At 29.6% G+C, this 115,343-nt stretch carries 100 protein-coding genes, 4 tRNA genes and 1 pseudogene; 39 read left to right on the top strand and 66 right to left on the bottom strand.

Annotated elements, in window-relative coordinates; translation table 11 throughout:
• Positions 1–585 precede the first annotated feature (585 nt).
• Together ON24_RS06760 and pgsA are read right to left on the bottom strand one after the other, a co-directional pair.
• A complete protein-coding gene (locus ON24_RS06760) occupies positions 586–828 on the bottom strand; it encodes a DUF357 domain-containing protein (RefSeq protein WP_016357888.1) in 243 nt (80 codons plus the stop codon).
• Positions 829–1,376: 548 nt separating this feature from the next.
• A pseudogene (gene pgsA, locus ON24_RS09565) lies at positions 1,377–1,931 on the bottom strand (archaetidylinositol phosphate synthase); the annotation flags it as partial.
• A 65-nt stretch (positions 1,932–1,996) separates the two neighbouring features.
• Between pgsA and ON24_RS06750 the strand changes: the two are divergent.
• Complete coding sequence (locus tag ON24_RS06750; RefSeq protein ID WP_016357886.1) at positions 1,997–2,587, top strand: L-threonylcarbamoyladenylate synthase; 591 nt, start codon at positions 1,997–1,999, stop codon at positions 2,585–2,587.
• A gap of 143 nt (positions 2,588–2,730) precedes the next feature.
• Here ON24_RS06750 and ON24_RS06745 read toward each other — a convergent pair whose 3' ends face one another.
• The 7 genes from ON24_RS06745 to thiI all read right to left on the bottom strand — a co-directional run bounded on the left by ON24_RS06745 (position 2,731) and on the right by thiI (position 13,101).
• Positions 2,731–3,483 carry a flavodoxin family protein gene (locus tag ON24_RS06745; protein WP_076621408.1) on the bottom strand — a complete coding sequence of 251 codons (753 nt, stop codon included), beginning with the start codon at positions 3,481–3,483 and terminating at the stop codon, positions 2,731–2,733.
• 292 nt (positions 3,484–3,775) lie between these two features.
• On the bottom strand, positions 3,776–4,873 hold the full coding sequence (gene fbp / locus ON24_RS06740; protein WP_016357884.1) for a fructose-1,6-bisphosphate aldolase/phosphatase: 1,098 nt from the start codon (positions 4,871–4,873) through the stop codon (positions 3,776–3,778).
• Between the two features lie 647 nt (positions 4,874–5,520).
• The gene (locus tag ON24_RS06735; protein WP_040682383.1) at positions 5,521–6,360 is read right to left on the bottom strand and encodes an ATP-binding cassette domain-containing protein; all 840 of its coding nucleotides are present in this window, start codon (positions 6,358–6,360) and stop codon (positions 5,521–5,523) included.
• An 8-nt stretch (positions 6,361–6,368) separates the two neighbouring features.
• Positions 6,369–7,913 carry an ABC transporter permease/substrate-binding protein gene (locus tag ON24_RS06730; protein WP_040682382.1) on the bottom strand — a complete coding sequence of 515 codons (1,545 nt, stop codon included), beginning with the start codon at positions 7,911–7,913 and terminating at the stop codon, positions 6,369–6,371.
• Between the two features lie 1,101 nt (positions 7,914–9,014).
• On the bottom strand, positions 9,015–9,872 hold the full coding sequence (locus ON24_RS06725) for an ATP-binding cassette domain-containing protein (protein ID WP_040682381.1): 858 nt from the start codon (positions 9,870–9,872) through the stop codon (positions 9,015–9,017).
• A gap of 12 nt (positions 9,873–9,884) precedes the next feature.
• Positions 9,885–11,429: an ABC transporter permease/substrate-binding protein gene (locus tag ON24_RS06720; RefSeq protein WP_081585250.1), complete on the bottom strand. Its 1,545-nt coding sequence runs from the start codon at positions 11,427–11,429 to the stop codon at positions 9,885–9,887.
• A gap of 523 nt (positions 11,430–11,952) precedes the next feature.
• Positions 11,953–13,101 (bottom strand): tRNA uracil 4-sulfurtransferase ThiI, encoded by a 1,149-nt coding sequence (gene thiI / locus ON24_RS06715; RefSeq protein WP_016357879.1) that lies wholly within the window; start codon positions 13,099–13,101, stop codon positions 11,953–11,955.
• A gap of 299 nt (positions 13,102–13,400) precedes the next feature.
• Here thiI and ON24_RS06710 point away from each other — a divergent pair, with 299 nt between their 5' ends.
• Positions 13,401–14,414 (top strand): TMEM175 family protein, encoded by a 1,014-nt coding sequence (locus ON24_RS06710; RefSeq protein WP_040682380.1) that lies wholly within the window; start codon positions 13,401–13,403, stop codon positions 14,412–14,414.
• A 203-nt stretch (positions 14,415–14,617) separates the two neighbouring features.
• Here ON24_RS06710 and alaS read toward each other — a convergent pair whose 3' ends face one another.
• From alaS to ftsZ, 8 genes are all read right to left on the bottom strand, one after another.
• The gene (gene alaS / locus ON24_RS06705) at positions 14,618–17,338 is read right to left on the bottom strand and encodes an alanine--tRNA ligase (protein WP_040682379.1); all 2,721 of its coding nucleotides are present in this window, start codon (positions 17,336–17,338) and stop codon (positions 14,618–14,620) included.
• Between the two features lie 353 nt (positions 17,339–17,691).
• Positions 17,692–17,997 carry a 50S ribosomal protein P1 gene (gene rpl12p, locus ON24_RS06700; RefSeq protein ID WP_040682378.1) on the bottom strand — a complete coding sequence of 102 codons (306 nt, stop codon included), beginning with the start codon at positions 17,995–17,997 and terminating at the stop codon, positions 17,692–17,694.
• Positions 17,998–18,073: 76 nt separating this feature from the next.
• On the bottom strand, positions 18,074–19,081 hold the full coding sequence (locus tag ON24_RS06695) for a 50S ribosomal protein L10 (protein WP_040682377.1): 1,008 nt from the start codon (positions 19,079–19,081) through the stop codon (positions 18,074–18,076).
• The gene (locus ON24_RS06690; protein ID WP_040682376.1) at positions 19,081–19,719 is read right to left on the bottom strand and encodes a 50S ribosomal protein L1; all 639 of its coding nucleotides are present in this window, start codon (positions 19,717–19,719) and stop codon (positions 19,081–19,083) included. The genes ON24_RS06695 and ON24_RS06690 overlap by 1 nt, the downstream gene beginning before the upstream one ends.
• 345 nt (positions 19,720–20,064) lie before the next feature.
• Positions 20,065–20,550: a 50S ribosomal protein L11 gene (locus ON24_RS06685; RefSeq protein WP_016357873.1), complete on the bottom strand. Its 486-nt coding sequence runs from the start codon at positions 20,548–20,550 to the stop codon at positions 20,065–20,067.
• Entirely contained in the window at positions 20,550–21,032 is a 483-nt protein-coding gene (locus tag ON24_RS06680; RefSeq protein ID WP_016357872.1) for a transcription elongation factor Spt5, read from the bottom strand. The genes ON24_RS06685 and ON24_RS06680 overlap by 1 nt, the downstream gene beginning before the upstream one ends.
• A gap of 278 nt (positions 21,033–21,310) precedes the next feature.
• Entirely contained in the window at positions 21,311–21,490 is a 180-nt protein-coding gene (locus ON24_RS06675) for a protein translocase SEC61 complex subunit gamma (protein WP_040682375.1), read from the bottom strand.
• Between the two features lie 207 nt (positions 21,491–21,697).
• A complete protein-coding gene (gene ftsZ, locus ON24_RS06670; RefSeq protein ID WP_050553581.1) occupies positions 21,698–22,840 on the bottom strand; it encodes a cell division protein FtsZ in 1,143 nt (380 codons plus the stop codon).
• Positions 22,841–23,533: 693 nt separating this feature from the next.
• Between ftsZ and ON24_RS06665 the strand changes: the two genes are divergently transcribed.
• The 8 genes from ON24_RS06665 to ON24_RS06630 all read left to right on the top strand — a co-directional run bounded on the left by ON24_RS06665 (position 23,534) and on the right by ON24_RS06630 (position 28,893).
• The gene (locus ON24_RS06665) at positions 23,534–24,451 is read left to right on the top strand and encodes a coenzyme F420-0:L-glutamate ligase (protein ID WP_040682373.1); all 918 of its coding nucleotides are present in this window, start codon (positions 23,534–23,536) and stop codon (positions 24,449–24,451) included.
• A gap of 289 nt (positions 24,452–24,740) precedes the next feature.
• Positions 24,741–25,322 (top strand): transcription factor E, encoded by a 582-nt coding sequence (gene tfe, locus ON24_RS06660; RefSeq protein WP_040682372.1) that lies wholly within the window; start codon positions 24,741–24,743, stop codon positions 25,320–25,322.
• Between the two features lie 454 nt (positions 25,323–25,776).
• Positions 25,777–26,271 carry a TIGR00295 family protein gene (locus ON24_RS06655; RefSeq protein ID WP_040682371.1) on the top strand — a complete coding sequence of 165 codons (495 nt, stop codon included), beginning with the start codon at positions 25,777–25,779 and terminating at the stop codon, positions 26,269–26,271.
• Positions 26,272–26,420: 149 nt separating this feature from the next.
• Complete coding sequence (locus ON24_RS06650) at positions 26,421–27,335, top strand: DUF5591 domain-containing protein (RefSeq protein ID WP_016357866.1); 915 nt, start codon at positions 26,421–26,423, stop codon at positions 27,333–27,335.
• A 227-nt stretch (positions 27,336–27,562) separates the two neighbouring features.
• Positions 27,563–27,850, top strand: a complete 288-nt coding sequence (locus tag ON24_RS06645; RefSeq protein WP_016357865.1) for an iron-sulfur cluster assembly protein — start codon at positions 27,563–27,565, stop codon at positions 27,848–27,850.
• 131 nt (positions 27,851–27,981) lie between these two features.
• Positions 27,982–28,056, top strand: a tRNA-Ile gene (locus tag ON24_RS06640).
• Between the two features lie 34 nt (positions 28,057–28,090).
• Positions 28,091–28,165 (top strand) — tRNA-Ile (locus tag ON24_RS06635).
• 224 nt (positions 28,166–28,389) lie between these two features.
• Positions 28,390–28,893, top strand: coding sequence for a tryptophan-binding regulator TrpY (locus tag ON24_RS06630; RefSeq protein ID WP_016357864.1), 504 nt, complete (start codon positions 28,390–28,392; stop codon positions 28,891–28,893).
• Between the two features lie 436 nt (positions 28,894–29,329).
• Here ON24_RS06630 and ON24_RS06625 read toward each other — a convergent pair whose 3' ends face one another.
• A complete protein-coding gene (locus tag ON24_RS06625) occupies positions 29,330–29,599 on the bottom strand; it encodes a HypC/HybG/HupF family hydrogenase formation chaperone (protein ID WP_040682370.1) in 270 nt (89 codons plus the stop codon).
• 261 nt (positions 29,600–29,860) lie between these two features.
• Here ON24_RS06625 and ON24_RS06620 point away from each other — a divergent pair, with 261 nt between their 5' ends.
• Positions 29,861–31,144 (top strand): FAD-dependent oxidoreductase, encoded by a 1,284-nt coding sequence (locus ON24_RS06620; protein WP_040682369.1) that lies wholly within the window; start codon positions 29,861–29,863, stop codon positions 31,142–31,144.
• Between the two features lie 251 nt (positions 31,145–31,395).
• Complete coding sequence (locus tag ON24_RS06615; protein WP_040682368.1) at positions 31,396–32,418, top strand: SWIM zinc finger family protein; 1,023 nt, start codon at positions 31,396–31,398, stop codon at positions 32,416–32,418.
• 117 nt (positions 32,419–32,535) lie between these two features.
• Here the strand turns inward: ON24_RS06615 and ON24_RS06610 are convergent, their stop codons facing one another.
• The 4 genes from ON24_RS06610 to ON24_RS06595 all read right to left on the bottom strand — a co-directional run bounded on the left by ON24_RS06610 (position 32,536) and on the right by ON24_RS06595 (position 36,704).
• Entirely contained in the window at positions 32,536–32,982 is a 447-nt protein-coding gene (locus ON24_RS06610) for a hypothetical protein (protein ID WP_040682367.1), read from the bottom strand.
• A gap of 33 nt (positions 32,983–33,015) precedes the next feature.
• On the bottom strand, positions 33,016–34,101 hold the full coding sequence (locus tag ON24_RS06605; RefSeq protein WP_040682366.1) for a glycosyltransferase: 1,086 nt from the start codon (positions 34,099–34,101) through the stop codon (positions 33,016–33,018).
• 355 nt (positions 34,102–34,456) lie between these two features.
• Positions 34,457–35,395, bottom strand: coding sequence for a hypothetical protein (locus ON24_RS06600; RefSeq protein WP_040682365.1), 939 nt, complete (start codon positions 35,393–35,395; stop codon positions 34,457–34,459).
• Between the two features lie 247 nt (positions 35,396–35,642).
• Positions 35,643–36,704 (bottom strand): mRNA surveillance protein pelota, encoded by a 1,062-nt coding sequence (locus ON24_RS06595; RefSeq protein WP_040682364.1) that lies wholly within the window; start codon positions 36,702–36,704, stop codon positions 35,643–35,645.
• A 212-nt stretch (positions 36,705–36,916) separates the two neighbouring features.
• On the opposite strand from ON24_RS06595, the gene ON24_RS06590 reads away from it, so the two are divergent.
• The 7 genes from ON24_RS06590 to ON24_RS06560 all read left to right on the top strand — a co-directional run bounded on the left by ON24_RS06590 (position 36,917) and on the right by ON24_RS06560 (position 47,904).
• Positions 36,917–38,224 carry a prephenate dehydrogenase gene (locus ON24_RS06590; protein ID WP_016357856.1) on the top strand — a complete coding sequence of 436 codons (1,308 nt, stop codon included), beginning with the start codon at positions 36,917–36,919 and terminating at the stop codon, positions 38,222–38,224.
• Between the two features lie 698 nt (positions 38,225–38,922).
• Positions 38,923–41,139 (top strand): CDC48 family AAA ATPase, encoded by a 2,217-nt coding sequence (locus ON24_RS06585; protein ID WP_016357855.1) that lies wholly within the window; start codon positions 38,923–38,925, stop codon positions 41,137–41,139.
• A 660-nt stretch (positions 41,140–41,799) separates the two neighbouring features.
• Positions 41,800–43,074, top strand: coding sequence for a phosphomethylpyrimidine synthase (thiC, locus tag ON24_RS06580; protein ID WP_040682363.1), 1,275 nt, complete (start codon positions 41,800–41,802; stop codon positions 43,072–43,074).
• Positions 43,075–43,085: 11 nt separating this feature from the next.
• Positions 43,086–44,738: an ATP-dependent DNA ligase gene (locus ON24_RS06575; RefSeq protein ID WP_040682362.1), complete on the top strand. Its 1,653-nt coding sequence runs from the start codon at positions 43,086–43,088 to the stop codon at positions 44,736–44,738.
• 426 nt (positions 44,739–45,164) lie between these two features.
• On the top strand, positions 45,165–45,560 hold the full coding sequence (locus ON24_RS06570; protein WP_016357852.1) for an exodeoxyribonuclease VII large subunit: 396 nt from the start codon (positions 45,165–45,167) through the stop codon (positions 45,558–45,560).
• A 288-nt stretch (positions 45,561–45,848) separates the two neighbouring features.
• Entirely contained in the window at positions 45,849–47,213 is a 1,365-nt protein-coding gene (gene glmM, locus ON24_RS06565) for a phosphoglucosamine mutase (protein ID WP_016357851.1), read from the top strand.
• 91 nt (positions 47,214–47,304) lie between these two features.
• Positions 47,305–47,904: a zinc ribbon domain-containing protein gene (locus ON24_RS06560; RefSeq protein WP_040682361.1), complete on the top strand. Its 600-nt coding sequence runs from the start codon at positions 47,305–47,307 to the stop codon at positions 47,902–47,904.
• A gap of 507 nt (positions 47,905–48,411) precedes the next feature.
• Here ON24_RS06560 and ON24_RS06555 read toward each other — a convergent pair.
• The 7 genes from ON24_RS06555 to ON24_RS06525 form a co-directional block, all read right to left on the bottom strand.
• Positions 48,412–49,548, bottom strand: coding sequence for a tetratricopeptide repeat protein (locus ON24_RS06555; RefSeq protein ID WP_016357849.1), 1,137 nt, complete (start codon positions 49,546–49,548; stop codon positions 48,412–48,414).
• A gap of 338 nt (positions 49,549–49,886) precedes the next feature.
• The gene (locus ON24_RS06550; RefSeq protein WP_040682360.1) at positions 49,887–50,597 is read right to left on the bottom strand and encodes an anaerobic ribonucleoside-triphosphate reductase activating protein; all 711 of its coding nucleotides are present in this window, start codon (positions 50,595–50,597) and stop codon (positions 49,887–49,889) included.
• Between the two features lie 423 nt (positions 50,598–51,020).
• Positions 51,021–52,118, bottom strand: coding sequence for a histidinol-phosphate transaminase (gene hisC, locus ON24_RS06545; RefSeq protein ID WP_016357847.1), 1,098 nt, complete (start codon positions 52,116–52,118; stop codon positions 51,021–51,023).
• Positions 52,119–52,179: 61 nt separating this feature from the next.
• Positions 52,180–52,665 carry a gamma carbonic anhydrase family protein gene (locus tag ON24_RS06540; RefSeq protein ID WP_016357846.1) on the bottom strand — a complete coding sequence of 162 codons (486 nt, stop codon included), beginning with the start codon at positions 52,663–52,665 and terminating at the stop codon, positions 52,180–52,182.
• Between the two features lie 311 nt (positions 52,666–52,976).
• Positions 52,977–54,257: a bifunctional sugar-1-phosphate nucleotidylyltransferase/acetyltransferase gene (glmU, locus tag ON24_RS06535; protein ID WP_016357845.1), complete on the bottom strand. Its 1,281-nt coding sequence runs from the start codon at positions 54,255–54,257 to the stop codon at positions 52,977–52,979.
• A 226-nt stretch (positions 54,258–54,483) separates the two neighbouring features.
• Positions 54,484–55,836, bottom strand: a complete 1,353-nt coding sequence (gene glmM / locus ON24_RS06530) for a phosphoglucosamine mutase (protein WP_040682359.1) — start codon at positions 55,834–55,836, stop codon at positions 54,484–54,486.
• A gap of 14 nt (positions 55,837–55,850) precedes the next feature.
• A complete protein-coding gene (locus tag ON24_RS06525; RefSeq protein WP_040682358.1) occupies positions 55,851–57,089 on the bottom strand; it encodes a 2,3-bisphosphoglycerate-independent phosphoglycerate mutase in 1,239 nt (412 codons plus the stop codon).
• Between the two features lie 281 nt (positions 57,090–57,370).
• Here ON24_RS06525 and ON24_RS06520 point away from each other — a divergent pair, with 281 nt between their 5' ends.
• On the top strand, positions 57,371–57,538 hold the full coding sequence (locus ON24_RS06520; RefSeq protein ID WP_040682357.1) for a rubredoxin: 168 nt from the start codon (positions 57,371–57,373) through the stop codon (positions 57,536–57,538).
• A gap of 566 nt (positions 57,539–58,104) precedes the next feature.
• Here ON24_RS06520 and ON24_RS06515 read toward each other — a convergent pair.
• The 10 genes from ON24_RS06515 to ON24_RS06470 all read right to left on the bottom strand — a co-directional run bounded on the left by ON24_RS06515 (position 58,105) and on the right by ON24_RS06470 (position 67,325).
• Entirely contained in the window at positions 58,105–58,803 is a 699-nt protein-coding gene (locus ON24_RS06515) for a TIGR00297 family protein (protein ID WP_016357841.1), read from the bottom strand.
• Between the two features lie 148 nt (positions 58,804–58,951).
• Positions 58,952–59,533, bottom strand: coding sequence for a 30S ribosomal protein S3ae (locus ON24_RS06510; RefSeq protein ID WP_198008278.1), 582 nt, complete (start codon positions 59,531–59,533; stop codon positions 58,952–58,954).
• Between the two features lie 682 nt (positions 59,534–60,215).
• Positions 60,216–60,557 (bottom strand): NifB/NifX family molybdenum-iron cluster-binding protein, encoded by a 342-nt coding sequence (locus tag ON24_RS06505; protein ID WP_040682356.1) that lies wholly within the window; start codon positions 60,555–60,557, stop codon positions 60,216–60,218.
• Positions 60,558–60,597: 40 nt separating this feature from the next.
• Complete coding sequence (locus ON24_RS06500; protein WP_040682355.1) at positions 60,598–61,167, bottom strand: flavodoxin family protein; 570 nt, start codon at positions 61,165–61,167, stop codon at positions 60,598–60,600.
• Positions 61,168–61,178: 11 nt separating this feature from the next.
• Positions 61,179–61,373, bottom strand: a complete 195-nt coding sequence (locus tag ON24_RS06495; RefSeq protein WP_016357837.1) for an ATP-binding protein — start codon at positions 61,371–61,373, stop codon at positions 61,179–61,181.
• Positions 61,374–61,550: 177 nt separating this feature from the next.
• Complete coding sequence (locus ON24_RS06490; protein WP_016357836.1) at positions 61,551–62,306, bottom strand: S-methyl-5'-thioinosine phosphorylase; 756 nt, start codon at positions 62,304–62,306, stop codon at positions 61,551–61,553.
• Between the two features lie 39 nt (positions 62,307–62,345).
• The gene (locus tag ON24_RS06485) at positions 62,346–63,794 is read right to left on the bottom strand and encodes an RtcB family protein (RefSeq protein ID WP_040682354.1); all 1,449 of its coding nucleotides are present in this window, start codon (positions 63,792–63,794) and stop codon (positions 62,346–62,348) included.
• 181 nt (positions 63,795–63,975) lie between these two features.
• Entirely contained in the window at positions 63,976–64,440 is a 465-nt protein-coding gene (locus ON24_RS06480; protein WP_016357834.1) for an archease, read from the bottom strand.
• A gap of 709 nt (positions 64,441–65,149) precedes the next feature.
• Positions 65,150–66,268 carry an ORC1-type DNA replication protein gene (locus ON24_RS06475; protein ID WP_016357832.1) on the bottom strand — a complete coding sequence of 373 codons (1,119 nt, stop codon included), beginning with the start codon at positions 66,266–66,268 and terminating at the stop codon, positions 65,150–65,152.
• A gap of 328 nt (positions 66,269–66,596) precedes the next feature.
• A complete protein-coding gene (locus ON24_RS06470) occupies positions 66,597–67,325 on the bottom strand; it encodes a 6-hydroxymethylpterin diphosphokinase MptE-like protein (protein WP_040682353.1) in 729 nt (242 codons plus the stop codon).
• Between the two features lie 298 nt (positions 67,326–67,623).
• Between ON24_RS06470 and ON24_RS06465 the strand changes: the two genes are divergently transcribed.
• From ON24_RS06465 to ON24_RS06450, 4 genes are all read left to right on the top strand, one after another.
• On the top strand, positions 67,624–68,769 hold the full coding sequence (locus ON24_RS06465) for a pyridoxal-phosphate-dependent aminotransferase family protein (protein WP_016357830.1): 1,146 nt from the start codon (positions 67,624–67,626) through the stop codon (positions 68,767–68,769).
• 206 nt (positions 68,770–68,975) lie between these two features.
• Positions 68,976–69,404 carry a GerW family sporulation protein gene (locus ON24_RS06460; protein ID WP_050553580.1) on the top strand — a complete coding sequence of 143 codons (429 nt, stop codon included), beginning with the start codon at positions 68,976–68,978 and terminating at the stop codon, positions 69,402–69,404.
• Between the two features lie 43 nt (positions 69,405–69,447).
• A complete protein-coding gene (locus ON24_RS06455; protein WP_016357828.1) occupies positions 69,448–70,047 on the top strand; it encodes a DUF2953 domain-containing protein in 600 nt (199 codons plus the stop codon).
• Positions 70,037–70,336 (top strand): hypothetical protein, encoded by a 300-nt coding sequence (locus tag ON24_RS06450; RefSeq protein ID WP_016357827.1) that lies wholly within the window; start codon positions 70,037–70,039, stop codon positions 70,334–70,336. Before ON24_RS06455 ends, ON24_RS06450 begins: the two co-directional genes overlap by 11 nt.
• Positions 70,337–70,552: 216 nt before the next feature.
• On the opposite strand, the gene ON24_RS06445 is transcribed toward ON24_RS06450, so the two are convergent.
• Together ON24_RS06445 and ON24_RS06440 are read right to left on the bottom strand one after the other, a co-directional pair.
• The gene (locus ON24_RS06445; protein ID WP_040682352.1) at positions 70,553–72,169 is read right to left on the bottom strand and encodes a thiamine pyrophosphate-binding protein; all 1,617 of its coding nucleotides are present in this window, start codon (positions 72,167–72,169) and stop codon (positions 70,553–70,555) included.
• A 260-nt stretch (positions 72,170–72,429) separates the two neighbouring features.
• Complete coding sequence (locus tag ON24_RS06440; RefSeq protein ID WP_016357825.1) at positions 72,430–72,888, bottom strand: dCTP deaminase; 459 nt, start codon at positions 72,886–72,888, stop codon at positions 72,430–72,432.
• A gap of 219 nt (positions 72,889–73,107) precedes the next feature.
• On the opposite strand from ON24_RS06440, the gene dmpI reads away from it, so the two are divergent.
• Positions 73,108–73,302 (top strand): 4-oxalocrotonate tautomerase DmpI, encoded by a 195-nt coding sequence (dmpI, locus tag ON24_RS06435; RefSeq protein WP_040682351.1) that lies wholly within the window; start codon positions 73,108–73,110, stop codon positions 73,300–73,302.
• Positions 73,303–73,596: 294 nt separating this feature from the next.
• On the opposite strand, the gene ftsY is transcribed toward dmpI, so the two are convergent.
• The 17 genes from ftsY to ON24_RS06350 all read right to left on the bottom strand — a co-directional run bounded on the left by ftsY (position 73,597) and on the right by ON24_RS06350 (position 90,670).
• Complete coding sequence (ftsY, locus tag ON24_RS06430) at positions 73,597–75,117, bottom strand: signal recognition particle-docking protein FtsY (RefSeq protein ID WP_040682350.1); 1,521 nt, start codon at positions 75,115–75,117, stop codon at positions 73,597–73,599.
• Between the two features lie 670 nt (positions 75,118–75,787).
• Positions 75,788–76,225, bottom strand: coding sequence for a prefoldin subunit alpha (pfdA, locus tag ON24_RS06425; RefSeq protein WP_040682349.1), 438 nt, complete (start codon positions 76,223–76,225; stop codon positions 75,788–75,790).
• A gap of 14 nt (positions 76,226–76,239) precedes the next feature.
• Positions 76,240–76,464, bottom strand: a complete 225-nt coding sequence (gene rpl18a, locus ON24_RS06420; protein WP_016357821.1) for a 50S ribosomal protein L18Ae — start codon at positions 76,462–76,464, stop codon at positions 76,240–76,242.
• A 26-nt stretch (positions 76,465–76,490) separates the two neighbouring features.
• Positions 76,491–77,165 (bottom strand): translation initiation factor IF-6, encoded by a 675-nt coding sequence (locus tag ON24_RS06415; protein ID WP_016357820.1) that lies wholly within the window; start codon positions 77,163–77,165, stop codon positions 76,491–76,493.
• Between the two features lie 60 nt (positions 77,166–77,225).
• On the bottom strand, positions 77,226–77,492 hold the full coding sequence (locus tag ON24_RS06410; protein WP_016357819.1) for a 50S ribosomal protein L31e: 267 nt from the start codon (positions 77,490–77,492) through the stop codon (positions 77,226–77,228).
• 11 nt (positions 77,493–77,503) lie between these two features.
• Entirely contained in the window at positions 77,504–77,659 is a 156-nt protein-coding gene (locus ON24_RS06405; protein ID WP_016357818.1) for a 50S ribosomal protein L39e, read from the bottom strand.
• 58 nt (positions 77,660–77,717) lie between these two features.
• On the bottom strand, positions 77,718–78,302 hold the full coding sequence (locus ON24_RS06400; RefSeq protein WP_016357817.1) for a DUF7411 family protein: 585 nt from the start codon (positions 78,300–78,302) through the stop codon (positions 77,718–77,720).
• Between the two features lie 19 nt (positions 78,303–78,321).
• The gene (locus ON24_RS06395) at positions 78,322–78,684 is read right to left on the bottom strand and encodes a DNA-binding protein (protein ID WP_016357816.1); all 363 of its coding nucleotides are present in this window, start codon (positions 78,682–78,684) and stop codon (positions 78,322–78,324) included.
• A gap of 40 nt (positions 78,685–78,724) precedes the next feature.
• Positions 78,725–79,165 carry a 30S ribosomal protein S19e gene (locus ON24_RS06390; protein WP_016357815.1) on the bottom strand — a complete coding sequence of 147 codons (441 nt, stop codon included), beginning with the start codon at positions 79,163–79,165 and terminating at the stop codon, positions 78,725–78,727.
• A gap of 137 nt (positions 79,166–79,302) precedes the next feature.
• Positions 79,303–79,536 carry a YhbY family RNA-binding protein gene (locus ON24_RS06385; protein ID WP_040682412.1) on the bottom strand — a complete coding sequence of 78 codons (234 nt, stop codon included), beginning with the start codon at positions 79,534–79,536 and terminating at the stop codon, positions 79,303–79,305.
• Positions 79,529–79,900 carry a ribonuclease P protein component 4 gene (locus ON24_RS06380; RefSeq protein ID WP_016357813.1) on the bottom strand — a complete coding sequence of 124 codons (372 nt, stop codon included), beginning with the start codon at positions 79,898–79,900 and terminating at the stop codon, positions 79,529–79,531. The genes ON24_RS06385 and ON24_RS06380 overlap by 8 nt, the downstream gene beginning before the upstream one ends.
• A 331-nt stretch (positions 79,901–80,231) precedes the next feature.
• Positions 80,232–80,828, bottom strand: a complete 597-nt coding sequence (locus ON24_RS06375; RefSeq protein ID WP_040682348.1) for an adenylate kinase family protein — start codon at positions 80,826–80,828, stop codon at positions 80,232–80,234.
• A 49-nt stretch (positions 80,829–80,877) separates the two neighbouring features.
• Positions 80,878–81,987, bottom strand: a complete 1,110-nt coding sequence (locus ON24_RS06370; protein WP_016357811.1) for an OBG GTPase family GTP-binding protein — start codon at positions 81,985–81,987, stop codon at positions 80,878–80,880.
• 632 nt (positions 81,988–82,619) lie between these two features.
• A complete protein-coding gene (locus ON24_RS06365) occupies positions 82,620–85,340 on the bottom strand; it encodes an STT3 domain-containing protein (RefSeq protein ID WP_040682347.1) in 2,721 nt (906 codons plus the stop codon).
• Positions 85,341–85,832: 492 nt separating this feature from the next.
• Positions 85,833–88,043 (bottom strand): DNA topoisomerase I, encoded by a 2,211-nt coding sequence (topA, locus tag ON24_RS06360; protein ID WP_016357804.1) that lies wholly within the window; start codon positions 88,041–88,043, stop codon positions 85,833–85,835.
• Positions 88,044–88,623: 580 nt separating this feature from the next.
• Positions 88,624–90,111, bottom strand: a complete 1,488-nt coding sequence (gene serB / locus ON24_RS06355) for a phosphoserine phosphatase SerB (protein ID WP_040682346.1) — start codon at positions 90,109–90,111, stop codon at positions 88,624–88,626.
• A gap of 13 nt (positions 90,112–90,124) precedes the next feature.
• Entirely contained in the window at positions 90,125–90,670 is a 546-nt protein-coding gene (locus tag ON24_RS06350; protein ID WP_016357802.1) for a TATA-box-binding protein, read from the bottom strand.
• A 238-nt stretch (positions 90,671–90,908) separates the two neighbouring features.
• On the opposite strand from ON24_RS06350, the gene cyaB reads away from it, so the two are divergent.
• The 5 genes from cyaB (at position 90,909) to fen (ending at position 96,592) form a co-directional block, all read left to right on the top strand.
• The gene (gene cyaB, locus ON24_RS06345; protein WP_040682345.1) at positions 90,909–91,457 is read left to right on the top strand and encodes a class IV adenylate cyclase; all 549 of its coding nucleotides are present in this window, start codon (positions 90,909–90,911) and stop codon (positions 91,455–91,457) included.
• A gap of 544 nt (positions 91,458–92,001) precedes the next feature.
• Positions 92,002–93,174, top strand: a complete 1,173-nt coding sequence (locus ON24_RS06340; RefSeq protein ID WP_016357800.1) for a homocitrate synthase family protein — start codon at positions 92,002–92,004, stop codon at positions 93,172–93,174.
• A gap of 432 nt (positions 93,175–93,606) precedes the next feature.
• On the top strand, positions 93,607–94,854 hold the full coding sequence (gene hacA, locus ON24_RS06335; RefSeq protein WP_040682344.1) for a homoaconitase large subunit: 1,248 nt from the start codon (positions 93,607–93,609) through the stop codon (positions 94,852–94,854).
• Positions 94,855–94,910: 56 nt separating this feature from the next.
• Positions 94,911–95,480, top strand: a complete 570-nt coding sequence (locus tag ON24_RS06330) for a chorismate--pyruvate lyase family protein (RefSeq protein WP_040682343.1) — start codon at positions 94,911–94,913, stop codon at positions 95,478–95,480.
• 128 nt (positions 95,481–95,608) lie between these two features.
• Positions 95,609–96,592: a flap endonuclease-1 gene (gene fen / locus ON24_RS06325; RefSeq protein WP_040682342.1), complete on the top strand. Its 984-nt coding sequence runs from the start codon at positions 95,609–95,611 to the stop codon at positions 96,590–96,592.
• Between the two features lie 386 nt (positions 96,593–96,978).
• On the opposite strand, the gene ON24_RS06320 is transcribed toward fen, so the two are convergent.
• From ON24_RS06320 to ahcY, 4 genes are all read right to left on the bottom strand, one after another.
• Positions 96,979–97,308: a P-II family nitrogen regulator gene (locus ON24_RS06320; RefSeq protein WP_016357794.1), complete on the bottom strand. Its 330-nt coding sequence runs from the start codon at positions 97,306–97,308 to the stop codon at positions 96,979–96,981.
• A gap of 14 nt (positions 97,309–97,322) precedes the next feature.
• A complete protein-coding gene (locus tag ON24_RS06315; RefSeq protein ID WP_016357793.1) occupies positions 97,323–97,640 on the bottom strand; it encodes a P-II family nitrogen regulator in 318 nt (105 codons plus the stop codon).
• A gap of 334 nt (positions 97,641–97,974) precedes the next feature.
• Positions 97,975–98,631: a DUF2119 domain-containing protein gene (locus tag ON24_RS06310; RefSeq protein ID WP_040682341.1), complete on the bottom strand. Its 657-nt coding sequence runs from the start codon at positions 98,629–98,631 to the stop codon at positions 97,975–97,977.
• Positions 98,632–98,790: 159 nt separating this feature from the next.
• The gene (gene ahcY, locus ON24_RS06305) at positions 98,791–100,047 is read right to left on the bottom strand and encodes an adenosylhomocysteinase (protein WP_016357791.1); all 1,257 of its coding nucleotides are present in this window, start codon (positions 100,045–100,047) and stop codon (positions 98,791–98,793) included.
• A 450-nt stretch (positions 100,048–100,497) separates the two neighbouring features.
• On the opposite strand from ahcY, the gene ON24_RS06300 reads away from it, so the two are divergent.
• The 5 genes from ON24_RS06300 to ON24_RS06280 all read left to right on the top strand — a co-directional run bounded on the left by ON24_RS06300 (position 100,498) and on the right by ON24_RS06280 (position 106,639).
• A tRNA-Met gene (locus tag ON24_RS06300) sits at positions 100,498–100,608 on the top strand.
• A 202-nt stretch (positions 100,609–100,810) separates the two neighbouring features.
• The gene (locus tag ON24_RS06295) at positions 100,811–101,986 is read left to right on the top strand and encodes an aldo/keto reductase (RefSeq protein WP_040682340.1); all 1,176 of its coding nucleotides are present in this window, start codon (positions 100,811–100,813) and stop codon (positions 101,984–101,986) included.
• Positions 101,987–102,160: 174 nt separating this feature from the next.
• Entirely contained in the window at positions 102,161–102,916 is a 756-nt protein-coding gene (locus tag ON24_RS06290) for a HesA/MoeB/ThiF family protein (RefSeq protein ID WP_040682339.1), read from the top strand.
• Positions 102,917–103,455: 539 nt separating this feature from the next.
• Positions 103,456–104,796 (top strand): type I glutamate--ammonia ligase, encoded by a 1,341-nt coding sequence (gene glnA, locus ON24_RS06285; protein WP_040682338.1) that lies wholly within the window; start codon positions 103,456–103,458, stop codon positions 104,794–104,796.
• 148 nt (positions 104,797–104,944) lie between these two features.
• Positions 104,945–106,639 (top strand): DUF128 domain-containing protein, encoded by a 1,695-nt coding sequence (locus ON24_RS06280; RefSeq protein WP_040682337.1) that lies wholly within the window; start codon positions 104,945–104,947, stop codon positions 106,637–106,639.
• Positions 106,640–107,105: 466 nt separating this feature from the next.
• On the opposite strand, the gene ON24_RS06275 is transcribed toward ON24_RS06280, so the two are convergent.
• Both ON24_RS06275 and purB read right to left on the bottom strand, forming a co-directional pair.
• On the bottom strand, positions 107,106–107,954 hold the full coding sequence (locus ON24_RS06275) for a hypothetical protein (protein WP_040682336.1): 849 nt from the start codon (positions 107,952–107,954) through the stop codon (positions 107,106–107,108).
• A gap of 279 nt (positions 107,955–108,233) precedes the next feature.
• Positions 108,234–109,583: an adenylosuccinate lyase gene (gene purB, locus ON24_RS06270; protein WP_040682335.1), complete on the bottom strand. Its 1,350-nt coding sequence runs from the start codon at positions 109,581–109,583 to the stop codon at positions 108,234–108,236.
• Positions 109,584–109,921: 338 nt separating this feature from the next.
• On the opposite strand from purB, the gene ON24_RS06265 reads away from it, so the two are divergent.
• Positions 109,922–110,581: a class II glutamine amidotransferase gene (locus ON24_RS06265; protein WP_040682334.1), complete on the top strand. Its 660-nt coding sequence runs from the start codon at positions 109,922–109,924 to the stop codon at positions 110,579–110,581.
• 373 nt (positions 110,582–110,954) lie between these two features.
• Here the strand turns inward: ON24_RS06265 and ON24_RS06260 are convergent.
• Both ON24_RS06260 and ON24_RS06255 read right to left on the bottom strand, forming a co-directional pair.
• A tRNA-Glu gene (locus ON24_RS06260) sits at positions 110,955–111,029 on the bottom strand.
• Between the two features lie 160 nt (positions 111,030–111,189).
• Positions 111,190–111,351 (bottom strand): preprotein translocase subunit Sec61beta, encoded by a 162-nt coding sequence (locus ON24_RS06255; protein WP_016357783.1) that lies wholly within the window; start codon positions 111,349–111,351, stop codon positions 111,190–111,192.
• A 373-nt stretch (positions 111,352–111,724) separates the two neighbouring features.
• Here ON24_RS06255 and lysS point away from each other — a divergent pair, with 373 nt between their 5' ends.
• The 3 genes from lysS to ON24_RS06240 form a co-directional block, all read left to right on the top strand.
• Complete coding sequence (gene lysS / locus ON24_RS06250; RefSeq protein ID WP_040682333.1) at positions 111,725–113,311, top strand: lysine--tRNA ligase; 1,587 nt, start codon at positions 111,725–111,727, stop codon at positions 113,309–113,311.
• Positions 113,312–113,645: 334 nt separating this feature from the next.
• Complete coding sequence (locus ON24_RS06245) at positions 113,646–114,812, top strand: glycosyltransferase family 4 protein (protein WP_040682332.1); 1,167 nt, start codon at positions 113,646–113,648, stop codon at positions 114,810–114,812.
• 19 nt (positions 114,813–114,831) lie between these two features.
• The coding region (locus tag ON24_RS06240) for a polysaccharide pyruvyl transferase family protein (protein ID WP_201415765.1) at positions 114,832–115,343 on the top strand (512 nt) is incomplete at its 3' end.

Below are 115,343 nucleotides of genomic sequence, written 5' to 3'. Positions count from 1 at the left end.
CCTGAGGTTTATCTAAATCATCATATGATTTTTTATTAAAATCATTGGATGAGCCATCTTTCAGATGATTAAAGTTTTTATAGAAAATTCTCCAAGAGAAATTGGAATTATTATCCTCACTCATAAATAAAAGATTTAATGAAAATAAATATAAGTTTTAATTATTTAATTATAAAAAAAGATATAATATTTAAATTATTCAAGAAATTAAAACCAATACAAGGAATAATAAAATTTAAAACCATTAAAAAAATAGTAGAGATTAATTTAACTTTAAATCTAATTGATATTTTTCACAATTAAAATATGGATTCCTCTTGAATAATTTAATAATTTTAAAACTTTTTAGAATATCTTTATATCCAATAATGATTGCAAAGGGTCATTTAAAGATTTATTAAAAATAATGTTTTTAATTAAATATGATTATTTAACCAATAATAATTAAAAAAAATAGCTAAAAAATCAAAGACAATAAAAATAGAACATGAAAAACATGAAAAAGTAATCCAAGAATAAAAAAAAGTACCCAATAATTTAAAAGATAATAGAATAATAATTTAGAGGAATAAAATTAAGAAAAGTTTATATTATTTCATAAACCATTCTTATAGCATCGAGCAAACCATGAGAATATTCAATACATCCGAATGCGGTTCTGAAATCTTCCTTTTTTAAATAATATTTTGAATCATTCTTATAGTCTACCGCCCTATTGTAAACCTCTTTTTCTAAATCGCTTAACTCAATACCTTCAACCTGTTTTAGATTCCTTTCAAGTTTACAGATATCAGTTTCAATCTTTTCTTTAGTTTCTAAATCATTCATAATTATAACCAACTATAAAAATATTGTTTAATGCCTTTTAACATTCAGTCATGTTTCTTCTTTCTTCTAATGATCTTTCTTTTTTCACTATTCTTAGAGGAAGAATAGTCTTCCTTATTAAATTCCTCAGCAATATCATCAAGATTAAATGACTCGTCAGAAAGTTCCTCATCATTAATGATTACAGGATCATCATCCACACCTTCATAGTCTAGATTCAAACTCTCCTTATTTTTAGATTTAATCTCCTCTTCACTGTATAAAGGTTCGTAATTAACCTTTGATTTGATATCCCTTTCAAGAGGTTCATCATCACTTTCCTTTAAATCGCTTCGAACATCATCTGATTTTGATTTTTCCCTTTTAAACAGTGATTTTATACCCTTGTTTGAACCGTCATTTGATTTAGACTCTTTTTCTTTAGCCATCTTATCCATTTTATCAAGTTTTTCTAAATCAATATCTGAGGAATTCTTAGAGGATTTTTTATCACCTTTTGATAAGGTTACAGGACGTTTACTAAATCTATGTTTCTCTTCCTCAGTAACTTTCCAAACATGATATACCCTTTGTCCAACTGTAATATAGGATAAAACCACAAGTGCAACCAATATATAGAAGAAATATAAACCATTATAATAATAAGCAACAATTCCACCAACCATTATTATAATAAGCCTTACTGCACGTTCTGCAATTCCAACATCACATTGGATTCCTTTTGACTCAGCTCTTGCTTTAACATAACTTACTGTAATAGCTGAATGAACTAATAAAATACCAACCAACCAGCCACAGTATTGTCCTGCAACAATACCTATGACTATAATTCCATCTGAAAATCTATCCATAGTTGAATCTAGAAATGCACCAAAATCTGTAGTTCTGTTATGGTATCTTGCAACAGCCCCATCAAGAACATCGAAAAAACCACTACATAATATAACAACAGCTGCCCATAATGGATAATGTTTATAGAAAAGTATTGCTGCTGCTATAGCGAATAATGGAGAAATAGCTGTTAGAATATTTGGATTAACATCTAGATGTTTCGCTATAGGATTTAATATCTTTGTTAAAAAAGGCCTTAAACTACCAAGCATAGATTTAATTATATATTTTTATAAATATAAAGTTTAGTTCTAATATAAAGGTCACAGGTAATATAATGAAAAAGTTTAAATTAAACCCTCAAAATCCAGATATGAATTTAATATATAAAGCCATAGATATCCTTAAGGATGATGGAGTTGTTTTATATCCAACAGACACCATTTACGGATTAGGTGCAAATATATTCTCAGATGAGGCAGTTAGAAGGATATATGATATTAAAGAAAGACCACATGAAAAGCCTTTATCAGTTTTAGTTCACGATTTTGAGGCAATACCTTTAATTGCAGATGTCTCCAATAAGGAGAAAATATTAAGAAAATATTTACCTGGCCCTTATACATTCATATTATATAAAAGGGACATAATACCTCCAGTTGTAACCTCATATACCAGCAAGGTTGGAGTCCGTATTCCCAATAATAAGATTGCAAGGTTACTTAGTTTAGATTTTCCGATTACCACAACAAGTGCCAACATATCCGATATGGAAGTTCAATCTAATCCAGATGATATTATGAAACAATTAAAAAAGGAAGTTGATTTAATTATTGATGTTGGAGATTTAAAATGTAGCAATCCTTCAACAATTATCGATTTAACTAAGGATAAACCTAAACTTGTAAGGAAGGGAAAAACCAAATAGGATAAAAAAAATATTCATAAGATTTTTCAATAATTAAAACTGGACAAATATAATATATAAAAAAAGGTGAGAATATGTTAAGTACATATATATCTCATAACATATATAATCCGATTTTTTCATGATGTTAATTAAAATAGAAGCTAGCTAAATATAAACTTGTTAAAAAATAAATACACTACTTTTGCAATAATTATATTCAATATATTTAGTTTAACACTAGGATGATAATCATGGTTTAAATAATCATGTTCAATCCAAAAGTTACGGTCGGTTTCTATAGATCCCTTATTTGCCATTGCTCTCCACAATGTATATTGTAGAACTTGACTTCTTTTAGGGTTATGGATTTTACCAGAGGATACATCATTATAGAAATCAATAGCTGTTCTATTAAGGGTTTCAATCATCTTATCATCTAGTTCTTTCCTACCATGAAAGGTAAGTGAAACTTTAAAAACCTTGTTTACACCGAAATTGTCTAATTCCATTTCCAAAAAATTGGCGACATCCTTACTTCCAGAACCTTGAGTTGAAACTAAGACCAATGCTTTCTTATCAAATAGTCTTGGTCTATGATAATAGTATGCGAAATGATCTAGAAAATTTTTAATAAGTCCCGTAGGTCCATTTACATATACTGGAGAGGATAGAATAATACAATCTGCACTTTCCATCTTTTCTGCAATCCCCCGAATAATATCATAATGAGGACACTTATCCTCACCATTTAAAATACAATTAGTACATCCGTTACAAAAAGGAATGTTTAATTTTTTAAGGTGGATTTCATCAAAGTCAACATGACCTAATGATGACATTTGAGATTCAACCTGTTTAACCATTGACCACGTATTCTTCTGCCTGGGACTACCATTTATTACAAGACATTTCATAAAAATCACAATTAAAACTATTTTTAAGGACCTGTATTTAAATATTAATTTTATAGTATAAATATTAAATAAAATAGAAAACAGTCAATTAGACGACTATCCGATGGATTACAATTTAAAAATATAATTATTAAGTTCTTTTTTAAGAAGATGCATTAATTAATAAAAAAACAATGAAAATTGATTGAATAAGGAAATTAGAAAGTTAAAAAATAGCTTAAAAGTCAGCAAATATATTGAAAAAATAGTTGGTTTAAGATATAAAAAATTAAAAATAAAAGGAATAATGGATTTAATCATCCATATCTTCAAATCTAGGTTCTAATTTTTCCATTACACCTGGAAGTGAAGTATATTCCATATCTTCAGATGGTAATCTGTGTGGTTCGAAAGGACCGTGTCTTCTGATGTAACTTGCAGCTCTAGAAGCTAATTGTCTAGTTTCATCATATGCAGGGTCATCAAAGATATCAACTGGTCCAATTAATTTTGCATCAGCAACTTGGAAACCTAAACCGATTACTCTAGGTGGTCCATCAAATCTTACAGGATTTGCATATTCTTCAGAAACAGGCATTAAAGGACCATTGTGGGAACCTCTCATCCATCCACTTACCATGTGTGGGAATGCAAATGCTTCGTTACATTCACCTGCTGCTGGGAATCCGGATTGAGCACGTACAATAGCTGCAGGATCATCTTTACCAACATATTCTCCAGCCATTAAATTTAATCTTTCAGTACTTACAGATGCTGCAATTTCTCCGTTTTTCTTCCATACCCTTTTAATTACATATCTTCCAGTGGAACCAATTAATGCAAGTAAATCATATAATTCCTCTGGACAGTTTAAAATAACCTTTTTGTTATCCATTACATCATAAACTTCAAATTTAAATCCATCATGTAATTTAGGATCAATAACAAGTCCAGCTGTGTTAAATGGATCTGCAAACATTTTATAAAGAGGTAAGTTAAATGCACCAGGTTCGGTTTTATCACAGCAGTAAATTATTACAGGATCACTTGGTCTTTCCTTGAATTCCATTTCAGCAATACCTGGACCCATACCTTTAATATTACCTGAGAAGGTATCACTTAATAAATCTTGACCTGCACCATATAATTTATTCTCACGTGCAATTTTAGTTGCTTCCATAAATGCGTTGTATGCAACCCTGTGGACTTCTTCATTAAGTTCACCATTTCTATGACTCATTATAAGATCAATATCGTCTCCACAACGGGAGATATAATAATCATCTAAAATAGATTCTTCTAAAGCATTATTTAATACTTCATCACATTTTTCCATTAAAGCAGGATGAGAGACACAATGTCCTGAGACACTACCAATATCAGCTTTAATAACACTTATAGTAGTTTTCATTTTTTAAAGCACCTCATTAATAATAATATTAACTTAGATATAAAATTAACAAGAATAATTGTCTCCAAGTCAATAAAAAAGTCAATAGTATAATTAAGATATTCCTTAATTATGTTTTTATTAAACACTATTATTTTTAAATAATATCTTATATATTTATTATGTTTTTTTAAAAAAATTAGGTCGAAATTAAAGAAAAAATAAAAAATGAACATTAAATATAAGATATAATAAAAACAATTGCCAAAATTAAGTAAATCAATTAATTTTCAAAATAAACATAAATGAATTTCAAAAAAACTATAAAAAAATTAAAAATAGAGATTAAGTAGAAAAGAATCTCAATGTCTAAAATTGAATTTTTTATATAAATGCTTATTTTACAGCCAATAAAACCTTACCCTCTTTACTGAAGCTTTTTTAAAGATATTAAACTAAACAGTAAAAGTTTAATCCGTCTTAAAACATCTTTTTAAAGATGATTAAACTAGATGATGAAAATTCCATTTCTTAAACTTTTAAAAATTAAACTTATTAAAAAATAAAAGTTTTAACATCCTTAAACTTTAAGATATAAATTAACAGAAACTTTACTTCTTAAACCTTTAAAGATTAAATTTTATTAACAAATAAAACATTTTATTGAATTAATCTTTATTATTTACAACAAGCTTAGTTCTTTCACAGAGTTTTTCAACGAAAGGTGTAGCAGGATTATTCAGAATATCCTCGGGTTTTCCATATTGATTGATTCTACCTTCATCCATTACAATAACATGGTCACCAAGATATAAAGCCTCACCAATGTCGTGAGTTACAAAAATAATTGTAATACCTGTTTCCCTATGGATTCTTTTAATTTCCTCTTGTAGTTGTCTTCTTGTAATCTCATCAACGGCACCGAAAGGTTCATCCATAAGAAGAATTTTAGGAGAGGCTGCAAGGGCTCTTGCAATTCCCACCCTCTGTTTCTGACCACCAGATAACTCGTGAGGAAAACGGTTAAGAATTGATTCGTCAAGACCTACAATTTTCAACCACTGTGAAATCCTCTTATTTTTTTCAATTTCATTGGCTTCATCTTCCGCCTTCTCATCTTTAGAACGTTTAAACTCCACTTTCTTACCTTTCCTATATTTACGGTCCCTTTTTTTATCCTCTTCAATTAAATCTGGGACATAGGAAATATTTTCACCAACGGTTAAATGGGGAAACAACATAGTTCCTTGAATAGAATATCCGATACTACATCTCAATTTAATTAAATCCATATCCTCAATATTTTTAGAATCGATTAATATTTCACCACTATCTGGAGTTATAAGACGATTAATCATCTTTAACATAGTTGTTTTACCACAGCCGGAACTTCCAATAACAGTTAGAAAATCTCCCCTTTCAACATTAAGATTTAAGTCTGGAATGATTACATTATCCCCATATGATTTTTTAATATGATGAAATTCAATAATATTATCTTCACTCATATTATCACCTATATTAATCCTTTTTTAACTAAGAAGTTATGAGCAACTTCTTTAGGATCTTTCTTCTCAACATCAACCTCATAGTTCATCTCCATCATTTCTTTTGTGGAGATTTTACCCTGAAGCTTATTTAATACAGGAAGTAAATCTGGATGCTCCCTTAGGGTTTCTTCCCTTACAACTGAACAACAATAGTATGATGGGAAGAATCCTTTATCATCCTCAAGTATCGTAAGATTTGAATCATATATCCTACCGTCAGTGGTATACACATCAATACAATCTACTTTTCCCTGTTTAACTGCATCATATTTAAGACTTACATCCAGATCCATAGTATCTTTAAAATTAAGACCATAATCTTTGGTTAAATTATCATAACCGTCTGCCCTACTAAAGAAATCGGATTCCGCACCAAAAGTTAATTGGTTTGATACCCTTGCTAGATCTGAGGTGGTTTTAAGGTTATATTGTTCCGCAATAGATTTAGGCACCGCCAATCTATAGGTATTCTCAAATCCATAGGTTTCCAACCATCGATCATTATAATTTTTCTCATAAGCATCCACTAATTGGGATTTATTCTCCTCACGGTACTTACCTGGCAGATTCAATACTTCCATCCATCCCACACCATCATATTCTGGATGTAAATCAAAGTCCCCCTTGTTCATACCGTCCTGTATCATCGGAGCTCCTCCAGAGATACCGTTTGTTAAATGTACTTTATAATTAGTATCGTGTTCGATTAGCTCCTCCAACATATATCCCATAATATATTGTTCAGTGAATGCTTTTGTAGAAACATTAATAGTTGCATGGGTAGTCTCATCATATACATAATATCCTGCAATTGCAATGATAATAATTAAAATTGCAGCTATAACTTTTTTATTCTTAAAGAATCTGGTAACTTTCTTTCTTGATGGACCTACAGCTGTAAGTCTTTCAACACCTGCAAGAATACCATCAATAGCTAAAGCTACTATGGTAATCAATATACTTCCTGCAAGTACAAGATTAATGTTGTTAGTTGTGATTCCACGATAGATAGCTACTCCAAGACCTCCAGCTCCAACGAATGATGCAATTCCTGCAAGAGCAATAGTCATAACTGTCATATTACGGATTGCTGACATGATATGAGGTAAAGCCAAAGGTAGCTTAATCTTAAATAAAATCTGTCTATCTGTACTACCCATTCCCTCTGCAGCCTCAATGATACCGGGATCAATTGTCTTAATTCCAGTGTAGGTGTTTCTTACCATAGGAAGCAGACCATAGATAGTAAGTGCAATAATAGCATTTGTATCACCTACACCTACAACAGGTATAAGAAAACCGAAGAGTGCAATAGACGGAATGGTATAAATAATATTTACAAGTGTTAAAATCCATTTGTTTCTAGGATATTCACTTACGGTAATTCCAAGCCCAAGTCCAATAATAATTGCTAAAAAAACTGCAATAATTGAAATCTCAAGATGTTCAATAGTTAAGCTTAGAAATAAATCAGACTGAGATATGAAAATATTTATTAATTCACTTATCATTTTTACCCCTCTAATTTCTTTGACAAATTCTTAAAGATATAATTCTCTTTTAAAATTTAATCAAAAGATTATTAAGGCAAATCATATCAATAATGACAATAAAGTTAAATAGATCTAGAATTAACTTTCTTAAAATATACTTTAGATTTCTATAATTAAAAAAATAAAGAAAATCAAAATCAATATGATTAAAAAAAACCTATGTGTACAAAGACAAAATTATGTTTAAACAAAATTTGACAATGAAAATTAAGTTAATGTACACAATAACCTTTTTATGTTTAAACACAAACGAAAAAACTTTCAATTTGAACTTTATTTAACTTATAGTATAAATTTATAATATTTTATTATGATTAACTTATAATAAACCTTTCTATTTAGAAAAATCCATTAAATAAAGCTAAATTGAAATAAAAAATAGATATCCGCTTAAAAAAATTATTAAAAAAATAATAGTTAACAGATTTATCTGATATTAAATCTATTAAAAAATATTAAAAAAATAAAAGAATTTACTAAGTAGAAATAAAAAACAAAAGATAATCTATGTTTTTTATAAGTTAAATTAGATATTTTAAAGTATAAATAAATAAAATAAGATTTTTAAATGTTTAATTAAAAAAACAAGCCATATACTAAGACAATCTAAAAATAAAGAAAAGATAATAAGAATTTTGATAGTTTGTTTATTTTTTTAATTAAATATAGTATTTATTTCTAAAAAATGGAAAAAGTTTGTACAAAATATTAAAAGCATACAAAGAATTCTATTAAAATATTAAACATAATCTTTTTAATAGGAATCAGTGAATATAAACAGATCATGAGAAATTAAAGATAGTTCTTTTAATAAGAAAAATCTTACTAAAATGTTTAAGTTTTTTTAATAAGAACTAATGATTATAAAAAAACCATAGAAAATTAAAAATCCCATTTTAACATGAAGACATTATTAAAACATTAAACATGATTTTTGAAAACCGGTAAAGAATAAGATTTTTCAAACCAGACAATAAATAGCTAGTTTTATATTTAAAACAAGAAAATTGAATTTTGAAAATCCCCTTTTATGAAAAAAATGAAAAATTGAAGAATACACTATTCCTTAGAGATAATCTTTCTTGTTCTTTCACAGAGCCTTTCAACAAATGGGGTAGCAGGATGATAAAATATCTCAGACGGTTTATCATACTGAATAATCTCCCCTCCATCCATTACAAGAACATGGTCACCAAGATATAAAGCCTCACCAATATCATGAGTTACAAAAATAATTGTAATACCTGTTTTTTCATGAATTATTTTAATTTCCTTTTGAAGTTGAGCTCTGGTAATCTCATCTACAGCACCAAAAGGCTCGTCCATTAAAAGAATTCTTGGTGATGCGGCAAGTGCCCTTACAATACCTACCCTCTGTTTTTGACCACCGGACAACTCATTTGGAAAACGTTCCAATAAATCAGAATCCAAACCAACAATATCCAACCATTTATTAATCTTTGAATCTTTATTGTCAGATGTTGCCCTTTCCTCATCCCTCTGTTCTTGGTTCTTTCTAATCTTAATTTTTCTAGAGCTATTTTCCCTATATCTTCTTTTGATTTCCTTTTTTTCATCTTCTGCAATTAAATCAGGGACATAGGAAATATTCTCTTTAACAGTTAAATGTGGAAAAAGCATTGTTCCCTGAATAGAATATCCGATTTTTCTCCTTAAGTTTACAACATCAAAATCAGCAATATTTTTACCATCAATAAATATATCGCCACTATCAGGAGTAATTAAACGATTAATCATCTTTAACATAGTTGTTTTACCACAACCAGAACTTCCAATAACAGTTAGAAAGTCACCTTTTTCAATACTTAAATTAAGATTAGGAATAACCAGATTATCCCCATAGGATTTCTTTATATTCCTAAATTCAATGAAATTATTAGATGTGTTTTCATCCATCCTATCACCTTATTAAATTAATCCTTTTTTAACTAAGAAATCATGAGCAACATCTTTAGGATCTTTTTTCTCAACATCAACCTCATAATTCATTTGTCTCATTTCCTCCGTAGAGATTTTACCATTTAATTTATTTAATACAGGAAGTAAATCCGGATGTTTTTCAATAGTCTCCTCACTTACAAGAGAGCAACAATAGTAAGACGGGAAAAAGTGTTTATCATCCTGAAGGATCGTTAAATTAGAATCATATAATCTTCCATCAGTTGTGTAAACCTCTACCACATCAATTTTTCCTTGTGAAACAGCATCATATTTAAGGCTTACATCCAAATCCATGGTATTCTTAAAGTTAAGACCATATGTTTTAGTTAGATTATCATAACCATCAGCTCTTGAGAAATAATCTGATTCCGCACCAAATGTTAATTGATTAGATACTGCAGACAGATCAGAGATGGTTTTTAGATTATATTTCTTTGCTATTGAATTTGGAACAGCAATTGCATAAGTATTCTGGAATCCATAAGTATCCAACCATCGTTCATTATACTTTTCCTTAAATTCCTTTTTAAGAGTAGGAAACATTGATTCAGAATATATATTATTTTCATGCAAAACGGACATCCAGCCTACACCAGTATACTCGGGATAAATGTCGAATTCACCCTTCTCCATACCTCCCTGAATCGTGGAAGTACCTCCGGAAATACCGTTAGTCAACTGAACCTTATAGTCGGTATCATGTTCAATTAACTCTTCTAACATATATCCTAAAATGTATTGTTCTGTATATGATTTTGATGCAACATGAATGGTTTCATGACCATAATTATCATAAACCTCATATGCGCCTAATGCAACTATAGCGATAATAACCACAGCAATGAATTTCTTGTTTTTAAGGAAACTAAAGAATTTCTTCCTTGATTGACCTACCTTTGTAATTTTTTCAACAAGTAAAAGTATATAATCAAATGCCAAAGCCACTATAGTAATCAATATACTTCCAGCAAGTACAAGATCAATGTTATTAGTTGTGATTCCACGATAGATAGCTACTCCAAGACCTCCAGCTCCAATAAAAGATGCAATACCTGCAAGAGCAATAGTCATAACAGACATATTTCTAATTGCTGACATAATATGAGGTAAAGCCAAAGGTAGCTTAATCTTAAATAAGATCTGCCTATCTGTACTACCCATTCCCTCTGCAGCTTCAATGATACCGGGATCAATCGTCTTAATTCCAGTGTAGGTGTTTCTTACCATAGGAAGCAAACCATAAACTGTTAGCGCAATAATAGCATTCGTATCCCCCACACCTACAACAGGTATAAGAAAACCGAAGAGCGCAATAGAAGGAATGGTATAAATAATATTTACAAGTGTTAAAATCCATTTGTTTCTAGGATATTCACTTACAGTAATTCCAAGCCCAAGTCCAATAATAATTGATAGAATAATAGCAATTAAAGATATCTCCAAATGTTCAATAGTAAGATTTATGAACAAATCACTTTGACTTGTAAATAATGAAATTAATTCACCAATCACCATACCACCGCCATTTTAACAATTAGAGCAATAAAGTAAAATCAATGAATAAGATTGCAATAAATAGGCAATATATAAAAAAGTTCAATTGAAAAAGTATAAAAAACAGTAATTTAATCATTTTAAAAAATTATTAAATTAAAAAGGTTTTATTGCCCCAATATAAACATATAATATATAGTTGTTTAAGTATTATAAATATTATGTTTATACAATTAAAAACACAAGTATAGATTAATTGTAGAAAAAGAGCATAATAAATAATAAAAATAAGAAAAATTAAACCAGATATCTAAAAAAGTAAATAAATCTGAAAATATTTCAAAATTACAAAATAGATTGGATTTTTAAATGATATGATAAAATAAACCATTTGAATAAAAATAAGAAAATAGAAATAATTCCTAAATAAAATAAGAAAATAAACCACCTGAACAAAAATAAGAAAATAAATAGAATTTTTAAAAAAAAAGTAAGAAAATAAATAAGTTAATCAAAAAAATGAAAAAAGGATTATTTAATCCTATTTTTCAATGTTTTTAAAAACTTTCTCCAGTTCCTCTTCCTGGGAAATATCCTCTTGAGCCTTAATTACCCTATTTAAATCTGCTTGTGTTTCAGGATATTTAGGTACAGCTTTACAACCGCCGTCATCTCTTTTGGATATTTCAAAAGTACCGATCTTATCAGCAATACGTGTTGTTTCTAATTTATCCATACCAATCAATGGACTAAGAATAGGCATGTCTACACCATAACGGGAGGATAAAATATTTTGAAGTGTTTGGGAAGCTACCTGACCAACACTACTTCCGTCAACAATAGCCAAAGCACCGATTTCTTTTGCAAGTTTTTCAGCTGTTTTATACATACCAGATTTACATAAAACACAGGTCATCTTCTCAGGACCTTTATTTTTACATGTCTTAAGATATTCCCCATATGGTGCTACTCTTTTTTGAATTGGAACACCAGAGGCATATGTTTGCAATTGATCCACCAAATCATTAAAATTATTTCTTGCATCGGATGTTGTGTATGGACTATTATCAAAATTGAGAGCCGTTACAGCACATCCTCTCTTCATCATCAAATAAGCAGCAACGGGAGAATCGATACCACTGGACATTAAAACTACAACCTTTCCCTGAGTTCCGAGCGGAAGACCTCCAGGTCCGTCAATCTTTTCATGATAGATATAGGTATCATTATCCCTAATTTCAACGAAGATTTCAAAGTCAGGGTCAGATAGGTTTACCTTAAGAGGTATGGTATCAATTACAACGGATCCACAGAATGCCCCGGCTTCCTGAGATGTGAAATCATGATTTCCAACACGCCTACATCTTATTGCAAAGGTCATACCCTCCTTCAATAATCCCTCACTAATCAAGTGCTTGGTATATTCCTTTAATGTTTTAGTTACATCCTCTTTAGTGGTTTTAGTTCTTACTACCGGAGAATAAGACACGATACCAAATATCTTATCTAATTTTTCCAGTGCATCTTCAAAGTTCTCAGGTTCTAGAAATATCCTTCCCTGATCCCTTTTGATATTTCCATCTATTGATGCTGATATATTTTTAACTAATTTTCTCTCAAATCTTAATCTGATTTTAGTACTTTTAAGAGCTAATTCCCCATATCTTATGAGTATTAAATCATAATCCATCTTTTCTCTCCCAATAAATTAACTATAACAATTTTAATTGAATAATACTTCTTATAATAATAAAATAAATATTAATCTTTAAATTAAAAGATAAATCCAAAAACGACTATCACTCTCTTTTTTAAAACAATCATTATTTTATCTTTATAATAATTATAATATTATTTTTAGATATAATATATTTAATATATAAAAATAAACTATTGTTATATATCAATATTATTTATTAGTTCTCTTAATTAATAAGAATATGCTTAATTAATCAAAATTTAAATAATATTAAAAAAATAAGTAAATCTATGAGCGATAAGAATTTACAAGATGAAGATATGGAATATATTTCCAGTGATACATTAGAATCAATTGTAGATGGAATATTTGCTGTAGCAATGACTATTCTAACATTTTCTATTGTTGTACCGGATATGGGACAATTAACTGCTGCAGGACTTCCAATATATCTTGAACAATTAAAATCACAGATATTCTTATTTATTGTATGTTTTATCGTACTTGGAAACAACTGGATTACACAAAGGGAGATTTTATCTTTAATCGAAAAAACCGATAAAACACTAATGATAATTACATTAGCATTATTACTGGGTGTAAGTTTATATCCGATAATTATCACATTAGTTACTAATTTTGGTGAGGAGTTTCCAATATTTGTACAATACTATCATTTAACCAATTTATATATGGGTTTAATACTTGTACTTCAATGGCTTTACATCGTTTCCAAAAGATTACATCTTAAAATAAGCTTAGATTCAAGTTATATAAAAAATGCCAAAAAACTATTTAATAATGATATGAGCATTAGAACCAGTGGATTTGAAACATTTTATTACCCAATCATTATTGTAATTTCACTTGTTGTATCCTTTTGGTATCCTCAACCAAGCCGGTATTTATATATTTTAATTATATTTAAACCTGTGCTAAATAAAATCAATGAGAAATATTACTATAGAAAACTAAGAAAAATAGTTAATGAGAGTCCCTACATTAACAAGATTTCAAGTAAATTCGAAGAATTACCTGAAGATGAGAGAAAATATTTAACGGAATTAGGCAATAACTTAAATAGTTTTGATAGTCTCGAAATTGAAGACAGACATAGAGTCATTGATATTCTAATGGAATTACATCCAAGTCTTAAAGGAAGAATTGAGGAATTTGAAAATATTAAAAAAGAGAATCCCGACTTTGATAGTGATGATACCATAGAGTATTGTGTTAAATTTAAATCTTTGGTTGACTTTTACAAATCATTAGACATAGATATTTCAAAATTAAGAGACAAATAATCATTTAATCTCAAATTAACTTTTTTATAAACTTATTTTAATATTTTTAAAGGATCATAAAATAAAAAAAAGAAATTTAAGTAATCCTGAATTTACCTATTTATAACCCTATCAACATTTCTAAGGAATTATAAAATAGAAAAAGAGAAATAGGCAAGTAAACTTACTTAAAAAAATAAAAAAAAGAAAAAACAGGTTAAAACCTATTGGATTAATGAATATGCCTTATCTAAAGCATCCTCCATTTTATCTGCATTTGGACCTGCACCTTGTGCTAGAGTTGGACGACCTCCACCTCCACCACCAAGTAAACTTGCAGCTTCCTTAATAATGGCATTGATTTTAACACCATCATCAATAGCCTTACCAGATGCAGCACCGACTATTTTTCCGTCATTGTTTCCAATTATTACAACATCTGCCTTATCATTGTCTGTGAAATCTGTTGCAATGTTTTGAAGATCTTTAATATCCCCATCAACAATTTCTTTTAGAACCTTAAGACCATTTACTTCCTCAACATTATTTACTAAAGTACTAATTTTTAAAGAAGCAATTTCTGCTTTAAGTCTTGAGATTTCATTTTTATACTGTTTCCACTCTGTAAAGAATCTTTCACAGGTTTTTGGAAGTTGTTCTGGAGTTACTTTAAATGTGTTTGAGCTTTCCCTTACAATCTCGTTTTCTTCCTGAATAGAATCAACGGCTGCAAGACCTGCGGAGTATTCTAACCTTTCGACTCCATCCTGAACCCTTTCAGTTTTATGGATTTTAATCATACCAACATCACCTGTTTTAGGTACATGAGTACCTGCACAAGCTTGTACATCCACACCAGGAACTTTCACAACACGAATATTGTTACCTGGTACTACACCACCCTGATATAATTTAAGGCCATATTTCTTATCAGCCTCATCCCTTGTAAGCCATTTAATCTCAAGGAGTATATTATCCATAACATAGGAATTTGCAAGTTTCTCAATCTCATCAAGTTCTTCCTGAGATATACGTTTATAATGTGATAAATCTATACGGGATCTTTTAACACCTTTTTGTGCACCTGCCTGCCAAATATGATCGCCCAAAACTTTCCTTGCTGCAGCCACAACAAGGTGGGTTGCTGTATGATGTCTTGCAAGGGAAATTCTTCTATTCCAGTCAATTTCGCCTTTAACGGATTTACCAACTAAAGACTTAAGTTCGCTTTTAAGTGAGTCTAAATCATCATCCCCAGTAGTTTTAATCTGATGGAAAACAACATTATTGATTTTCTGGACATAATCCACTTCATAATCCTTACCGTCACAGGTTAAAATACCAACATCAGCTGGTTGACCTCCACCTTCTGGATAGAAGACAGTTTGATTTAAAACCACATTAAGTTTATCCTTAATTTCCTCAACGCCTAAAACCTCAGCTTCAAACTCCCTTTGAGTAAATTCCTTATAGAACAATAGGTCGGTTTCATGATAATTAAATTCATAATCATCTTTAACTTTTACTTCTTCCTTTTCATGTCTATCTGCTACAATAGTAAAGAAATTATCCGGAATTTCCACTTTAAAATTGTCTCCTGCAAGTTCTTTAACAGTCTCAGGAGGCATACCCTGAGCATCATAAAGACCGATCAAGGTTTCCAAAGGCATTTCAGTTTTTCCCTGTTTTTTAAGGTTTTTAATAGTTCTTTTAACTGTTTTTTTACCTTTTTCAATGGTTACACCATATCTTTCTTCCTCAAGATCTATAATATTCATAATATGTTCCTGGGATTTACTGATTTCAGGATAGAAATCTTTTAGGAAGTCAAGTTGTATTTTCATCACATCGGATAAAGATTCCCTCATGTCCAATTGATTCATATATCTGATTGTTCTTCTTAAGATAAGTCTTGCAAGATAACCTTCCTTAACATTTGAAGGAATGATACCGTCAGCAAGCATAAATGCCAAACAACGTGTATGGTCTGCAATAATATAAATTGCCTCCATAGGCTCTGATGATTTGAGAAGTTCCTCTATACTAATTCCTAATTTATCTGCAACTTTCTGTCTAAGCATTCTTAAATCAGCATAGTCTTCAATATCCATTAAACCTGCTATTCTAGCACTTTCACCTAATATTTCTTCATTAAGTTCAACACCAGTGATCTCTTTAAGTTTTTCAATGACAGGTCCGAAACATGCATCATATGCAGTTGGAGTTCCTTGTGAAATCCAGGCAATACGTTCAAGACCATAACCGGTATCCACTACCTTGATAGGAATCTCTTCTCTTTCACCATTAGCTAAGGTTTTATATTGCATGAAAACAAGTGTAGCAAGTTCTACACCTCTGCACATGACTTCATAACAAGGTCCTTCATTACCTCCACCTTCCCACCATGATGGAATGAAAGTAAGTTCATCTGTATTAATTCCAATACTTGCAAAAAAGTTGTGACATAACTCAATACATCTATCTTCCCAATATATGAAATGATCTGGTTTATTAATTACAGTATGTGAACCCATTGTAAAACAGGTCATATGTCTACCGGTTCTTCCAACATTATCTACATCATTTAATCTAATAGAAGGTTGAGCTATTTCTAAAGGATTAGCAGGAGGTTCTACAATACCTGAGGTAATCCATGGTTGGAAGCAGAAAATAGAAGCTCCAACTAAAAATACATCATCTCTCCATCTTTTAGCTAAGATTGGATAACGAGGTATAGGTGTATGACCTTCCTTTTCTAAAAATTCTTTAAAAGTTTTTTGGATTTCATATAAATCATATGGTTTATCAGTTGCAGGGTTTCCAATAAAATCATATTCATCACATGGAGCATCTCCACATGTATCCCTTTCAACTTTAGAATAGAAATCATGACCACATTTTTTACATGTATATTTTTTATAACCTAATTTGTCAAATATTTCCATTATATCAACTGAAAAAAATCTATTATTAAAAAAAATCTTTTATAAATTAATAATTATAAAAAGTAAAGTTTTATAATATGTGTATATTTCTCTTTTTTAATATTTAATGTTTGATTTTTAAAAATTAATTTTCAAATCAATAGAATAAGAAATATTTAAAATATTACAGGGAAAAAAACAGTATAATTGATAAGTTCTAAAAAAAATCAGTCTAAAATGAACAAATAAGCTTAAAAATCAGAAATTAACAAATAAACAATGAAAAATAGCATTACAATAAAAAGATAAGAAATTAGTTAAAATAAACTAATTTCCCTTTTTTGAAAAAATAAAAGTAAAGTAAGATAACTTACTTAACCGAATAAAGCACCTAAACCAGCAGCTGCTTCTTCTTCAGCTTCTTCTTCACTTTCTTCTTCTTCCTCTTCTTCCTCTTCTTCAGCAGGAGCTGCTGCAGGAGCTGCAGCTACAGGAGCTGCTGCAATAGCGGAAGTTTCAATAGCTTCATCGATATCAACATCTTCTAATGCTGCGATTAAAGCTTTTACTCTAGCTTCGTCGACATCTACGCCAGCTGCTTCGAGTATTTTAGTTACGTTTTCTTCATTAATTTCTTTATCAGTAGTATGCAAAATCATTGCCGCATATATATATTCCATGTTATCACCATTATTCTTTCTTAAATAATCTTTTTTTAGGTTTATTTTAAAACAATAAAAAATTTAAATAATAATATTATCCGAAGAGAGCACCTAAACCTGCTGCTGCTTCTTCTTCAGCTTCTTCCTCAGTTTCTTCTTCTTCCTCTTCTTCCTCTTCTTCAGCAGGAGCTGCAGCTACAGGAGCAGCACTTGCAGCATTAGCTAATTTTTCAGCTAATTCATCATCTAATGCATCATCAGATAATTTACCAGCTAAAGCTAACATTTTACCATTTGCTAATCCTATAATTATATCAGAAGTTTCGGAGTTAAGAATTCCTGCTTCAACAGCAAGGTTAATGGATTTGCTGTGAGCAGATTGAATCATAGTTGCAATAGTTTCTTTAGTAGGTATACCAGCGAAGACAGATAAATTGAATGCTTTCATATATGCATCTTGTACCTTAGCAATGGTTTCTTCTTCGTCAATTGCAAGTACATCTGCAGGATATACAGATCCTTCCTCATAAACTGCGTGTAAATCAATACCAACTTCCATAGGTTTAATACCTAATCTGGTTAAAACACTAGCAACTTGAGGTGAAACAGTATCTCCTTCTTCAACAACAACCGCATCTTTGTCAACTACAATTTTACCTTTATCAATTCTAGCATTTGCTCCAATTTGTTGTAATTCACCTAAAAATGGACCAGGTTCAAAACCAGTATCTCCTTTAGGTACAACAATATCTTTAGCAGCTGTACTACCAGGTTTAGCAGGAGCATCTGTTTTATTATCCTCTAAGATTTTGTATAATCTAAAAGGGTTCATATCGGTAAAAATTAATGCAGGTTGTCCGGTCATATGTTCAGAAAGACCTACAATATTTTCCTTATTTTTATTGCAATCTTCTAAAGCTAAATTAATAAGATTTTTCTTAGATAATCTAATGAGAGCATGATTTGATAAACTTTTTCTCATTTCTTGAAGTTGTTTAGCAGGAATGTTTAATAAATCTACTACTCCAATAACATCATAAGAATCAATTAAATCTTTAATTTCTTTAACTTCATCTTTCTTCCATTCAGCAACGTGAGCCATTAGATCACCCTCACTACTGAACCCATTGTTGTTTTAATAAACATGGATTTAATTTGTTTTCTTCCTTTCTCTAAGTGGCGGTCTAAGATTGCAAGAACAGCTTCCATATTTTCAGCTATTTGCTCGTCAGCCATGTCTTGTGTACCGATTATAATTTGAATAGAAGGATGTTGTTTAACTCCCACTTTAATAGTATTTTGTAATCTTCCTAAAAGTGGAGCTAATTTAGCATTTGCTGGGACAGGTTTTGGCATTTTTTTACGAGGACCAAGAACTGGACCTAAAAATCTACCAACAAGTGGCATCATATCAGCTTGAGCTATGAAAAAGTCAACATTGTCTGCTAACTTTTTAGCTTCTTTCCTGTCTTTTCCAAGTTCTTCTAATCTAGGTTTATCGATAACAAGATCTACACCAGCATCTTTAGCTTGAACAATTAAATCTCCATCAGCAATAACACCGATATTAATGTCTTTTCCACGACCATTAGGGAGAATAAGTTCTTCTTCAAACCTATTTTCTGGCTTTTTGACATCTAAGTCTTTGATATTAATAATCATATCAATAGACTCAGTGAAGTTCCTCGGCTTGGATTGTTCTTTAGCCTTCTTCACCGCATCAATCATTTCTTGTGTCATATAAATCCTCCATGAACATTGTTCATGAGCTTTTTTTGGTTACGAGCAATCGATAATAAAAATAATCATAATAAATAATAATATTAATAATACCGACTACATCTAACTGTATTAACTTAAATTCTAAGTAATACTAGTCGCATATTTCGTATAAAATTAATTATACTAGTACAATTAAGTACTCAAATAATGTATCTTTATTCAATGAACAAAGCTACATAAAATGTTTTTAAACATTTCAAAATAACAGTATATCCACCATAACTTACATTCCATAAATGCTCATTATAATATCATATACACTGATAAATTTTTTCTCAATAAAGATTATAAGTAAACTAAAATCTAGTATCCGTCAAAGACACTATCATACTCTCCAGCATCAAGTGCTTTTTGAGCATCTCTAGGATCTTTACCATCAACGGTAATTCCCATACTTACAGCAGTTCCCATAACCTCTTTAGTTGCAGCTTTATAATCGTTAGCAAGTAATGAATCATATTTCATCCTAGCAATTTTAAAAGCTTGTTCAACAGATAAATCTGCAGCAACTTCAGTACCAGGTTCATGAGATCCTTTCTCAATATTGAGTTCATCCATAATAAGTGCTGTTGTTGGAGGAGTACCAATCTCAATTTCAAATTCTTTAGTATCACTGTCAACAATTACTTTAACAGGAACTTTCATACCTTTGAAATCTGCAGTTTTATTATTGATTTCTTCAACAACTTGCATCATATTAATACCTAAAGGACCAATTGCTGGACCTAAAGGTGGTCCTGGGGTAGCACTTCCACCTTCAACAAGGACCTCTACTGTGTCTGTTGGCATCAGTCAACCTCCTTTTGAATAATTCTAATTTGATCTGCTTCAACAGTAACAGGAATTGGAACTGCAGCTTCGACTAATTCTAAAACTACTTCCTCGCGAGATTTATCAATACGTACTACCTTAGCCCTTTCACCTTTAAATGGACCAGAAATAAGCTCAACAACACTTCCTTCTTTAATAGAGGAAATGATTGGTTCTGGTTTAAGGAATCTTTTTACCTCTTCAAAAGTAATCTGTGAACTACCTTCTACAATACCCCTTAAATGAGGTATTTTCATTGCAGGATTCCTCATATCAATCTTAGTTGAAGCTTCAACCAAAATATAACCTTTTAAAGACTCTGGGACAATAATAGTTTCTATACCAATAAAGGTTTCTGTACCTCGAGTATCTCGAGATCTAGTAGCTAAAATTCTTGCCACATTTCTTTCTTGACCTGCTGATGTTTTAAGAGCATAAATGGAATTTTCATTATCTTCCATGTAATCCACCTATATAATTAAATTTATTATATAATTATAGATTAATTAAGGTTATTATAAAAAATCTAACTTGTATAATTCATAAACATAGTAAATAAGAATACTATCAAAAAAAATTAAAAATCATTATAAAAGTAGATTAATATAATAATATTATATATTTACTAAGTAGTATTTAAATGTTTCAAACACTATATAAATAAGGATTGAAATCTGAAAAAGTTTTTATAAAAAAGAGTTAAGATAAAGTTTTTTATTGAAAAATAAAATTTAGGTATTTAAATACCAATAAGTTGTCCTATTAAAACAATAATAAAACCAATTAAACCGATTAAAATAATACCAATACCAGTTACTTTGGCGAAATTAGTATATTCTTCACCATCCGGTTTTCTAGCTACTCTAAGAACTCTTTTAGCTTCTTTATTAAAATTTTGTAATGAATCTTGAACTGTCATAAATATCCCTACAGAATATTAAAACATTGAAAAATAATTAATCAATAATCAGTATTAAAAATTTTGTAAATATTAACATATAAATATTTGGTTTTTTTTAAAAAATTTAAAATCAGAATAGAAAAATGAACCTAATTAAAATTTATTTATTTTAGAAAATATTAAAAGTTGAATTAATATTTTAAAAAAAAAGATTGAAAATGATGATTAGAATATCTCATCAATGTAGCTACTTAATGGATCATCATCTTCTTCCTCAGAATCATCAGAATGTTCTGGAGTTATTGTTTCATCTTCTTTAGAACCAAATTCATAAGGTTTAATTCCTGAAACAATAATAGTGGTTCTTACCATATTCTGTAGGCTTTCATCGATTTGAGTACCCCAAATAATATTTGCTTCTGGAGCTAACTTATCTGCAACAATTTGTACAATTTTTTCTGCTTCTTGTAATGTTAAATCAGCACTACCAGAAATGTTAATTAAAGCACCTTTAGCATCAGAGATATCAATATCCAATAATGGACTGCTTAAAGCTTCATGTACTGACTCTAAAGCTCTATCTCCAGAATCAGATTCTCCCATACCAATCATAGCCATTCCGGAGCCTTTCATAATACTTCTAATATCTGCAAAGTCAAGACTTACTAAACCTTGTTTAGTAATAAGTTCTGTAATACCCTTTACAGCTCTTCCTAAAATTTCATCAGATACCATGAAAGCTTTGTTTAAAGGAAGGTTTGGAGCAACTTCTAAGAGCTTATCATTAGGAATGACAATAACAGTATCAGATGCTGTTTGAAGTTTTTCTAGTCCTTTTTCAGCATTTTCTCTTCTTTGAACACCTTCAGCTGAAAATGGTAATGTGACAACTGAAACAGTTAAAGCACCTAATTTTTTAGCAATTTTTGCAATAATAGGAGCTGAACCAGTACCGGTTCCTCCACCAAGACCACAGGTTACAAATACCATATCTGCACCATTAAGTCTTTCCCTAATTTCATCTTCACTTTCTTCAGCACATTCTTCTCCAACTTCAGGCATTCCACCTGCACCTAATCCTCCACAGGTTTTTCTACCTAAAAGGATTTTACTATCAGCTTGACTATAGAATAAATCTTGTGCATCAGTATTTACTGTAATTGTTTCTGCACCTTCAATACCTACTTCCTCTAATCTAGAAATGGTATTGTTTCCAGCACCACCAGCACCAACCACAAAGATATTAGCCTTACTGTTGTTAATTATATCGATTAATTCCTCATCTAAATCTGAATTAACATGATTATTAGAAGATTTATTTTCCGTCCTTTGTTCAGATTCTTTAATTGCGTCATCTATAAATTTCACGTATAAACCCCACATTAAATAATTAATATAGTTTTATATTATAATCAAAAAATGAAATAGTAAAATTATCAATCTTTAAAACTGTTAATAAATAAAATTAACTTTCTATCATTTTAAAAAACACCATAATAGAAAAAACCACTTTTTACTATTACAAAATATTAATCTTAAATAATAATTTTAATATCATATATTAAATAATTATTTTTTTTATCTTTTATATGTATAAATATTTTGGTATATTGATAAAAAACGAAATTCGAAAAACAAATAAAAATTTCTAAAAAAATAATAAAAAGAAATAATGTTGATTAGATAGAGTAAAAAAAATTCAAAACAAATGAATTTAAGAAATATTATAAAATAAAAGAGAATAGATAGTATATCTGAATTTAAAGTAATATAGCTTAAAGCTTCAAATATTTTATTCCTAAAATAGAGATTATACAAATAAAATACCAAAATGAATAAATCTATCTAAAATAAATAAACAATTTTAATAAAAAAACATTAATTAGATAAGAAAATTTTACAAATATTCATCAAATAATCTAAAATCCAAATCTAATATAAATATATATTTAATAATATTATAATTATATTATATTTTACAAATAAAATTAATATATTAATTAATTTATAAGTTGATTTTACTATTTTTAGATATTTTATTAAAAAACAAAGGTCCTTTAAATGACAGAAGAAAAACAACCAGATTACAAAAAATCTAAAACAAAAGAAGGCATTCCATATAAATATGTTGAAAATGGGAAATACAATGTAATTCCAATCGAGACAAATTATATAAAACCTAACGAAAACCTTGACAAACTCTTTAATAAAGCCTACCCATTGTTTGAAAATGATGATTATTTGGTAATTGCAGAAACACCAATTTCTGTCTCACAGGGAAGATTAATTGACGAGGCAGAATATACTCCAGGTTTAGGTGCCAAGTTTCTTGCTGGTTTCTGGAGCAAATATCTATGGGGTTATATTTTAGGGTCTCTTCTTAATATTAAACAGAGAACAATCCACAACCTTAGAAGACTTCCTCCAGAAACAGCTAGACATAAACAGGTTATTCTTGATTTATATGGATGGAAACATGCCCTAAAACCAGCTTCAGAAGCAGGTGTTGATTTAAGTAATTCGCCGGGAACTTATGTGTCACTACTTCCAAAAAACCCTCAAAAAGTTGCGGAAGATCTATCTAAAATGGTTCTGGATAAAACTGGAAAAAACGTGAATGTGATGATAATAGACACCGATGCAACCTATATGAAAAATGGTAAATACTTCACAGGACTTCCAACGGCAATTGATGGAATTGAATCCGATAAAGGTGCATGGGGATACACAAAAGGACAATTATCTAAGAATATGGGCTCAACACCACTCGGATCAAGTAAGAAATTATCTGTAGAATATGCCCTTAAAATTGCAAATATTGCAGAGGATTATCAAAAATCACTTTCAACATGTATGGAAACAATTCACAGTGCGAAAAAAGTTCTAAATACAGATAGTGCCGAAGATAGCATAAGTGTTGAAACATTAAACAAGATTACACATACACCTGCAGTAATAATAAGAAAAAGATTAGAATAATATTACACATAGACATAGACCAATAATAAAAAAGATCAAAATAAAAATTTAAAAAATTTTAAAAAACATGATTATACTAAAAATACTTATAAAAACAAAAAATATATTAATAATTAAAACAATATAGATATGTTATAATAATATAATCCAATCTTCTAAAAAAATTAGTGTTTTTTGTTTATATTTTTCTTTTTTTATTTAATAAATCCAAATTATTTCATAAAAATAGCCAATTTCAACAATAAATACTGATTTAAAAAAGAATTAAATAAAGATAGGGAGAAATCAAATGTTAGATGACCCATTAGTACAAGACTTATTAAGAAAGATAATTGACGACCCTGAAGATCATCAGGAAGCTAAAAAGTCTAAAAGTAAAAAAAGTAAAAAAAATGATGATAAAGATTTAGACAACATGCTTATTGTTCAATGCCTTAATAAGGGAGTAAAAACTGACGAAGAGATTGCAGAAAAAACTGGAATCAGATTAAATATTGTTAGAAAAATACTCTACAGACTTTATGATGCTGGACTTGCAAGCTATAAAAGACATAAAGATCCTGAAACACAATGGTATAGCTACGATTGGAAATTTGAACCTGAAGAGGTTAATAAAACCATTAAAAAACAAATCAATGACGAGATTGAATTCCTTAAAAACATTTTAGACAATGAAAAAGACAATATGTTTTTCTCATGCCCTGAAGGACACACCAGATTTGATTTTGAAGACGCAAGTAATGTAGGTTTTACTTGTCCAGAATGTGGTGAAGAAGTCGTATTTGAAGATAATGCTGACATCATTAAAGAACTAGAAAAGGATATTAAAAAATATCAAAAAATCTATGATTCAATAGAAGTCAGTGAATAATATTTTTTTAAATTTTCTTAAATATTATTTTTACAAATAATATTATATTCAAACTACTTTTTTTTAAGTTTTAAACAGATATTTACGTTTTAATACTATTTTTTCAATGATTTACTTAATTATATAAATTATTTAACAATCAATATTATCTTTTTTTAAAGAATAATAATATAATTTAAATCATAAAATCAATAATTTAAGATTTTATTTTTATTCTTAAAAATTATAAATAAGATAAAACTTAAAAAAATAATTAATTATTAAATTAAAATAAAATCTAAGCTAAAAATATATTTATATTTTAGAAATAATTTGAAATCTAATTTTCTTAAATTAGAATAATTAATTATTAAATTAAAATAAAATCTAAGCTAAAAATAGATTTATATTTTAGAAATAATTTGAAATCTAATTTTCCCAAATTAGAAAATATAAAAGACATCCAATGATTAACATGGAAGAGATAGAACTTTTAAGAGAAGAGGGTTGTCCAGAAAATGTAATTGCCCATTGTATTGCTGTCTGTAAAAGGGCACAGGAAATAGCTATGAATTTTCCCAATGCAGATAAGGAGCTTATTAAAACAGGGGCATTATTACATGACATTGGAAGATCCAGAACACATGGCATTAAACATGCAGTAGTTGGTGCAGAACTTGCACGTCAACATGGTTATTCTGATGAAGTTGTAAACATTATTGAAAGACATATTGGTGTAGGCATTACTAAAGAAGAGGCAGAAAAATTGAATCTTCCAATAAAATCCTATGTTCCAGAGACTATTGAGGAAAAGATAGTGGCTCATGCAGATAATCTATTACATGGAACTGAAAGAGTAGATATAGAATATGTTATTAAGAAATGGAAAAAGAGAATGGATAATCCAGATGATTCTATTGAAAGACTGTTAAAATTAGATTATGAGCTTATTGGTCAATTCAATCAATAAGACTTTAATCAGAACAAATTATTATCTTTTAGAGAATTTATTAAAATCAGATAAGAATTTTCTAATAGCCTATTAAAATAAACTATGAGATTTAATTAATAGCACTTATTTAACTAATTATAATTAAAGAAATAAGGATTGTGTAATATATGAAAGTTATATGTTCAAGTGAGGAATCATTATACAGACCTGAGGCAGTAAGATGGAGAGAAAGGATGAGATTAATGAAACCATATGGTAATGTAGTTGCAATTCTTCCTTGTTCTATGAAAAAACCATATTCCAATTCAAAATCCCATCAAAAATTTAAAAGAGCAACTAAAGGTTATCAGGAAGTAATTGTTACTTCCCCTTTTGGAATATGCCCAAGAGAATTAGAAAATACCTTTCCAATACAATCTTATGATGTGAGTGTAACTGGTTCCTGGAGTGAAGATGAAAAGAGGGAAGCTGGAAAACTTTTAAGAGAGTATATTGGAGATACTCCTGCAGTTGCAAATGTTTCAGGTGGTTATGAGGAAACATGTAGGGAATATTTGGATGATCTCGATATAACATATACCTGTGTAGATAATCGTCCAACCAATCCCGATTCCATTTATAATATGAGAATGGAATTAAAAAAATATGAAAAGATGCCACGTCGTGAGAGAACATTACACGAGTTAAGATCTATTGCCAAATATCAATTTGGTGAAGGTGGAGAAAACCTTATACCGGATGATGTGATTATTAAGGGAAGATATCATCATAAACTTTATTATAACAACAGACAGATTGCATTTTTAAATAAGGATGTTGGTTTATACACCTTGAGTTTAGCTGGTGGGGAAATACTTGGAGAATTGAATCTTAAAACTGTGAATATTGATTTCGATTTAAAAACAAACACCGTTTTCTCAGTAGGTGTTGAAAGTGCAGATCATTCCATCATACCTCGGGATGAGGTGGTAGTCATGAGGAATGATGAAGTATTAGGAACCGGAAAGGCCATAGTTAGTGGAGAAGAGATGGAAAAATCTAATTATGGTGTTGCAGTAGACATAAAGCATAGAAAGAAATAAATTTAAAACTTTTCAATTAGAAAAATCAATTATACATTTTTCCAAAAATTGAAAAAGTATTTAAATAGTAAATTTTAATAATAATAACAATTGTTTTATAAAAATATGAAAAGTCAAAAATCATATAAAATTAGTACCTGGAAATAGTATATTTTAAATATGACGATTTGACAATAAACAATTAGTATTAAAAAATTTTAAGAAAAAAGAAAAAACAGGTGATAAATATGTCCGAAGATATTGTAAGTGATATAAGAAATGCAATTTACCCAGTATTAGATCCACATATGGGAATAAGTGTAATCGACATGGGAATTGTACAATCTATTGACGTTAATGACGGAGTAGCAGACATTGTTATTAAACCAACTAATCCTGCATGTATGAGTATTACCCGTGTAGCTGTACAAGTTAAAGAATTAGCAGGAAGAGTAGAGGGCGTAGATAAAGTTCATGTAAAAATCATTGAACATGCAATGGCAGATACTCTTAATGAAATGATTAATAGAGATTAAATTTAAATTTTTAAATTTTTAAATTTTTCTTATTGTAAAGCATAACATTTAAATAATATAAAAATAAAAATTATATTAACTTGTATTTCTTGAAAATAGAAGTGTTATTATTAAAAAATATTTTTTTATATAGGCTAGTGGCACAGCTTGGTTAGCGCGCACGGCTGATAACCGTGAGGTCATGGGTCCGAATCCCATCTAGCCTACTAAAAAACTTTTTATAGATATTTAATTTCATATAGGCTAGTGGCACAGCTTGGTTAGCGCGCACGGCTGATAACCGTGAGGTCATGGGTCCGAATCCCATCTAGCCTACTAAAAAACTTTTTTTATTAGTTGTTACTTTTTTTAAAAGAATTCTATTTTATATATACTTTAAAAATTTTTTAAAAAACAATAATTAAAATAGACAAATAGCCATATTTTTTTAAATATTTTCATGAATCTTATTGGAATTGATAGAGATTTTATATATTATAAAAGTATATATACTTCAAAAACAAATACTTCAATGTACAAAAAATGGGAGTGAAGTTAAAATGTGGGGAAAAATAAATGAAAAATTTCGAAAGTATCCTGCAAGAATCAGAGTAGTACAAAAAATGTTAGAACTAGGTATAAGAATCAGTGATGATGGAAAGATTTACTGTGGTGACTTAAAGATTAACGAAGCAGCCCTTGCAAAAGTATCAAATGTAGACAGAAGGGCAATAAAATCAACCATTGATTTAATTTTAGATGATAAGGAATTAAGTACCATATTCAAGAATATTGTTCCTGCAGGTACATTACTTAAAAACATTGCAAAAAGTTTAGGCCTTGGTGTAATTGAAATAGAATCCGGAGAAAAAAGTAATGGTATCCTTGCATCAACTAGTGCATTAATCGCATCTAAAAATATCAATATAAGACAAGCTTATGCTGAGGACACATATCTTGAAGAGGATCCTGTACTTACAATCATTACAGATGAGCCAGTACCTGGAGACATAATAAATGAATTCTTAAAGCTAGATAATGTTAAAAGGGTTTCAATTTATTAAATAAACCCTTTTCATTATTTTTTTATTCCGATAAAAAAACAATCAACTAATTCTACTCAAATGAGATGTTAAATCTAATTTTTAATTTAATTATAACTACTTTTATTCTAGACGGAATCACCATTAAATAAAGATCCATAAATTATTAATTATTAAATCCATGTTTAATTTATAATGCATTTGTTTAAATAGATAATCTCAAAAGAGCAAATGAACTATTTTTACTTAAATTACTTAACTTTAAATCTAATATTTAAATATAAATATTTTAAAGCCAATTTTAAAGTTAAACATTAATCCATTAACAGTAAATAGTTTATTAGAATTTAGAAATCAAAAAACTAGAAAAAACCAATATAAAAATCAATACAATGTAAATAGAAAAAAATAAGACAAAATCAATAAAAGAGAAAAATTAAATTAGATAAAATTAAATTTAAGCCTCTTGAGAATGAGCTGCTTCCCATTCTTTATCCTCTTCATCAAGAACATCTAAAAGCTCATCCCATGCTTCCAAAGATTCTTTAGCTGCTTGTTCAGTTAATTTTTCAATAGCATAACCTGCATGAATCAAAACATAATCTCCAACTTCCACATCAGGAAGAAGATTTGTTCTAGCGGTTTGCCTTACTCCACCGAAATCAGCTGCAAGTAAATTATTCTCTTTATCTAATTCAACAACCTTAGCAGGTGCTGCAATACACATAGTACACACTCCTATAAATTATTTTTAAAATTATTAAAAATTAAAAAACCTATATATCAATCATTATTAACTTAATAGTTACAAGTATATAAAAATATTTAATTAAATCAAAAAAAGTATTACTTTAATAATTTTTATTAATAAAAAAGTCCAATATTAAAACCTTAAATAAAAATCAAAAAAAATAAAAAGGTTTTTTAAAACATAAACGAAAATAAGAAATGATAAAGAATTTCTAAAATAGAGATATGAGGTATTATCATGGAAAATATTGTTATTGGTGCAGGTCCTGCCGGAAGGGTAGGATCAATAGAACTTGGTAAGTTAGGTGAAGATACCATACTTATCGAGAAGAAACATATTGCAGGGACTTGTTTAAATGAGGGATGTATGGTTATTTGTGCTTTAAACAATGTTGTTCATCATTTAAACAATAATAGAAAATATGCTAATCACGGATTCTTAAAGGGAAATATTGAAGTTGATTATGAAGCGTTATGTGAAAAAATCAGGGAAACACAGAGAAAACTTAGATATATCGAACAAAAAGAGTGCGAAGAGGTAGGAAATAAAGTCATTTTTGGAGAGGCAAAAATCGACGGGGACACTGTTAATGTTAATGGTGAAAGCTTCCAATATAAAAATCTTTTAATCTCAACAGGAGGAAGACCATTCATACCCGATATTAAAGGTAGTGAAAATGGATATGTAAGCAGTAATCTCCTTGATTTAAAAGAGATACCTGAGAATGTAAATATTATTGGAGGAGGAACAATAGCTACAGAAATAGCCAATATATTCTCCGGTTTCAAATCCAATGTCAATGTATTTGCAAGAAGCCAATTTCTAAAAGAAGTTGATGCATCCGCCAAAGATTATATAATGAAAAATCTATTAAACAACATCAATGTTTATGAAAATACAGATGCTGAAGAGATTAAAAAGGATTCCTTAATTACATCAAAAGGAGAATTTGAGGGAATTACCTTTATATGTACAGGAAGAGTTCCAAACTCAGAAATAGCTAAAGACTTTCTTGAATTGAATCCGGATAATTCAATTAAAGTCAACAATATGATGGAAACAAGTAAAGAACATGTTTATGCTGCAGGAGATGTTACTGGAGGATATAAGTTTACACCAGTTGCAAGAATGGAGGGAGTAACAGCTGCAAGAAATATGGCAGGATACTCACAAATAGTTGATTACAAATATATCCCCGAATCAATAACTCTTGATATGCCTGTAAGTTTTGTAAAAAGCAATGATAAGGTTGAAACAGAAAGTATTGAAATACCAGGATTGGCAGGACCTGACTCATTCTGGAATATATTAAATGGAGATACGGGATATACAAAAATAGACATTAACAAAGAAAATAGAAATGTTGAAAATGTTTTCTCAATTTCCCCATCATCAGTAGATGATGTTGCATATATGACTATGCTCATGACCCTTGGTATGGATATGGAAGACTTTGATGAATTCTTAGAGATTCATCCATCCACAGATGCAGTTTCCAAAATAATGAAATACATGTATTAATCATTTAAAATTTATGGCCAATTAAAGAATATGATTTAATGTTCTATTAAATTATATTCATTTTCCATATATTTTAGAAGAAATGAAATTCTTTAGATAATTAAGAGATTTATTTAATAGCTAATTAAAGATATTGAAACTGACTTTAACCACTATTTTTATAATATAATTAGCTAGATTTTATTAAAAATTATAAATATTAAAATCAAAGATTTACCTACTTAGAAGATCAATATAAATGAGGTGTAGATATGGAAGAGGCATGGGAAGGTTTATTTACAAATAAAGTCTTGGAGAGGGGAAGATTATATTATATAGAAGGACGTGTGGAATTACTTTCCTATGAAAACACATATCTTACAGCTGAGGTATATGGAACAGACTATTATAATGTTACAATAGAACTTACTGAGAATTTCATAAAAGGTATGAGCTGTGATTGTCCTTATGCTGCAAATCACAGATATTGTAAACATATGGCTGCGGTCCTATATTCCATAGAAAACAGTAATCTGATTCTTGCAGATGACAATAGTGAAAATGAGACCATAAAATCATTAATCGATTCCGCTGATGAGGATAAGCTAAAAGAGTTTTTAGATGAGATTTTAGAAAATGACATGAGTCTTAGAAGGGAATTCAAATTTAGATTTAAAGGAGAACTTTCTAAAGAAGATCAGGATTTCTATAAAAACAAGATCAATTTAATGTTTAATTTTAATGGAGAATTTCTTGAAACAGACTATATTGAAATTTTAGATAATTTAGAAATTAATCTACTGGAATTTATAGAGGAGGATATTGAAGAACTGTTAAAACATGAAAAATACCCTTTTATTTTCGAACTATTTAAGAACATCTATAGGCAACTTTATTTCTTAGTCGAAAATTACAACAATGAAAATACAGAAGTTTATTTTAAGGAAATAGGACGTCACTCATTTAAAATACTTAATAAATTAGTAAATTCCAATATTGACGAGAAATTAAAGGACAATATATTTAACTGGAGTTTAAAAAAATTAGATTATAATATTTCCAGTCCATTAAACAAATATTTAGAATCCATTATAATATATAAATTCGATAATCCTTTTTATATTCTAGAGAAAAACGATTTTGCAGATAGAAAGATTGAGGAATACAAAGACAATAGGGATAGTGATGATTTTAAGAACATTATTGAGTTTAAATATAAAATTCTAAAATCAGAGGGAGCAGGTAAGAAAAAAATCAATAGATTCCTATCTAAATATAACTATAAAATAAATTAACCATTAAAAAATTAAAAGACAGTTTGAAAAGCTTAAACCAATAAAGAAAATTAAGTGCAAGTAAAAAAAAGGTTAAATGAAAATAATTAGTGAATAAAGAATAAAATAGCTAATTATTTAAATAAATTTAACCGAATTAGCCATTCTATAACAGGCATCCTCATTAACATATTGAACCCTTACACAGGAATTGTTATCATCAGAATATACAAAACAATTGTAATAGCTTATAATTCCCCCGTCTTTATATATTGTAAGGTTACCTCTCTTAATTTTAGAGTTATTAACCAATGATTTAGTATTACTATCACAGTATACCCTTTCTGTTTTATTAGTTAAATCATAATAAGATACAATAACCTTATTAGACTCATAACTTACCAGATTACTGTCATTCACTATTCTTGAAAAATGAAAAGACTCTGGAACATCCATTGTAAAATTATCCTCAAAGTTATGATTTACATAGTTAAAACTCTGATATGAAGATAATACCTCACTAGCAAAAACCAATAATATTATTACAATGAGTATTCCAATTCCAACTTTAATCCTTTTATCCATATTCCACACCCAAATAAATATATAGAGAAAAAACTATTTTCGAGCTTCTTTTATAATAATATCACTTATTCTATCTCTAGAACCGGCAATTTTAGAGCCATATTCATAAGTTTTTGACTTTACATCTTCAAGATTATCCATCACATCCTCAATAGCACTGGCCAGATTATCGTTATCCGCCTCAAAAACAGCTCCCCTAAAGACCTGAGCCATATTATGATAACGACCATATTTAACTCTTAGAAGTGCGATAGTTGGAAGATGACAAGTCATAGCCTCTGAAAGCATCATACCATCATCAGTTAAAACTGCAAGATCTATTAATTCATATAAATCATTTATCCAATTAATATAACCTAAATAAATCATATGTTCCTCATCAAACCAATCATAATATTCATCTTCAAGTGGAAGGCCTACCAAAACAATATTATATTTGTCAGTTAATTTAGAATAATCTGAAACACCACGGGCCATTTTCTCAAAGATTGTTGAACCTGAGGAGAATAAAATTGTTTTTTTGTTTTCATCAAATTCAACGGCATTTGGATTTTTAGATTTTACATCCTTACAATGCCCCTTAATTTTTAAAATAGCCTGATTTTTATCTCCTTTTTGAATAGTAGGTGCTACTGGAAAATAGGATCTGTAAACATTCTCAGGTATTTGACTTTGTCTAAACATATGTGCCTCTGGAAATACAATACAGGTATTAAGTTTAGTACATACTTTAGTATCTAATGGAGTGCTTAATATTCCTACAGCAGGAGTATGAGTAATTTTAGCGCCCAAACAACCGACCACTGCACCTCCACCAATAATTCCAACAACAACATCTGCTTTAGTTTTTTTAATTAAATTTCTACTTTGAAATACGGCTTTAACCGTCTTAAATCCTGCTTTTAATGTTGTAAGTTTGTTTGCAGCATGACCTCCAGCCTGTGGAATTGATATTTTATGCCAGGAATAGCCATTCTTTTCAAATAATATTCCTGGAGCATTTGAATCAAGTACAAGCTCACAATCACATCCCTTTGATTCCAATGCTTTTATAATATTTAAACCAATAACAGCATCTCCACCTAAACCTCTACCAGTAACAAAAACTAATGCTTTCATTTATATCAACCAAAAATATTAATAAGGTATAATCCTAATTTTAAAAGATTCCTAAAATACACTTTAATAATTAGATATGATTTATTAAAAAATATACTTTTACAAAATTTACTTTTAATAGTTATGTATTTTCTAAAAAATAAATTAAATCATTCTATAAAAAATTTTAAAAAATAATCAGATAAAAAGTAAAAAAAACTACAAAAAAATTAATGAATTTAAAAAAGATTAGACTTTAAACCATATAAAAAAGTTTTAAAAATAATCAGATAAAAAGTAAAAAAACTACAAAAAAATTAATGAATTTAAAAAGATTAGACTTTAAATTAAACTAAAAAAAAGAGAAAACAAGTGATTATTCATCATCATAATGAAGATAATCAGATGTGTGGGCTGCAGGATTATAGACTAATCTTCTTCCTCCAAGAGTTATAGCCCAATTACTTTTAACTTCAGGCTGTCTATTTTTCCATATTAACTTTCTAATATAATCCCCAAGTCCTCCACCGGTTAAGACATCCATCACATAATCACCAAAAACAGGATTTGTTAATCCCATTTTCTGAGCAAAGAATACTTTTAAGGTACTTCTTCTTACAAATGCAATCAATAGTGTTGTGACTACAAATAATATAATTGTTGCAGGAAGACCTCCAAGCATATAGAATGAAATACCTAATGCTATTGCAAGAGTATGGTTTCCCACTTCACCTAACATGATTTTGCCTGTAAAATCAAGAGGGCAGTATGCGAATGTTGCAACAATTATTAGAAGTGGAGTATAAAATGCAGGTATCTCGGAAATTGGACCTGTATTTAATATTAACATCAATACTAAAACAACCAAACCCATTATCATTGTTACCATACAACAAGAACCTGGCTGCATATCAGAAATATTGACCGGTTGTATTAGCAATGCAATTAATATTGATGAAACACCAAGACCTAAATAGAAACCAGCAACCATTACCAGAACCATACCAATTCCACGGGATAACTGTCCCCATTCCATATTAGAATGTCCTATTTTACGTCTACCAAGTAAATCATCCACCAATGCAAAAAGACCCATTATTAAAACAAGGTTATTAAATTTTCCTGGAATGTAAAAACTTAAAACTATAAACAATATTATACCAACACCACGAGGCGTACCTCCTCGAACATTAGGATAAAGATTATGAATTAGACCCTTTTCACCTAAACGCCTCATAACAATATCCAATAATCCAGTTACAATAAATGTTATTAAAAAAACCTGAATTAATGCATAATAAATTCCCGTATACATAAAATAACCTATAATAAATTTTTAAAATAATAATTTATTAAAAAACAAACTAAAATAAGTTAACGAATAAATTAATAAATCATAGCACATATAATTTATAAATTTAATATTATATAATTCTTTTTAAATACTTATTTAAAAAAAATAAATTTTTAATTAAAATAATTAAAAAAAACATATAAAAATTAAAAAAAATTAAAACAATAAATTAAAGTCAATTCAACATATAAAAATGGGAAACATAAGGCTATGATATGGGATACCTTAACACGGCAGCGACTCCGCCTAAAGCCTGAAGTTGTTCTCCTCCTTCATGTTCACTACTAATAATAGTAACCTCTCCACCCATATTCTCAGTCAAATCCATGATCTTCTCCAGGTTATCCGATCTGATATTTAAATCGCGTACTAACAGTTTTTTTACTGCACCCATGTTTACTGCATTTTCTACCTGACTCTTACCATACACAACAAGTTCATGATTAGTGGATAATAAGGTTAGAAGATTATTGACATCCTTCATCTCAAATGCAATCCTATTTTCAGCAGATAACTTTTCAACGGTACCTTTCCTTAATACCTCCTGGATACCTACCCTTCCACCAGAACCTGTAGATTCCAATATGGATTTATCTGCAATCTCAGGATAGTTATCTTGAAGGAATTTGAAGAAATCATTTTTCCAAAATCCAGGTCCTGCAATAACGATGTTTTGAATATCATTAAATTTAAATAAAGACTTTACAATACTCTGATAAAATTTAACCAGATTTTTACTTCTATTCTTGTCCAAAACCTGTTTTCCTGAAATATTACCAATTATCGGACCATAATATTCCAGGCCATATTGGCGGATCAAACCAAATGTGGCAGTATCATCCTCAATTAAAATTATAATAGCTGATAATTTTTTAGAGGCTTTAATTGCCTGATTCAATCTATCCATCGTCCACTTGGACCATTTCTCTTTTCTGATTTTTAATGGAGTGTTTAATTTAACCTCGATAGTATGATGAGATCCAAGTGGTATAAGATCTTCAGGGCCTTTTGTAATAGAACCTGTAAGACGTAATTTTCCTGTAAACATGTGAAAACTTATGGATTCCACGTTAACTTCAAGTGTAAAAGTTTTTTTAACCCCCCTATCACTTCTAAGTTTATCGCCAGTAGTATCCTGAATACGCCTTGTAGTTTTAGATGTAACATAATCACCTTCCTCAACAATGTGAGATAAATGCCAAAGATCATCTAATGTTTCTGGAATAACCTCTATTATTCCCTCCTTCTGATTTTGATAACCTATCTTCATCATTACACCTACCCAAAATTTCTAAAATAAGAATTAATATTTCACCAATAAAAGAAATAATGTTTTAAAAAAATTAAATTAATAATATATATTATATATAATTATATTAACAGTTTTAATAATATAATTTATTTAATTTAGATTATATTAATTATACTAATTTAAATTGATATTGGTATTATTTTATTTTAATAATAAGTAGTGTTGGTAATATGGAAATTGGAATAATAGGTGGAACTAATGGACTTGGAAAAAGTTTAGCTTGCTATTTAAAACGTGACAACTTTAATGTAACAGTTACAGGTAGAAACCAGAAAAGGGGTTCTGATGTAAGTAATAAATTAGGTGTTAAGTATACTGATGACAATATAAAAGTTGCGGAGAATTCTGATATTCTAATTATTTCAGTTCCAATATCCACCACTGAGAGCATAATAAAAGAGTTAGGTCCACATATGAAAGGCGGATCTTTAATGATGGATGTTACCTCAGTTAAAACAGGACCAACATATACCATGAGGAAATATCTACCTGATGATGTTGAATCAATACCAACACATCCTGTCTTCGGACCTCGTACACCTGGTTTTGAAGGGCAGGTCATAGTTTTAACACCACTTGAAAAAGGTAAATGGTATCCCAAAGTTTACAATTACCTCAAAGGTAAGAATATGAGAATTATTGAAACCAATTGCCAACATCATGACGATATGATGGGAATAGTTCAGGTTTTAACTCATTTCTCATATATCTCAATTGCATCCGCCATTGAAAAATTACATATCAACATCAAGGATACGGAACCTTACGAAAGTCCAATATACAATATTATGATTGATACGATTGCCCGTATTACTGCACAGAATCCGTATTTAACCTATTCCATTCAATCCGAAAATAGAAATGGTGAGAAAATTAGACAGGCATTTGCAGATGCAGTACTTGAACTTAAAGAGGTACTTACAAGAGAGGATGATGAGGAATTTAGAAATATTGCAATAAGGGCAACAAAAAATATGGGGGATGTCAAGGCTGCCCTTGGAAGAAGTGATAAGATTATTGAATCTTTAAGTGAGGAAGAGAACAAACTATATAAATCAATTGGATTCGAAATTGGTCTAAAACATATTTACTCTGGAAAGGTTCATGTGGGAATTGTTAAAGAAATTAAAGACGGTTTTGTAGTACTGGACGATAATACAAGAAAGGAAAATAAACTTAAAATAGCCAACATCAAAATATTATCTGATGAGGAGTTATTCAAATGGAAAAAAACCCATTGGAAAATACATACCATCTCAGTAAGCTGTCTTTTTTTAAAAGACTCCGATGCAGAAATTATCAAAGAAACAATATCAAAATTACCGGATATTACCTCAGTCAAATTAACTGAAATCTATAATGGCCCACAAATAGATGAAGATAAGATTAGTTATACCTATGAAGTTAAAAGTTTAAGTAGTGAGGGTTTTAACAATGTCTACAAACTAATCGAAGGTTTTGGCGGTAAAATAAGATAATCCAATTTCTTATTTACTTTTTTTAAATTTTTAGTTTGATAACTAATAGAATATATAATCTATTATTCAATTAAATAAAATCAATAACTAATATAAATAATATAACCAACTATAAACTACTTTTTTTTAAAAATTACACATTACCTTTTTAAAATTAAATAATTATTTCATTTCCATCAACTATTTTAAAAAAAAAGATTATTTAATTTACATATGTTAATAATCAGTTTATCTTAATATAAAATTTGATATAATCAAAATTTAAGATTCTAAAAATTTATTGAAATCTGATTCCTACTCACATAACACCAGAATATAAAATCAATTTTTTATAAAACTTTTAGAATATTTAATAAGAAAGTATAGGGAAAATAAGAAAAAGTAATACTTAATATAATAAAAATTATTACAAAAACCGAAACCTTTATATATAAGTACATACAATCTATATTATAGTTACTACAAGTAACTAAAAAAAATTCAAAATAAAATACTAAAATTAAAGTTAAATTAATATTTATTTTTGAATTTTATCATTTAGAATTCATAATTATTATTTTAAATCATAAAAGCATGTAAAAAATTAAAAATAAACTTAAATAATATTTTAAGTACCAAAGGTTAATAAACTTAAAATATGATTTCAATTTTATATTATTAATATTTTATAGGCTTGAACAATTAAGGAGATGGTTATTATGGCTGACACAAATGATAAAACTCCAACCTTAAAAGTTGCAGAGGCATTATCTCAAAGAGATATTGGTCAGGGTATCGTTAGGATAGATCCTAATGCAATGAGTGAACTAGGTCTTCAGGAAGGAGATTTAGTTGAAATTAAAGGATCAAAAACCACAGCTGCAACCGTTGTATCTTCACAATCTGATATTGGTCTTGGAATTATTAGGATGGATGGAACTATCCGTAAGAATTCAGGGGCTTCAATTGGTGAGGAAATTGAAGTTAAAAAGACTACTGCAAAAATAGCTAAAAAAGTAGTTCTTGCACCAACTGAAAACAATGTTAAAATCCAAGGTGACATTAGAGGATTATTCTTAAATAAAGTTATGACCAAAGGAGACATCATTGGTTCAGGAATTAAACCTCCAATGATGCATAATCAAACTGGAAATCCAATCGATGATATGTTTAATAGCTTCATGGATATCTCCCCTATGGGTGAATTAAAATTCGCCGTAGTTCAAACTCACCCTACAGGTGTTGTAAAAATTGGTCCAAATACACAAGTAGACCTACAAGATCATCCGGTAGACATATCTAAACTTGAAGGTGTAACCAATCTTGTAAATGTAAGTTACGAGGATATTGGTGGTCTTAAAGAAGAGGTAAGGAAAGTAAGGGAAATGATTGAAATTCCTCTTAAAAGGCCGGAACTCTTTGAAAGATTAGGAATTGCACCACCTAAAGGAGTCTTAATGCATGGACCACCAGGTACAGGTAAAACCTTACTTGCAAAAGCAGTTGCAAGCGAAAGTGATGCTCATTTTATCTCAATTAACGGACCTGAGATTATGAGTAAATATGTAGGTGGATCTGAAGAGAACTTAAGGGAATTCTTTGAAGAGGCTGAAGCAAATGCTCCTTCCATCATATTTATTGATGAATTAGATGCAATTGCACCTAAAAGAGAAGAAACCCAAGGGGAAGTAGAAAGAAGGACAGTTGCACAACTTCTAACCTTAATGGATGGTCTTAACAGCAGAGGACAAGTAGTTGTTATTGGTGCTACTAACAGACCAGATTCATTAGATCCTGCACTTAGAAGACCTGGAAGATTTGATAGGGAAATTGAAATCGGTGTTCCTGACAGAGATGAAAGGAAAGAAGTACTTGAAATCCATACAAGGAATATGCCTTTAAGTGATGATGTGGATCTTGATAAAATAGCTGATAGCACTCATGGATTTGTAGGTGCAGATTTAGAATCATTATGTAAAGAAGCTGCAATGAGAGTTGTAAGAAGATTAATACCTGAGATTAATCAAAGTGACGAGGAGATTCCGGAGGAAACTCTTAAGAAAATCATTGTAACTAATGATGACTTTAAAGAAGCATTAAAAGAAATTCAACCTTCTGCTTTAAGAGAAGTTCTTGTCCAAATCCCAGATGTTAAATGGGATGATATTGGTGGACTTGAAGATGCAAAACAAGAGTTAAAAGAAGCTGTAGAATGGCCACTTAAATATCCGGACAAATTTAAAAAATTCCATGTTGATCCTCCTAAAGGAGTATTATTATATGGACCACCAGGTACAGGTAAAACCTTACTTGCAAAAGCAGTTGCAAGCGAAAGTGAAGCAAACTTCATTGCAATTAAAGGTCCAGAACTCTTATCCAAATGGGTAGGAGAATCAGAAAAAGGTGTAAGGGAAGTATTCAGAAAAGCAAGGCAAACTGCACCAACAGTTATCTTCTTTGATGAAATTGATTCCATTGCAAATACCCGTGGAACAGATGCCGGAAGTTCAGGTGTAACTCAAAGGGTAGTAAATCAATTACTTACCGAAATTGATGGTATGGAAGATTTACATGATGTAGCAATCATTGCTGCAACTAACAGACCAGATATTATTGATCCTGGTCTAATGAGACCTGGAAGATTTGACAGACATATTAAGGTAGACACTCCTGATGAGGATAGCAGACTTAAAATCTTCAAAGTCCACACAAAGGATATGCCTCTTGCCAGTGATGTAAATCTTGAAAAACTAGCAAAACATTCAGAAGGATATGTTGGAGCTGATATTGAAGCAGTATGCCGTGAAGCTGCAATGTTAACTTTAAGAAACAATATCGATGCTGATGAAGTAAATATGAAAGCATTCAACGAAGCTATGGAGAAAGTCAAACCTAATAAAAATGATCCTGGAGAGGAAATGGTACAATACCTCTAGATAAAAAAAGTCCTAAATAAATAGAATAGAAGTCCCGACAGGGACTTCTAATAAAATATACTCAGTAAAACTAGATGATTTAGAAGCATTGGCTTCTTAGAATAGTTAAAAAAATAATCTCTAAAAAATAATTAGAAATTAAGTCCTGAAAAAACCTCTAATAAACTTAATTTCTAAAATTTATATTATTATCAAGAAATAAATAAAAAATCTCTCAATTTATAAAGTCTATAATATAAAACACATAAATTAAATCACATAAAAAGCTTAACTACCATAAGCTTAAATGTACAAGCAAAACACGAAATTTAAATAAAAATTAATATTATATATTTCAACCTCTAATATAAATTATAATATTAAAGTCCATAAAATCTCCCTATAAAATAGAAAGTGAGAATCGGATTTCTGTAATCTGGTTCTCATTTTTTTATAAAACCATTGTAATACTTTTTTTAAAAAAAATAATAATCAATTTAATAAATAAAAATAGACTTCTTTTTATTAAAAAATATAAACCAATAAACAGATAAGTATAATTGATTTAGACTATTATAAAAATAAGATAAATTTTTATAGATTTTATTATTAAAGAAGAATTAGGATAATAATCTTTATTAAAATAGAATTTATTTTATTATAATTATATGAAGTGATGAAATGACCCAAATGACAGAAGCTTTAAAAGGTAACATTACTCCGGAAATGGAAACAGTAGCAAAATTTGAAGAAATTGATGTAAATAAGATTTTAAGAGGAGTAGCTAATGGTACCATTGTAATACCAAAGAATGTTAACCGTGATACAGATGTAAGGGGAATTGGAACAGGACTTACAACAAAAGTCAATGCAAACATAGGTTCTTCAACCAAAATTGAGGATCTTGATTTGGAAGTAAATAAAGCTAAACTTGCAGTAGAATATGGTGCAGATGCAGTTATGGATTTAAGTACAGGTCCAAAATTAAATGAGTTTAGAAAGGCCATATTAGATGCTGTAGATATTCCAATAGGAACAGTACCAATATATGAAGCAGGCGCCCATACATTAAATGCCAATAAAGAAATTATTGATATGGATCCTGATTTAATCTTTAAAGTCATTGAAAGTCAGGCAAAGGAAGGGGTTGACTTCATGACATTACACTGTGGAATTACCAAGGAACTAGTTCCTAAGATTCAATCCCAAAAAAGAAAAATGGGTATAGTATCCCGTGGTGGAACCTTCCTTGCATCCTGGATATTACACAATAACATGGAAAACCCATTATATGAAAACTATGATTATCTATTGGAACTTGCACTTGAATATGACATCACTTTAAGTTTAGGTGATGGACTACGTCCAGGATGTCTATCTGATGCAAGTGATATACCTCAAATACAGGAATTAGTAAATCTTGGAGGCCTTGTTAAAAGAGCCCAAAAAGTAGGTGTACAAACAATGGTTGAAGGACCTGGACATGTACCTTTAAACCAGATCAAATCCAACATGGAACTTGAGAAAACATTATGTCATGGAGCACCATTCTATGTACTTGGACCGATTACAACCGATTTAGCACCAGGTTATGATCATATCACCTCAGCAATTGGAGGAGCAATAGCTGCATCAAATGGAGCCGATTTCCTATGTTATGTAACCCCTGCGGAACACCTATCATTACCATCACTTGAAGATGTTAAAGAGGGAGTAATAGCTGCAAAAATAGCTGCAGAAGCTGCAGACGTTGCACTTGGAAATGAAAAAGCTTTAAAAAGAGAGGAAGAAATGGCCGATGCAAGACGTAAATTCGATTGGGATAAACAATTTGAACTTGCATTTGACAAATCAAAACCAAGGGTATATAAGGACAAATGTGAGATAGAAGACAAAGAAATGTGTGCTATGTGTGGAGAGTTCTGTGCTGTAAAAATAGCTAAAAACGATTTCTGAAGGGGAATACCATGAAATATCAAGAATTGGTTGATGTTTATGAAGCACTAGCTGCCACCACAAAAAGATTAGAGAAAACTGAAATACTTTCAAATTTCTTCAAAACCGTTGACAGCGAGCTTATTGATAAAGTCACATTATTATGTCTAGGTAAAGTTTTTCCCTCCTGGAGTGAAGAGGAACAGGGAATTGGAGATAAACTTGTAATGAAAGCCGTTGCTGATGTAGCAGGCGTAAGTGTACTTGATGTTGAAAATGAGGTAAACAACCAGGGAGATATTGGAGCTGCAAGTGAGGTTCTTGTAGAAAATAAAAAACAGATGACATTTTTCTCACAGGCACTTACAATTGAATTCGTCTTTAACAATCTCAGGAAACTCGCTAAAATCTCAGGCGAAAAATCAACCTCCAGAAAAATATCAATTATTCTTGAATTACTCTCCTCTGCAAGTGCTACAGAATCCAAATACATATGTAGAACAATTGTGGAACAATTACGTATTGGTGTTGGTGAGGGTATTATAAGGGATAGCCTTTCCGATGCATTTGGAATTGATAAAAAAATTGTTGATAGGGCCACCATGCTAACAAATGATTTGGGACTTGTTGCAAAAGTCGGAGAAACCGAAGGTGCAGAAGGACTTGAAAAGTTAAATCTAACACCGGGAAAACCTGTAAAGCTAATGCTTGCACAGTTGTCTGAAGGTATCGATATAAGCATTAATGAGATGAAGAAGGCATTATGTGAAACAAAATATGATGGAATCAGATGCCAAATACATAAACACAATGGTGAGGTAACCCTATTTACAAGAAGACTTGAAAATATTACAAAAGCAATTCCGGAAATTGTGGATGCTGTAAATAAAGGTTTACCAGATGAGGACTTTGTTGCAGAAGGTGAAATTATTGCAATGCGTGATGGAAAACCCTTATCCTTCCAGAATATCCTACATCGTGTAAGACGTAAATACAATATTGAAGAGGCAATGGAGAATATCCCTGTAGAACTTTATTTATATGATTTATTATATTATAAAAAACCGCTTATTGATGAGGCAATGGAGAAAAGACGTGAAATTCTCGAATCAATTACCGACACCTCAACGGATATGATTAATCTAAGTGAACTCGTAATATGTACACCCGATAATGTCAAGGATGCTCAGGATTTATTTAAGAGATCCATTGCTGGAGGTCATGAGGGTATTATGATTAAAAACGCATTTGAACCATATATTCCAGGAGTACGTGGTAAGAAAATGCTCAAATATAAAGCAGAACCTGAAAACCTTGATGCCGTTGTTGTTGGTGGAACCAAAGGTATTGGTAAAAGAGGGGAGTTCATAGGATCTTATCTTATAGCACTTCAGGATGAGGATGAGAATCTTAAAACTGTTGCTCAGGTTGGTACAGGCCTCACTGATGAACAATTAGAGGAGCTTACTAAAAAGATGGAAGAATATAAAATCTCACAGAAAGGTACAAAGATTACAGTAGAACCTAGAATAATATTTGAAGTTGCATATAGTGAGATTGTAAAAAGTCCAGAATATGAGGCAGGATATTCATTAAGATTTCCAGTAGTTAAAAGAATAAGGGAAGATAAAGGCCTTAAAGACATCGATACTGTTGAAAGACTTAAATCCATGTATAAGGAATAAATCCCCTTTTTCCATTTAATTTATTTATTTTTAAAGCTTCAAAATCAGTTAACCAAAAAAAATAATCGCATTAAGCATTTTAAGCTTTAAAAACTAATTAAAAACAAATAATATTAATCAACTATTTATACTTTAAGTTAAAAATTAAAATTAAAAATTAAATGCCTAATTTTTAAAATAATTTAATCATATACTAATTTTCTGACAATACTGCTATTAAATAAAGGATTAAATTATAAACCATTTAAAAATTTAAATCCTAAAATTATTACAAAAAACGAGAAGATATCAAGACTTTCAGATATTTAAAATCTTTAAAATAATTTAACTAAAAATAAATAAACCTTATAAATTCCTTTAATAAATCAAAAAATATAGTTTATAGAAGCATTCTATAAACTTAAGTAAATTAAAAGGCCAGGTTATATGATTATTACAGATAAGGACATTTATAAGATCGCTTTAATCACCACTATTATTGGAATAGTTGGATTAATTCTCACCTCAGGTTTTATAGAGCCTAAGGAACTAAGTGTTAATCAGATTACAAGTAATAATATAAATGAGAAAATAGTAATCCATGGAACTATTTCCAGTATCAAATATTCGAAGAATAGTAAAACCTGTTTTATAAGTTTAAATGATAAAACCGGAAGAATAAATTTAATACTATTTGAATCTGGCCTTGATGATTTTAATAACCATAACATTAACATAAATCAATTTAACAATAGAAATGTTAAGGTTACAGGAACTGTTACTCAGTATAAAAATGAACTAGAATTAAGTTTAGAAGATTCAAACTCTATAAAATTTGAATAATATTGATTCCAATTATAAATTGTTTACTGGAAGTTTAGCAATATTAAAAAATCAGCCACACCTAAAAAAGACAATGAAAGAAATATTATTTTTATATACCTAAAAAAAATTAAAACTAATAAGATACAAAAGAATAATTAAAAAAATAGAAAATATTAATATTTTTAAGATAGAAATATTTTAATATTAAATTTTACTAATTATAAAAAATCTGATTACATGATTCGATTTGAAATCATAGATTTTTCTTTAAATTGTTTTATTAATTCAAGAATATAAGGTATAAAAATGTCTAAAAAACGATTATTTGGAACTTTTGGTGTACGTAGAGTAGCAAATGAAGAAATGACACCGGAATTTGCAGCAAGACTTGCAGCAAGTTATGGTACTCTTATACAAGGAACTGTTGCTATTGGAGGAGATACAAGAACATCTACCCCCATGTTAAAACATGCGATTACTGCAGGATTATTATCCTCAGGATGTGATGTGGTAGATTTAGGAATACTTCCAACTCCTGCAATCCAGTATGCAGTTAGAAATTATTATGATGGTGGAATTATAGTAACTGCATCCCACAACCCTCCAAAATATAATGGTCTTAAATTTGTAGATGAGTATGGAATAGGTACACCAGATGACATGGAACTTAAAGTTGAAGAGATGTTCTTTGATAGTGAGCCTAAAAGGGCAAAATGGGACGAAATAGGAAAGGTTTATACAAATAACAACATAATTGACGAATACATTGATGAGGCAATCAAAAGAGTAGATTCAGAGGCAATTAAAAATGCACATCTCAAGGTAGTTGTAGACTGTGGATCAGGTGCAGGTTCTTATACAGCTCCATATTTACTTAGAAAACTTGGATGTGATGTTACAACATTGAATTGTCAAGCTGACGGTCACTTCCCAGGACGTAATCCTGAACCTATCGAGGAAAATCTTGGAGATTTAATAGCTACCGTGAAAGAATTAGGTGCGGATATTGGTCTTGCACATGACGGTGATGCAGACAGAACCATATGCATTGACGAGAAAGGTAATTTTGTTCTTGGAGATAAGACATTCTCACTTGTTGAAAAAGCAATGCTTAAAGAAAACAATGGTGGAACCATTGTAACTACAGTTGCAACCTCAACAGCAATCTATGATATTGCAGAAGAATATGGTGGGGGGGTTATTGCAACTGCTGTAGGAGATTTACTTGTTGCAAGAAAACTTCAAGAGACCGACGGATTATTTGGTGGAGAAGAGAACGGAGGATTAATATTCCCTGATTTCGTTTATGGAAGGGATGCTGCAATGACTGTATCCAAAATTTTAGAAATCATTGCCAAAGAGAAAAAACCATTATCAGAACTTGTAAGTGAACTTCCTGAATACTATACAGTTAAAATGAAAACAGGATGTCCTGATGATAAGAAAGAAGAGGTTATGTCCAAGATAGCTAAAGAGATTTCCGATACTACCGACTATGAACTTGATAGAACTGATGGAGTTAAAATCCTAAGGGATGACGGCTGGGTAATCATTAGACCTAGTGGAACAGAACCTATATTCAGATGTTTCGCCGAAACAGACAACATTGATAAATCTCAGGAAATGACCGAATGGGGAATTTCACTAGTTAAGAAATACTTAAATGAATAAACAAACATTTTATTCATTTTTCCTTTTTATAAATTTTTAAAACAATATATCATAAAAAATTTTTTACTATTTTTAAGTTCTAAGTGATATGATGAAGTGTCCAAACTGTGGTACAGACAATAATAACAATGAAGCGAAATGTAGAAAATGTGGATACAACTTAGATATCATTAAAGAATACAATGCTAGAGGAAATGACAATAAATTAATATCCAGTATTGACTCCAATACAAGTTTTATAGGAGTTATGATTGGATTTATTATATTTGGAATATCATTATTTTTAAGCTCATTTTTATATAATCCTTATTTAATAAACGGAAGGATTTCATATACCATTTATTTAGGTATTATAATACTTACTTCACTATTTACCGGAAGTCTTATTACAGGAACTATTAGTTGTAACAATCTTAAGGATGCAAACACCAATGGTTTATCTTTCTTAGTTATCAGCTATCTTATAGTTTTAGGATCTTTAGCCCTTTCATATGCTTCCAACAGTCTTCCATCAAATATAATATCCGATTCAGTAGGTTCTGTAATAAACACTACCACACTATCCTCTAATTCAACTGCAAATAACACGATAGATTCGATAGAACTTATTGTATTTCTCCTAATAGGTCTTGTTGTAATCTTTATAGGAACCTATCTTGGAACAATTCTAGTAAGATTAATCCAAAGATAGACCATTACAAAAAAAATCAAATATAGCCCATTACAAAAAAGCCTGAAAAGATTAAAAAAAAACATGAACATCTAATTTTTAAAATCAACAAGACTGTAAAAGCCTTTTATAAAAAAAGATATTATGATAGTTGGTTTCATATTTCAGGCATTAATACAAGAATTGAATCTTAAGCAATTCCTATTTTAAATATTGTTTAAAGTTAAAAATTGAGTTCAACCATGTTTATAAAAATATTATATGAAAAATATTTAAAAACATGAAAAGAAAAGACCATTAAATAAATAGATATAAATTAAAATAAAATAAAATGTATCAATAAAGACCTAACATAATTAGTTATATTTTAAATTTAAAGATAAGGATTAAAAAATAAAGATGATATGTGCTGACGAATATACATGAACATATTAAAAAATAAAGTTTTTTTTAAAAAAAGGAAAATGTTTTCAAAATAGATTTTAAAAAAAAAACATATAAGAGAGCAGGGTTTTTAAAAAAATAAATTTAGAAGTATTCAAGACACTCTGTTTTAAGAAACTGTGCGTCCTCATTGTTAGGATCAATTGCTAAAATTGTAGTGAAAATATTTTCAGCCTTTGCAAATTCACCCATTTCCATTAAAACAACTCCCTTATTTAATAAGAAATTAGTATTATCCTTATCAATATTAATTGCCTTATCAAAACAGTCCAATGCTTCAGAAAAACGACCAAGTTCTACTAAAGCATTGCCTCTTCGGTTTAATGCTGATGCATTCATAGGAGAATCCTCTAAACATAATTCCAAACCTTTATCATATGCTTTTAAAGCCTCCTCAGGTTTTTCAATATCTGTTAATATATCACCAATTGCATTCCATACCTCAGGATTACTATCATCAATATTTAAAAGAATATTATACACTTGAAGAGCCTCTTCAAGCCTGTTTAAAACTTCAAGAATAAACCCTCTCCAATATAAAACAACAGTATTTCTTGGATTAATCTTAATTGCATGGTCATTAGCTTTAAGAGCTTCCTCAGGATTACCTGAATTTAAATATGCGATAGCTTCATTATTCCAAATAAATTCATTATCAGATTCAACCTTTAAAGCTTTATCATAACAGTTAATAGCCTCCTTAAATCTGCCTAACCTTGAAAGGTTATCTCCTTTCTTATTCAATAGATAAACATCATCTGAATCAAATCTTAAAGCTGCATTATAACATTTTACAGATTTATCATATTTACCACTATCAAATAGAATGTCTGCCCTTTGAGTAATCATTGCTTTCTCATCAATTTTTTCCCCCTTCCAATCATCAACATCTAATTTCTCAAAGTAGATAATCTGGAAAATATCATCATCCTTTAGTTTTTGGACATACATCTTTTTAAAATCATGTACCATCTCTTTAGCATCTTTATATCCCTCTGCACGGGCCAGTTCATCATTGTTTTTTAATTGGCCGTATTTTATTAACTGAATATCCGTAACTTTAGCCTCGAATATCTTCTTCTTTTCTTTTGATACCAAATTCCAGTAACAGTAAAGACGGTCTCCAACTTTTAAAGGGTGTTTCCAAATCTTTCGAATGGTCATATTCTTTTTACCAATGATAATGTTAATGTTTTGGCTTCCAAATGATAAAATTGGCATTATAAACCCTTCTAATTTTTAATTTATAATTTAAATTTAAGAAATAAATCTTTAAAGATTAAAATAACCCATTAAGTTCATAAGAAGAATTTAGATAAAAAATAAAAACCCATATGAACTTACATCTTATTAAATAATATTATTATATTAATTTTTGTATAATAATAAAGTTTTTTAAATAAAGTTTATTGAATGGGCAATATCTGGGAAATGATGAACTGTCAAAAGCGAAAAAAACAACAAGATAACTGTCTGAAAATGTATTTAAGAATTAATAATATTTATAAGATAAATTAAAATCTTTAAAAATAGTTAAAAAATAAAAATAGTATTAAAAATTAATCTATTACTTCATCACCATACTCTGCTGTTTTTAATTGAAGTTCAATATCCCTTAAATGATATTTCTTAAGATAATGGGCAAATTCTCTCATGTCATTAGGATTAGGACTATCAATCTCATATAAACAAGGATCCAGAACATTCCTATTTCTATATTGTTGTAACGTATAAATATCACAGGTAACAGATTTGGCGATAGTTTCAATATCCGCCAAACTAAGTAATTTAGGAACATAGGTTGTTCTACATTCTAATGTTAAACCTTCCTTATTATATGCCAGATCCATTGATTTTTTAACATTACTGCCAATATCGGATCCAATTACCTCTTTATATTTATCAAAAGGTGCCTTTACATCCAATGCCAGATAATCCAGATAACCAAGTAACGGTTCCAGTTTTTGAGGATATACACCACTAGTATCCAATTTAGTTTCTAAACCAATATCCTTGGTATATTTAAATAACTCCAAAACATCATCTGATTGAACAAGAGGTTCCCCACCGGATATTACAACAGCATCTAAAAAATCAGCAGAATGATTTATTAATTCCTTAACCTCTTCTAATGATTTTGTAGTTTTATCATCCAATAATTCTGCATTTTGACAATATGGACATCTAAGAGGACATTGGGATAGAAAAATAGCTAAAGATATTCTACCATGAAAGTCAACACTAGATATTACAGATCCTCCAAAATACATTCTACCACCTTATTTTCAATTATAAATCAAATCTTTTTTTATTTTAATTCCTATTTTTTATTTATAAATTAATCAAATAAGTAATAATTAATTAAAATTATATAATAAGTATTATTTAAGTTATTCTAATAAAAATTAAAAATTATTGAAAAAATAAAAGATATACACCAAATATTAAAAGATGAAACCTATATTTAAATAAAATAATAGGAAAATATTTTCTAAAAATAGCTAAAACTAAAAAATTCTAAAAAAAATTATCTAAAAAAATAGCCAAAATTTAAGAAAAAAGTTTAAAAAGCATTATCCAAAAAATAGATAGAACTAAAAAAATGGACAATAATAATTTAAAAAAGATCAAATTAATGTTTTAAAAGAAGTAAAAATCGGTGAAATAAATTAAAAAATAAAAAATTATTTTAATCAATCTACAAGAGTATGTAAAGCTTCTATAAACCTTTTATCATCATCTAAACTCGCAACACTAATCCTAATATAATATTCATCAATACCTTTAAAAGATGTGCAATCCCTTACAATCATACCCTTAGACATTAATCTATTTGTAAGTTCTGATGCGGTATAACCTGAGTCATGTAAATCAATTAACATAAAGTTTGACTTTGATTCAAGTACATGAAGATTCTTAAATTTGGAAACTTCCTGATATAAATAATCTCTTGACTCTATACTTTTAGCAGTTGACTCTTTAATATACTCCTTATCCCTCAAGGTTGCAAGACTTGCAACATATGACAATCTTGTAAGTGAAAATACCGGTTTTATCCTATACATATATTGGATTACATCAGGATTAGACAATCCGTAACCAATCCTTAAACCTGCAAGACCCATAACCTTTGACATAGTCCTTATAATAAACACATTATCATATTCATTAATAAGATTTACCTGGGTCTGTTCTGAAAATTCAAAGTATGCCTCATCAATTATAACAAGGGCATCGGTTGCCTCAATAATAGTTCTTAAATCATCCTCAGAAACTAATGTTCCTGTTGGATTATTCGGAGAACATAGGAAAATAAATTTAGTTTTATCTGATATTGCATCAAGAACTGACTGAACATCAAGGGCATTATTCTCCAAGTCCCATTTGGCATAGACAGGTACTGCACCATATGGTTTAAATAAAAATTCATAATATGTATAAGTTGGAAGGGGAGTTATAAATTCGTCACCTGGTTCAATAAAAGTTTTTGCAAGTACATCGATTAACTCATCAGCACCATCACCAGTTACTATTACATTCTCAGATTTAACACCGGCATATGATGCAAGTTCGTCAACAAGTAAATGTAAATCTGTTTCAGGATACCTATTTACACCATCTGCTTCCTTTTTAATAGCTTCAACGGCTTTTTTAGAAGGACCCCATGGATTCTCATTAGAGCCCAATTTAACAATATCCTCTTTTTTAACATTAAATTCGTTTGCAATCTCATCCTCAGACCTACCAGGAACATAAGGATCCAATTCTTTTATAACCTTTCTCGCTTCCATTTTACAACCACTATAAAAAAAATTATATCTTATTTAAAAAAAAGTAAAGTGAAGAATCTAATTATTCCTCATCTAAATCATATGCTTTTGAAAGTCTTACATAATGATCTGCATTTTCCTGAATTCCTTTGATTTGTTCTGGAGATACATCTTTAATACGTCTTCCAGGAACTCCTAAGATTAAACTACCTTCAGGATATTCTTTTCCTTCACTTATAACTGCTCCAGCACCTACAATTGAATTTTTACCAATATGGGCATTGTTAAGTACTGTTGCATTCATACCAATAAGCACATTATCTTCAATAGTACATCCATGAACAACTGCACCATGACCTATAGTTACATTATCACCAATGGTTAATGGTATATTTTTAGTTGTATGTAATACACAATTATCCTGTACATTTGAATTCTTACCTATTTTAATTGGAGCTACATCCCCACGGACAACAGCACCATACCAAATAGATACATTTTCATCTAATTCAACATCACATAATACATGAGCACCGGGAAATATTTTAACACTATCTTTAATTTCCATAATTTTACCTCATATTTATTAAATGAATTAATAATATAATCTAATTAAATTAAACTATTATATAAATTTAATTATTACTAAAAAAATTAAATATCATATAATTTTAGACAATAAAAAAATAAAATTTAAACCATTGCATAAGTTTAAGCTTTTATGTAAATTTAGACTTTATAAAAAAATAAAAATCAAACCGTTGTATAAGCTTAAGCTTTTATGTAAATTTAGACTTTTATAAAAAAAAATAAAATTTAAACCATTGCACAAGTTTAGATTCTTATATAGATTCGGATTCTAAAAAAAATAAAATAAAATTATTCATCATTACCTTTATGCTGAATAATATGTTCTTGTTTTAATAAAACCCTTTCATTAGAACCTACATCCCTCATTAAAAGAACACCAGAACCAATAGATGAATTAGATCCTACCTTTACACCGGGACTTAAACTTGAGTTAATTCCAGTTTTAGTATAATCCCCAACAATAGCTCCGAGTTTTCGTCTGCCACTGTCTATTCTTTTATCCTTAATAACAGTTTTTACATTTTTATTATCAAAACGTAAGTTCGCAATGTTAGTTCCTGCAGCAATATTACAGTTGGAACCTAAAATAGAATCACCTACATAACTTAAGTGGCTTACATTAGTATTCTCCATAATAATTGAGTTTTTAATCTCAACTGCATTTCCTACATGTACATTATCACCAAAGTAAGAATTACCACGGATATAGGAATTAGGTCCAATATCACAGTTTTTACCGATATATACCGGTCCTTCAATATATACCCCTGCTTTGATAATACTTCCCTCGTCTAGGAAGACATTACCGTGAATTGTTACTCCATCCTCAATTCTACCTTTAATATCCATTTTTACATTATTGAGTAATCTTTCATTTATCTCAATAAGCTCCCATGGTTTACCAATATCTAACCAATCCTTATCTGTTTTATGACCACGTATTGTTTTACCATCCTCAATTTGTAATGACAAGGAATCGGTGATTTCATATTCTCCACGAGGTGACTCTGGAGTTTTTTCAATCTTTTCAAAAATATCCTTATTAAAGATATATATTCCAGTATTAGCTAAATTACTTGGTGCCTCTTCTTTCTTAGGTTTCTCAACAATATTTACAACATTATGGTCTTCAATTTCAACAACACCAAAACCAGTTGGATCCTCAACCTCTTTAAGTACCATTAATGTATCCGGTTTGTTTTCCTCATAATCCTCAATAATCTCAGACAATATTGAAACGTCTAAAATAATATCTCCATTAAGAGCTATAATACTATCATCAATAAAATCAGAAGCATAACCTATTGCATTTGCAGTTCCTTCTAGGTTGGATTGTGTTTCATAAGAAATATTAACTCCAAATTCCTTTCCATCCTTAAAATAGTTTTTTACCATTTCTTCCTTATATCCTACAATTAACAAAATATCTTTAATTCCGCATTCACGTAATGCTTCAATGGTATATTGAATAATAGGTTTTCCTGCAACAGGCAACATAGTTTTAGGCTTGGTAATGGTTAATGGTCTCATTCTTGTACCTTCACCTGCGCTTAATATTACAGCTTTCAATCAAATCCCTCCAATGAAAATCGTTTTATATCTTTCAATGAAAAATTTTTATTCTAAAAATCTTGAACTTAATAAAATATTTAATTTTATATAATATTAAATTTATTCTATTTTCAAATCAGAACAGTGAAAAATAGAAAAAATCAACAAATTTAAAAAAGGAATAGAATCACTTAAAAAAGCAATCATGTATTTTAATTCCCTAATTAGGTTTAAAAAAAAGTAATTATAAATGAGAATTAATTATATCTAAACAGATATTCTTAATTTCATTTGCTTTTTCTTCAGTTTTAGCTTCTAAAGTAATTCTAATGTAGTTTTCAGTACCTGACGGTCTTACTAAAACCCAGCTACCATCATTTAAACTTATACGAACACCGTCAATAGTATTAATTTCCTTAATATCATCAAAAGCATTTTCAAGTTCTTCGTCCATGTTCTCCATGATTTTAACTTTATCCTCTTTACTGCAAGTTACTTTCTCACGGATATTTGGATAGTCAGGCATTTGATCCAATAATTTAGAAAGAGGACCTTTATGAGACACTATATCTGCAAGCCTTAAACCTGACAACAATCCGTCAGGACACATACAGAAATCAGGATGTAACCATGTTCCAGATGGCTCTCCACCAAAACTAGCATTGTTCTTTAAAATTCCATCTGCTACTGCAACATCTCCAACAGGTGTTCTTAAAACATTTCCACCAACCTTTTCAAGTTCCTCATCCATTATGAAACCTGCATCAACAGTAGTCACAACGGTTCCACCAAATTCAGAGGCAACAAGTGCAAGTAATTTATCAAAATTCACAACCTTTCCAGTTTCATCTACAGCCATCATACGATCTGCATCACCGTCATGGGCAATACCTAAATCTGCACCGGTAGCTTTAACGACCTTTTTAAGAGAGCCTAAATTTGCGTCATTAGGTTCAGGATTACGTCCTGGGAAAAATCCGTCCACCTGTGAATTTAAGGTGATTACTTCACATCCCGCACGTCTAAAGACAATAGGAGATATTTCACTACCTGCACCAGATGCACAATCAATTACAACCTTAAATCCAGGTTCAATATTAACCATACTCAACAAATCATCCATATAGACCTTTTTAATCTCATTGTTTTCAGTTATTGAACCTATCTTATCCCAACCAACATTGACATATTTTTTATTTAAGTAGATGTCCTCAATCTCACTTTCCTGTTCCGGTGTATAAGCCATACCATTCTTATCCCATATTTTAATACCATTGTATTTTGAAGGGTTATGTGAGGCGGTAATCATTATACCTGCATCGGCACCTAATCTGTCGGTTGCATAACCTACAAGAGGAGTTGGAACCATTCCAACCTTTATAACATTTACACCACTTTCAACAAGACCAGCAGTAATAGCCTGATCCAACATTTTACTTGTGGTTCTTGTATCATAACCTAATACAACTGTACCTTCATTACCAAGATAATAAGAAAGAGATTTACCTACATTTAAAGCAAGTTCTCCAGTAACCTCTGAACCTATCTCCCCTCTAATTCCAGAGGTTCCAAATAATTTCTTACCAACACTTGCCATATTATAACCCCAGTTTAAGCTCCAAATTTATGGGAATAATTCATATAATCCATCATAATATTCATTACATCAGAACCTCTGATTCTGCAAAGACCACCCTTATAAGTAGCGAATTCGTTATATTCCTCTACATCATCAGTTCTAACTTCAGGACCTCTAATCAATATAGGTACAGGATCACCAGTGTGATTTTTAACGGAAATTGGAGTTGAGTGATCTGCAGTTAAAAATATATAAACGTCCTCAAGTTTTAAAAGTTCGCTCATAACAACTTTATCCACTTTCTCAATGAATTCTACTTTTTGTTTTACATTACCATCATGACCTGCCTCATCTGCTCCATCAATATTAATTAAGAAGAAATCATGGTCGGAATTTTTAACCTGGTCAATAATAGTATCCCTTATATTATCAAGATTAGTGTCAACCCCACCGGTTACATCCTCCATCTCGATAACATCCATACCAGCAAAACGAGCAATACCCATAATTAAACCGGTTTCTGCAATACATGCTGAGTTAATCTCATACTTATCATTAATAGGTTCCACCTCAGGAACTGCACCTGCACCACGAGGGATTACAACATTTGCAGGAGGCAAATCATTTTTAATCCTTTCAAGATTTACTGGATGATCTTTTAACATTTCATAAGTTTTTGCAACAACCTTATTTAAAATATCTGCAGTTTTTTCAGCTTCAGCAGAACCGTCTAAAGCTACTACCTCGGCAGGAGCCTTTCCTTCAACCTTAGGATCAGCATCAGATACTTTATCAGATAAACCTTCACCTCTAAGTACAAGTACGGCACGGTGACCAGTAGATTCTTTAAATATTATTTTAATATCCTTATAATCATCAAGAACCATAGTATTCAATTTTTCCACAAGATCTTTAGTACCTTCCCTAATTCTTCCAGCACGTCTATCAGTAACTATTCCGTTTTCATCCATAGTTGAAAAATTACATCTAAAAGCAATATCTCCTGGAATAACATCCAAAGCCACACCAGAAGCTTCAAAAGGACCCCTTCCAGTATATACCTCATATGGATTATATCCTAAAATAGATAAATGTGCGGTATCACTTCCAGGTCTAATTCCCGGAGCAATAGAATCCATAATTCCTGTTATTCCCTCTTTAGCCATTTGATCCATATTAGGAGTATTTGCAGCTTGAAGCGGTGTCTGATTGTTAAGTTCTTTTATTGGACGGTCACCCATACCATCCATTACCAATATCATTCCTTTCATTATATCACCTGAAATCTAAAAAAATGATTTTAATCTTAGTTAAGATAACAAATTCAGATAAATTAAATCTTAAATTTAAATTTCTCTGATTTCTATATTAAATTAAAAAAATTTTTAAATTGATTTTGTAAAATTTAAATATTATATATAGATATAATTTTAAAACCTTATAAAATTTGTTTAATAAAAAATTAATAAAACAAAAAATACTATATAATAGTTTATATAAACTTAAATGCAATAAGTTTTTATTAATACAAATGAAATGGAAAAGTGATATTATGGCTAGATATGTTTGTATGTATTGCGGATATGTATTCGATGAAGAAAAAGGTGACCCTGAATATAACATTGCTCCAGGTACTAAATTAGCAGATATGCCTGATGATTGGCATTGTCCTGAATGTCACCAAGGAAAGGATGCATTCGTACTTGAAGAAGACAACTAAATTTATATTCTTTAAATTTTTTTAATTTATTTTACTTTTTTTATTTATTTTTTAAACTTAAACAATCAACAGATTATTTTATAATTTATTACTACTAATTTTAAGAGATTTAACTTAAAAATAATTGGCAAGTTATTTTATATTAATATTAAACTAATTTAAACACATCTAAACTTAAAAACAATAAATTACCATTTATTAATCTACTAATTTTAACAGATTTAAATCACAATAAACTATTTCCCTATTTTTAATTTAAGACTTTAAAAAATAATAATAGATGATACATAGATCAAGATGTGATTTTTTATTGATTTAAACAATAATTCCATTATTCGAAAATAAAAAAAGACATTTACAATTAGTTAAATGGCTAAAACAATATAAAAATAGAAAGATCCCACATAAATAAGTTAAAAATAAAAAAAAACTAGAAAAATAATATAAAAATAAAAAAATCCCATAAAAATAAAATCATAAAAAAAAGCTAGAAAAATAGCTAAAAATAATATAAAAATAGAAAGATTCAATAAAAAATAGTTATAAATAAAAAATAATTAAAAAATTTAAAGGGCACATAGAATACCTACAATACATCCTGTAATTGTAGCAAGTAAATTTACATGCTCATTGTTTAAATATCTACGTCTTTCAAATACTGCACCAAGTAAACTGTCCATAAAACAACCAACGGTACCTGAAATAATTGATATCTTAAGTGCAATCCAAATATCCGGTAAAACACCAAGTAAAAATGCGGAAATACCGATAATTGCAGCACCAATAATACCTGCAACTGTACCTCTAACAGAGACAGCACCATCAGTACCTGCAGGAACTTTCTTAAATGTGGTTATTAAACGAGGCTCTGATAGAATACCAATTTCACTTCCTAATGTATCAGATGTTGCTGTAGCAATTGCACCTATAAAACCACCGACAAAAGGAAGATAATAACCTCCAAAAGCAGCCATCACAAATGCAACGACCCCATTGGAAATAACGTTTTTGGCAGTACGTCTACCCTCAAATTCCCCTAATCTCTTTTTGTAATCTTTAGAATAATAAGTAGCTGCTATACTCATCAAGAAAAATATTACAATAATTAAAAGCCATCTGAGACCTGCAGATAGCAATATTACAATACCCATTATTATCATTACTAATGAGCCTAAAAAATCCAAAGCCTTTCTCTGATAAATAAAAGAGCCCATAATAAATAGAAGCACTACACTAACTGCATTTATCAATATATGCATTTCCATAAAAAATCATCACAATTTTGTAAAAAAAATATTATATTAATTTATTTAATTCATAAATAATATAATTTTCTAAAATAAATGAAAGAGAATAAGAATAAACAATAAAAATATTTAATTTAAAAAAAAAGTTTAAGAAAAAGTTTTAAAACTAGTTTAAAACTTTACTTTTAATAATTTCTACCCTGTTAAGTGGGTATATTTTTTTAGCGTTATGGTAAATTTCAGAAGCTAATCTACCATTAGTTAAGATTTCACTAAATTCTTTGAAAGATTTTTCACTTGCTGATTCAGCAACTAAATTTTCAATGGTTTCTCTCATGAATTTTTGTTGGGAAGATTTAGCTCTTCTACTAGTTACAGCTAAAACATGAACCTTAATTTCACGGTCATCTTTAGTGGTAACAATAACAGGAGCATCTATCCTACTGGTACCTCTTCTAATCATACTTCTAATACGATCAGTGGTGATTTTATGTCCTGTAAATTTAGTATTTGCAACTTTACCTGCAACATTATCGATTTCAAATTGTAATTTAATGTATTGTTTTGAGAAATCTCCGGTTAATTCCCTCATAGTTACTTCTACAGTTCTTCCATTTAAGAATTCAGGGTCTCTTGCAGGAGTTGAACCAATTTCTTTTTCACCGAATTCAACAGGTGTTTTAATAGTGTACCATGCTTTTTCTCTCCAAGTATCACGTACTCGACGTCTAGCTTTTGCCATAAATATCTCCTCTTTAAATGTTTTTTTGTAAAATCCCTTAATTAAGTAATAATAATATTAAGAAATATTCTTTTTTTTAATAAGTAAAAATTAGATACGGCTATCTAATATGATAAATTTGATAAATCAGCATATACTATATGAATTTGTATTATTATAACTAAAAATTTGATAAATTTTAAATAAAACAGATCATCTCTGTAAAATAAGATTAAAGTTATAATCCAATAGCTGATTAAAATATATTCGTATTTAAAAGTATTTTCAATAAAGTTTTAAATAAATTTAAAACCCGCCCTTAAAGGTTACTTTAATTTTTAAAATTTATAATATATAAAAGTTTGTTTTAAACTATAATTTCAATTAGAAAAAGAGAAAATTCAAAAATAATAAACTTTTATGAAAAGTTATTACATCATAAGTCACGATTTTTAAACAAAAAGGTTATCGGTTTTAAAAAGTTTATAGTTGAAATCGAATCTTAAATTTCAAAATATCTAAGTAGAGATAGAATATTAAAGGTTAATTTTAAATGTCTATCAATTTATTTTCATACTAATAATTGATAATCAAGAAGACAATATCCCAACCCATTAATAAGCAATAATCTAGAGAAATAATATTTTAATAGATATTTAAAAGATTTTTATTAAGATCAATTTAATAGCTAATCCATAGATAAAAACCATTATATATTAAGAGGTTTATCCATAAATTCCAAATGTTTAATGTATCTTTCCAAAACCTCTTCAATAGGTCCCTCATCAACAATGACTTTAATTCCTGCATCATCAACACGGACTTTTGATTTAAAACCTATCTGCCCTACAAAAATAGTATCAACATCATGTTCCTTAAGAGCTTTAACTATTTTTACTCCCTGATGAGGTTTATCCTCTTCTATTTCCACAGTAATTTTATTCTGAAATTCCAGGTTATCCTCATCATAGTTATAAACATATATTGATGAGGCTTTACCAAAATGTAAATTTACATTCCTACCGTCAGTAGAAGCAAAAGCAAATTTCACAAAAAAGACCCCTTAAAAATAGTTATAAAAAATTAAAGAATTAATCTTTAATTTTGTTAATTAACTTAGCAACATTAGTTGCAAATAATTTAACGGTTGCAATTCCTTCAACATCTTCCTTATAAGATCCTTCAGGACCTGCAAAAACCATATTCCAATAGCTACTACCTGGAATAATCATTTCATTAATTATGAAGAACATAGACATTTCTTGTAAAGTTAATGTTTGACCACCACGTCTTGCAACAGTAATTGGTCCACCAACCATCCATGATAAGAATTTATCATTACCACGGGAAAGTTTACCAATTCTTTGAAGGGCAGCCATCATATCACCACGTGCAGTTCCAAAGTATACGGGAGCTGCAGGTATGAAACCATCAGCATCTCTAAGTTTATCTACAATCTCATTAATTCCGTCATCAAAGACACATTTTCCAGTTTCGCCACATTTTCCGCATCCTATACATGAGTGTATATTATTATTTCCAATGTTAATAATTTCTGCGTCCACACCATTAGCCTCAATAGCATCAGCACAGATATTTAAAATGCCCATAGTATTTCCATTTGGACGTGGGCTAGCACATAAAAGAATAACCTTTGAGATAGTATTACCCCCTAATCATCCTTTAATGTAATACATTCGTTAGGACATAAATCTACACAGGTTTCACATAAACTACATTCATCTATATCTACAGGAGTTACCTTACCATCTACCCATTGAAGAACTTCCATAGTACATAAATCTACGCAGTCTCCACATTCATCTTCGCCATCACATTTATCGTGGTCAATTATTATTGTTACCATAAAAATCACATCCATTAAAAAAATATCAATATATTTTTAATTAATTATAGTTTTTATAAAACTGATATTTACTATTATAATTTATAGTTTATAAATTATTAGCATAATATAGAATAAAAATTATAAAATTTACATAATTTTAAAAAATTAAAAAAAGAAAAAATAGATAGAAACAAGCTATTCTAAAGCATGATGGCAATCACAGTCATAGTCATCATCTAAAGATAATATTGTCCTATGTATTAAGCCTAAAAGTGCATGTTTTTTCTCTTCCATAATCTCTGCAACTTCTTCAAAGCTTAGTTTATCCGGAGATATGGAGGTTCCAAAATTGCTTACAACACATATTGTTTCATAGCAAATTCCCTTTTCCCTTGCAAGAACTGCCTCCGGAAGTCCTGTCATACCTACTAAATCTCCACCAATAATCTTAAACATTTTAATCTCTGCAGGAGTTTCAAATCTAGGACCTTCGGTACATACATATGTACCATGAGGAATAATTTTCTCATCTTCACCGTTTTCCAAAATAGCCTCCCTAAGTCTTGGACAATAAGGCTCGGACATATCAATATGATGTACCTCGTTATCATAAAATGTTCTATCCCTTAAGACTGTAAAGTCCAAAAAGTCGTCAGGAAGCACTATTGATCCAGGAGGCATTTCCATGTTAATGGAACCTACCGCATTAGTGGAAATAATCTGGTCCACACCACAGTTTGCTAAAGCCTGTATATTGGCCTTATAATTGATCATGTGAGGAGGGGTTTTATGTCCTTTATGATGACGAGAAATAAAAGCCACTTTTTTAGATTCGATATTTAACATTGTAACAACAACAGAACCGTATTCAGTATCTACAGTTATATCCTCTTTTGAATCAGCAAGCTCTGTTATTTCATAAACTCCACTACCGCCTATAATTCCTAACAAAATAATCACCTAATCATAATGAAAAAAAAGGATATTGGATTATCCTTTTGTAACTGCAAGAGGGCTAACCTTTGCAACAAGTTTTGCAATACCTGTCATATCAGATGTTTTAACAACATTGTCCACATTCTTATATGCTCCAGGTGCCTCTTCAGCAATAATTGGTCTGGTATTTGCTTTAATATGAATACCTTTACTTTGAAGTGTTTGTTCAATTGATTCGGGAGTAAATTCTTTTTTAGCTTTAGACCTTGATAAGACCCTTCCTGCACCATGAGCAGTAGAACCAAATGTCTCTTCCATTGCAACATCGGTTCCATGAAGTATATATGAAGATGTACCCATTGTTCCTGGAATTAAAACTGGTTGACCAATACTACGATATTCTTTAGGAATTTCAATTCTACCTGGACCAAATGCCCTAGTTGCTCCTTTTCTATGAACAATAAGTTCTTGTTTAGATTTTCTAACCTTATGAACCTCTTTCTTAGCTATATTATGTGCTACGTCATAAATAGTTGTCATGCCCATATCCTCTGCAGACTGACCTAGAACATCTTCAAATGATTCCCTTACCCAGTGAGTCATCATTTGTCTGTTTGCCCATGCATAATTTGCAGCAGCATACATTGATTTTAAATAATCCTGAGCCTCGTGGGAATCTATTGGTGCACAAGCTAGTTGTCTATCAGGAAGAGTAACCTCATATTTTTTATATGCCTTATCCATTAATCTCAAATAATCAGAACATACCTGATGACCACATCCACGGGATCCACTGTGAATCATAATAGTTATAGTGCCTGGAACAATTCCAAAAGCTTTTGCAGCCTCTTCATTGTATATCTCATCCACTTTCTGAATTTCCAGGAAATGGTTTCCAGAACCGAGAGAGCCTAATTGAGAAATACCTCTTCTTTTAGCCTTATCGGATACTAAACTAGGATCTGCATCCAATAGCCTACCATTTTCTTCAAGATATTTTAAATCATCATCCCAACCAAATTCATGGTCCACAGCCCATTCTGCACCGTATTTTAAAACATCATCCACCTGGTTTTCCTTAAGATGGAATCGTCCTTTACTTCCTACACCGGAAGGAATATTTTTAAATAAAGTATCGGTTAACTCTTTAATTTTAGGTTCAATATCCTCTGCTGTAAGATTGGTTCTTATCATTCTTACTCCACAGTTAATATCAAAGCCTACACCACCGGGACTTATTACCCCATTCTTAGTACTGACGGCACCTACACCACCAATACTAAATCCATATCCAAAATGGATATCAGGAAGTCCTATGGAATATTGTTGAATACCTGGAAGACAAGCAACATTTGCAACTTGTTCAAGAGCCTCATCTTCAAGGTTTTCAAAACCTTCATCATCAATGTATATTCTACCAGGAACTCTCATTTCCCTTTTATAACTACTAGGAATTTCCCATACATTATCCCGAACTTTTGTAATCTCTTCTTTAATACTCATAAAATCACTTAACAATAAATAACAATTAAATAAATTGAAAGTTTAGTAAATATAATCAATAAAATCCCATAGATAATAATATTATTAGGAATTTTAAATTAAAATATTAATCTATTATAATATAATATTTTATCTGTAAATACTTAATGTTTATTATATAATAAAAAGTTTTATAAAAAACTTATAAATCAAGAATTACCCTTAGCCTATAATAATCATCAATCTTTTTAACTTCCATCATATGAAAGGTTATGGCCTTAACCTCGGAACCTCTTTCATGTTTTACATCCCAATTTATAGATTCTCCCTTAATATTGGCCTTTAATCTATATTGGTTTCCATTATCTCCATCTATCTTTTCAATATCAACATTGAATTTTGAAAATAGGATAAAATTAACCTCATGTAAAAACAATAACTCCTCTAAATAGTCATAAAGAAGGGACACTAAATCCTCTGATTCCACTTCAATATCCATATCCTCAACAGGATCAACATTATCTGTATTGGAGATGATGTTAAACATTGCAAGTCCCGCGTTTTCAAAAGCCTCTTTTAAGGTATTTCCATAGGATAAAAACCCAATATCTGCAGTGACATCAAAAAATTCATAAGGTTTATCTGGTTTTTTATTATTGGATAACATAATAACACTACTTATTTGATATTAATCATTTTAATCAGAAAAAAAATTTAATATTTAAATAAAATATTAGTTTTCAAATGGACTCTCGGATTTTCTTTAAATATATTTCAAAACACATTTTAGTTTGAGAGTGATTAGTATGTTCAAATATAAAGATACAAATTTAAATGCAGATTTAAGAAAAAAAACCTCAATCAATGACATAATAATCGAAAATCATATAAGTATTCAATCTTGCATGGTAATACTAATGGCATTTTTAGTATTGCTTTATTCAGTACTATCTATTATTGGAGTATAATCCTACATATTAATTATTTATGTTTTCGTCTTAGATTAGATAATACCAAACCCTATTACTCTAATAATACTAAATTATTAGTATTCCATGCAAATTTATAATTTATAATTTAACTTAAATTAATTCATTTAAGTATACTTTAAAATCAGATTATTAATAATGAATTGCAACCTACAAAAAAATACGATAATTATATTTTATAAATCCCTAGAAATTAGAGTAATAGATAGATAGTCTTAAACATGAATTTAATATTAGAATCTGCCAATATTAAATTTATGAACTTATGATAATTTATTTAAATTCCAAATAAATTATAGATTAATAGTCACAGGGACAGATTGTTTGATCTTTAAAATTCAAAAACCACAATTTTCCCAAATCATATTTTAAAAGACAGAGGATTGATTATATATCTAAAGATTTAATATCCTCTGGATTAAATCTTATAATAATCTGTCGTGAATTACCTCTTACACCTTTTCCTGTAAGTTTTGTGTCTATTAATCTTAAAAATTCTAATTTATCCAAGGTCCTATTAAAAGTCGCATAACTTAATCCTGTTTTTTCTTTGAATAATTTTGATAGTTCACCTGCAGTTAGAATCTCATCGCTACTTGCCACTATTTTTAACAATTGTCTTTCAACATCACTTAAAGATTTATATGTTTCTACAAGATTTACTGAGATTTGCTGTGATTTTGCTTTTTCCAAATGATCCTCTGTAATCTTAGGATTAGCCTCGGATTCTGCAATGTTACCGCAGACTTTGAGCAAATCAATACCTACCCTTAAATCTCCACTATCAACGGTATAATCAGTAATTTCCTCAATTATATCATCGGAGATTACACCATCATAAAAGCCATAGTGTGCTCTTTTTTTAAGAATGTCTAAAACCTCGGAACGTGTATATGGTTGGAAAACAATGTCCTGGGGAATAAACACAGTATTAACATTCTTATCCAGGGAATATTTAAAAGCGATATCTGACAATATTACAAATAAACCAGTTCTGACTCCAGGAAATTCCTCATAAGCCCTTAAAATATCATAAAATAATTTATTAGCATTTTTAGTCTGGAAAAGATAATTAACATCATCAAATGCCACAATTAAACTTTTATCGTTATCCAGTAAATAATCCATTATCTGTTTATATACCTTAGCATAAGGAACCCCTGTTTCAGGAGGATAATGGTTGAAAATTTTCTTAAATATTTCAGACATGACACTGAAGGGAGTGGTGTGAAGCTGACAATTTATAAAGCAACAGACAACCTTATTGGTAGTGTCCTCAACAAGTTCAAATACTTTTTTAACTGCTGTTGTCTTTCCAGTAGCACATGGACCTAAAATTACAGAATTAATTGGACGACCTCCTCTTAAAGCAGGTCTAATACATGTTGCCATTGCCTCCATTTGACTGTCCCTAAAATCATAATTCTGAGGAGTGTAGTCTGGATTAAAAACATTTTCATTCCTAAAAATTGTTTCATCAAACATTAAAATATCTTTAATTCCCATAATCTATACCAGTAAACTTATTTAAAAAATATATTTCTAAAAAGGTATTGAATCCATAATTAGACATGATAAAATAAATAATTTAAGAGATATGATTGAATCTTTAATAAATAATCACATACAGTCTTATGAATTGTTTTTAGAAATATTAGAAATCTGAAAATTTATTAATAAATATTAATTATAATAAGTTATAATTATTTAATCTTAAATAATTTATTAAAAAAATTGGAAACTATTCCCCTAAATTAAAAAAAGATCAAAATATAAAAAATTTTTAAAATATTATAAAATAATTCTAAATAAAAAATTAAAAAAGCATACTAAATTAATCACAGAGATTAATTAACTCAACATCGGTATTTTCCCTAATCCAATTAGTTAAATTCTCGGCATATTCTAATTTTTTAGTTTTAATCTCATCTGCAGGCATTAATCTACCTGGATTTTTAGGTCTAGAATATTGGGTTACAATTGTACCGAAGTCCATACCTGCAAGTATTAATGTTTTAGCACCTAAAGCAAGTGATAAAAACATTGCCCTATCACCATCTGTAAAACCACCGAAGTTATAAAGATGTCCTTCTGGCTTTGATTGAGTTGTTCCTAAAACATTATCGAAAAATGGAACATATTTCTCTATTAATTCCTTATTATTACCATGAGCATGAATAACAGGATATGCATGTCTATAATTAGCTGCCAAAAGATCATCCATATTTCCGTCCAAATCAGTAGCCACAATATCCGGAACGATATGACCTTCTAAAAGTGCAGTAGTAGCACCATCAGCAGAAACTAAAACATAATCATCAAGATTGTAATTTTCCCTAATATCATGAATATGTTTTTTAATAGAAGGTCCAGCACCGAATACTATAAACTTATCGGTATTCTTGAAATCAACACAGTTTTCTTTTAACTCCTCAATTGTAATATAACCTTCCTCATCTAACACCTTATCTAGAAGTTTAGCTGAATCCTCATCATCCTCTCTTATAAATCCAAAATCATCTAAAATCTTTTCATACCATGTTTCCCAATCACTGAATTTCATAGATAATAATTTATTTTTTATATAAATAAATTTTATTATAAATACTACAAAAATCAGAAAAGATTACCCCATATTCTAATAAAATCCACTAAAAATTATAAAATTTACAAAATAAATTATTAAAAGAATAAAATAAGAAAATTTTCAGATTAAAATAAAAAATATCAAATATTTTTAATAAAACCTGAATAAACAAAAAACTTTAATATAATATAAATTAAAAATTTAATTAAGCTTGAAATATGATAATAATTAAAAAAAATAAACAAGCTTTTTATATTAATGGAGGAAATTGTACATGAATGATACATTATTAATGCTTCCAGGACCTGTAAATGTAGCTCCAAATGTACTTGCTGCAATGTCTAAAGGTATTGTAAACCACAGAGGAGCTGAATTCGGGAAAATATATAATGAAACTTGTGATGCAATGTCAAGAGTTTTCAAAACCGATAATCAATCTTATATATTCACATCATCTGGTACTGGTGGTATGGAAGCAGCTATTGCAAATATAGCTAATCCAAAAGAAAAAATATTAAGTGTTGTAGGAGGTAAATTCGGAGAACGTTTCGCAGATATTGCAAGAGTTCACGGAATCGATGTTGAAGAATTAGCTGTGGAATGGGGAACTGCAGTAACTCCTGAGGCTATTGAAGCAGCACTTGAAGCTGATGAAAACATTAAAGCAGTAAGTTTAATTCACAATGAAACTTCTACTGGTGTAGCTGCACCAATTAAAGAAATTGGTAAAGTTATGAAAAACTACGACGCATTATTTGTTGTAGATACCGTATCTTCCCTTGGAGGAGACGAAGTAGATGTTGATAAATTTGGAATTGATGTCTGTGTTACTGGATCACAGAAATGTTTAGCAGCACCACCAGGTCTTTCAATGATTACATTAAGTGACGATGCATGGAAAGCTGTCGAAGGTGTAAATCCACAGACCTATTACTTTAACATGAAAAAGTACAGAGATAGTGGAAATAAAAACCCTGCTCAAACTCCATACACCCCATCTGTATCATTAATCTACGGATTACAAGAGGCACTTAATGATATTGAAAAAGAAGGATTAGATAATAGGGTTGCACGTCACCACTTAAATGCAGAGGCATCAAGGAATGCATCTAAAGCATTAGGATTTGAACTCTTTGCTGAAGAGGAACATGCATCTTGTACTGTTACTGCACTTAAAATACCTGAAGGATTAACTGATGATGATATCAGAGGAACTATGTTAAACAAATATGGTGTACAATTAGCTGGTGGACAAGACCACCTTAAAGGTAATGTCTTCAGAATAGGACATATGGGAGTAACTAATTATAAAGAATTAGCTATAACCTTTACCGCTTTAGGTATGACATTAAAAGAAAAAGGAGTAGATGTTGACGCTGGTGCAGGTGTAGCTGCATTAGCTGACACATACATAAACTAAACACACCCCTTATTTCTTTTTCTATTTTAAAACAACTATTTTTAACTAGATAAATCAGACAGATTAATTGAACAATTATAAAGATACTATTTTTTTAAACTTAAATTATTAATAAATTCAACAATAAAACAATTTTTAAAAAAATTTAGGAACAACTAAAAATAATATTAATAATGAATTCCATATTAAAACTAGAGGTAAAAATAATGTCAAATGAAGAAACTATAAAAGTCACCTTAGAGGAGTTAAAAAAACTTTTAAAAACCAATAGTATTGTTGGAGAAACAATTGAAACCGAAAATGCCGAATTAATTCCAATTGTAAAAATGGGATTTGGTTTCGGTAGTGGAGGTATTAATGATGCAGGTTTTGGTGGAGCCGGTGCAGGAATTGATCCTGTAAGTATGGTTATAATTCCAAAAGGAGAATCAGGTTCTGAAAATATAAGGGTAATTGATATTACAGCAAGAAGTGAAACCAACAAAGCAATAAATGATTTAGCAAGTATAGTAACCGGAATAATCAAAAGTTATGCTGCAGAAAAACAAGGAGCATATGAAGCTAATTGGGAATACAAGCAAGAAGATGACGTAAAGCCAGAAAATAACTCTGCAGATATAAATGACGTAGAATAAAAAAAACAGTTAATAAAATAATTATAAAAAAGTAGGGATTGACTTGGATATTCTATTAGGTATCATCATTTTAATTATTATAATAATTCTTTTGATTATAATAGTTTTAAAAATAGGTATAAAAATAGAGATATCTGTAAAATATTCCAGTGAAATTAAAGGGGAGCTAGACCTATTTATCTTAAATAAAATAAAAGTCTTAAGTAAAGATTTTGAAACAGGTAAGGATAGAAACAATAAGGAAGATTCCAAAAATAATAAGCTTCCTAGTAAAGAATTAATAAAAAAGATAATGGATGATAGAGAGTCCTTCATCAATATGTTTAAGATTATAAAAAGAAGTACAAAATTGGAGCATACCAATTTCCATATCAAATTTGGTTTTAACAGTCCAAGCACAACTGCAAAGTTTAGTGGTTTCCTATGGGCCGTCGGAAGCATACTATCAGCAAATCCCAAATACCATATTCGAATAAATCCAGTGTTTAACGAGGAGATATTTAATATTGAATATGATTCAGCACTAAATATTTCCCTTCTTAAACCCTCATACAAAGTTCTAAAAATCATAAGAAAAGAGCCTACTAAATCAATAGTAAAAGAAATTGTTAAAGGATTCAGAGATGAAAAAGATGAGTCTTAAAGAAAAAATCAACAAGTATACAGATTTTAAAACCCATAAAGAGATAGTCTTTGGATCCCGGATAGTAGTTGAAAATAAGGACATCTACCCAATATATGAAATAAAAATCCGCTCCTTTAAAAACATAGTGCCGGAGGCATCAATAAATCCCATAGGCCTATTCTTTAAAGAGAAAAATCAGAAAAAATACGAGTATTATATTCAATTTATAGATAAGACATATATGGAATATAAAGGGGAGATAAGCAAGGCATATTATGATGAATTTAAAGAAAACATTAGCTTTTAAACTCCAATCAGCATTCTTTAATTTTAGAATATAAAAAACAAATTTAACAAAGCAAATAAGTAATTAAAAATTAGCATACTGAGATTATATATATTTAATAGAAAAATAGAGATGAATAAGCTGATTAAAATTGATATAATAAGAATAGATGAAATAAGCAAATAACAAGTTAATACAAATTTAATAACTTTTTTTACCAATTAAAAAAATAAAAAATTATTGAGGTTTAACCTCGGACAATGGAATATTCTCCTGACGAGTCAATACCTCAATAAAGTAAGGACCATTAGAATCTTTAGCCTTTAAAAGTGCCTTTTCTAATTGTTCAATATTGACTACTCTTTCACCGTCAATGCCATAACCTTTCACAATAGCCAAGAAATCTGGATTTTTTAAATCAACCTGGTAACGGAAATCAGGACTTATCATCTCTTCCCATTGACGAATAATAGCCAACTGATTATTATTAATTACACATATGACTATAGGAAGATTATATTCTGCAATAGTTGCTAACTCTTGAATACACATCTGGAAACTTCCGTCACCTGTAATTACAAGAACCCTATCATCAGGATGTGCTAAGGAAATTCCAATTGAACCTGGAAGTCCCATACCCATTGGACATAAAGCACCGGAATATAAAAATTTACCGAACTTGTTAGGACGGGCATAGAGCATTGTCCAGGTAGCATGAGAACCTGCATCACTCATAATATAAGCATCATCCATCTTACCAATTACTGTTTTAATGGCTACCTGAGGTCTAAGTGGCATAGAACGGGTATCGTCTTCACCTTCAACTAGAAGTTTCTCATCATGGAGTTTTATTTCTTTCAACCATTGTTTATTATTATAGGAATCAATTTCAATTTTATTTAGTTCATCTAAAACATGGGACACATCACCATGAATCTTAAGTCTGCCCTTTAGAACATGCTCGTCAATATTAACATGAACAATTTTCTGCTGAAAATCATTAAGATCCTTAGTAAGTGCAGTGGTTCTCTCAGACAATCTTGAACCTAACACTAAAATCAAATCGGAATTCAAATACGCATAGTTGCTCATTGCAGTTCCTCTCAGACCGACCATCCCCAAATTAATAGGATTATTCTCATCAATAACACCACGGGCAGTATATGTGGTGGCAATAGGAATATTGTTTTTCTCTGCAAATTCCTTTAATTTTAGACAAGCTCCAGACCAAACTACCCCTGCACCTGCAATAATAAATGGTTTCTTAGATGATGAGATGATTGTCTTTAAAAGATTTAATTGATTATAATTATAATTTGGATCATATTCAACAGGATAATCCAAATAATTTGAAGGAGCCTCTTCATTTAAAACATCCTTTGGAAGATTAATATGAATAGGTCCGGTTGGTTCCTTATTAAATATTTCAATAGCCTCTTTTAATGCATGGATAGCTTCCTTAGCATTTGTTGGAGCGTAATTTTTAACAGTAACATTTTCAAAGACACTTGGCAAGTCAAATGTTTGGAATCTGTCCTCTAATCTTTCAGAGTATGGATTGTCCCCTGTAAGAATAAGAATAGGAACATGATCCTTATAGGATGTTGCAGCGGCCATTACAAAATTTAATGCACCAGGAGATGCAGTTGAAATACATACAGAAAATTTACCAGTAGAACAAGCATACATACTTGCAGCATGTGCACCTGCCTGTTCATGTCTTACAAGAATATGTTCAATTGATGAGTCTTGTAGTGCCCTATAAACTGGAAGAATCTGTTCACCTGGATGACCAAATATATGTTTTACACCGGCATTTTCCAATAATTTAACTAAAGCTTCAGCAGTATTCATAATATCCCATAATTAAAATATTTGATTAATTTGTTTCTAAATTTATTTTATTCTAAACAATTTTTGATAATCTTGATCTAATTTATTTTATTTAAAACCATTTTTTATTAATTTAATCTAACCTTATAATAGTTAGCTATCTTATTAAATAAATTTGCATATACCTTAAAATTTACCTTTTAATTTAATGTATAGAATTATTTTATTTTAAGATAATATTAAGTCTAGAAAGTATTAATACTTTCCATTAATCTATAGAATTAATTTTCCTCCTCCTGATATGAACCATTATACTCCCCAGAACCTTTAACATCAAAAACTACTCCCTGAGCAATCCTATCCCCTTTTTTTATTTTATATGGATACTCCCCATGATTTATAATTAAAAATGTTAATGTTCCAAAGAAACCGGGATCACCTACAGCAGTTTGAACGGAGATAAATGATCTGAGTAATGTGGATCTTGGAGTATATAACATTGTATAACCTTTAGGAATTTTAATTTTCTTATCAATAGTTGCAAGATATGCAGTATGAGGTTCTAATGTATATATTGGTCCTTCTAAAGCTTCAACCTCGGGTAAATTTTTTTCATTATCAATTAATGAGCCTGGACCCCTCTGTACTAAAATTTCATCTAAAGCAAAATCAATTCCTGAAGGTTGAATTGTATCTATAAAATCAGGAAATAGTTTCTTAAGTTCTTCTTCACCTAACATAAAATCACTGTTATTATATTAATTATGCATGTATTTTAAAAATACCATATACTTATAAGTTATAAGTTATACTAAAATCAATATTAATTTTTAATTATAAGTTATAACTTATAATAGTATTTTTATATTTAAAAAATTTTAATAATTATAATTATTATATTTAGAATTGTTTATAATATTATAGGATTTTTAAATTAAAAAATAAAAAAAGGTGAAAAAATGCCAGTTGTAACTATTGCAGGAAATCCTGGGATAAGTAAAGAGAAAAAGGAAAAATTAATAAAGGAAGTAAGTAATTCTGTTGCAGAAGCATATGATTTACCTATAGAAACTGTAACCATACTTATACAATCATATAATCCAGATGATATTGGAGCTGGAGGAGTAATGCTAAGTAAAAAAATAAATAAATAAACAAATAGAAAAAAGATTTAAAGACCTTAAAGATTAAAATAAGATGTTTAATGAAATTAAAGAAATATATAAGGGATTATGATTAAAAAAATATAATTCCTAATATGATTTATTAAAAAATAAGTCTTAGATTAATTAATAGAATTACCATATTTTTCTCTACTATTTTTAAAAATTAAATTAAAAGATTAATCAATAAAATCATTATATTTTCCCTGCTCTTTTTAAAATTAAATTAAAACAGAAATGTTTTAAAAAAATAACTAAAAATTAAAAATAGAGATATGAAAGAATTTATGAGAACAGTTGATCTAACATCCATTCTGCATTATATTCCTTAATATCATCATAACCTTGACCCATACCTAAGAAATAAATAGGTTTTTTAATGACATAACCAATAGATAATGAAGCACCACCTTTAGCATCAGCATCTGCCTTAGTTAATATAACCCCATCAATATCAATAGCTTCATTGAATTTTTTAGCCTGTTCTACTGCATCATTACCAGTTAATGCATCACCAACAAAAACAACCAAATCAGGTTTTGCAACCCTTTTGATCTTTTTCATCTCATCCATTAAATTAGTATTTGTCTGCATTCTACCAGCAGTATCAATTAAGACTAAATCCTTATGCTGTGCTGTTGCATGTTCCACAGCATCATATGCTACAGCAGCAGGGTCTGATCCCTTTTGGTGTTTTATAATTTTAACTCCAACATTATTTGCATGTTGGGTGACTTGTTCAATAGCCCCTGCCCTAAATGTATCTGAAGCAGCAATAACTGGAGTGTAACCTCTTTTAAGATAATAATTAGCTAGTTTACCAATGGTAGTAGTTTTACCTGTACCATTAATACCAACCAACATGACAATTAATGGTTTTCCTTCCTTTTTCTTATCATTTAACATTTCAGTCATTGATTTTCCGCCAACATTAATGATTTTAGCAATAGCTTTCTTAAGTGCTTTGTAGGTATATTCTTCTATATCACTACTTCTTCTAATTTTTTTACCTACAAGATCCCTTCTAACAGACTCCACAACTTCTGATGCCACATCTATTGCTACATCACCTTCAAGTAAACCTAATTCCAATTCCCAGAGAACATCTTCAATGTCCTCTTCATCAATTGTTTTTTCTTTAATAAAAGAGAAAACACCATGCTCTTCCTCATTGGAATGAGTTTTTTCATCTTCTATTTCTTTATAGATTTCTTTTGCAGAAACCTCTTCCCTATATTTATCATTTACTGAAACTTCAGGTTCTTTATTTCTACTATACCAATGTTTCTTCTCTTCCTTTATCTCTTCATCATCATCTAAGAACTTATATTCAGTACTAGGACCAGTGATTTCAGGTTTTCGAGCAGGTTCTTCCTCCTCAGAGGAGCCTCTACTATACCAATGTTTTTTATTAGATTTGTATTCTTCCCCTCTAAGTTCTGCTTCTTTTTTAGCCTCCTGTTCAGCTAAAGCCTCTGCAAACCTATCCCTTTTAGGTTCATTTTTCTTTTCCTTCTTATCACTATCATCATTATGTCTTGAAAATCTTGATAAAAATCCTGAATTTTCCTCATTATCTTCATCTTCATCTATTTCCTCATCTTCCTCATCAAAAATAGCTTCCCATTCAGCATCCTTATCTTCAATAGTTTTTTCTTCTGATAAATCTTCAAAATCATCTAAATCCTCAGATGGTTCAGCACTTTCAATAACCTTAATATTATTTTCTTCTTTAGCTTCCTCATTAAGTTTATCAGTTAATTGATCACTAGTTCGAGAAAACCTCTTTTTTAAAGATTCAAACAAGTTATTACCTTCCTTAAATAATGTTTAAAATCAATGAATAATAATATATTAATTTATAATATGTAATTAATCTCTAAGAACTCAACTATAATAAAATTGAATATCTGTATATTTATTTTATCTTAAAGTATATAAAATTTTAAGTATCAGAAATAGGAATAAAGAAAAAATCCAATAAAAAAACGGTTAGATATTACTAAAAGATAATAGAATCATGTTAGTTTTCTAAAAATATTATCAAAATAAAAGTTTAATGAAATAAAATCAACATAACTATAAGATACTTAAGAATATCTAATCTTGAATCAATATAATGATTTAAAAAATTTTAACTTAAAGTAAAAAATAGAAGACATACCAAGAATATCCCATGTTTAAAATATTTGAAAAAAATAATAAAAATTATTAATATAGAAGCTATTTTTAAAATATAGAACCCAAATATAAAAAAATAAATCAGAGGCATATAACAATTTTTAGAAAGAAACATTATAAAAAAATAACCTATTGAATAAATTAAGAAGTATACCCTCTTATAATATAAAAACAAATATTTTATAGATTATATTCAAAATACAGAAAAATCAATGAAAAAACAGAGAAAAAATAGACAATTATAGAAAAATAGTATAAAAATAGAAAAAATAAAATAAAAGAAAAGTACTGGAAACTATTGTTGAGGTAATTTACCTTCTGCTTGAAGAGCCCTTGCTAAGTTTTCAGCAGCAGGGGATAATTGACCAATATAATCTGAGACTTTTTGTAAAGATTTTAAAGCCTTATCTAAATTATCTTTTAATTCCTCTTCCTGAGAATTGATAGTTTCAATAGCTTCTTCAGTAGTTTGTTTTACAGCAACACCAGCACCAATACTCATTACAACATTTGAAGTGTTTTTGATTTCACCTTCCATGAAAGCTCCGCCACCAACAGGAATTAAAGATTCGACTGAATCTTTATCTTTCATTTCATTGATTGTAGATTTTAAAACTTCAAGTTCAGCCATAGAAGCATTAAGAGCATCTATTTGTTGTTGTAACAAATCAGCTTGACTTTTATAAACATTAAGTTCATTTATCATCTGTTGTAACTTTTGCTGATCATCCATAAAAAACACCTTACCTATAATATACCTTTAACAATAGGATCAATTACTTCTTCAGGGGTGATTTCTTTTATTTCTTCAATATCTATTTGATTTCTGTTTATTCTGTGTTTACTACCAAAGTCAGAATAGATTTTTTCATAGATATTTTCTTCATTAAATGATTTAAGTTCTTTAGTAAATTTTTGGACACGATCACCATTTACAAATTTACCTGTAACTCTGTAAATTTTAGTTTGCATTATAATCCCTCATTTTGATAAATAATTTAAAATGAATCTAAAAATCCTAAAGATTCTTCTATCCTAGCCATTTCAGGACCAGTAGTGTCTTCACCTACAATTACTCCTTTAGAATTAGATACTGAACAAGCACCTACAAGAGGAATACCCCTATTTACAGTACCAACATTACCTTCCACACCAAGTGTGTCTTCAAGTAATTTAAGGTCTTCTGGAGATGAATCTTTATGGGTAAGAAATCCTTTATTAGTAACAGAAACTAAAGAACCTATAATATCATAACCTGCGATTTCTGCCTGGGTAACATCGACATCCAATGTTTCCTCAATAACATCAACTGCAGTTTCTGAAACTTTAGGACTAATAATAGCTCCATTATCATTTGCTACAAGAATATTACCTACAGCAGTATATTTATCAGGTAATGGAACAATGTTTTCAATACCTGCTTCTTTTAAAGTAGCTAGCTCTCTATCATAAATGAAAGGAGAAACAATGAAACCATTAGAATTTCCAACTAATAAAGCACCAGCTAAGTTAGATCCAGCGATAGAACATTTAACAACATCAACATCTAAAGCCTCTCTAAGGATTTCCTCTTTAGATTCTAAGATATTATTAGGAACAATAGCTACATCCTCATTAACAGCTATATAAACACCTAAATTAGGATTTCCTGTAAGATTAATTCTTTTTAACATTTATTTTACCTTATTAATTAAATTAATAATGAAAATATTAAAAAATAAAGATTCAGATATCTATTCAGCAAGTTCTGCTTTAACATATCTTTCATCATCTTCTTCAACAAGAGTTGCTTTTACTTTGATTTTAGATGGAATCTTTTGAATTCCTCTTTCCCAAATCTTTTCATTTATTGAAGAATCAATGACAACATCTTCAACTTTCATATGTTTCATTAAAAAGTTTTTTACTTCTCTAATAGCCCTAGGAGCTCTAATAGTCCTTTTGACATTTTTTACATTACGAAGAGGTATTGTGTATACTCTTTCTAAATCTTCCGCCATATTTAACACCTCTAAATTTTAAGATTATTTCTTCTCCAATGTCTAGGCTTAGGTCTGTATTGTAATTTACGATTAGTTTTAGCATAAGCCCAAATAGGAATTCTTCTATTTTGTTTGTTTGCTTTTGCCATTCTTAATTTTTTAGCAGCAGGTTTGTTTCTACTCATTTTTTCACCTTAATAATTATTAAATTTTTAAACGATATGGACAATCTATTTCCATAATTCAATCCTTAAATCCAACAACATTAGTTTGATAATGTTCTGGGAAGATACTACTTGAATCCCCTCCAAGTTGATCTATTAAAATTCTAATCTCAACCTCATAATCAGAACTATTATCCCTATTACTTTTCTTATTTGTTACTTTAAACAGTGATGAAACTAAGGTATTAACAGTTTTATAACCAAAACTATCCAGGTTAATATATTGGACATCCTTCCTATCTTCTAAACTTTGAATTTGATCCCTATTAAGTTTAGGAGTTTTATCATCTCTTCTTGTACCATCAGCAACAACTGGATACTCTTCTGCTACAGCTTCAATAACTTGATTATGAATATACTTAATCCCCTCATTTGGAAAACCGTCATCCATAATTCTTTTAACACCGTCTTCCAAGATTTTCTTATCTAAATGAAGAACCCGATGTGGTATTCCTAAAGCTTTAGCTGACATGCTAGCAGGAACAAATGAGTCATATACACCAAAGTTAGCAGTACATACCTCTACATCAAAACCTAACCTCTTTAAGGTTATAGCCATGAGAGAACTGTCTTTACCACCACTATATAATACACAAGCTTTCATAGTAATAATTTTCAGGAATCTATTTCCTAGTTATATGAATTTCTCTTTTCTGACTGGCAAGTTGTCTTAGTAAGACTTTTAATTGCTCATCAGTAACTTTTCCTCTTAAACTTCCTGCTTGAGCAGATTGAATTAATTGAATTTCAATTTGTTGGACTAATTCAGGTTTAGTCAACTTAAGATTGGCTAATCTGCTTCGAGCTTCAGGAGTCATGATTTGTCTTACAGCTTGATTGATTTGTTGTTCTAACTGTTGTTGTTGAGCTTGTTGTTGAGCTTGCTGCTGTGCTTGTTGTTGCATTTGTTGCTGATTAGCAGCCATAGCCTGTTGTCTTTGTAATTGCTCTAATTTTTTACGACGAATATCATCTAATTCACTCATATACAAATCCCCATATCTTTTTTTCAATTAAAAAATAAATTTAATATTTTTCAAGTTCTGGAATATCTTTGATTAATTCTGTTGAAACTTTATCTAAATATGATTGACCTTGTGGAGTTACTACTCTTCCACCATCAACTTTTTCAACAAGACCTGCATCTTCTAATTGGTTTAAAGCTCCTCTAACAATAGAACCACTTCCCATTCTGAAAGATTCAGGGTTTACACCACGGTCTTTTTTACCACCGTATTTAATTCTTAAAGTTCTAACACCTATAGGACCACTAATGTAAACTTTTCTTAAGATAGCAGCACATCTTACATACCACCAATCTACATCCACAGGTTTTCTTTCTTTATGAACACCAGTTTTTACAAGATGAGACCATTCAGGTGATTGTATTTTATCATTATTGTTTTTAAATTCATCTGCAAGATGATTGATTAAAACATCTGCAGGTACATCATATACAGTACTCATATTAATTCTCCATATATTAATTTTCAAATAGATGTATTCAATAATTTAATAGATGTAAATTCTTAATATGATCCTCAAATTAAACTTAATCTTAGCATTAAGCTAAAGTAAAATAAGTTTGTAACTCAAAATGAGTATTAAGATTTCTTCTTATAAATAACAGCAACATGACCTCTTACATCGATTAATTCTGCCTTAGTCTCTTTGACAATGTTGCTTATATAATCATCTTTATCTTTTGCTATTGACCTAGCAAATTTTAGTTTAACAACCTCATTAGATTTCAATTGGCGTCTGACTTCATTGATTACATTATCATTAACACCAGATTTGCCAATATTGATTGTTATAGCAGAAAGAGCTTCATTCATTATTTCTTTTTTTGTTAATGTATGAGTCAATTTTAGCTCTCCTTTTTGATTTTATCTCCTTTTTGTAAGGAATATTAGTAATATGACCGCATTCAGTACATTTAATGTTAACTTCACTGTTAACTAGCCGGACTGTACAGTTGCAACCAGGATAAAGGAACTTATGACAGTTTTTACAATATCTTCTGTTCCATTTCTGAGGAATTTTAACATTATATTTAGTGGAAATCTTTAAAGCCAATTCAACATAACGATGGGATCTTTCAGGATGAACATGAAATTCCTCTTCCGCCTGTTTAAAAAGAATATCAATTCTTTCATTAGCAATATTCAATATCCATTTTGGTTTTTTTCCTCTAGTCAAATATACCCCTCTCATAATTGGCATATAAACTCTAATAAATAGAATTATAGAAGTTCTAAGAACAAATAAAAGATTTTAAAAAAAATAAAACATAATTCTAATAGATATTAACTACCATAATATACAAGAAGTATATTAAGAAACATTATGTTTTTACTATATAAAAAGTTTTACTATAAAACTAAAATATCATAAAAAGTTCCAATATTATTTATGTTATTATATAATAAAAAGGTTTTCTTTAAAAGTAGAATATTCATAAAAAAAGTTATAAAAAAAAATAGCTTAAATTTATAGATTTAAGTAAATGAGAAATCAATTAAAAAGTGAATTAATCAGAACCTTCCTCATCTTTTACAAACCAGCCTAAATAATCAACGACACCTACAGGATAAATACGTTCCCCATTAATAATCCTTACAATAATATCTAAAATCTCGTCAACTGACATATCAGTAACATCAATTTCATGGGCTTTACTTCCATGTCTTTCATAAGACTCAACAGAACAGACACCTAAACATTCTGCACCTAAATTCTCATGAATTTTAGATGGGGAATAATTCCTTTCCGCCAATCTCTCTTTTAGTTTATCGGGATGAACTCTTAAGATAATTACCTTATCAGGATTAGAGCAAAAGTGTGTTAGATGACCTTCAAATATTAACAACTTAGGCTTTTCACCTTCAGAAGATAGAAATTCCCTTTGAACCTCATCAAATTTAGAGTCTAATCCTTTCAAATCCACCACTTTATATGCCTTATCAGGATCATCACCTAAAATCAAATCATTATCAAATGCCAAATCATTAGCTTTAACAAGTTTTACATCATAATGATCCTCATTATTTAGCCTATTAAACAAAGCTTCTGAAACTGTAGTTTTACCTGTACAAGGAGTCCCACTTATAAAAATTGTATTAACCATATAATCACTATTTATAAAAAAATAAATCAATGAAAAGTTTTAAATAAATCTATTTTTTAAGAATAACCCTTAAAACATCCTCATCCTCAAGAACATGATCAGGACCTACCTTCTGACCTGGGAATTTTACAGAAGTTCCCCAAACCTTAGCATGTCTGAAATTACGTACAAATTCCCTGTGTAACTTACGGCAAGCCTCAATAACAGTAGTGCCTTTTTTAATAATCAAAGGATCATTCATGTCTGCATGTCTTCCTTGAGGTTTAAGATAAACTCTTATAAGGCCTAATTGATTGAAGATTGTTTCTCTAAGATAATCCATGTTCTGTTTCTTATCTGCGGAAATAGGAATAAAATCATCAGGCATGTTCGGATCTGCCCTTAGTTGATTCAAGTAGTTCTCATCTACTAAATCTGTTTTATTCATTAAAACAATCATAGGAACATAGGATTTATTAGCATCCAAAACATCAATAAACTGATCCACATCAATATCTTCCCTAAATAAAACGCTGGCATTATGGATACCATATTCATTTAATACGGATCTGATGGTAACCTCATCCAATTTTGATAATGGAATGGTTGAAGATACTTTAACTCCACCTCTTCCAGTCTTCTTAACCCTTACATCAGGTTTTGTCTGATTAGGCCTTACACCAATATCATGAAGTTCCTTTAAAATCACATTATAGTGTTGAGGATTCAAAACATCCAATACAACAATGATTAAATCTGCATCTCTAGCCACAGCTAAAATTTCTTTACCTCTACCTTTTCCACCAGATGCACCGGTAATAATTCCTGGAACGTCAAAAATTTGGATTTGCGCATTGTTATATTCCATGATTCCAGGAATAATATCCAATGTTGTAAATTGATAAGCTCCAACCTTACTTTCAGCATTAGTTAATTCATTAAGTAATGTTGATTTACCTACAGAAGGAAAACCTACAAGCACAGCAGTAGCATCCCCAGATTTTTTAACATAAAACCCTTGACCTTTGTTTCCGGAACTACTCCTTTTTTCTTGTTCTTCTTTGAGCCTTGCTATCTTAGCTTTTAATTTACCGATATGGTGAGAAGTAGCTTTATTATACTGAGTTTTATGGATTTCATCCTCAATATCCTTAATTTTCTGCTCTATATCATCACTCATAAATTCACCAGAATAAAAATAATTATAGTAAAATTTTTTAAATAAATAATCTTAATTTTTTAATGTTTTATAAAAATAATAATAATAATTTTTCTTTTAAGAAATATATAAAACTTAAGATTATTCAATAAATCAATTAGAAAAAATAATATTTTAAAAATAATTTAGAGATTATAAGATTAATAAAACTAACTAGAATACTGTTTTTAAATAGATAGAATATGGTTTTTTATTAATATTGAACAAATATTTTATTTTTCTAATAAAATTAAATGAAAAACATTCACACATTCTAAAAAATAGATTCTCATAAATAATAGACAATCAAACAAATAGTTTAAACCTTAGATTTAAAAAAACAGCCATAATAAATAAATAAATAGTTTAAACCTTAGATTTAAAAAAACAGCCATAATAAATAAATAAATAATCAAATAAATAGTTTAAACCTTAGATTTAAAAAAACACTTATAATTAACAGATAATCAAATAAATAGATCGGATATTTTTAGATTTAAAAAATACTGGTTTTAAAATAAGTAGTTACATAAAAAATAGCTTATCAGTTTAAAAAATAATAAAAAAAGAAAAAGTTAAGATTGAATCTTAACTAATTTAAACAAGTTTAAATTTTAGCCTGTTGTGTTGTTACCGGATGAGGAACCTGAACCTCCACCTGCAACAGTGTTATTAAAGTTAACTCTCCACAAGGACACACCATTTGCCATATGTACCTGTGTAAAGATATCCTGTCCATTACCACCTAAGAGATAGAGTCTAGTAAACATTGAATCTACCAGCTCATTACTCATCAATACGGCCATATAGGTATTATTAGATCCAAGTAAGTATAATGTGTAATTACCATCACTTGCATTACCAATAGTCTGGTTTTTAACAAGATAATTATCTTCAACAACTAAAATATTACTTGCTTTTAACGGATTGTAATCTGTACCATTTATCTCAGCAACAGAATTATTGTTTGCAAATCTAGTTTCCACATAAGCAGTGGTAGTATTATTTTGATTACCTCTGTTTACAACTACACTTACATTAATTCCATTTTCATCAAGCATGTCAATCTTACCGGAGTGACCAGGTAGGATAGTAGTTTGATTTTTAGCCGGATAATATTGATATTGTTCTGTTTCACTACCTTCGAATTTCCAACTACCGAAATAGGTCCACCAGCCTGCTTTTTGAAGCATATCTGAACTTGCAACAAATATTACTGGTCTAGGATTATCTGGGTGAGTGTAACTTAATACCTTATCTGCATCACTACTAGATACATGATATTGATTTGTTAAGGTATTCTTAGCATCAGATTTTTTCTGTGGCAAAATCTTATTTACAATCTCTACTGTAGTTCCATTATCTGAATGAGTATACTTTTCCAATACATTGTATACCGGTTCATAACCAGATGTACCAAGCATTCTGAAAATACCTGCAGATAGTTCTAGATTATCCGTAGTCATAGCTTCACCCATCCAGTATGCCCTACCGTCTGTACCCTGCATACCTCCATCAAACATGGTTTGTCTGTTGGCAGCAATTTCAAATAAATAACCGAAATCCCACCAAGATGCAATTACAGTGTTATTAGGTTCATTTTGTTGAATCCAATTCATTGAATCCCACATTTCATCATTTGTACCTGGTACAACACTGTTAGATGTTGCATAAGCACAGGTTACAGTTGGAGCAACAATAGCTAGGAATATACAGAAAATTGCTAAATATTTCTTGTAAGGTATATCCTTATAAACCAATGGTTTTTTAACATCGAATAAGATTACAGTCAATATTAAAAGTATAATTAATAGAGCAATACCAAATGTCCTATCAACTTGAGCCATAACCGGATAACTAGCAAGTAAAATTGCAATTACAATTGTTGCTGCAAGTTTTTTGTCATCAATCCTTTTGGACTTGATATAGTCAGCAGCATAACCTACAAAGATACCGGTAAGTAAACCAAATGGTAAGATTAATAAGGTAATAAACCTTGAACCTTGAGTTACAGCAGCACATGCAGAAATGGCCCAAACAAGGAATAAAGTTAAGTATAGCAATGTTTCCTTTCTTGATTGAATAAGTTCATCACGGGAACCGAACTCTCCAATTTCTTTAAGAGAGAATTCAAATCTTCTTTTCTCAGATCTTACAGATGCGGATTGTCTTAAGTTTTTAGGTAGTTTACCAGTAGCGGTTGTTTTATTAGAAGTTCTTCTAAGTTTTGCAAATCTAGTAATATAAGTGTATAATACAACTAAAGCTGCAATGAAACAGATAATTCCACCAACACCATTTACAACGGAACCAGTACTTGCTAAGAATAAACCAAGTACTCCGCCTGTAGATAAAGCAGGAACTTGAAGCTCTGCAACAGATACCATTACGTTAGGGAATCCTGTACTGGTAGAGGAAGCTTGTAATGCAAATCCACTAAGTACATTATTAACGATTCCAAGAACACCTGCACCATCAACTATCAATAAACCAATGACAAGTAATACTACAAGACCAATTACAGATAAGACTTCTTTCTGATGGAAGAAATCTTTTATCTTAGTACCAGTTGATGCCATATTTTCAGGATCCGTTAGGCTAAAGTATAAATTAGCAATTAGGTAAATCACAACAAATATTGCCAACATACCTAAGTAAAATACATAACCATCCCAACATTTAGCAAAGGCCATAATTGATAGCACTGCAAGAATTGCATAGATCAACTTATGAATCCTGTTATTGGACCGAATACATTCAATAAAGAACAGAACAATAAACAATGGAAATACAAATACAAACATATCTGTATCAAAGAACCCAGGGAATGTGTGTGCAAAGTAGTTTGGAGACAATGTTATAATTAAAGATGCCGCGATAGCACCATAATCATTTGTAACCCTCCTTACAATAATATAAGAAGGAATAATAGCCAAACAAGAGATAATAGCACCAGTCCAGAAAGCAACTGTTTTAACATCAAAATGTCCAAATATATTGGCCAGGTTATACATAAATGATGTAACAACTCCAATTCCTGGAGTATACGTAGTATTCATACCATTTGGAGAATACCTATGATTATCTACCTGAGTGTTATTCACCATAGTATCTCCATAGTAACCATGATCTATTAAATCCTGAGTCATCCTTAGGTTATAATATGAATCCATTTCACTGAAATAAGGAAGACCGAAAGAATCAACATACTCGGCTTTAACATCTGAAGGAACCCCGTTAATATCACCAGCAGGAACCCTAATAGCAAATACTATAGCCAGGAGTATAAGAATGATTACTACAGACTTAAGTATAGTCTTTGTCTTATTATTCATAAAATCCTCTGTCAAATTTTTAAATTGTAAAAAATCTCTTTAAATTTTTAATTATGTATACATTAATTAATTTAAATAGAGATTCAACGAAAAATTAAATCACCATTTAAATAAAGGATATTAAATCCACTTAAAAGAAAAAGAATTAAACAAATTTAATAATCCTAATTATAATATTTTAAAATATTATACATTCATAATATTTATTTTAATATTTTTAAATTTATTTATTTTAAAGTAGAAATAGGATTAAAAAAAGGATAATGGAAAAAATAAAAAAATAAAATATTATCTTAGATTAAACAACAAAAAATGATAAAAAAAAACACGATATGAAATAATAAACACAATGATAAAATTTAACTTAACAAAATTTAATTTAAAATGAATAAAACATATAAAATAGGATAATATCCAATTAAAATAGAAAACAAGAAATTAATGAATGATTCAAAAAAATAAAATTAAAGAGAAATGGTTAAAATTAGAAATCTATTTTGCATCAGATTCTATTTTCTGGTCTTTTTTAGAACTACTGCTTGAGGAGTTTGCTTTTTCCAATATGGAGTCTAGTTCATCTACAGAACATGTGAACCTACATTTTGGAAATCCTCTACAACCTACAAATTCCCCATATCTACCATTTCTCTTAACTAAATTATTTCCACATTCCGGGCAGGTACCAACAATCTCAAGAGTTTTAGGTTTTTTAACATTTTCCTTACCACAGTTAGGATCAAGACATGCGTGTTGACGAGGTTTACCAAAGGAAATCATAGGTAATCCGCATTTAGGACATTTACTCTTAAGAATATTGGCTCCTTTTGGAAGGGAGTAAATAGTTCTACAATCAGGATAGTTGGAACATCCCACAAAACTAGCTTTGGTTTTAGGAGAATATCTTTTAATCAAGTCCCCACCACATGCACATTTACCGACAATCTGACTCTTCATATATGCGTTGTAAAGTTTATTTCCAATATCCTTCTCATTTTTCTCAATGTCTGAGAGAATAGTTAAGACCTCTTCCTGGGCATCCTTTATAAGGGCATCTTTAGATAATTTATTATCTCTAATTTTATCTAAATCCCTTTCAAAATTACGGGTCAACTCCTCGGAGGTGATGTCTTTACAGTACTCCTCCAAAGTGTCGATTATGTTCTCGCCTAACTGATTAACCTCGATTTTTTTACCGGATATATACTTTCTATCATAAAGTTTAGCAATAATATCTGCTCTTGTAGCCTTAGTACCAAGCTCTCTTTTCTCAAGTTCCTTAATAAGGGAGGATTCGTTGTATCTTGCAGGAGGTTTAGTTTTTTTCTCCTCTGATTTAATATCTTTAACCTTAATCTTATCTCCCTTTTTAAGATCTGGAAATGTATCGTCCTCAATTTTTTTAAATGGATAATGGGCCAACCATCCGAGAACTGAGACCCGTTTTCTTTTAAATGAAAATTCCTCTTTTCCCACATTAAGATTAACTTTCATTGTTTCCAATTCAGAATCTGTTGAAAATACACTGATAAATCTATAGACAATTAAATTATAAACTTTTTGTTCATCCTTATCCAATTTTTCAGGTAAAACACCCGTCGGGTGGATCGCAGGGTGAGCTGCATCTGTTTTTTTACCTTCATGAGGTTTTAGATTCTTAGGAAGATCTATAATATGTTTTTTATATTCGGAGTTCTGTGATAATTGGATTAGAATGTTCTTATAATTTAATGATTCAGGTAATTTCTGAGATGAGGTACGTGGATAAGAAGTATATCCCCCAGTATATAAATTCTGAGCAATGACCTGAGTTTTCTTAGGAGAAAAACCAAATGCTGCATAGGACTCTGATTGTAAATCACCTAAATTAAATGGAACAGGTGGTTTTCTAATTTTTTTGTTAATCTTTACCTTTGAAACATCGGCATCGGAACCTTTACAATTTTTATAGATATTCTCGGCTCTCTTTTGATCAAAGATTTTACCTTCCACATGATCTGCAACAATATCATTTTCAAGAACTGCCTTGATTAACCAATAAGGTTTAGGAACAAATTTCTGAATTTCCTTTTCCCTTTTGACAAGAATTGAAAGTGTTGGAGTTTGAACACGACCTGCTGAAAGTTTTAAATATTTATATTTAGATTTTCTAACAGAAGTCATCAATGCCTTAGAGATATTAACACCAAAATAATAATCCAAAACATGCCTTGCTATACCACTTTCTACCTGAGGCATATCCAGTTCTATCCTATTTTCATATGCTTCAACAACATCCTTTTTAGTTAAGGTTGAGAATTTCATACGGGAAACTTTAGCCAAATCATTAACGCCACATGCATATTTTAATGCATTATACCCGATTAAGGTACCCTCAATATCATAATCACATGCATGGATAAAGCTATCCGCATCTTTTGCAAATTTCTTAATGGCATTGACATAATCCCTTGTAAATCTACTAGATTTATTAACTTCATATGCAGGAGCCCAATCTAAGTCAAAATAATACTTGTTTCGATTGTTTTTAGGAGTCAATGAGTACAAATGACCTACAGCAGACACTATAACAATATGTTTATCTTCCCTATCCATTTCCCAATAACTAACCTTTTTATTATATTTATGTTTCTTTGCCTTGGAAGATAAAGCCTGAGCTACTTTTTCCGCAGCTTTTGGCTTCTCACAAATAATTAATTCATTCATTTTATCACATTATCTAAAAATTTTCTCCCTCAATAGATATAAATAAAAATTAAAAATAATATCCGATAATATTAGTTACTAAAATTTTTCAGTTTCTAAATGAAATAAAAAAATTGAAATTTTAAAATATTATTATTCATAGTAAATTCAATTACATTATATAAATTTTTTCATTTTAAAAAAAAAATCAGTTTTAGAAAAATAATCTTCTATATATTATAATATATTATATTTACTAATTTTTTAAATTATAAAGGATTTTGTTAAACTTTTAAGACAACTGAAAATCAGCTGAAAAATATTTGTTTTAAATGATTAAAAATAAAAAAATTATTATGATAAAATTAAAAGACAATGAAACTTTAAACAATAAAAATAGATGAGATAAACCTTAAATCTTAAAATAAAATAAAAATAAGAAAGCCATCATAATAAGATTAAAAGATTACTGAAACTTTAAATAAGAAAAATAGATGGAATAATCCTTAGATTTATAAATTAAATAAAAATAGATAATAAAAAGATATAAAAAAAATGAATCAATGAAAAATCAACGAAAAAAGAAAGAAATAAACTAAATTTAGTTTATATCATATTTTTGTAAAAGTAAAAGTTCTTCGGTAGATAACTTTTTACCATGTTTAAATTTATCAAAAATATTTTCAGCTTTCTCTTTCTCTTCTAAGTTTCTCTTAGGAGCAGGTTGATTTTTGTTTGATTTTCGTCTTTTAGGTCTAGATGTACCTAATCTTTTATTAATGACGTGGATTTCACTTAAAACTGATTTGAATTCTTCATGTTTTGCAGAAGCAGATTTTCTTGCTTCAATGAAGTTTTTGTGTGCCTCATCAGCAGCAGCTCTGATTTCATCAGTTTTTCTGAAATAGTTTAACATTTGTTCATGTGCTTCTTGAGCTTTCTCGGAAAGTTCAACAACATTAGCATGATGTTCTTCAGATTGTTTTTTAAGTTCCTCAGCTTGTGCTTTTACCTTATCATCTTCATGAATATCCATTAATTGTTTACGGAGATCATTAGCATTTTTAACAAGTTGATTTTCTTTTTTAATATCTAAAACCCTAGTTTCAATGATACTATCAATTTTCTTGATTTCATTTTCGATTTTAACTTTGTCTTTTTTACCTGAAGACCATTCTAAGTTTCTAAGCTCTTTATTAGCAGCGTTACGTAATTTTTTCTCTGCCTCAACTTCTTTGTTGATTTTATTACGTTCGTCCCTATATTCGATAGCTTTGTTTAAGTTTTCTTTTAAAGAAGCATTTAATTCATCACGGATTTTACGTTGTTCTTTAGCAACTCTGTTGTAATGTTCTCTTTCATCAGCAATTTTGGAAATTTCTTCTTCTTTTTCAATTTTTTGCTGTTTGACTCCTTCAAGAGTGTCTGCAAGAACAAATTCTTCTTTTTTATCAGCATCAGCAGCTTTTTTAATTGGATCTAAGACCGCGGTTAAATTATCATCATCAACAACAACATCAGCGATTTCTTTAACAGCAGGTTTACCATTAAATGCAATACCTAAACCAGTGGATTCAATAATTGAGATATCATTAGCTCCGTCACCAATAGCTACACAATCAGCTAATTCAATATCTTTATCTTCAATATATTTATTTAATACCTGAAGTTTAGTACCAGAAACTAAGTCTCCAGTCACCTCACCAGTTAATTTTCCATCTTCTTCAGTCAATGAATTAACAAAAATTTCATCAATACCTAATTTGTCTTTTAATGGGTCTGCAATAATATCAAAACTACCACTAATAATAATTACATCATAGCCAGCATCTTTTAAAGTTTTAACAGTCTCTTCAGCACCATCGGTAAGAGGAATATTATTTCTTAATTCAACAATATCATCGACTGAAACTCCTTCAAGAAGTTTAGCTCTTTCTTTAATAGAGGTTTCAAAGTCGAGTTCGCCTTTCATTGCTTTATCTGTAATTTCAGCAATTTCATCTTTAACATTTGCAATTTTTCCTATCTCGTCTATTGCCTCTCCATTCATTATAACATTATCTAAATCAAATACTATAAGTTTAATCAAACATATCACCAAATTATATTAAGTCTAACTCTTTTAGTCTGTCGTAAGCTCTTTCTACACCAAGCTTAGCATCACTACGAGTTTTTGCTCCAGTACAAACAACCTTACCAGAACCAAATAATAATAAAACTACTTTAGGATCAGTTAGACGATATACTAAACCAGGGAATTGTTCCGGTTCATATTCGGTATTCTCTAATTCTAAAGCAACAGCTTCTAAATTTAACGGAAGTTCTAAATTAGCAGAAGCTACAATATTTTGAATTTTAATTTCGAATTCATGAGGGATTTCAGTATCGATTTCTCTCATAAGATCCACGGTTTTTCTAATAGCTAACTTTGAGTCATCTATAGATTTAGCACCAGTACATACTAATTTACCTGAGCTAAAAATCAAAGCAGCAGTTTTTGGATCTTTTAATTTAAAAACAAGACCAGGGAATTGCTCACGGTTAAAGTCGACACCAGGTAAATTTTTAGCAACATCAGTAAGTACTATATCTTTACCAATACTAGCAGAAGACACAATGTTTTCTATTTTTATATCAACATCGGTCATTATATACCTCCAAATCATATTTTTGAAAAAAAGTAAGTAAACATTTTATATATAATTTGAAAAATAAGCACATCAAATATTTAAACTAAAATTTTTACTGTATATAAATTTATATTTAAATAGTATATAAACCTTATTTAAAAATAAATTTTTTATGTGAAAATAGACAAAATAGAAAATAATAAAAAATGATTAAAAATTTTATAAAAAATAATAAAATAAAGGATAGTTGTTATAAATGATAGAAGTTGAAGCAAAAGCCAAAATCAATAGTTTTAATGAAGTTCGAACAAAAATACTCGAATTAAAGGCAGAAAAGATAAAAACTGAACATCAAGAGGACATATATTTTAACAGTCCTATCTGTGATTTTGCTAAAACTGATGAAGCATTAAGAATAAGAAAAACTAAAACCGATAAAGAAAGTAATCTATTTATAACCTATAAAGGACCCAAAATAGATAAAAAAAGTAAAACTAGAGAGGAAATTGAAATGGGTATTGAGGATGAAAACAAATGTAGAAAAATATTTGAACATCTAGGTTTTGCTGCTGTCCGTGAAGTTGTAAAAGATAGGGAAATTTACAGATATAAAAATTATGAGATAAGTCTTGATGATGTAAAGGGTCTAGATCCCTATATGGAAATTGAGGCACTCGTTGAAGATGGTACCGATTATAGCAAAGCTCAGGAAGGTTTGTTTAAAGTATTTGAAAAATTAGGTATTACTGACGGATTTGAAAGGACCTCATATCTTGGCCTATTAGAAAATATTGATGAAAATTAATAGATTTTTTACTTTAATCATCTTCCATAGAAGATAATGAAAAAATAGAAAGTTTCCATTTGAATTTCTACAAAATCCTATTCTATTATACTAGAGAATACTAATGAAAACTAAAAATTATTTTTTTTAAATTTCTATAATATTAAAATCTTAAAAAAAAGACGACTTAATAAATAGATTATAAAATATCAGATATTAAATATTAAATATTAAATACCCATATTAATATTAGAAATTAAAAATCATATGGAAAAAATGATAAAAGATAAAAACAATTAGGCATCTTTTTTTATTGAAAAGGAAAGTTTATATTTCATCATAATTGTTTTAGAACCTTCCAAACTCTTTTTTAAAAAAATATATTTAAAAATTTAAATTGATTAATATTTAAATATACAGACTTACAAATTAAATAACATAAATTTTTAATTTAAATTTGTAATTATTACTAATTTTACAAATAATAAAATAATTATTGATTTAATAAAAAAAATACATATCAAGTTTAATTAATAACAATCATAATATAATAGGAGTGATATTTTTGCAATACTATGTTAGTCCTTACAATAAAGAGGTCAAATACACATTTCCTAAAGATATAACCGTATATGACACTACTTTAAGAGACGGAGAACAAACTCCCGGTGTAGCTTTCTCCAAAGATGAAAAAATAGAAATTGCTAAAAAATTAGATGAACTTAAAGTACCACAGATAGAAGCAGGATTCCCAAGGGTATCCTCAACAGAACAGGATACTGTTAAAACAATAGCCAATGAAGGATTAGATGCACAGGTCATATGTTTAGCTAGAACAAAATTGGAGGATATCGATGCGGCATTAGATGCTGATGTTGACGGGGTAATTACTTTTATGGGAGCTTCCGATTTACACCTTGAACATAAATTACACTTTACAAGGGAACAGGCATTGAATATCTGTATGAAATCTATTGAATATGCTAAAGACCATGGACTATTCGTTGCTTTCTCTGCAGAAGATGCAACAAGGGCAGATTTAGATTTCCTAAAAAGAATGTATAAAAAAGCTGAGGGATACGGTGTTGATAGGGTACATGTAGCAGATACCGTTGGTGCTGCAAATCCTCAAGGAATTACTTACCTTGTATCAGAACTTAAAAAAGAGATTAACACAGATATTGCTATGCATTGCCATAATGATTTTGGACTTGCTGTTGCAAATTCAATTGCAGGACTTCAAGCAGGTGCCAGTGCAGTTTCAGTAACCATCAATGGTATTGGTGAAAGGGCGGGAAATGCTTCACTTGAAGAATTGGTAATGGCCCTTAAATTATTATATGGAAAGGATTTAGGATTTAAAACCAAAAAAATTAAAGAAATCTCAGAACTTGTATCCAAAGCTACAGGCCTACCAGTTCCTTATAACAAGCCAATAGTAGGTAAAAACATATTTAGACATGAATCAGGAATTCATGTAGATGCGGTTATTGAGGAGCCATTAACCTATGAGCCTTATGTACCGGAACTCGTAGGTCAAAAAAGACAATTGGTTTTAGGTAAACATTCAGGTTGTAGAGCAGTTAAAGCAAAACTTGACGCATGTGGTTATAAAGTAACCAATGACCAACTTTGTGAAATTGTAAAACAAGTTAAACAAACAAGAGAGAAAGGTACCTACATCAATGATGATGTCTTTAAGGAAATCGTCAAAAATGTAAACCTTGCTGATTTATAAATCCCCTCTTAATTTTTTTATTATTTTTAATCATTTAACAAATAGCTAATTTTTATATAGTTTTTAATGTCTAAAGGGAAATCCCTCTTTATAGAATTAAAAAAATTTTAAATTCGACTTTAATAGAATCATTAATTAATCGTTGATTTAATAATTTAACCTTTTTTTACAATAGATCTAAAGATTATAAGTTTAAAAGAAAAAATAAAACAACATGATCTTTAATATCTAAAACGATTAATCCCATTCTACAATACACCTAAAAAAAAATCTGATTTTAAATTTAGATTAAATATTAAAAGGGTTTTTAAACTAAAGGGAATTTCATCTAGAAAAAATTTTTTAATAAGGATACAATTAAAATAAAAAACTATTTTAATATTTTATAAAGATATTATATAGTAGATTAAAATACAATTTTAAAGTGTAAAAATGAATATTACAGAAAAGATTTTATCAGAAAAAGTAGGTTATGAAGTTAATCCTGGTGAAATTATCGAGGCAAATGTCGACCTTGTAATGTCACATGACGGTACATCACCACCTGCCATTAAAACATTTGAAAAAATAGCAGATAAGGTATGGGATCCTGAGAAGATAGCGATAGTGTTTGATCATAACATACCTGCAAATACAATTGGATCTGCAGAATTCCAGAAAGTTGCAAGAAACTTTATTAAGAAACAGGGCATTACCCACCATTACATTAATGGTGAAGGTATTTGCCACCAAGTACTTCCGGAAAAGGGTTTAGTAGAACCTGGAAAAATCATAGTTGGTGCGGATTCACATACATGCACTTATGGTGCATTTGGAGCATTTTCCACAGGAATGGGTGCAACGGATATTGCTATGGTTTATGCAACTGGTAAAACATGGTTCAAGGTTCCGGAGGCTATAAAAATCCAAGTTGAAGGTGAACTAGGTAATTTAACCTCCAAGGATATTATTCTAAACATAATTGGAAAGGTTGGAATTGCAGGAGCCACCTATCAAAGTGCGGAGTTCTGTGGTAAGACCATTGATAACCTTGATGTGGCAAGTAGAATGACCATGACAAACATGGCCATTGAAATGGGTGCTAAAAATGGCATAATGGAACCTAATGATGCTACTATAGATTATGTATGTAGAAGAACCGGAAAAAGTAGAAATCAGTTAAATATCAAAAAATCCGATAAGGACTCAGTTTATAGTAAAGAATATTATTTTGATATAAACAATATGGAAGAACAAATCGCATGTCCCAATGATGTGGACAATGTAAAACCGATTAGCAAGGTTGAGGGAACATCTATCGACCAGGGAGTAATTGGTTCTTGTACCAATGGAAGACTAATTGATTTGAAAAATGCCGCAGAAGTTCTTGATGGGAAAAAGATCCATGAGGATGTCAGATTAATAGTTCTTCCGGCATCACGTGAAATATATCTTCAAGCATTAGATAAGGGATATATAAAAACCTTCATGGAATCCGGTGCAATAGTATGTAATCCGGGATGCGGACCATGTTTAGGAGCACATATGGGTGTTTTATCTGAGGGTGAAACAGCCATATCAACTACAAACAGAAACTTCAAAGGTAGAATGGGAGATCCTAAATCATCAGTTTATCTTGCAAATTCAAAAGTAGTTGCAGCCTCTGCAATAAAAGGATTTATTGCAAGACCAGAAAATTAACTTTTTTTACTTATTTTTTATATTTTTTTAAAGAGAACTATTTTTAAAGGGACATTATGATTAAAGAAGAGAACAATATCAATAAATGTTTAATTGATAGAATAAACTACCTGGAAAACAAGAATAACATAAAGCTATCCAACACACAGAAGATACTTCTTACAACCGACGGATCAATTACTGCAATCTTAGACGTATTATATAATAAAATTACTTTAAAAACCATTAACCAGCATGTTGAAAAGGCAAATAAAGAAGTTTCAAATCACTTCAATATTGACGAAAGTGAAGAGGTAAACAACAGAACCATAATAATGCATAAAGACGATAAACCATTAATATTTGCAAAAAGTTATATTCCTTTATCCAGAATAAATAAAGAAATTAAAGATTCATTAATGACAGAAGACATTCCAATTGGAAGGATCTTAAAGAATTATAAACTTGAGACAAGAAGAGAAATTGGAGACATTGAAGTAATAAAATCAGAGCCAGAACTTGAAGAAATATATAAGACAGATGATGATTTCCTATCAAGAAACTATGATATTATACACAATAATGAGAAAATCATGTGGATTCAGGAAATGTTTCCGATAAGTTATTTTAGAGAATATCTAGATTAAACAAAAACAATACATAAAATAAATTAAAAAAAAAAATAAAAGAATATGAAAAAAATCAATCAATTCAAATCAACAGATAAATTTAAAAAAACAGCTGATTTAAAGAATAAAACGATGAAGGTGAAATAATGGGAGTGAAGTTTAAAGATATTGCTTCTCCAGAAAAAATTAATTTAAAAGATTTAGAAGGAAGAACAATAGCTATTGATGCTTTTAATACAATTTATCAATTTTTATCAGGGATTCGTCAAAGGGATGGAACGCCTCTTAAAGATGCTAATGGTAATGTGACTTCCCATTTAAGTGGTCTTTTATATAGAACATCATCCATTGTCGAGCGTGGGATAAAACCTATTTATGTTTTTGATGGAAAACCTTCAGAATATAAATCTGATACAATAGCTAAACGTAAAGAGGCTAAAATAAAATCAAAAGAAGAATGGGAGAAAGCCATTAAAGAAGGCAATGAGGAATTAGCACGTAAATATGCAATGCGTACAACACATATTACACCATATGTAGTTGAAAGTTCCAAATATTTGCTTGATTTAATGGGAATACCTTATGTTCAGGCACTTGGTGAAGGTGAGGCACAGGCATCCTATATGGTTCAGAAAAAAGATGCATGGGCCGTTGCATCACAGGATTATGATTGCTTGTTATTTGGTTCTCCAAGAATTATAAGAAATCTTACCTTAAGTGGAGGACTTTCAAATCTTGAATATATGGAATTAAACAAGGTTCTATCAAATCTTGATTTTTCAAGGGAACAACTAATCGATCTTGCACTTCTTGTAGGTACCGACTTTAATGATGGAGTCCATGGTATTGGCGTTAAAAGAGGCATGAAACTATTAAATGATAATAATCTGGAAAATGTTCTAGAAGACTTAGATACAGAGCCTAAGATAGACATAGATATTTTAAGAAATATTTTCCTAAACCCTAGAGTAAACGAGGACTATACCATTAAGTTTAAAGAACCGGACCGTGAGGGCATTGTGGAATTCTTATGTGGAGAACATGGTTTTTCAAAGGACAGGGTTTTAAATAGTGCAAGTAAAATCAAGAACCTTAACAGTTCACAGAAAAGTTTAGAAGATTTTTTCTAAATTTAAATTATTTTCCTTATAAAACTTAAAAAACCAACTTTTTTTATTATAAATTATAAAGTAAAACCCTATTAATCTAAAAAAAAACTAACTTCTCCTACAAATTATAAAGTAAAACCCCATTAATCTAAAAAAACTAACTTCTCCTACAAATTATAAAGTAAAACTCCTCTAATTTAAAAAAAAATTAACTCTCATCCAAATTAAATTAATTTTCTTTTTCTAACAATAAAAAAAATAGCTTTCATATAACTAAAAACCAATTTCTGTTTAAATCTAAATTTAATATTCCCATAAAATTAAAAAACACACCATATGAATTAAAAAAATAGCTTTCATATAAGTTAAAAATTAATTCCACCTATTTAAAAATAAATAAAAAAAGATTATAAAACAGCATCCCCAGTTTCATCTGTTCTTAATCTGATGGATTGGGTTATAGGACATATGAATATTTTACCATCACCATAACGTCCGGTAGAATTGATTTTCATAATTACCTCAACTATTAGATTTACATCCTCGTCAGGAACCACAATTGAAATCAATTTTTTAGGAATAACCGCAAAATCATCGGTTTTTAATTTATTGTTTTGAATTTTTCTACCCCTTCCTAAAACCGGAACGACAGTCATTCCTGGAAAACCTAAAAGAGTTAAGACTTCCTTAGTTCTTTCATATTTTTTATCTCTAATAAAAGCCATGATTTCTTTCATTATAAAAACCTCTTTTATAATCCTTGACTTCTTGTTCTAATTGTATAAGCCTCTAAAACAGGACTAACAAATATTTTACCATCACCAGGATTACCGGTAAAAGCTTCCTCAGAGATTAAATCAACTACAAAATCCACATCCTCATCTTCAACTACCAATATTAAAAGTTTTTTAGGTAACTGATCAAAGTGTTCATCACCTTTGTTTAATCCTTTCTGAATTCCACGACCTTCTGCATCCATTACTGTAACTGAATGGAATTGTTCATCATCCAATGCAATAATTACATCATCAACCTTCTCAGGTCTAATAATTGCTCTTATCATCTGCATTTACATCACTTAATCTGCTTTTTAATAACTAATAAATATAACTTCTATTTTAATGAATAGTCGGAATATAACTTCCGGTATAATTTTTGTATTTATAATATATATAGATTACAGTTTATTAAAATAGTATTGATTTAAACACGATAAACTTTTAAATCCATAAAAGAAACAGATACCGGAATCTTTAAAAAATCCATTAAAATGTTTTATTTAATCAAAAATGAGCTTTTAAAATTGAAAACACTTAAGATATGAAATCAGAACCAGATATCTTTTTTTAGAATTTTTTAAAAATTTTAAGCAATTATGAAATAAAAAAAAGTTTATTAGATATCTAAAATGGAGGGAAGAATTCTCCAAAAATCTTTTTAACATATTCCCTTGCAAGATCAACCTGGGTGGGATAATATTTTGATATTCTTTCCGTAAAATCCTTACGGGATACAGACTGTGTAATAAGATACAATAGATCCATATATCTGTCAACAGCTTTATCTGGATTGAATCCATAATTTTCAATCGCATTGTCCAATTTTTTCTCATCATGTAGGCAAGGAATCTCCAATGTTTTGCATATGGTTTCTTTAGTGAAATACTTAATTCTAATTAATGGGGAAACAGAACTAACTAAAACATATTCCCCACAATCAATTAAGGGAGGAACACCTTGAGATTCAAATCTGGACATACTTGTAAGATTTTTAAAATGCTCTATATTATAACAGTGAAGCTCCGTATAAAAGTCCGGTTTATACTTGTTAATCAAGCTTATAACCTTTTGACCCATTTCAGATTCATAGTATCTTTTATCTACTGTTGAAATATAGGGTGAGGAATCAAAGTTATAGATATAAATCTGACCACTGGCAAAATCTTCACGTTTAAGACGGTTAATCATCTTAATAGCAGTTTTACCTTCATTACCATGAACTCCTCCAAGAAATAGCTTAGTAGGTCCATCACCATTATCAATATGTTTAAAATATCCCATAATAATCAAAGAAATAATTGTTAAAATAAAATAGCAGAACTTTCTATAATATCACTCTAACTTTAATACCTTTTCAAATTAAGATACTAATTCTAGAGAGATTAAATTCAATAGAATAAAGAAAAAATAAAAAAAATAATAAAAGATTAAAAAACAGGATTATGTTCCTTCATGCCAGTCAGATAAATATTCGATTTGACGGTCTGTGAAAGAATCTATTTCAATTCCCATAGCTTTTAGTTTTAATCTTGCGACAGTCTCATCAATTGAATCCGGTGCTTTCATAACACCAATATCCATCTTACCGTCATGATCTAAAATATATTTGGCAGATAAAGCCTGAACTGCAAAGCTCATATCCATAATCTCTGCAGGGTGTCCTTGGCCTCTTGCAGCTGCAAGATTTACAAGTCTTCCATCAGCTAAAAGATAGATTTTTCTTCCATCCTTCATTGTAAACATTTCAATACTTTCCCTTACAGTCTTTACAGATTCTGCTTGAGCTTCCAAATCATCCCTATTAATTTCAACATTAAAGTGACCGGAATTACAAAGCATACATCCGTCCTTCATATATTTAAAATCATCACCGGATATGATGTTAATATTACCGGTGACAGTAATGATAATATCGGAGATTTTAACAGCTTCCCTAATAGGCATTACCCTGTAACCATCCATTCTAGCCTCTAAAGCTCTAATTGGATCTACTTCAGTTACAATAACATTTGCACCTAAACCTCTTGCCCTACTTGCAACACCACGGCCACACCATCCATATCCACAGACGGTGAAGTTCTTACCTGCAATTAACATGTTGGTTGTACCCATAATAGCATCCAATGAGGATTGTCCTGTACCATATCTATTGTCAAATAGATATTTGGTATAAGCATCATTTACCGCTACAACAGGGAACTTTAATGCATTATCATCAGCCATTGCTTTTAATCTATGTACACCAGTAGTGGTTTCTTCACAAGCACCTTTAATATGGGATAAAAGTTCCTGTCTATTACTATGTAGGTACATAATCATATCCGCACCATCATCAATTATAATATCAGGTTTATGATCTAGAACATTATTAATAGCTTCATAATATTCCTCATCACTTTGACCTCTCCAACCATAGATGTTTAAACCTAATGCCGCTGCACCAGCTGCAGCATCATCATGAGTAGATAGAGGATTACAACCAGTCATAGCTACTTCAGCTCCACCTGCTTGTAATGTTAAACCTAAATTAACTGTTTTAGGTTCCAAATGTAAACATGAACCTATAGTAATTCCCTCAAAAGGTTTTTCTTCTTCAAATACCTTTTTAATATGTTCAAGAACAGGCATATGTTTTTGAACCCATTCAATTTTCATTATTCCATCATCTGCAAGAGACATATCCTTTACATTACTCATATATATCACAAATAATCGTTTTTAAAAAAGAAATCATTTAAAGATCAGATTATATTAAAGTATTCCATTTCAATATAACTAATAAAAAAATAATTTTCAAATGAAAATCTATACAATATTATTTTTAACTTTTAATAATATTAAATATTATTGTATAAAAACAATATAAAGACAACAATCATATTAACCGAATAAATAATGATTATCATATAAACCATAAACAACTGTTAGATTCCAATTAAAACCAAAAGTTTTAGATTTAAATAATCCTAGATAAAAAAACAAAATGTTTTAAAAAATGTTTGCCCAAATAGAAACATGTTGGAATTACATGATTAAATGAATTTAAAAATTAATAAACTGAAAAATTTTATAAAAAAATATACCATATACCACAAAGTATATATATTATTAAAAACTTAAATTAAATAGTATTATACATAGTATAATGCCGGGGTGGCTCAGCTGGTTAGAGCGCACGGCTCATAGGGTTTTTTAGCTATGCTCTGACTGAATTCCTGGGATACCGTGAGGCCGCGGGTTCGAATCCCGCCCCCGGCATATAAATTATCCCAGGAAAAACCATTAAACTATTTTTACAGATTTTTATTGATTTTATAAATTACATATTTTACTTGAATATCTATTTTAATCTAAAAATTTCATTAGACTAATGATAATTTAGAAAGATTTTTTTAAAGAAAAGTAATAATAATTAATATATATTATTTTTAAAAGAATTTTTTAAGTTTCAGGTGCTTCAATGGAATATAGGAAATTGGGAAAAACTAATGAAAAAGTATCAATTTTAGGGTTAGGAACTATGAGACTTCCAACCTTAGATAACTCCAATAGTAAAATAGATAAGGAAAAAGCAAGTGAACTTTTAAGTTATGGTATAGATAAGGGAATAAACCTTATTGATACCGGATACTCTTTTCACTCAAAAGAGGTTCATGGCGGTCCAGGTACAAGTGAACCATTTGTTGGAGAGTTCCTTGAAAACGGTTACAGGGACAAGGTTTATCTTCAAACCAAATGTCCATCATGGCTTATCCATTCTAGAGAGGACTTGGATAATATTTTAGATGAACAACTTAAAAGATTGAAAACGGATCATATTGACAATTACCTATTACATTCTGTAAACAATGAAAACTGGGAAAACTACAAGAATGCAAATGTCACCGAGTTTTTAGATGATGCATTAAATGACGGAAGAGTAAAGCATGTTGGTTTTTCAACACATGGAACCTTTGAAACACTACTTATCTTAACTACCGACTATGACAAGTGGGAAATAGGCTTAACCCAAATGAATTATCTCGATGAAACATATCAGACAGGTATTGAAGGACTTGACTTTTTATCAATGATGGATATTGGAACCGAAATCATGGAGCCATTACGTGGAGGACGTCTAGTTGAAAACATTCCGGAAAACATCATGAAATTATGGGACAGTGCCGAGGAGAAGAGAACACCTGTTGAATGGGCATTCCAATATCTTTGGGATATGGAAAATGTTAATTGTGTATTGAGTGGTATGAACTCATTAGAACATCTTAAAACAAATATTGAAATCGCATCACGTTCTAAGCCCAACATGATTTCTGAAAATGATAAAAAATTAATTAAGGATGTTGCAAGCCTATATAAAACCCAAAAAGGTAATGACTGTAATTCCTGTGGATACTGCCTACCCTGTCCAAATGGTGTGAATATTCCCCATTGCTTTAGGGAATACAATATTGGAAAAATCCTAAACAACCCTAAAGCATCCGCCATGCAGTATTTCACATATTTTGAGGATAGCGCTCTTGCACATAACTGTACCCATTGTGGAGATTGCAATACACTATGCCCTCAGGGAATAAATATTGCAAAAGAAATGAAGAATGTTGAAAGATTCTTTGGAGATTCATTCCATCACTTCTAGATAATATTTCATGAAGGCATCAAAAAAAGATATCCTAGAATATTTCTAAAATTAAAAAAGGATTTGTAAAATTATATAAATATTAAATATATAAATAAATATAGATAGAATATAACAATTGTAATATTATAAAATTTATAAAGCAATAAAAGATAATGGAAAATGTGATAGAAGATGCCAACAAGATACAAAGGAATGGGATACTGGGACATTGTTACAAGACAGATGAGCATTGTATCAAGAAGTCAACAAACAAGATTTAAAGAAGCGACAATAGGAGTAATTGGATGTGGTGGAATCGGGGGATCTGTTATCCAGATGCTTGCTAGAATGGGTGTTGGAAAAATCCTTGCCATAGATAAGGATTATTTCGACATGTCCAATCTAAACAGACAACTATTAAGTAGCCTTGATGTTCTAAGACAGGATAAGGCAAAGGTTGCAGAAGAAAAGATAAGGTTGATCAACCCATATATTGAGGTAGAGCCAGTTGTTTGTGAGATTAATGAAGACAACGTGGAAGGCATATTGGAAGATGCTGACATTATCATAGATGCACTGGACAATCTTAAAACACGGATAATCATTAGCAGATATGCTAAAAAAAGTGGTAAGACATTTATACATGGTGCAATCCATGGAACATTAGGTCAGGTAAGTGTATTTAAACCAGATAGTCCAAAAACATATGAGGAGCTATTTAACTTACCTTCCGAAGGAAAAGAATTGGATGATGATGTACTTAAAGAATTGGATAAACTGACACATGGCGTTCCACCAGTAATTGGACCTACACCAAATATAGTAGGAAGTTTAGAAGCATTTGAGGCATTTAAAATAATTGCAGGCATTGGAAAGGTGACATATGCTCCGGAAATATTAACCTTTGATCTATTAGATTTAAGCTCTTTTGAATTAATAGAGCTTTAGATAATCACAAATCAATAGATTAAACACATAAAATCAACATTAACATTAAATCAAATTATTTAATCCCTATTTTTTTTAAAATTTATTTTTTTTACGACAATGACTCATTTTTTTAAATTCAATTAAATTATTATACCAGTCAACAATCCATAAATCATTTCCAAAATAACCGGCCTATTATGGAAAAGGATGTTCCGGAAAATTTATAGAAAAATAAAAAAAATTCAAAAAATAAGTAAAAATCAAAAATAAAGTAAAAATATTTAAAATAATATTTAAAAAATAAGACAAACACCGAAAATATTTTAAAAAAAATAAACATACTCATTTTTGGAAAAATAAGAAAGTTTATATATTAAAAAATTTAAACTTATCTAAGTAGGAAGTTACTTTCCGGCGAATAATAATAATCAAAAAATGTTTATAAAATTTTAAAAATAAACCACCAATATTTCATATAAATTGAGTATGATTTATTTTAAAATTTTTAATGAATACAGTTTATTTTTATTATTTTATCATTAAAAGGATGAATAAAAATGACAAAAGAAGTAGACACAATAATGGAACAAATGGAGAAAGATGAAATTGTTTTCGTTAGATTACAATTTGTAGATATCAATGGTAAACCACAAAACGTTTCATTACCTCCAAGTACAGATATGGAAGACTTATTTACAAACGGTACATTATTTGATGGATCATCTATTGACGGATTCGTTGAAATCAATGAAAGTGATCTTATCTTAAAACCAGATATAAGTACCTATTCCAGATTACCATGGAGACCAGATGATTCAGCAGTATGCAGATTTATTTGTGATATTTACAACACCGATGGAAAACCATTTGCTGGAGATCCAAGAAGCCAACTTAAAAAACAATTAGGAGAAATTGGTAAAAAAGGATTAAAATATAATATTGGACCAGAACCAGAATTCTTTATTGTTAATATGAACGAAAACGGTAATCCATTACCTTATGATAATGCAACTTACTTCGATATGGAACCTACAGACAAAGGTCCTGATTTCAGAAGAGAAATTACCTTTAACTTACAAAAATTAGGATTTGAAGTAGAAGCAAGTCACCACGAAGTAGGTCCAGGTCAAAACGAAATTGCATTTAAATTTGATGATGCACTTAAAACTGCAGATGCAGTAGTCACTTTCAAAACCGCAATTAAAGCTATTGTCGCTAATATGGCAGCATTTGATGAAATGGATTACAGAGTAACATTTATGCCTAAACCATTCTTCGGTGAAAACGGTAGTGGAATGCACTGTCACCAAAGTTTATTCAAAGACGGCGAAAACTTATTCTCCGATGATAACACTGAAACAGGTTTATCACAAGAAGCACTTTACTTCATTGGTGGTTTATTAGAACACGCACCAGCACTTACCGCTGTAACCAACCCAATTGTAAACTCTTACAAACGTTTAGTACCAGGTTATGAAGCACCTGTATACAGAGCATATGGTCTTAAAAACAGGTCCGCACTTGTTAGAGTTCCTGCAGCACGTGGAAAAGCTACACGTATTGAATACAGAGCACCTGATCCAGCATGTAACCCATACTTAGCATTCTCTGCAATGTTAGCAGCAGGTATGGACGGTATTAACAATAAGATTGACCCAGGTGACCCTACTGAAGTTAATATCTACAAACTAACTCCAGAGGAACGTGAAGAAAGTGGTATTAAAGTATTACCTGCAAGTTTATGGGAAGCTTACCATTCACTTGAAGAAGACCCTATTATTATGAATTCCTTAGGTGATCACATATCCCAAAAATTCCTTGAAAGCAAATACTCTGAATGGGATGATTACAGAGTACAAGTCTTTGGATATGAACATAACAGATACTTAGACGTATAAGTTTCTTAAAATTCATATTTTTTAATTTTTTTAAACCAGTACCTATAATTTTTTTATTTTATTTTTGGGCTTTTTTTAATCTAATTTCTAATTATAAGGAAGTAAACTTGATGAGAATATAAAATAACATTTTAGATAAGGGAGTCATATGTCTGAATCAGAAAATAGGATGATAGAAATCCTAAGAATCCTAGACCAACAAGAAAAACCAACAGGTTCAAAAGTCATCGCTAATGAATTGAATAACAGAGGATTTAATTTAGGTGAACGTGCCGTACGTTACCACATGAAAATTCTTGATGAAAAGGGTTATACGAAGAAAATTGGTTATTCTGGTAGAGAAATTACAGACCTAGGCAGGTCACGTATTGAAAAAGGACTCGTCTATGATGAAATAGATTTTACCTATTCAAAATTCGAGAATTATATTTATCAAACTACTTTTAATCCATATACAAAAACTGGAAATGTTATTGTTAATAAATCAAATGTTCTAGATAAGGAAGCACTTGATATTATTAAAAAAGCATTTGAAACTGGAATTGCAGTCAGTCCTAGAATCCAGATTAACAAAGAAAAGATCGGCGGTGTGGAAGGATATACCGTTGAGAGTATTTGTGGAACAACAATAGATGGAGTATTTCTTAAAAATGGAATAGCTACACAGCCACAATATGGTGGAATCATTGAGGTTAAAAATTACGAACCTCGAAGATTTAAGGAATTAATTTCCTATAAAAAAACATCCATTACCCCCCTTGATGCGTTTATAGCAAAGAACATGACATCTGTATTAAATGTTATCGATAATGGTAATGGAACAATACCTGCAAACTTTAGAATAATTCCAGGTAAAGTAGGAAATAGAGCAAAAAAACTTATTGAAAAACTTAATCAGGCAAATATTAATGGAATTATTGCAATAGGTAAGAAAGGAGAAAATATTCTTGGTGTACCAGTTCCTGAGGACTTTATAGGAATAGTCATAGCGGGAGGAATAACGCCATTCTGTGTTGCGAAGGAATTGGATTACGATGTAAACATCAAGTTAGGTGAGGAATTAGAGGATTATACTAATTTGAAACCTGTTACTAAAAAAGCCAATTCAATATTAAGAAGTGTAAACCCCCATAAACAATATAACAAAATACCGTTCTTCCTATCAAAATCATGGAATCTTATTGAGGAAGTGGATTATGATATGGAAACCGGCGAGGGAAATATCATTGCAGACATATCCTATGTAAATAAAGAAGATCTAGATGATTCTCTAAAGGTCATTAAAAATACTTACAAAGATTGTCCGGAATATATTACACCATATTATAAAATTGTTGAAGATAACAAAAACCATGATAGAGTAGGAATTGCAACCGTATGCAGTTTATCTATCGATGGGATATTAATTAAAAACGGCATTATGTGTAAGCCTAAATATGGTGGATTACTGGAGGTTAACGATAAATCATCATTTATTGAACTAATATCATATAATGGTTCTTCAATAGATCCCCATAAGATATTCATACTTAAAGATTTAACTGCTATCAATAAAGATGAAACAGGTGCTAGAAGACTTCTTGCATCAATTAAAGAAATTCCAAACATTGCACAATACCAAAGTAATGAGATATTAAAGGAACTATCTAAAAAAGACTTATCAGTTTTAAAAATAGGCAAACCTAGAGAAATGGTCTATAATGCACAGGTAAACAACTACAAATTTGGTGTTGTTGCAGGTAGTGGATTAAATACTATAGCGGCCATTAGAGAAAAAGGCATAGATATCGATATAAAAGCAATGGAAACATCAATGCCCCTTAATGAAATGGATAGATTTTAAACTATTTAATCCATTATAACTTATTTTGCCAATCAATTTAATTTAAATTAAATTATTAACAACTTATTTTTATTATAAGCTTCCAATTATCTAATTTTTAACTTATATTTTAATTATTAAACCAGTTATCTAATAGCCTAATAATCCAATAGTTTAACAATATTTTAATTATCAATTCGAAAGCTTATCTTAAAAATTTTAAAAATAGCTAGAAGATTTCAATCGACTATAACAAAAGCACAATCTATAAAAAATACTATCTTTCAAACTTTATTAAATAAAAAATAACTAATTTCAATCTAATCAATACAGGTTAAAATTTAACAAGAAATTGACCATAAGATGTATATAGATAAACAAAACTTAAAATAGAATACTATTAAAATTTTATAAAAATAGAATATATGATTTAAAAATAGCTAAGAAACAGATATAAAAAAAATAAAAAAATAGAATAAAGTTATATTTATTCTAATTCAAGTTTAAGTTGACCCATTTTTGGAGCTAAGTAATTGTAGAAATAAGCTATTAGGAAAACCAATACAAATGTTATAACAAATCCGGAAATAATATTATATAATGCATATAATACTGCAGTATGATTTATTGCTAACATCGCAATAGAGACAATTAAATCTACAACTAAAGAACAGATTGAAACTATAATTGCAGCACTTTTAGGATCAACATATTTAAGTGATGTATACTTACCCTCATCTTTAAAATCCACTATAATTCCACCAACTTTTGGAGAAATATAATTATAAACATAGATTTGTAAACATACGAATATGAAAGTTAAGACAAAGGATAATAGTATACAAGCAATAAAGAATTGTGGACTTAACATTAACACTAAAAAGTTATATACGATTAATGCTAAATTCATCTGTCCAGATGCCATCAATGTTTGTAGAACAGAACTTGCAAATCCAGGTACAACTAAGTATGCCAATGTATAAACGATAATGAAACAGATTAAACTAATAACCCCAATAACAAGTGAGGTAGATATAGGGTTTATCCTAGTTATCTCACCTTCCTCAATATCAAAATCAATAGCATTTAACCTAGTTACAAGAACATTATAAAGATAACCTCTTCCGAAGAAGTGAATAATACTATATAAAATTGCCCCAAAGATAATCATTGGAATAAGCATTAAACCAGTAGTAATAGCTGATGAGCCACCTATAACCATAAGAGCTATAAAAGCAATGATTGCAAGGATAACACTGATTAAAACATAAATTCCCATCCCAATAGTTGTTAAGGAAGACAATTCAATAGAACTAAGTTCTTTTGTGTTTACCATTTTTTCACCTTTTAATTATAAAGAAAATTTTATTGAATTTATTTAAATATGCTGAAAATCTTAGATGAATCCATTTAATAAATTAAAGATTTCATTAAAATAAGAATATTTAAATAAATATTATAATTAATATTTTTCATACAATATTAATCTTTTGATAAATAATCTAAAAAGATTTAAAACATTTTAAAGATATTACTCGTTTTCTTGAATTTTATAAAAATAAGAGCAACATTATAAAATATTTTGAAATCCGAATTCACTGCAAGATAAGGGGATTTAGAACCAGTCTTTAGAGGACTCTAAGATCTCATCCACAATGATTCCTGCAGAACCTGTATAGGTATGAGGATCCATAATCTTTTGAACTTCCTCCTTAGATAAATATTTACTTGCCTCTTCGTCTTCTAAGATTAAATCCCCAAGTAAAAGATGTTCTTGATTAGCCTTAATAGCATTCTCCCTCACAAGTGCATATGCAGTTTGTTTACCCATTCCTGCCCTTGTAAGTTCAGCCATTAATCTTTCAGCCATGACTAGACCATGAGTTAAATTGAGGTTTTTCTCAATATTATCGTCATAGAAGACAAGGTTACTCATAAGTTTAATTGTAAGTTCCAAAGTATAGTCACTTAGGATACATGCTTCAGGAAACATGATTCTTTCACATGAGGAATTGGTTAAATCCCTTTCATGCCATAATGGATTGTTTTCCAAAGCAGGTGCAACATAGGATTTTACAATTCTTGAGATTCCGCAGATTCTTTCAGCGGTAATAGGGTTCATTTTATGAGGCATTGTACTACTACCTACCTGTTTTTTAGGATCGAAATATTCTCCAACCTCCATGATTTCAGTTCTTTGAAGGTTTCTAATTTCAAGTGCAATCTTTGTTAAGGTAGATGCCAAATTAGCAATTGCCATAATAAATTCAGCATGATTATCCCTTTGTACAACCTGATTTGTAATTGTAGCAGGAGGTAAATTCAATTCTTCAGCAACTTTCTTATGGATTTCCCAACCTTGAGGACCTAATGCTGCAGTGGTTCCAACTGCACCATCCAACATACTTACACATACATTACCCCTTGCATGTTCTAATCTATCATATTGTCTTTTAAGTTCTGCAGCCCAATTAGCAAATTTCATACCATATGTAGTTGGAATTGCATGTTGACCATGAGTACGTCCAATACAAACCTTATTCCTGTTTTCCTTTGCCAAGTCAAGTAAGATATTAGTTAACTTAATTATTTTATCTTCAAGGACATCAATTGAATCCCTAATCATTAAAGAGTTTGAGGTATCTACAATATCATTTGAGGTTGCTCCGAAATGTACATATTCTCCTGCATCTCCCTCACATTGTTCTGCAAGTCCTTGAACCATAGATGCAATATCATGTTTCTTGGCAGCTTCAATTTCATTTACCCTTTCAAGTTTAACATATTTAGTACTAGCTTTAAATGAGATTTCATCTGCAGTTTCCTTAGAAATAATTCCAATACTAGCCTCAGCTTGAGCCAATGCAGATTCTACATCTAACATTCTTTGTAATTTATTCTCATAATCCCAAATTCTTTTCATTTCAGGAGTTCCATATCTAAATTCAATTGGATGTATAGCCATTATAACACTTCACTCAATAAATTAATTAAAATAATTTTAAATATTTAAAATTTAAAATGCATTAAACAATTAAATTTAAAAAATACTTAAAAAAATTAGATATCTTATTAAATTAAAAAATCAAATCTAATTTTAAGCTTTTAAACACATATTTTTGTAAAAAAAGATTTACAAAATAATATATAACTATATGTCTATTTTTTAAAATAAATATAATTAGCTATTTTAAAGGTTCATACAAAGAACCAGTAATTTAAAAAATATTAATATATTAAGATAAAGTAATTAACTATAAACTATAAAAGTATATTCTAAGTAATTTAAGGAAGTTTTATAAAATGTGTGTAATTGTTATCAAACCACCAAATACTGGCGTTTCTAGAGAGGATATTGAGGCAATGTATAAACAGAATCCTCATGGAGTAGGCATTAGTTACTATGATCCAAAGGAAGATATGCTTGTTTGGAGAAAAGGTTTAACTGACTGGGATGAAATTGAAGAAATCATTAAAGAACTATACCCAATTGAGGCTATCATTCACTTTAGATATGGAACTTCTGGACCAAATAATGCTGAAATGTGCCATCCATTCCCTATTGGTGAGGAAAACAGATTAAGTGGAGAATCCAAACAGCTATTCTACCATAATGGAGAGTTAAAATCATTTGAACCCGAAAACAATTCACCATATAGTGACGCATATATATTCTGGAAGGATGTCATAAACCACATAGACATTCCGCTAACAAAGGAAATCGTGAAATGGTTTGATGATGGAATAAACAAAATGGCGATACATACAACCGAAGGTATTCAAACCGTAGGGGAATACTATGATTGGAATGGGTTAAAAGTAAGTAACCTTAAGTTTACAAGGTTCTTATTTGAAAAGTCAAAACCAAGAAAAGTGTTATCATTTATAAAATGGAAAATAGTTTTAAAATCTATTGATGGAATTATTAACGGATTTACAAAACTAAAAGATAAAATAGAATAAGAGGATTTAATATTAATCTTCTAAAATACCTTTTTTTAACAATCAATATATAAACAGTTACTTTATATAATTAATATTAACCACTATTTTTTAAAAACATTAGAAAAAAATAAGATTCCGTCTTATTAAATAAATATTAAACTACTTTTAAGATATTAAAATAAAATAAATATTTTATTTAGAATTCAATTATTGAAAACATTAAGAAAATAATGTTTTATTTTATTAAATAAATTTTTAACTATTTTTAAAACATTGAACCAAAAATAAGCATTCATTTTTCTTAAATAAACAGTTTTAAATATTAAACAGATAAAATAAGACTCAAAAATAGAAATCCGATTAAATAAAATCAGAAATAGAATTTTAATAGTGCTCCGTTCGGGATTCGAACCCGAGTCCGCGGTTCGAGAGACCGCAATGATTGGCCGGACTACACTAACGGAGCATAAGATATAATTAAATAAATAAGTTTTAAATTATTGTTCCCAATATCATGACAATTTTAAACATGATTTAAGAATAATAACCATGGTTTTAAAAATTAAACCCTAATTAATGGATTTAAAAAAAACTATAAAAATTCTTACTTAAGAATAATCTAGAATCTAAGCAGAGAATCTTAAAACAAAACAGAATATTGCTAAGATAATAGTCATTATAACAACTTGTTCAGGAGAAAGTTTAGGTCCAACACTTTCCTCATCGAAATATCTAACTAATCCCGCACCAGTCTGTGGCATGTCGTATTTTTTTTCCTTTTTAGGCATTTTATCACCATAACTTATAAAATTAAAATAAATTGAATTATCAAATAATACTAATCAATCATTATAATATATTGTTTTCATATTATTTAAATGTAGATGAAAAAGATTATTTTAATTTCCTATTTTTCAAAAATAATATATATAATAATTTAAATAATAATATTATTATAAAACTTTTTTTATAAAAAAATTTTATTTATCCGTTTTTAATTAAGAATTATTTTTAAAACTTCTATATTAATTATCTATAGCTTAATTAAAATTATATAAAATGTTTTGATAATTTTTTTTTTAAAAATCATATATAAATTTTACAATAAAGTCAAGAATTTATTTAATGAAAAATACGAATTATAATTACAATGGTGATGAAATGGAACATTGGATAGAAAGAATAGCTGATGATTTAAGTAAGATGGATGTAGAAAAACACACTATTGCAAGTGGTACATCTATATCTGGTACCATACATATTGGAAATTCATGTGATATATTTATTGCAAATGCCGTAGGTAAAGCATTAAGAAAATTGGACCAGGATGTGGAGGTAATATGGATTGCAGATGATCATGACCCACTTAGAAAAGTACCATATCCACTTCCAGAGTCATATAGTAAATACCTAGGTATGCCTTACTCAACTATCCCATGTCCTGATGGATGTTGTAAAAACTTTGTAGAGCATTTCGAAAAACCATTATTCAATGTCTTAGATGATTATGGAATAGATGTTACAATAAAATCAGGATATGAGATGTATAAATCAGGAGTCTACAATGACTATATAAGAAAGGCCCTTGAGAAACACGATGAAATTAGGGAAATCTTCGACCAATATAGAAGGGTACCTTTAGCTGAAGACTGGTTACCATATAATCCTATCTGTGAGGAATGTGGCAGGGTAAATACTACAACCGCATATGGATATGACGGAGATAAAGTATATTATAGATGTGAATGTGGTCACGAGGGTGTAAGTGATATTACCAAAGGTGACGGAAAACTTACATGGAGAGTTGAATGGGCTGCAAGATGGAAAATCTTCAATACCACCTGTGAACCATTTGGAAAGGATCATGCAGCAAGTGGTGGATCCTATGATGTAAGTAAGGTTATCTCAAAAGAAATCTTCGGTTATGATGCACCTTATCCAATTCCATATGAATGGATTACCCTTGATGGTGAGGCTATGAGTAAATCCCATGGAGTATTCTTTGCACCAGACGAATGGTTAAAGATTGGACCTGCTGAAAGTTTAAACTATTATCTATTTAGAAGCAAACCAATGAAACCTAAAGATTTCTCACCAAAAATGAAATTTTTAGATTTGATGGACCAATTCGATACCGTTGAAAAGGTATTCTATGATGAGGAAGAGGCACCATCCAAGAAAGAGGAACATAAATTTAAAGAGATCTATAGGGTTGCTCAAATCCATGAGGGAAGTCCATTACCATTTAGACCACCTTACAGATTCCTTGTAAATGCAATCCAAATTGCAGGGGGATGCGATTTAGAGAAGATCTTCGGAATCCTTAAAAGAAATTCACAGCTTACAAAAAGTTTTGAAGATAAAGAATTTGAGGATCTAACTGAAAGGGAGCTTGCACAATATGAGGAAAGGGTAAATAATGTAAAATATTGGTTAGACAATTATGCACCGGGATTTGTTAAATTTAATGTGCAATACAAATCAATACCAAATCTACCACTTCAAGAAGAACAAGATGCATTCCTAAGAGATCTTGCTGATTTAATGGAAACTAATGACTTTACAAAATCAGAGGATTTACATGACGAGATGTATAAAATATTAGAGGCACATGGTCTTAAACCACAAAAAGCATTCCAAGCAATTTATAAAATGATACTTGGTAAAAAACAAGGTCCTAGAGCAGCTTCATTTTTATTATCTTTAGATAAAGACTTTGTTGTTAAGAGATTAAGAAAAGAAGCATAATCTTAATCTTAATTTTCTTTTTTTATATCTTTATAAAAACATTATATTTTCTTCTTTTAAATTAATCAATATTTTATAAAAACATTTTATTTAGCTTAAAATTTAATTATAATACTTTTTTTATACTAAACATAAATTTAATTATTTTTTAATAAAAAAAATAAATAAAAATCTGCTTTTTTAAAAATTAAACAAATCCCCCTATTACTTAAAGTGAATATCACATTGCAAAATCAGATAAAAAATTTATAAATTATAAAGTTTAAAAATAGATTTAATCTAAATTTACCTTAAAAACATCTCAAGAATCAGCGATTAAAATTAGGAAGATATAATGACAAACATTAACAGGAATTCAATAAATAAAATCATTAAAAAAATTAAAAAATCATTTAAAAAGAGCAAATCCTTTGATGACTTACATAAAATAAACATTGCATATGTTCTTAAAGGATTTCCAACACTATCTCAAACATTTGTTTTAAATGAACTTAAATGGTTAGTTAAAAATAATTATAATGTAACTGTTTTTTGTTATATTGATCCTATGGAACCTATCGAATTAGATTTTGATTTAGAGGTTGTAAGATTTGATAAAAAAGATAATCCTATGGAAAATCTTGAAAACTTACTAAAAGAATACAAAATAGACTTAATTCATACCCATTTCGTTTATCCCCCATGTACCGAATACACCCTAGATGTTGCAGAAAAATTAGAAATTCCTTTTACTGTTTTCGCCCATGCAGTAGATATTTTTAAAAAAGATGTGGATAAAATCAATAGAGTCAAAGAAATTGGTAACTCCAAATATTGTAAAGCAATATTCACTTTAAGTCAATATCATAAAAATTACCTCCTTAAAAGAGGCGTACCCGAAGGTAAAATAGTTATAACTAAACAAGCTACCGACTATAAAATAAATGAATTAAAACCAAGGACAGGTAGAATAAGAAAAATCATCTCAATATCACGTTTCGTAGATAAGAAAGGAATTGACATATTTATTGATGCTGCAAAGATTTTAGAAGATGAAGATTTTGAATTTGAGATATATGGTTCAGGGGCTTTAGAAAAGGATCTTCAAAATCAGATTGATGAATTAAATCTTAAGAATATTGAAATTAAAGGACGTCTAGACGGACCTAAAGAGGTTGAAAAAGTTTTCAATAAATCCGATGTCTTAGTTTCCCCGTGTAGAATATCTGAAAATGGAGATAGAGATGGCATACCTACAGTGATATTTGAATCTATGGCCTATGGAGTTACTGTATTAACAACTAATGTATCTGCAATTCCGGAAGTTATAAATGATGGAAAGAATGGTTTTATAGTTCCACCAGATAATCCCGAAGCATTAGCAGATAAAATCAGATATATCTCCAATTTAAATAATGAGGAAATATTTAAAATCAATAAACAAGCACAGAAAGATGTTATAAATACATCAAGTGTTGAAAAAACAATGAATACACTATTAAAAACTTGGAAAGAAAAATAAATATATTAAGGTATTTGAAATGAAATATGCATTAATGTCTTATAATTATACAACAAATTTAGGTAATGAAGTTCAAAGTATTGCTGCTAGACGATTTTTACCAAAAATAGATTATTATATCGATCATGAAAAAATCCATCTATTTAATAAAGAAAAAGATGTTAAAATGATAATGAATGGTTGGTATTTAGATTCTCCAGAAGCATGGCCACCTTCCGATTATATCGACCCTTTACTTGTATCAATGCATTTTAATACAAGTACAAACAATAAAAAAAGAGTTGAATCATTATTAACAGATGAAAGCCTAAATTACCTTTCAAGTCATGAACCTATAGGATGTAGAGATATCCACACAGTAAATTTCCTAAAGGAACATAATATAGACGCATATTTCTCAGGATGCTTAACTTTAACTTTAGATAGTGGGAAAGATAATGATAGTACTATTGATGAGGGATATATTGTTATAAACTCATCAATACCAAATGAAATATATTCACTAATTAAAGAGAAAACAAATAAAGATAT

This window comes from Methanobrevibacter boviskoreani JH1, assembly GCF_000320505.1.
GTDB lineage: Archaea > Methanobacteriota > Methanobacteria > Methanobacteriales > Methanobacteriaceae > Methanarmilla > Methanarmilla boviskoreani.
Note: the sequence above shows the minus strand (reverse complement) of the source record. Positions and strands in the feature narration are given on the sequence as shown.

Bases quoted from the DNA above. Each gene is read 5' to 3' on its own strand.
- ON24_RS06760 (WP_016357888.1), bottom strand. From the start codon at position 828: ATGAATGATTTAGAAACTAAAGAAAAGATTGAAACTGATATCTGTAAA.
- ON24_RS06750 (WP_016357886.1), top strand. From the start codon at position 1,997: ATGAAAAAGTTTAAATTAAACCCTCAAAATCCAGATATGAATTTAATA.
- ON24_RS06745 (WP_076621408.1), bottom strand. From the start codon at position 3,483: ATGAAATGTCTTGTAATAAATGGTAGTCCCAGGCAGAAGAATACGTGG.
- fbp (WP_016357884.1), bottom strand. From the start codon at position 4,873: ATGAAAACTACTATAAGTGTTATTAAAGCTGATATTGGTAGTGTCTCA.
- ON24_RS06735 (WP_040682383.1), bottom strand. From the start codon at position 6,360: ATGAGTGAAGATAATATTATTGAATTTCATCATATTAAAAAATCATAT.
- ON24_RS06730 (WP_040682382.1), bottom strand. From the start codon at position 7,913: ATGATAAGTGAATTAATAAATATTTTCATATCTCAGTCTGATTTATTT.
- ON24_RS06725 (WP_040682381.1), bottom strand. From the start codon at position 9,872: ATGGATGAAAACACATCTAATAATTTCATTGAATTTAGGAATATAAAG.
- thiI (WP_016357879.1), bottom strand. From the start codon at position 13,101: ATGGATTATGATTTAATACTCATAAGATATGGGGAATTAGCTCTTAAA.
- ON24_RS06710 (WP_040682380.1), top strand. From the start codon at position 13,401: ATGAGCGATAAGAATTTACAAGATGAAGATATGGAATATATTTCCAGT.
- alaS (WP_040682379.1), bottom strand. From the start codon at position 17,338: ATGGAAATATTTGACAAATTAGGTTATAAAAAATATACATGTAAAAAA.
- rpl12p (WP_040682378.1), bottom strand. From the start codon at position 17,997: ATGGAATATATATATGCGGCAATGATTTTGCATACTACTGATAAAGAA.
- ON24_RS06695 (WP_040682377.1), bottom strand. From the start codon at position 19,081: ATGGCTCACGTTGCTGAATGGAAGAAAGATGAAGTTAAAGAAATTAAA.
- ON24_RS06690 (WP_040682376.1), bottom strand. From the start codon at position 19,719: ATGACACAAGAAATGATTGATGCGGTGAAGAAGGCTAAAGAACAATCC.
- ON24_RS06685 (WP_016357873.1), bottom strand. From the start codon at position 20,550: ATGCCAACAGACACAGTAGAGGTCCTTGTTGAAGGTGGAAGTGCTACC.
- ON24_RS06680 (WP_016357872.1), bottom strand. From the start codon at position 21,032: ATGGAAGATAATGAAAATTCCATTTATGCTCTTAAAACATCAGCAGGT.
- ON24_RS06675 (WP_040682375.1), bottom strand. From the start codon at position 21,490: ATGACAGTTCAAGATTCATTACAAAATTTTAATAAAGAAGCTAAAAGA.
- ON24_RS06665 (WP_040682373.1), top strand. From the start codon at position 23,534: ATGACAGAAGAAAAACAACCAGATTACAAAAAATCTAAAACAAAAGAA.
- tfe (WP_040682372.1), top strand. From the start codon at position 24,741: ATGTTAGATGACCCATTAGTACAAGACTTATTAAGAAAGATAATTGAC.
- ON24_RS06655 (WP_040682371.1), top strand. From the start codon at position 25,777: ATGGAAGAGATAGAACTTTTAAGAGAAGAGGGTTGTCCAGAAAATGTA.
- ON24_RS06650 (WP_016357866.1), top strand. From the start codon at position 26,421: ATGAAAGTTATATGTTCAAGTGAGGAATCATTATACAGACCTGAGGCA.
- ON24_RS06645 (WP_016357865.1), top strand. From the start codon at position 27,563: ATGTCCGAAGATATTGTAAGTGATATAAGAAATGCAATTTACCCAGTA.
- ON24_RS06630 (WP_016357864.1), top strand. From the start codon at position 28,390: ATGTGGGGAAAAATAAATGAAAAATTTCGAAAGTATCCTGCAAGAATC.
- ON24_RS06625 (WP_040682370.1), bottom strand. From the start codon at position 29,599: ATGTGTATTGCAGCACCTGCTAAGGTTGTTGAATTAGATAAAGAGAAT.
- ON24_RS06620 (WP_040682369.1), top strand. From the start codon at position 29,861: ATGGAAAATATTGTTATTGGTGCAGGTCCTGCCGGAAGGGTAGGATCA.
- ON24_RS06615 (WP_040682368.1), top strand. From the start codon at position 31,396: ATGGAAGAGGCATGGGAAGGTTTATTTACAAATAAAGTCTTGGAGAGG.
- ON24_RS06610 (WP_040682367.1), bottom strand. From the start codon at position 32,982: ATGGATAAAAGGATTAAAGTTGGAATTGGAATACTCATTGTAATAATA.
- ON24_RS06605 (WP_040682366.1), bottom strand. From the start codon at position 34,101: ATGAAAGCATTAGTTTTTGTTACTGGTAGAGGTTTAGGTGGAGATGCT.
- ON24_RS06600 (WP_040682365.1), bottom strand. From the start codon at position 35,395: ATGTATACGGGAATTTATTATGCATTAATTCAGGTTTTTTTAATAACA.
- ON24_RS06595 (WP_040682364.1), bottom strand. From the start codon at position 36,704: ATGAAGATAGGTTATCAAAATCAGAAGGAGGGAATAATAGAGGTTATT.
- ON24_RS06590 (WP_016357856.1), top strand. From the start codon at position 36,917: ATGGAAATTGGAATAATAGGTGGAACTAATGGACTTGGAAAAAGTTTA.
- ON24_RS06585 (WP_016357855.1), top strand. From the start codon at position 38,923: ATGGCTGACACAAATGATAAAACTCCAACCTTAAAAGTTGCAGAGGCA.
- thiC (WP_040682363.1), top strand. From the start codon at position 41,800: ATGACCCAAATGACAGAAGCTTTAAAAGGTAACATTACTCCGGAAATG.
- ON24_RS06575 (WP_040682362.1), top strand. From the start codon at position 43,086: ATGAAATATCAAGAATTGGTTGATGTTTATGAAGCACTAGCTGCCACC.
- ON24_RS06570 (WP_016357852.1), top strand. From the start codon at position 45,165: ATGATTATTACAGATAAGGACATTTATAAGATCGCTTTAATCACCACT.
- glmM (WP_016357851.1), top strand. From the start codon at position 45,849: ATGTCTAAAAAACGATTATTTGGAACTTTTGGTGTACGTAGAGTAGCA.
- ON24_RS06560 (WP_040682361.1), top strand. From the start codon at position 47,305: ATGAAGTGTCCAAACTGTGGTACAGACAATAATAACAATGAAGCGAAA.
- ON24_RS06555 (WP_016357849.1), bottom strand. From the start codon at position 49,548: ATGCCAATTTTATCATTTGGAAGCCAAAACATTAACATTATCATTGGT.
- ON24_RS06550 (WP_040682360.1), bottom strand. From the start codon at position 50,597: ATGTATTTTGGAGGATCTGTAATATCTAGTGTTGACTTTCATGGTAGA.
- hisC (WP_016357847.1), bottom strand. From the start codon at position 52,118: ATGGAAGCGAGAAAGGTTATAAAAGAATTGGATCCTTATGTTCCTGGT.
- ON24_RS06540 (WP_016357846.1), bottom strand. From the start codon at position 52,665: ATGGAAATTAAAGATAGTGTTAAAATATTTCCCGGTGCTCATGTATTA.
- glmM (WP_040682359.1), bottom strand. From the start codon at position 55,836: ATGGCAAGTGTTGGTAAGAAATTATTTGGAACCTCTGGAATTAGAGGG.
- ON24_RS06525 (WP_040682358.1), bottom strand. From the start codon at position 57,089: ATGAAAGGAATGATATTGGTAATGGATGGTATGGGTGACCGTCCAATA.
- ON24_RS06520 (WP_040682357.1), top strand. From the start codon at position 57,371: ATGGCTAGATATGTTTGTATGTATTGCGGATATGTATTCGATGAAGAA.
- ON24_RS06515 (WP_016357841.1), bottom strand. From the start codon at position 58,803: ATGGAAATGCATATATTGATAAATGCAGTTAGTGTAGTGCTTCTATTT.
- ON24_RS06495 (WP_016357837.1), bottom strand. From the start codon at position 61,373: ATGGTAACAATAATAATTGACCACGATAAATGTGATGGCGAAGATGAA.
- ON24_RS06485 (WP_040682354.1), bottom strand. From the start codon at position 63,794: ATGAGTATTAAAGAAGAGATTACAAAAGTTCGGGATAATGTATGGGAA.
- ON24_RS06480 (WP_016357834.1), bottom strand. From the start codon at position 64,440: ATGTTATCCAATAATAAAAAACCAGATAAACCTTATGAATTTTTTGAT.
- ON24_RS06475 (WP_016357832.1), bottom strand. From the start codon at position 66,268: ATGGGAATTAAAGATATTTTAATGTTTGATGAAACAATTTTTAGGAAT.
- ON24_RS06470 (WP_040682353.1), bottom strand. From the start codon at position 67,325: ATGAAATTCAGTGATTGGGAAACATGGTATGAAAAGATTTTAGATGAT.
- ON24_RS06465 (WP_016357830.1), top strand. From the start codon at position 67,624: ATGAATGATACATTATTAATGCTTCCAGGACCTGTAAATGTAGCTCCA.
- ON24_RS06460 (WP_050553580.1), top strand. From the start codon at position 68,976: ATGTCAAATGAAGAAACTATAAAAGTCACCTTAGAGGAGTTAAAAAAA.
- ON24_RS06450 (WP_016357827.1), top strand. From the start codon at position 70,037: ATGAGTCTTAAAGAAAAAATCAACAAGTATACAGATTTTAAAACCCAT.
- ON24_RS06445 (WP_040682352.1), bottom strand. From the start codon at position 72,169: ATGAATACTGCTGAAGCTTTAGTTAAATTATTGGAAAATGCCGGTGTA.
- ON24_RS06440 (WP_016357825.1), bottom strand. From the start codon at position 72,888: ATGTTAGGTGAAGAAGAACTTAAGAAACTATTTCCTGATTTTATAGAT.
- dmpI (WP_040682351.1), top strand. From the start codon at position 73,108: ATGCCAGTTGTAACTATTGCAGGAAATCCTGGGATAAGTAAAGAGAAA.
- pfdA (WP_040682349.1), bottom strand. From the start codon at position 76,225: ATGGATGATCAGCAAAAGTTACAACAGATGATAAATGAACTTAATGTT.
- rpl18a (WP_016357821.1), bottom strand. From the start codon at position 76,464: ATGCAAACTAAAATTTACAGAGTTACAGGTAAATTTGTAAATGGTGAT.
- ON24_RS06415 (WP_016357820.1), bottom strand. From the start codon at position 77,165: ATGTTAAAAAGAATTAATCTTACAGGAAATCCTAATTTAGGTGTTTAT.
- ON24_RS06410 (WP_016357819.1), bottom strand. From the start codon at position 77,492: ATGGCGGAAGATTTAGAAAGAGTATACACAATACCTCTTCGTAATGTA.
- ON24_RS06405 (WP_016357818.1), bottom strand. From the start codon at position 77,659: ATGAGTAGAAACAAACCTGCTGCTAAAAAATTAAGAATGGCAAAAGCA.
- ON24_RS06400 (WP_016357817.1), bottom strand. From the start codon at position 78,302: ATGAAAGCTTGTGTATTATATAGTGGTGGTAAAGACAGTTCTCTCATG.
- ON24_RS06395 (WP_016357816.1), bottom strand. From the start codon at position 78,684: ATGAGTGAATTAGATGATATTCGTCGTAAAAAATTAGAGCAATTACAA.
- ON24_RS06390 (WP_016357815.1), bottom strand. From the start codon at position 79,165: ATGAGTACTGTATATGATGTACCTGCAGATGTTTTAATCAATCATCTT.
- ON24_RS06385 (WP_040682412.1), bottom strand. From the start codon at position 79,536: ATGAATGAAGCTCTTTCTGCTATAACAATCAATATTGGCAAATCTGGT.
- ON24_RS06375 (WP_040682348.1), bottom strand. From the start codon at position 80,828: ATGGTTAATACAATTTTTATAAGTGGGACTCCTTGTACAGGTAAAACT.
- ON24_RS06370 (WP_016357811.1), bottom strand. From the start codon at position 81,987: ATGAGTGATGATATAGAGCAGAAAATTAAGGATATTGAGGATGAAATC.
- ON24_RS06365 (WP_040682347.1), bottom strand. From the start codon at position 85,340: ATGAATAATAAGACAAAGACTATACTTAAGTCTGTAGTAATCATTCTT.
- topA (WP_016357804.1), bottom strand. From the start codon at position 88,043: ATGAATGAATTAATTATTTGTGAGAAGCCAAAAGCTGCGGAAAAAGTA.
- ON24_RS06350 (WP_016357802.1), bottom strand. From the start codon at position 90,670: ATGACCGATGTTGATATAAAAATAGAAAACATTGTGTCTTCTGCTAGT.
- cyaB (WP_040682345.1), top strand. From the start codon at position 90,909: ATGATAGAAGTTGAAGCAAAAGCCAAAATCAATAGTTTTAATGAAGTT.
- hacA (WP_040682344.1), top strand. From the start codon at position 93,607: ATGAATATTACAGAAAAGATTTTATCAGAAAAAGTAGGTTATGAAGTT.
- ON24_RS06330 (WP_040682343.1), top strand. From the start codon at position 94,911: ATGATTAAAGAAGAGAACAATATCAATAAATGTTTAATTGATAGAATA.
- fen (WP_040682342.1), top strand. From the start codon at position 95,609: ATGGGAGTGAAGTTTAAAGATATTGCTTCTCCAGAAAAAATTAATTTA.
- ON24_RS06320 (WP_016357794.1), bottom strand. From the start codon at position 97,308: ATGAAAGAAATCATGGCTTTTATTAGAGATAAAAAATATGAAAGAACT.
- ON24_RS06315 (WP_016357793.1), bottom strand. From the start codon at position 97,640: ATGCAGATGATAAGAGCAATTATTAGACCTGAGAAGGTTGATGATGTA.
- ON24_RS06310 (WP_040682341.1), bottom strand. From the start codon at position 98,631: ATGGGATATTTTAAACATATTGATAATGGTGATGGACCTACTAAGCTA.
- ahcY (WP_016357791.1), bottom strand. From the start codon at position 100,047: ATGAGTAATGTAAAGGATATGTCTCTTGCAGATGATGGAATAATGAAA.
- ON24_RS06295 (WP_040682340.1), top strand. From the start codon at position 100,811: ATGGAATATAGGAAATTGGGAAAAACTAATGAAAAAGTATCAATTTTA.
- ON24_RS06290 (WP_040682339.1), top strand. From the start codon at position 102,161: ATGCCAACAAGATACAAAGGAATGGGATACTGGGACATTGTTACAAGA.
- glnA (WP_040682338.1), top strand. From the start codon at position 103,456: ATGACAAAAGAAGTAGACACAATAATGGAACAAATGGAGAAAGATGAA.
- ON24_RS06280 (WP_040682337.1), top strand. From the start codon at position 104,945: ATGTCTGAATCAGAAAATAGGATGATAGAAATCCTAAGAATCCTAGAC.
- ON24_RS06275 (WP_040682336.1), bottom strand. From the start codon at position 107,954: ATGGTAAACACAAAAGAACTTAGTTCTATTGAATTGTCTTCCTTAACA.
- purB (WP_040682335.1), bottom strand. From the start codon at position 109,583: ATGGCTATACATCCAATTGAATTTAGATATGGAACTCCTGAAATGAAA.
- ON24_RS06265 (WP_040682334.1), top strand. From the start codon at position 109,922: ATGTGTGTAATTGTTATCAAACCACCAAATACTGGCGTTTCTAGAGAG.
- ON24_RS06255 (WP_016357783.1), bottom strand. From the start codon at position 111,351: ATGCCTAAAAAGGAAAAAAAATACGACATGCCACAGACTGGTGCGGGA.
- lysS (WP_040682333.1), top strand. From the start codon at position 111,725: ATGGAACATTGGATAGAAAGAATAGCTGATGATTTAAGTAAGATGGAT.
- ON24_RS06245 (WP_040682332.1), top strand. From the start codon at position 113,646: ATGACAAACATTAACAGGAATTCAATAAATAAAATCATTAAAAAAATT.